This window comes from Mesorhizobium sp. BR-1-1-10 (assembly GCF_020165595.1).
GTDB classification, from domain to species: domain Bacteria; phylum Pseudomonadota; class Alphaproteobacteria; order Rhizobiales; family Rhizobiaceae; genus Mesorhizobium; species Mesorhizobium australicum.
The window spans coordinates 112,519-227,861 of sequence record NZ_JAIUIL010000006.1; the positions used below are offsets into that span (position 1 = coordinate 112,519).

At 62.4% G+C, this 115,343-nt stretch carries 98 protein-coding genes and 2 tRNA genes (2 of these 100 only partly in view); 46 read left to right on the forward strand and 54 right to left on the reverse strand.

Features of this window, described 5'->3' with window-relative positions:
* Both LB555_RS14640 and LB555_RS14645 read right to left on the reverse strand, forming a co-directional pair.
* A protein-coding gene (locus LB555_RS14640; protein ID WP_224683142.1) for an alpha/beta fold hydrolase crosses the window boundary here: on the reverse strand, positions 1-452 show its start. The gene continues 580 nt to the left of window position 1, outside the view; 452 of the gene's 1,032 nt are visible here — the first part of the coding sequence; it begins with the start codon at positions 450-452; its stop codon lies beyond the left edge, outside the window.
* Positions 453-556: 104 nt separating this feature from the next.
* Positions 557-1,483: an NAD(P)/FAD-dependent oxidoreductase gene (locus LB555_RS14645; RefSeq protein ID WP_140715614.1), complete on the reverse strand. Its 927-nt coding sequence runs from the start codon at positions 1,481-1,483 to the stop codon at positions 557-559.
* 334 nt (positions 1,484-1,817) lie between these two features.
* On the opposite strand from LB555_RS14645, the gene xth reads away from it, so the two are divergent.
* Positions 1,818-2,603: an exodeoxyribonuclease III gene (gene xth / locus LB555_RS14650; protein WP_015316408.1), complete on the forward strand. Its 786-nt coding sequence runs from the start codon at positions 1,818-1,820 to the stop codon at positions 2,601-2,603.
* A gap of 16 nt (positions 2,604-2,619) precedes the next feature.
* Here the strand turns inward: xth and LB555_RS14655 are convergent, their stop codons facing one another.
* On the reverse strand, positions 2,620-2,880 hold the full coding sequence (locus LB555_RS14655; protein WP_224683143.1) for a hypothetical protein: 261 nt from the start codon (positions 2,878-2,880) through the stop codon (positions 2,620-2,622).
* Positions 2,881-2,988: 108 nt separating this feature from the next.
* The gene (locus LB555_RS14660) at positions 2,989-3,231 is read right to left on the reverse strand and encodes a hypothetical protein (protein WP_015316406.1); all 243 of its coding nucleotides are present in this window, start codon (positions 3,229-3,231) and stop codon (positions 2,989-2,991) included.
* A 344-nt stretch (positions 3,232-3,575) separates the two neighbouring features.
* Between LB555_RS14660 and LB555_RS14665 the strand changes: the two genes are divergently transcribed.
* The 7 genes from LB555_RS14665 to LB555_RS14695 all read left to right on the forward strand — a co-directional run bounded on the left by LB555_RS14665 (position 3,576) and on the right by LB555_RS14695 (position 15,120).
* A complete protein-coding gene (locus LB555_RS14665; RefSeq protein WP_015316405.1) occupies positions 3,576-6,782 on the forward strand; it encodes a GAF domain-containing protein in 3,207 nt (1,068 codons plus the stop codon).
* Positions 6,783-7,029: 247 nt separating this feature from the next.
* Positions 7,030-7,173: a hypothetical protein gene (locus tag LB555_RS14670; protein ID WP_167331116.1), complete on the forward strand. Its 144-nt coding sequence runs from the start codon at positions 7,030-7,032 to the stop codon at positions 7,171-7,173.
* A gap of 334 nt (positions 7,174-7,507) precedes the next feature.
* Positions 7,508-10,237 (forward strand): non-ribosomal peptide synthetase, encoded by a 2,730-nt coding sequence (locus LB555_RS14675; RefSeq protein WP_140790221.1) that lies wholly within the window; start codon positions 7,508-7,510, stop codon positions 10,235-10,237.
* Positions 10,234-11,217, forward strand: a complete 984-nt coding sequence (nadE, locus tag LB555_RS14680; protein ID WP_015316402.1) for an NAD(+) synthase — start codon at positions 10,234-10,236, stop codon at positions 11,215-11,217. The genes LB555_RS14675 and nadE overlap by 4 nt, the downstream gene beginning before the upstream one ends.
* A 3-nt stretch (positions 11,218-11,220) precedes the next feature.
* A complete protein-coding gene (gene asnB, locus LB555_RS14685) occupies positions 11,221-13,242 on the forward strand; it encodes an asparagine synthase (glutamine-hydrolyzing) (protein ID WP_224683144.1) in 2,022 nt (673 codons plus the stop codon).
* Positions 13,239-14,792 carry a class I adenylate-forming enzyme family protein gene (locus LB555_RS14690; RefSeq protein WP_015316400.1) on the forward strand — a complete coding sequence of 518 codons (1,554 nt, stop codon included), beginning with the start codon at positions 13,239-13,241 and terminating at the stop codon, positions 14,790-14,792. The genes asnB (LB555_RS14685) and LB555_RS14690 overlap by 4 nt, the downstream gene beginning before the upstream one ends.
* A gap of 52 nt (positions 14,793-14,844) precedes the next feature.
* Positions 14,845-15,120 (forward strand): acyl carrier protein, encoded by a 276-nt coding sequence (locus tag LB555_RS14695; RefSeq protein ID WP_015316399.1) that lies wholly within the window; start codon positions 14,845-14,847, stop codon positions 15,118-15,120.
* A 54-nt stretch (positions 15,121-15,174) separates the two neighbouring features.
* Here LB555_RS14695 and LB555_RS14700 read toward each other — a convergent pair whose 3' ends face one another.
* The 7 genes from LB555_RS14700 to LB555_RS14730 form a co-directional block, all read right to left on the reverse strand.
* Positions 15,175-15,867, reverse strand: a complete 693-nt coding sequence (locus tag LB555_RS14700; protein WP_015316398.1) for a N5-glutamine methyltransferase family protein — start codon at positions 15,865-15,867, stop codon at positions 15,175-15,177.
* Between the two features lie 60 nt (positions 15,868-15,927).
* On the reverse strand, positions 15,928-17,130 hold the full coding sequence (locus LB555_RS14705) for a polysaccharide biosynthesis/export family protein (protein ID WP_224683145.1): 1,203 nt from the start codon (positions 17,128-17,130) through the stop codon (positions 15,928-15,930).
* Positions 17,131-17,173: 43 nt separating this feature from the next.
* Entirely contained in the window at positions 17,174-18,436 is a 1,263-nt protein-coding gene (locus LB555_RS14710; protein ID WP_015316396.1) for a hypothetical protein, read from the reverse strand.
* The gene (locus LB555_RS14715; RefSeq protein WP_015316395.1) at positions 18,433-19,437 is read right to left on the reverse strand and encodes an SDR family NAD(P)-dependent oxidoreductase; all 1,005 of its coding nucleotides are present in this window, start codon (positions 19,435-19,437) and stop codon (positions 18,433-18,435) included. Before LB555_RS14715 ends, LB555_RS14710 begins: the two co-directional genes overlap by 4 nt.
* 64 nt (positions 19,438-19,501) lie before the next feature.
* Positions 19,502-20,176: a sugar transferase gene (locus LB555_RS14720; protein WP_015316394.1), complete on the reverse strand. Its 675-nt coding sequence runs from the start codon at positions 20,174-20,176 to the stop codon at positions 19,502-19,504.
* Positions 20,173-21,309 carry a DegT/DnrJ/EryC1/StrS family aminotransferase gene (locus LB555_RS14725; RefSeq protein ID WP_015316393.1) on the reverse strand — a complete coding sequence of 379 codons (1,137 nt, stop codon included), beginning with the start codon at positions 21,307-21,309 and terminating at the stop codon, positions 20,173-20,175. Before LB555_RS14725 ends, LB555_RS14720 begins: the two co-directional genes overlap by 4 nt.
* A 33-nt stretch (positions 21,310-21,342) precedes the next feature.
* On the reverse strand, positions 21,343-22,065 hold the full coding sequence (locus LB555_RS14730) for an NDP-sugar synthase (RefSeq protein WP_015316392.1): 723 nt from the start codon (positions 22,063-22,065) through the stop codon (positions 21,343-21,345).
* A 421-nt stretch (positions 22,066-22,486) separates the two neighbouring features.
* Here LB555_RS14730 and LB555_RS14735 point away from each other — a divergent pair, with 421 nt between their 5' ends.
* Positions 22,487-23,158 (forward strand): LuxR C-terminal-related transcriptional regulator, encoded by a 672-nt coding sequence (locus tag LB555_RS14735; RefSeq protein ID WP_140715619.1) that lies wholly within the window; start codon positions 22,487-22,489, stop codon positions 23,156-23,158.
* Position 23,159: 1 nt separating this feature from the next.
* Here the strand turns inward: LB555_RS14735 and LB555_RS14740 are convergent, their stop codons facing one another.
* The gene (locus LB555_RS14740) at positions 23,160-24,899 is read right to left on the reverse strand and encodes a PAS domain S-box protein (RefSeq protein WP_140660807.1); all 1,740 of its coding nucleotides are present in this window, start codon (positions 24,897-24,899) and stop codon (positions 23,160-23,162) included.
* Positions 24,900-25,083: 184 nt separating this feature from the next.
* Here LB555_RS14740 and LB555_RS14745 point away from each other — a divergent pair, with 184 nt between their 5' ends.
* Complete coding sequence (locus LB555_RS14745) at positions 25,084-25,785, forward strand: helix-turn-helix transcriptional regulator (RefSeq protein WP_224586269.1); 702 nt, start codon at positions 25,084-25,086, stop codon at positions 25,783-25,785.
* A gap of 132 nt (positions 25,786-25,917) precedes the next feature.
* On the opposite strand, the gene LB555_RS14750 is transcribed toward LB555_RS14745, so the two are convergent.
* The 8 genes from LB555_RS14750 to LB555_RS14785 all read right to left on the reverse strand — a co-directional run bounded on the left by LB555_RS14750 (position 25,918) and on the right by LB555_RS14785 (position 37,412).
* Positions 25,918-26,979 (reverse strand): glycosyltransferase family 2 protein, encoded by a 1,062-nt coding sequence (locus LB555_RS14750; protein ID WP_015316388.1) that lies wholly within the window; start codon positions 26,977-26,979, stop codon positions 25,918-25,920.
* A gap of 1 nt (position 26,980) precedes the next feature.
* On the reverse strand, positions 26,981-28,288 hold the full coding sequence (locus tag LB555_RS14755) for a lipopolysaccharide biosynthesis protein (RefSeq protein WP_224683146.1): 1,308 nt from the start codon (positions 28,286-28,288) through the stop codon (positions 26,981-26,983).
* Positions 28,289-28,322: 34 nt separating this feature from the next.
* Positions 28,323-30,557, reverse strand: coding sequence for a GumC family protein (locus tag LB555_RS14760; protein WP_015316386.1), 2,235 nt, complete (start codon positions 30,555-30,557; stop codon positions 28,323-28,325).
* A 1-nt stretch (position 30,558) separates the two neighbouring features.
* Positions 30,559-32,550 (reverse strand): asparagine synthase (glutamine-hydrolyzing), encoded by a 1,992-nt coding sequence (gene asnB, locus LB555_RS14765; protein WP_224683148.1) that lies wholly within the window; start codon positions 32,548-32,550, stop codon positions 30,559-30,561.
* On the reverse strand, positions 32,550-33,812 hold the full coding sequence (locus LB555_RS14770; RefSeq protein ID WP_140725775.1) for an O-antigen ligase family protein: 1,263 nt from the start codon (positions 33,810-33,812) through the stop codon (positions 32,550-32,552). The genes asnB (LB555_RS14765) and LB555_RS14770 overlap by 1 nt, the downstream gene beginning before the upstream one ends.
* Positions 33,809-35,020: a glycosyltransferase gene (locus LB555_RS14775; RefSeq protein ID WP_041163711.1), complete on the reverse strand. Its 1,212-nt coding sequence runs from the start codon at positions 35,018-35,020 to the stop codon at positions 33,809-33,811. The genes LB555_RS14770 and LB555_RS14775 overlap by 4 nt, the downstream gene beginning before the upstream one ends.
* Positions 35,021-35,274: 254 nt before the next feature.
* Entirely contained in the window at positions 35,275-35,526 is a 252-nt protein-coding gene (locus LB555_RS14780; RefSeq protein WP_140660803.1) for a hypothetical protein, read from the reverse strand.
* Between the two features lie 176 nt (positions 35,527-35,702).
* Positions 35,703-37,412, reverse strand: coding sequence for a calcium-binding protein (locus LB555_RS14785; RefSeq protein ID WP_224683149.1), 1,710 nt, complete (start codon positions 37,410-37,412; stop codon positions 35,703-35,705).
* Positions 37,413-37,816: 404 nt separating this feature from the next.
* Here LB555_RS14785 and LB555_RS14790 point away from each other — a divergent pair, with 404 nt between their 5' ends.
* The 3 genes from LB555_RS14790 (at position 37,817) to LB555_RS14800 (ending at position 42,082) form a co-directional block, all read left to right on the forward strand.
* Positions 37,817-39,571, forward strand: a complete 1,755-nt coding sequence (locus LB555_RS14790; protein WP_224683150.1) for a type I secretion system permease/ATPase — start codon at positions 37,817-37,819, stop codon at positions 39,569-39,571.
* On the forward strand, positions 39,564-40,955 hold the full coding sequence (locus tag LB555_RS14795; RefSeq protein ID WP_015316380.1) for an HlyD family type I secretion periplasmic adaptor subunit: 1,392 nt from the start codon (positions 39,564-39,566) through the stop codon (positions 40,953-40,955). The genes LB555_RS14790 and LB555_RS14795 overlap by 8 nt, the downstream gene beginning before the upstream one ends.
* A 107-nt stretch (positions 40,956-41,062) precedes the next feature.
* Positions 41,063-42,082, forward strand: coding sequence for an NAD-dependent epimerase (locus LB555_RS14800; RefSeq protein ID WP_015316379.1), 1,020 nt, complete (start codon positions 41,063-41,065; stop codon positions 42,080-42,082).
* Positions 42,083-42,299: 217 nt separating this feature from the next.
* Here LB555_RS14800 and LB555_RS14805 read toward each other — a convergent pair.
* Together LB555_RS14805 and LB555_RS14810 are read right to left on the reverse strand one after the other, a co-directional pair.
* Positions 42,300-42,376: transfer RNA gene (locus LB555_RS14805), tRNA-His, on the reverse strand.
* 351 nt (positions 42,377-42,727) lie between these two features.
* Positions 42,728-43,186: a phasin gene (locus tag LB555_RS14810; protein ID WP_015316319.1), complete on the reverse strand. Its 459-nt coding sequence runs from the start codon at positions 43,184-43,186 to the stop codon at positions 42,728-42,730.
* A 249-nt stretch (positions 43,187-43,435) separates the two neighbouring features.
* Here LB555_RS14810 and LB555_RS29310 point away from each other — a divergent pair, with 249 nt between their 5' ends.
* Positions 43,436-47,293: a PAS domain S-box protein gene (locus LB555_RS29310; protein ID WP_263489110.1), complete on the forward strand. Its 3,858-nt coding sequence runs from the start codon at positions 43,436-43,438 to the stop codon at positions 47,291-47,293.
* Positions 47,294-47,539: 246 nt separating this feature from the next.
* Here the strand turns inward: LB555_RS29310 and LB555_RS14830 are convergent, their stop codons facing one another.
* Positions 47,540-49,498 (reverse strand): acetoacetate--CoA ligase, encoded by a 1,959-nt coding sequence (locus tag LB555_RS14830; RefSeq protein WP_224683151.1) that lies wholly within the window; start codon positions 49,496-49,498, stop codon positions 47,540-47,542.
* Positions 49,499-49,702: 204 nt separating this feature from the next.
* Between LB555_RS14830 and LB555_RS14835 the strand changes: the two genes are divergently transcribed.
* A complete protein-coding gene (locus LB555_RS14835; protein ID WP_140614648.1) occupies positions 49,703-51,556 on the forward strand; it encodes an AsmA-like C-terminal region-containing protein in 1,854 nt (617 codons plus the stop codon).
* Positions 51,557-51,581: 25 nt separating this feature from the next.
* Here the strand turns inward: LB555_RS14835 and LB555_RS14840 are convergent, their stop codons facing one another.
* The 7 genes from LB555_RS14840 to LB555_RS14870 form a co-directional block, all read right to left on the reverse strand.
* A complete protein-coding gene (locus tag LB555_RS14840) occupies positions 51,582-52,400 on the reverse strand; it encodes an ABC transporter permease (protein WP_015316315.1) in 819 nt (272 codons plus the stop codon).
* A complete protein-coding gene (locus LB555_RS14845) occupies positions 52,397-53,365 on the reverse strand; it encodes an ABC transporter permease subunit (RefSeq protein ID WP_224683152.1) in 969 nt (322 codons plus the stop codon). The genes LB555_RS14840 and LB555_RS14845 overlap by 4 nt, the downstream gene beginning before the upstream one ends.
* A 9-nt stretch (positions 53,366-53,374) precedes the next feature.
* Positions 53,375-54,517, reverse strand: a complete 1,143-nt coding sequence (locus LB555_RS14850) for an ABC transporter ATP-binding protein (RefSeq protein ID WP_015316313.1) — start codon at positions 54,515-54,517, stop codon at positions 53,375-53,377.
* A 77-nt stretch (positions 54,518-54,594) separates the two neighbouring features.
* A complete protein-coding gene (locus LB555_RS14855) occupies positions 54,595-55,692 on the reverse strand; it encodes a polyamine ABC transporter substrate-binding protein (RefSeq protein ID WP_023772832.1) in 1,098 nt (365 codons plus the stop codon).
* Between the two features lie 328 nt (positions 55,693-56,020).
* Complete coding sequence (locus LB555_RS14860; RefSeq protein ID WP_140715805.1) at positions 56,021-56,974, reverse strand: DMT family transporter; 954 nt, start codon at positions 56,972-56,974, stop codon at positions 56,021-56,023.
* Between the two features lie 176 nt (positions 56,975-57,150).
* Positions 57,151-58,050 carry a DUF2167 domain-containing protein gene (locus LB555_RS14865; protein ID WP_224683153.1) on the reverse strand — a complete coding sequence of 300 codons (900 nt, stop codon included), beginning with the start codon at positions 58,048-58,050 and terminating at the stop codon, positions 57,151-57,153.
* A gap of 146 nt (positions 58,051-58,196) precedes the next feature.
* The gene (locus tag LB555_RS14870) at positions 58,197-59,645 is read right to left on the reverse strand and encodes a short-chain fatty acyl-CoA regulator family protein (RefSeq protein ID WP_140715809.1); all 1,449 of its coding nucleotides are present in this window, start codon (positions 59,643-59,645) and stop codon (positions 58,197-58,199) included.
* A gap of 223 nt (positions 59,646-59,868) precedes the next feature.
* Between LB555_RS14870 and aceA the strand changes: the two genes are divergently transcribed.
* The 3 genes from aceA (at position 59,869) to LB555_RS14885 (ending at position 62,140) form a co-directional block, all read left to right on the forward strand.
* Positions 59,869-61,158 (forward strand): isocitrate lyase, encoded by a 1,290-nt coding sequence (aceA, locus tag LB555_RS14875; RefSeq protein ID WP_023772829.1) that lies wholly within the window; start codon positions 59,869-59,871, stop codon positions 61,156-61,158.
* A 56-nt stretch (positions 61,159-61,214) separates the two neighbouring features.
* Positions 61,215-61,457, forward strand: a complete 243-nt coding sequence (locus LB555_RS14880; protein ID WP_006202762.1) for a hypothetical protein — start codon at positions 61,215-61,217, stop codon at positions 61,455-61,457.
* 239 nt (positions 61,458-61,696) lie between these two features.
* Positions 61,697-62,140 (forward strand): response regulator, encoded by a 444-nt coding sequence (locus LB555_RS14885; RefSeq protein WP_015316307.1) that lies wholly within the window; start codon positions 61,697-61,699, stop codon positions 62,138-62,140.
* A 70-nt stretch (positions 62,141-62,210) separates the two neighbouring features.
* Here LB555_RS14885 and LB555_RS14890 read toward each other — a convergent pair whose 3' ends face one another.
* Positions 62,211-62,927, reverse strand: coding sequence for an HAD family hydrolase (locus tag LB555_RS14890; RefSeq protein ID WP_140660793.1), 717 nt, complete (start codon positions 62,925-62,927; stop codon positions 62,211-62,213).
* A 148-nt stretch (positions 62,928-63,075) separates the two neighbouring features.
* Between LB555_RS14890 and LB555_RS14895 the strand changes: the two genes are divergently transcribed.
* From LB555_RS14895 to LB555_RS14910, 4 genes are all read left to right on the forward strand, one after another.
* Complete coding sequence (locus tag LB555_RS14895; protein ID WP_015316305.1) at positions 63,076-64,512, forward strand: glutamine synthetase family protein; 1,437 nt, start codon at positions 63,076-63,078, stop codon at positions 64,510-64,512.
* A 55-nt stretch (positions 64,513-64,567) separates the two neighbouring features.
* On the forward strand, positions 64,568-64,933 hold the full coding sequence (locus LB555_RS14900) for a four helix bundle protein (protein WP_015316304.1): 366 nt from the start codon (positions 64,568-64,570) through the stop codon (positions 64,931-64,933).
* A 72-nt stretch (positions 64,934-65,005) separates the two neighbouring features.
* Complete coding sequence (locus LB555_RS14905; RefSeq protein ID WP_224683154.1) at positions 65,006-66,292, forward strand: NAD(P)/FAD-dependent oxidoreductase; 1,287 nt, start codon at positions 65,006-65,008, stop codon at positions 66,290-66,292.
* Positions 66,293-66,668: 376 nt separating this feature from the next.
* Positions 66,669-67,550 carry an SH3 domain-containing protein gene (locus LB555_RS14910; protein WP_224683155.1) on the forward strand — a complete coding sequence of 294 codons (882 nt, stop codon included), beginning with the start codon at positions 66,669-66,671 and terminating at the stop codon, positions 67,548-67,550.
* Positions 67,551-67,569: 19 nt separating this feature from the next.
* On the opposite strand, the gene LB555_RS14915 is transcribed toward LB555_RS14910, so the two are convergent.
* The gene (locus tag LB555_RS14915) at positions 67,570-68,316 is read right to left on the reverse strand and encodes an SDR family oxidoreductase (RefSeq protein ID WP_041163342.1); all 747 of its coding nucleotides are present in this window, start codon (positions 68,314-68,316) and stop codon (positions 67,570-67,572) included.
* Between the two features lie 317 nt (positions 68,317-68,633).
* On the opposite strand from LB555_RS14915, the gene zwf reads away from it, so the two are divergent.
* The 3 genes from zwf to edd all read left to right on the forward strand — a co-directional run bounded on the left by zwf (position 68,634) and on the right by edd (position 72,701).
* On the forward strand, positions 68,634-70,106 hold the full coding sequence (gene zwf, locus LB555_RS14920; RefSeq protein WP_015316300.1) for a glucose-6-phosphate dehydrogenase: 1,473 nt from the start codon (positions 68,634-68,636) through the stop codon (positions 70,104-70,106).
* Positions 70,088-70,804 carry a 6-phosphogluconolactonase gene (gene pgl / locus LB555_RS14925; RefSeq protein ID WP_015316299.1) on the forward strand — a complete coding sequence of 239 codons (717 nt, stop codon included), beginning with the start codon at positions 70,088-70,090 and terminating at the stop codon, positions 70,802-70,804. Before zwf ends, pgl begins: the two co-directional genes overlap by 19 nt.
* 73 nt (positions 70,805-70,877) lie before the next feature.
* Positions 70,878-72,701: a phosphogluconate dehydratase gene (gene edd, locus LB555_RS14930; RefSeq protein ID WP_224683156.1), complete on the forward strand. Its 1,824-nt coding sequence runs from the start codon at positions 70,878-70,880 to the stop codon at positions 72,699-72,701.
* A gap of 67 nt (positions 72,702-72,768) precedes the next feature.
* Here the strand turns inward: edd and LB555_RS14935 are convergent, their stop codons facing one another.
* The 4 genes from LB555_RS14935 to LB555_RS14950 all read right to left on the reverse strand — a co-directional run bounded on the left by LB555_RS14935 (position 72,769) and on the right by LB555_RS14950 (position 79,238).
* On the reverse strand, positions 72,769-74,427 hold the full coding sequence (locus tag LB555_RS14935) for a vWA domain-containing protein (RefSeq protein WP_224683157.1): 1,659 nt from the start codon (positions 74,425-74,427) through the stop codon (positions 72,769-72,771).
* Between the two features lie 113 nt (positions 74,428-74,540).
* Positions 74,541-75,539 carry a GlxA family transcriptional regulator gene (locus LB555_RS14940; protein ID WP_032922464.1) on the reverse strand — a complete coding sequence of 333 codons (999 nt, stop codon included), beginning with the start codon at positions 75,537-75,539 and terminating at the stop codon, positions 74,541-74,543.
* 28 nt (positions 75,540-75,567) lie between these two features.
* Entirely contained in the window at positions 75,568-76,467 is a 900-nt protein-coding gene (gene folD, locus LB555_RS14945) for a bifunctional methylenetetrahydrofolate dehydrogenase/methenyltetrahydrofolate cyclohydrolase FolD (protein ID WP_140876764.1), read from the reverse strand.
* A 179-nt stretch (positions 76,468-76,646) separates the two neighbouring features.
* Entirely contained in the window at positions 76,647-79,238 is a 2,592-nt protein-coding gene (locus LB555_RS14950) for a GumC family protein (RefSeq protein WP_224683158.1), read from the reverse strand.
* A 199-nt stretch (positions 79,239-79,437) separates the two neighbouring features.
* Here LB555_RS14950 and LB555_RS14955 point away from each other — a divergent pair, with 199 nt between their 5' ends.
* Positions 79,438-80,733: a lipopolysaccharide biosynthesis protein gene (locus tag LB555_RS14955; protein WP_140715824.1), complete on the forward strand. Its 1,296-nt coding sequence runs from the start codon at positions 79,438-79,440 to the stop codon at positions 80,731-80,733.
* Positions 80,734-80,739: 6 nt separating this feature from the next.
* On the opposite strand, the gene LB555_RS14960 is transcribed toward LB555_RS14955, so the two are convergent.
* The 3 genes from LB555_RS14960 to LB555_RS14970 are packed head-to-tail and all read right to left on the reverse strand — an operon-like array spanning position 80,740 to position 83,638.
* Entirely contained in the window at positions 80,740-81,666 is a 927-nt protein-coding gene (locus tag LB555_RS14960) for a DUF6492 family protein (RefSeq protein WP_224683159.1), read from the reverse strand.
* Positions 81,663-82,469 (reverse strand): WecB/TagA/CpsF family glycosyltransferase, encoded by an 807-nt coding sequence (locus LB555_RS14965; protein WP_015316291.1) that lies wholly within the window; start codon positions 82,467-82,469, stop codon positions 81,663-81,665. Before LB555_RS14965 ends, LB555_RS14960 begins: the two co-directional genes overlap by 4 nt.
* On the reverse strand, positions 82,466-83,638 hold the full coding sequence (locus LB555_RS14970; protein WP_224683160.1) for a glycosyltransferase family 4 protein: 1,173 nt from the start codon (positions 83,636-83,638) through the stop codon (positions 82,466-82,468). The genes LB555_RS14965 and LB555_RS14970 overlap by 4 nt, the downstream gene beginning before the upstream one ends.
* Positions 83,639-83,809: 171 nt before the next feature.
* On the opposite strand from LB555_RS14970, the gene LB555_RS14975 reads away from it, so the two are divergent.
* The 3 genes from LB555_RS14975 to proC are packed head-to-tail and all read left to right on the forward strand — an operon-like array spanning position 83,810 to position 86,981.
* Complete coding sequence (locus tag LB555_RS14975) at positions 83,810-84,808, forward strand: glycosyltransferase family 2 protein (RefSeq protein ID WP_140660782.1); 999 nt, start codon at positions 83,810-83,812, stop codon at positions 84,806-84,808.
* Positions 84,777-86,105, forward strand: a complete 1,329-nt coding sequence (locus tag LB555_RS14980) for an O-antigen ligase family protein (RefSeq protein ID WP_140660781.1) — start codon at positions 84,777-84,779, stop codon at positions 86,103-86,105. Before LB555_RS14975 ends, LB555_RS14980 begins: the two co-directional genes overlap by 32 nt.
* 60 nt (positions 86,106-86,165) lie before the next feature.
* Positions 86,166-86,981, forward strand: a complete 816-nt coding sequence (gene proC, locus LB555_RS14985) for a pyrroline-5-carboxylate reductase (protein WP_224683161.1) — start codon at positions 86,166-86,168, stop codon at positions 86,979-86,981.
* A gap of 10 nt (positions 86,982-86,991) precedes the next feature.
* Here proC and LB555_RS14990 read toward each other — a convergent pair whose 3' ends face one another.
* The 3 genes from LB555_RS14990 to LB555_RS15000 are packed head-to-tail and all read right to left on the reverse strand — an operon-like array spanning position 86,992 to position 89,006.
* Complete coding sequence (locus LB555_RS14990; protein ID WP_015316286.1) at positions 86,992-87,384, reverse strand: type II toxin-antitoxin system VapC family toxin; 393 nt, start codon at positions 87,382-87,384, stop codon at positions 86,992-86,994.
* Positions 87,384-87,626 carry a type II toxin-antitoxin system VapB family antitoxin gene (locus tag LB555_RS14995; RefSeq protein WP_015316285.1) on the reverse strand — a complete coding sequence of 81 codons (243 nt, stop codon included), beginning with the start codon at positions 87,624-87,626 and terminating at the stop codon, positions 87,384-87,386. The genes LB555_RS14990 and LB555_RS14995 overlap by 1 nt, the downstream gene beginning before the upstream one ends.
* Before the next feature lie 45 nt (positions 87,627-87,671).
* Positions 87,672-89,006, reverse strand: coding sequence for an NAD(P)H-dependent oxidoreductase (locus LB555_RS15000; RefSeq protein ID WP_140614672.1), 1,335 nt, complete (start codon positions 89,004-89,006; stop codon positions 87,672-87,674).
* A 338-nt stretch (positions 89,007-89,344) separates the two neighbouring features.
* Here LB555_RS15000 and LB555_RS15005 point away from each other — a divergent pair, with 338 nt between their 5' ends.
* The 3 genes from LB555_RS15005 (at position 89,345) to LB555_RS15015 (ending at position 91,591) form a co-directional block, all read left to right on the forward strand.
* Complete coding sequence (locus LB555_RS15005) at positions 89,345-90,751, forward strand: PTS galactitol transporter subunit IIC (RefSeq protein WP_015316283.1); 1,407 nt, start codon at positions 89,345-89,347, stop codon at positions 90,749-90,751.
* 71 nt (positions 90,752-90,822) lie between these two features.
* Positions 90,823-91,284: a PTS sugar transporter subunit IIA gene (locus LB555_RS15010; RefSeq protein WP_015316282.1), complete on the forward strand. Its 462-nt coding sequence runs from the start codon at positions 90,823-90,825 to the stop codon at positions 91,282-91,284.
* Between the two features lie 19 nt (positions 91,285-91,303).
* Entirely contained in the window at positions 91,304-91,591 is a 288-nt protein-coding gene (locus LB555_RS15015) for a PTS sugar transporter subunit IIB (RefSeq protein WP_015316281.1), read from the forward strand.
* A gap of 33 nt (positions 91,592-91,624) precedes the next feature.
* On the opposite strand, the gene LB555_RS15020 is transcribed toward LB555_RS15015, so the two are convergent.
* Both LB555_RS15020 and LB555_RS15025 read right to left on the reverse strand, forming a co-directional pair.
* Positions 91,625-93,019 carry a multicopper oxidase family protein gene (locus LB555_RS15020; protein ID WP_224683162.1) on the reverse strand — a complete coding sequence of 465 codons (1,395 nt, stop codon included), beginning with the start codon at positions 93,017-93,019 and terminating at the stop codon, positions 91,625-91,627.
* Between the two features lie 172 nt (positions 93,020-93,191).
* Positions 93,192-94,010 carry an alpha/beta fold hydrolase gene (locus LB555_RS15025; RefSeq protein WP_224683163.1) on the reverse strand — a complete coding sequence of 273 codons (819 nt, stop codon included), beginning with the start codon at positions 94,008-94,010 and terminating at the stop codon, positions 93,192-93,194.
* A 190-nt stretch (positions 94,011-94,200) separates the two neighbouring features.
* On the opposite strand from LB555_RS15025, the gene LB555_RS15030 reads away from it, so the two are divergent.
* Genes LB555_RS15030 through LB555_RS15050 form a run of 5 tightly spaced genes read left to right on the forward strand, consistent with a single transcriptional unit; the run spans position 94,201 to position 98,824 of the window.
* On the forward strand, positions 94,201-95,454 hold the full coding sequence (locus LB555_RS15030; RefSeq protein ID WP_224683164.1) for an ABC transporter substrate-binding protein: 1,254 nt from the start codon (positions 94,201-94,203) through the stop codon (positions 95,452-95,454).
* A gap of 3 nt (positions 95,455-95,457) precedes the next feature.
* A complete protein-coding gene (locus LB555_RS15035; RefSeq protein ID WP_140614675.1) occupies positions 95,458-96,198 on the forward strand; it encodes an ABC transporter ATP-binding protein in 741 nt (246 codons plus the stop codon).
* On the forward strand, positions 96,195-96,908 hold the full coding sequence (locus tag LB555_RS15040) for an ABC transporter ATP-binding protein (RefSeq protein WP_224683165.1): 714 nt from the start codon (positions 96,195-96,197) through the stop codon (positions 96,906-96,908). Before LB555_RS15035 ends, LB555_RS15040 begins: the two co-directional genes overlap by 4 nt.
* 9 nt (positions 96,909-96,917) lie before the next feature.
* Positions 96,918-97,793, forward strand: coding sequence for a branched-chain amino acid ABC transporter permease (locus LB555_RS15045; protein WP_140614677.1), 876 nt, complete (start codon positions 96,918-96,920; stop codon positions 97,791-97,793).
* Positions 97,790-98,824, forward strand: coding sequence for a branched-chain amino acid ABC transporter permease (locus tag LB555_RS15050; protein WP_015316274.1), 1,035 nt, complete (start codon positions 97,790-97,792; stop codon positions 98,822-98,824). The genes LB555_RS15045 and LB555_RS15050 overlap by 4 nt, the downstream gene beginning before the upstream one ends.
* Positions 98,825-98,844: 20 nt before the next feature.
* Here the strand turns inward: LB555_RS15050 and LB555_RS15055 are convergent, their stop codons facing one another.
* The 5 genes from LB555_RS15055 to LB555_RS15075 form a co-directional block, all read right to left on the reverse strand.
* Complete coding sequence (locus LB555_RS15055; RefSeq protein ID WP_224623185.1) at positions 98,845-100,161, reverse strand: M20 family metallopeptidase; 1,317 nt, start codon at positions 100,159-100,161, stop codon at positions 98,845-98,847.
* A gap of 41 nt (positions 100,162-100,202) precedes the next feature.
* A complete protein-coding gene (locus LB555_RS15060) occupies positions 100,203-101,108 on the reverse strand; it encodes a MurR/RpiR family transcriptional regulator (protein WP_140876788.1) in 906 nt (301 codons plus the stop codon).
* Positions 101,109-101,202: 94 nt separating this feature from the next.
* Complete coding sequence (locus LB555_RS15065) at positions 101,203-102,870, reverse strand: DUF882 domain-containing protein (protein WP_224683166.1); 1,668 nt, start codon at positions 102,868-102,870, stop codon at positions 101,203-101,205.
* A 217-nt stretch (positions 102,871-103,087) separates the two neighbouring features.
* The gene (locus LB555_RS15070) at positions 103,088-103,489 is read right to left on the reverse strand and encodes a serine O-acetyltransferase (RefSeq protein ID WP_224683167.1); all 402 of its coding nucleotides are present in this window, start codon (positions 103,487-103,489) and stop codon (positions 103,088-103,090) included.
* Positions 103,490-103,596: 107 nt separating this feature from the next.
* Positions 103,597-103,671, reverse strand: a tRNA-Thr gene (locus tag LB555_RS15075).
* 160 nt (positions 103,672-103,831) lie between these two features.
* Between LB555_RS15075 and LB555_RS15080 the strand changes: the two genes are divergently transcribed.
* From LB555_RS15080 to yacG, 9 genes are all read left to right on the forward strand, one after another.
* Entirely contained in the window at positions 103,832-104,008 is a 177-nt protein-coding gene (locus tag LB555_RS15080; protein WP_015316270.1) for a hypothetical protein, read from the forward strand.
* 129 nt (positions 104,009-104,137) lie between these two features.
* Entirely contained in the window at positions 104,138-105,430 is a 1,293-nt protein-coding gene (murA, locus tag LB555_RS15085) for a UDP-N-acetylglucosamine 1-carboxyvinyltransferase (protein WP_224683168.1), read from the forward strand.
* A 168-nt stretch (positions 105,431-105,598) separates the two neighbouring features.
* Positions 105,599-106,033 (forward strand): DUF2948 family protein, encoded by a 435-nt coding sequence (locus tag LB555_RS15090; RefSeq protein WP_015316268.1) that lies wholly within the window; start codon positions 105,599-105,601, stop codon positions 106,031-106,033.
* Positions 106,034-106,040: 7 nt separating this feature from the next.
* On the forward strand, positions 106,041-107,333 hold the full coding sequence (hisD, locus tag LB555_RS15095) for a histidinol dehydrogenase (protein WP_140715864.1): 1,293 nt from the start codon (positions 106,041-106,043) through the stop codon (positions 107,331-107,333).
* Between the two features lie 6 nt (positions 107,334-107,339).
* Positions 107,340-107,825 carry a UPF0262 family protein gene (locus LB555_RS15100; RefSeq protein ID WP_015316266.1) on the forward strand — a complete coding sequence of 162 codons (486 nt, stop codon included), beginning with the start codon at positions 107,340-107,342 and terminating at the stop codon, positions 107,823-107,825.
* Positions 107,813-108,274: a low molecular weight phosphatase family protein gene (locus LB555_RS15105; protein WP_224683261.1), complete on the forward strand. Its 462-nt coding sequence runs from the start codon at positions 107,813-107,815 to the stop codon at positions 108,272-108,274. The genes LB555_RS15100 and LB555_RS15105 overlap by 13 nt, the downstream gene beginning before the upstream one ends.
* 87 nt (positions 108,275-108,361) lie before the next feature.
* Entirely contained in the window at positions 108,362-108,580 is a 219-nt protein-coding gene (infA, locus tag LB555_RS15110) for a translation initiation factor IF-1 (protein ID WP_006329283.1), read from the forward strand.
* A gap of 24 nt (positions 108,581-108,604) precedes the next feature.
* On the forward strand, positions 108,605-109,231 hold the full coding sequence (locus LB555_RS15115; RefSeq protein ID WP_015316264.1) for a Maf-like protein: 627 nt from the start codon (positions 108,605-108,607) through the stop codon (positions 109,229-109,231).
* Positions 109,228-109,425: a DNA gyrase inhibitor YacG gene (gene yacG / locus LB555_RS15120; protein ID WP_023772777.1), complete on the forward strand. Its 198-nt coding sequence runs from the start codon at positions 109,228-109,230 to the stop codon at positions 109,423-109,425. The genes LB555_RS15115 and yacG overlap by 4 nt, the downstream gene beginning before the upstream one ends.
* Before the next feature lie 11 nt (positions 109,426-109,436).
* On the opposite strand, the gene LB555_RS15125 is transcribed toward yacG, so the two are convergent.
* The 5 genes from LB555_RS15125 to LB555_RS15145 all read right to left on the reverse strand — a co-directional run.
* Complete coding sequence (locus tag LB555_RS15125; protein ID WP_224683169.1) at positions 109,437-110,807, reverse strand: alpha-glucosidase/alpha-galactosidase; 1,371 nt, start codon at positions 110,805-110,807, stop codon at positions 109,437-109,439.
* Positions 110,808-110,826: 19 nt separating this feature from the next.
* Positions 110,827-112,494, reverse strand: a complete 1,668-nt coding sequence (locus tag LB555_RS15130) for an ABC transporter ATP-binding protein (protein WP_224683170.1) — start codon at positions 112,492-112,494, stop codon at positions 110,827-110,829.
* Between the two features lie 10 nt (positions 112,495-112,504).
* Positions 112,505-113,641: an ABC transporter permease gene (locus LB555_RS15135; RefSeq protein WP_224683171.1), complete on the reverse strand. Its 1,137-nt coding sequence runs from the start codon at positions 113,639-113,641 to the stop codon at positions 112,505-112,507.
* Positions 113,642-114,649 (reverse strand): ABC transporter permease, encoded by a 1,008-nt coding sequence (locus tag LB555_RS15140; RefSeq protein ID WP_140821278.1) that lies wholly within the window; start codon positions 114,647-114,649, stop codon positions 113,642-113,644.
* 133 nt (positions 114,650-114,782) lie between these two features.
* A protein-coding gene (locus LB555_RS15145; protein ID WP_224683172.1) for an ABC transporter substrate-binding protein crosses the window boundary here: on the reverse strand, positions 114,783-115,343 show its final stretch. Its footprint extends 1,521 nt past the window's final position; 561 of the gene's 2,082 nt are visible here — the last part of the coding sequence; its start codon lies beyond the right edge, outside the window; the stop codon is at positions 114,783-114,785.

The following is a 115,343-nucleotide window of genomic DNA, read 5'->3' on the forward strand; positions in this document are numbered from 1 at the left end:
GAATGCCTGCGCGCCAATTCGAGGGCTACCCAAGCGCCCCACGAATGTCCAAGCACGATGTAGTTCTCGATACCCAGCCTGCCGGCGGCGGCATGTATGAGATCGGCTTGGTCGCGGGCAGACCACCGCCGGCCGCGCGACCGCGTGCTTCGCCCGAAGCCCGGCCGATCAAATGCGAGTACCCGATAGGTTTTTGCCGCCTGATCGAAGATGCCGCTCGACTTGAAATCCTGTGCCATGGATCCGTTTCCATGCAGCAGAATGAGCGGCATGCCGGTGCCGGCTTCGATAAAATGCAGGCGAAGACCGTCAACCTCCATGACATGGCCGTGCGCCCGGCCAACAAGCGCACGTTTGGCGCGGGCGTGATTGTACCCGGCAAGTGCCGATAATGCGGCGATGAGCAGCACGGTCGATAGCTTCGGTCCATCCCTGTCGAACGCCATGCCCATGCCTGCCAGCAACTGCCCTGCCCGGTGCCCTGCCTGCCCAAACCTTCGGAGTGGCGGCTTGTTCCGCTGGACAAAGACGACGCTTTGTAGCCGGCTCAAACGGCCTAGGCGGTAAGCTCTCTATGGGCATGGGACGCGGCGATGGCAGCTTGTCCAAACGCGACCGCAATCTGATTCAGCGCTTTCACAACGTCGCCGATGGCGTACATGCCGGCGACGGAAGTCTGCTGGTGCTCATCGACCGTGACGTAGCCCTCCGCGCAACATCTCGCGCCGACGGCCAGGGCGAGGTGCGAGCGCACCTTGCATCCCAAGGCCGCGTAGACTGCATCGAAGCGGCAGGTCGCTCCATCCTGCAAAATCGCCGCACAACCGTCAGCAGCCGGGCTGAGCCTGTCGAGAGTGTGACGGATGACTATCCCTCTTTCGCCCGCCGCGCGACGCGTGCTGGTTGAAAAGTCCGATGCATGGGTCCCCAGCATCGTTACGTGTGGTGTGAATCGGCTGAGGAAAATGGCCTCGTGCAAGGCTCTGTCACCCTGCCCCACGACCGCTATCTTCCGGTCGATCACCTCATATCCGTCGCAAACCGGACAAAGCCGAACGACACCGGCCGCAATTGCCTCCGCCAAGCGGGGCAATTCGGGTGTCGTGTCGACAATCCCGGTCGACAGGAAAACCTTACGCGCGCGGATTGCGCCGATCGAGGTCTCAGCATCAAAGCCTCCCTCGCCAGCGGCCAGCGAAAACACCTGCCCCCGCATCAAGGTTGCTCCGTACAAGCTCGCGTGGCGGCCAAGCCGATCGAGAAGGTCGGGGCCACTTATCCCTTCGGGAAAGCCCGGACAGTTATGGCTTTTCGGGATCAGAGCGGCACGGGGCTGGCCGGCATCGACCACCAGCACGCGATGGCGAAAACGGGCGAGATATTGGGCCGCAGTCAGTCCCGCTGGCCCGCCTCCGACGATCAGCACATCTTCAGCGTCGGCGAGCGGGTGACCGGCATGGCTTTCACCGCAGGTTTGCTCCATCAGCGGCGAACTATCTGGTTCGTTCGATGTTCCAGCACGACACGCGGAGAGACCGCATAAGCCCGGCCGGCTTCAGCCGCAGCCAGAGAGCTTCGATCTCGTTGTCACACCGGTCCTGCTCGGCGTCGAAACCTTCTTACCGCTTCGGGGTTAATCCTGACGGACAAGGTGAGCACCTGCGAAACACAACCGCTGACCTCGTCCTCAAACGACGTCGGGCGGCTGGCAGGCCATGAATGATATGAGTGAAGAGCTGAGGCCGCCGACAAAGGGCGCTGCCGAACTCGCTCAAACGGGGAGCGCCATTTTATGAATGGATGCCTCAAGGCTTCAGATGATCCGGGTCGCGACCTTTAACGTAAACGGCGTCAACGGTCGATTGCCGGTTCTGCTCAAATGGCTGGGTGAGACGCACCACGACATCATCTGTCTCCAGGAATTGAAAACATCGGACGAAAAGTTTCCTGCCGATGCCATCAGCAACGCCGGCTACGGGGCGATATGGCACGGACAGAAGTCGTACAACGGCGTAGCCATTCTCGCTCGGGGCAAGCAGCCGCATGAGCGTCGGCGCGGGTTGCCCGGTGACGCCGATGACACGCATAGCCGTTACATCGAGGCGGAGATCGACGGTCTCGTCGTTGGTTGCCTATACCTGCCCAACGGCAACCCGGCGCCTGGTCCGAAGTTCGACTATAAGCTCCGCTGGTTCGAGCGGCTGATCGACTACGGACGGCTCCTGATCAAGGACGCGCCCGCCAGCCTGCTTTGCGGCGACTACAACGTGGTGCCGGCGCCGATCGACGCCGCGGTTCCGGCACGATGGCTGGGCGACGCCGTCTACTTCCCGGAGAGCCGACAGGCTTACGCCGACCTGCTTGCCGATGGCTGGACCGACGCCGTCAGGCTGATCCGTCCCGAGAGAGGCGTCTATACCTACTGGAATTTTTCCTATCGGGGCGGTTACGACCGCAGTTCCGGCCTTCGCATGGACCATCTTCTCGTGAGCCCCTCGCTCACGAACAGGCTGGCCGGAGCGGGCGTGGATGAGACGGTACGGGGATGGGACAAGCCAAGCGATCACGCGCCAGCCTGGATCGAACTCGACTGGCCCCGGTGAACCGAGACATCGGGCTTCAGCCAGACCGCATGACGCCAGGTTCGTCCGCCTCTCTTAATCGTTGCGAATCCTCGGGGGCGGCGACCAGATCCTGGAATCCAAGTGTGACGACGAGATAACCCGCCTCGTCGTAGACTTTCGTCACCCCGCTGGTCGGGTCCGCGCCATCGATAATTCCGCGCTTCGCCTCTTTGATGGCCTCATCCCGATCAGCCATGTCGGCGAAGATTGCAGGCTGGGACATGCCTTCGATAAACTCGAAGCGAAATTTCGGCATCGATCCCTCCTGTCGGTGGTGATAACGGATCGGCCATTGCTGGCAGGGTGACGGTCAACGCCACCGTTTCGAAAAGGATGCACCGATTGTGCGTGCCTGAACCGGAGGTCAGGCAGCGTTGCTGGCTTCCGTTTGCCAGTCGTCCTGCCAACGCGCGCGCACGGCAATCATCAGCATGGCCGATTCCGTGATCCCGGTCTGGAACAGCCTGATCAGCTCTCTCGCGATGGAGTGAGCCGCCGCGGTGTCCGGCAAAATGGCAAACTCCTGGCACATCGCGTCGAAGACCGCGCGAAGCGTGTCCAGGTCATTCGGGTAGAGGGTATCCGTGCGAATGGGTCGGTCAAGCATCAAGCGTCTCCAAACGAGCGAGAGTGCGATGGTCTCCCAAGCAGCGGAGCCCGTTACATGCCCGCTGACCTCTCGCTTATGCGGCACAGCGCACGACGTGTCGCTAACCTATGATGGACCGAGGCAAGTTCGCGCACAAAAGATCCAATTGCGTATAGCGACGCGGCTAGCGCCACGCCCAATGGAAGCCGCACGACCGTTGGAGCCGCGAGTGTTCTAAAGTTCAAGGCGACCAAAGGGACATCGTAGATGTTTCTTGCCGTTCAAGCCGCGTCTCGTCGTGTGTCACTCAAGGTGTTCGCGCGAACCGCCGGCCTGCCCGTCAAAGAAGCGTGCGGGCCGCAATGGAACTCTTGGCCGTCAACCGCATTATTCAGTCCGGGCAAAACGGGGGCGATATGGGGGTCACTTCAGGCGATCGTCAATCTGAACTGCAACGCTTCGAGCTGTTGGCGGCGCTGGGCGACCGGATACGCGAGATTACTGATCCTGCCGAACTGGCCCACGCAGCCGCGGAACTGGTAGGGAGACATTTCGATGTCAGCCGAGCCGGATACGGCACGATCGATCTTGAGAAAGAAACCATCACGATCGAGAGGGATTGGAACGCGCCAGGCATCAAAAGCCTGGCTGGGACCCTGAATTTCAGGAACTACGGCTCGTATATCGAGGACTTGAAGCGGGGCGACACCGTTGTCTTCGAAAATGCCGAGACAGACCCGCGAACAAGGGACCATGCAGAGGCTCTCAAAGCCATCAGCGCCCAATCCGTCATCAACATGCCGGTTACCGAGCATGGCGGTTTGGTGGCGCTGCTATACCTGAACCACTCCGCGCCCAGACGCTGGGCCAAGGAGGAGGTCGCCCTTATTTCGGAAGTGGCGGACCGGACGCGTACCGCCATAGAGCGGCTTCGCGCTGAGCGAGCGCTGCGTGAGAACGCCGAACGCCTGGCTTTTCTCGACCGTCTTGGAAGGGAGATTGCCCTCGCGGCCGACGCCGACGCCGTCATGGCGATCACCACTCGTCTGTTGGGCGAACATCTTGCCGTCTCGATTTGCGCCTACGCCGACATGGAGCAGGACCGGGACCATTTCACCATCCGTGGCGACTGGAGCGCACCCGGCTCGCCCAGCATCAGAGGGTATTACAGTCTTACCGATTTTGGTCGCCTGGCGGTCACCAATCTCAGCGCCAATCGGCCGCTCATCATCAACAACAACCTCGAGGAAATCGCGCCCGAGGAGGCAAAGACCTTTCAGGACATCGGCATAACGGCAACCATCTGCATGCCCTTGGTAAAACAGGGCCGGCTGACCGCCCTGATGGCCATTCACGACAAGCAGCCCCGCGTCTGGTCACAGCGCGAACTGTCCTTGCTGACGGAGGTGACGGAGCGGTCCTGGGCTCACATCGAGCGCGTTCGCTCGGAACAGGCGGCCCGGGCCAGTGAGGAGCGCCTCCGGCTTGCCACGGACGCAGCCGCTATCGGGACCTGGGACTACGATCCCGTCACCAAGGCGCTGCGGTGGGATGACCGGTGCAAAGCCCTTTTCGGCCTCCCGCCAGACGCGGAGGTAACATATGAAAGCGCGTTCCTGGCGGGTATTCATCCAGAAGATCGGGCCCGCGCCGACGAGGCCGTACGCCAGGCGCTCGCGCCGGGCACGTCTTCCCGCTACGACATCGAATATCGGACGGTCGGCTTGCACGACGGCAAGGAACGCTGGATTGCGGCAGCGGGCGAGTCGCTTTTCCAGTCAGGGCGCGCGGTCCGCTTCATTGGTACCGTCATGGATATCACCGCGCGAAAGCGGGTGGAGCATCAGCTTCAGATGATGAACGTCACCGCTGCCGCGGTAGCGGCCGAGCTCGACGTGGAGCGGATTGTTCAAACGGTAACTGATGCCGGCGTAGCGCTGTCGGGCGCACAATTCGGAGCTTTCTTCTACAATGTGATCGACGACAAGGGCGACAGCTACATGCTCTACGCCCTGTCGGGCGCACCTCGCTCCGCGTTCGAAAAATTTCCAATGCCTCGCAACACGGCGGTGTTCGACCCCACTTTCCGCGGGAGAAGCGTGGTGCGCTCCGACGACATCCTCGCCGACCCCCGCTACGGCAAGAACTGGCCCCGCAAGGGAATGCCGGAGGGCCATCTGCCAGTGCGTTCCTATCTTGCGGTACCGGTCGTCTCGCGTTCGGGAGAGGTGCTGGGCGGCCTCTTCTTTGGTCATGCAGAGATCGGCGTCTTCGCCGAACAGCAAGAGAAGGCCTTGCTGGGGCTTGCGGGCCATGCCGCGACGGCAATCGACAATTCTCGACTGTTCAAGGCGCTGCAGACGCTCAATGGCACCCTTGAACAACGTGTCATGGACGAAGTCGCCGAACGCACCAGAGCAGAAGAGCACCTGCGGCAGGCCCAGAAGATGGAAGCTGTCGGACAGCTTACCGGTGGCATCGCGCACGACTTCAACAATATGCTGGCTGTCATCATCGGCGGACTGAACCTTGTGCAGCGCAAGCTCAGAAACGGCGATACCAACGTCCACCAGTTCGTGACCGGCGCGATCGATGGAGCCCAACGTGCTGCAGAACTTACCAAGCGGCTGCTTGCCTTCTCTCGCCAGCAACCTCTGGCGCCCAAGCGCCTGAATCCAAATCGCCTCGTCTCGGATATGAGTGAATTGCTGAGCCGGACGCTTGGGGAGACAATCCAAATCGAGACCGTGCTCGCCGCGGGACTTTGGCATGTGGAAGTCGACGCAGGGCAGCTGGAAAGCGCGTTGCTCAACCTTTGCGTCAACGCGCGGGATGCCATGCCCGCTGGTGGAAGGCTGACCATCGAGACATCCAATGCCCATGTCGACGACCGGTATGCGAGAGAAAACGCAATACCCTCCGGCCAGTATGTGATGATAGCTGTCACGGACACCGGAACCGGCATGACCGCTGACGTGTTGGCCAGAGCCTTCGATCCGTTCTTCACCACAAAGGGGGTTGGCAAAGGCACCGGGCTGGGGCTCAGCCAGGTTTATGGATTTGTTCGCCAGTCCGGCGGCAGCGTCAAGATCTATTCCGAGCAGGGTATCGGAACCACTTTGAAAATCTATCTGCCGCGCTCGCACGGCGACGTGGTCGACAGCCCGGCCGAGTCCGTGGCGGGCGAGCACCCCGGCAGTGAGGACGAGATCATCATGGTTGTCGAGGATGAAGATCGCGTCCGGCTGATGGCTGCGGAGGCGCTGCGGGAACTGGGCTATTCCGTGTTGGAAATGCAAGGGCCGCGGGACGCGCTGGCGGCCGTCGCAAGCGGGCAAGTGCCGTCGCTTCTGTTCACTGACGTCGTCATGCCGGAGATGTCCGGCCGGGAACTGGTGGATCAGGTCAAGAGCATGCACCCGTCGCTAAAAGTGCTCTACACCACCGGCTACACACGAAACGCGATTGTCCACAACGGCACACTTGATTTTGGAACGGAGCTTTTAACCAAGCCCTACACGATTGACGAATTGGCAGAGAAGATCCGTAAGGTGCTGGATCGCAAGTGAATGGTCACTGTCCGAGGCACACCAATCCCTCTCCGCTTCAGTTACTTTACAGGACGCCGCGCTTGGGCGGAATTGATGCCTTCGGCAAGACAACTGCCGTACCGCAGAGGCTATTGGGGCTTCGTGCACCCAACAGTGAAACCTTTTCCCTACTCGCAGCTTGTTTGCGACACCGGAGGAAACGATCGTGTCAAGGCGAGATGGAGAAATGGGGGATCAACCGACCAAGAGGCGTCGTACACGTCCCTTGAAGGGCGAGGACGCGGAGGTCCGGCATGTCGTCGAAACGCATGACCTGTCGCCCGCTCAGGCAAGGGAGCTGGTACGTCGCCACGGCAACGATTGGCGCAAGATCGATGAGGCGGCGAAGTCATACAAGGACAGCACCTGACGGAAGCCTCCAGGTCTCTCGGGAAGACGCTAAATCCTATTTACAGCAGCGGCTCATCTCGCCTGACAGGCTTGTTCGAGAGCCCGCGATTTCCAATTGAAAAAGAAAGCCCACTGCCTCGGGGGAGTGCAGCGGGCGATCGGCTAGGAGTTGAGGGGACATCTCCACGCTGGGTAAACAACAGATCAACAGCGGATCGGTTCCAACGCTGCGCCCGTGGCAAGGAAACCCGACGCCTAATCTCTTTCCGTGCCTTGTTCATCATCAGAATGATCGATGAATTCCCCCTCTTGCAAGCTCATAACCGGGTATCAACCGTAAACCCAGGCAAGCCATGCTCCCGGCGTATTTGAATGCACCAGCAGCGGATCAGGACCATCACCAGGATTCTCGGCCCTCCCGCAGATGGATAGACGTCCCGGCCTACGCCCTGGATCAAGGTGGCCCGGCGCTGCGCCTTCATCAGAAGTTGGGCCCGGCATTTGCAGATGTCGGGATTGCCGATCAGCTCAAGAAAGTCACGGCCCAATATTCCGAAAAAGCCGCTGTGCATGACGGCGTGAATCAACTGTCGTACTTCGAGCTTGCAACTGCCGTCGAAGTCCTGTCCCGCCGGATCGCTGCCGTCGTTCCCGTGGGGCAGCCGATCGGAATTTATCAACCAAACTCCGTCTGGTACATCGTTGCTGTCCTGGCGAGCATGGCGGCGGGAAGGATTTCGGTTCCCCTCAACGCCCGGGACCCAATCGCCCGTGTCAACGAGATTGTCGGCGTCGCGCGGCTCCGCGCCATTCTTGGCGTTGGACACCGGCATGCGGGTTTACCCGAGGACATCCGGTGGATCGATGTGACTGCCAGCCCCGAGTCGACGGCGCCGCTGTCATCGACGCAATTGCCTGCCGTATCCGTCGATGCACCGGCGATGGTTCTTTACACGTCTGGCAGCACCGGATCTCCAAAGGGCATAGTCAACAGCCAGCGCAGCCTGCTCTGGCGGGTGCACCAATATGCCGATGCGTGTCACATCAATTCCGACGATGTCTTCCTCCCCTTGACCGGGCCCGCCACCATAGCCGGATGTCGAGAAATCCTGACTTCGGTCCTGTGCGGCGCCACTTTGCATATGGTCGACGTGGAAGCGATCGGCCTGCGTGCGGTTCGCGAGCGAATGCAGCAGGTTGGCGCGACGCTTACTTACCTCGTGCCCGCGCTGCTTCGCGCCCTCATGGCCAATGCCCCCGCCGATGCCTTCGGGTCGCTCAGGGTGGTCCGCGTCGGCGGCGAGAAAGTGCTTTGGACCGACATTGCCCTTTTGCGAAAGGCGATTCCTGCTCATTGCCTCGTACAGATCGGCTACTCGTCAACCGAGACGACCGGGTCACAATGGTTTCTGCCTCGCGTTCAACCAAAGAACCAAACGTCCGTGCCGGTCGGCCGGCTCTTGCCAGGAATAGCTTTTGCGATCGTCAACGAGGACGGTGACAGCGTACCGCGGGGCGGAAGCGGGGAACTCGTCATCAAGAGCCCCTACGTCTTGCTCGGCCACTGGGAAAACGGCACCGTCATCCCTGCCGAGGCGGATCCCGATGATCCAAGTCAACGGATATTCGCGACCGGCGATCTCGTCCAATTGGACAATCGGGGCCTGCTGAGGATCGTCGGCCGCAAGGGGCGGCAGATAAAGATCAACGGTCGGCGCATCGAGCCGGCCGAAGTCGAGAGGATCCTGCGCTCCGCCTCGTCAGTCGAGGATGCGGTGACGATCGTGACCGAGGCCAACGAACTGGTCGCTTTCGCGATCCCCAGGAATTCCGCCGGTCCGGCCTTCGCCGACGACCTTCGCCAGCTGCTTGCAAAGACGCTACCGCCGCCACTGCGGCCGCTTCGGCTCCACAGGGTAGAGGACATTCCGCGCCTGGCGGGCGGAAAAATAGATGTGGCGAAACTCGGGAAAATGGATCTTCTGGCCAAGAAGCCTACCCAAGTTGCCGATCCACCGATTTCAGGCAGCGATCTCAAGGCCCATCAAGCAGTGCAGAATGCCTGGACCAGGGTCCTCAACACGCGGGCAGCCGTCGGGCGATGGGATGAAGCGGGAGGGGACTCGCTGAAGCTGCTCCACTGCGTCATGGAGATCGAGAACGAAATCGGCCAGGAACTGGATCTTGAGGCATTTACCGTCGGGATGAGCGCCGAAGCGATGGTCAGCGCGGTCGCGTCCGCACAAGCCGGCAATGCGCCCGATCATGTGCTGGAGCATGATCGGCCTTTTCTCTTTCTGTTTCCCGGCTCCGTGGGCTATGGGCCTAGTCTTGCAGCCTTCGCCTCAGCCATGGGCAAAGTCGCAACGGTCCGTCCGATAAGATATCCCAGCCTCGCGACCATTCTCAGCGGCCAGAACGATCTTGCCGCCATGGTGGACGCCGCGCTTGAACAGATCAACCGCATCCAGCCGTCGGGCCATGTAAGGCTACTCGGCCACTCGCTCGGCGGAGCCGTCGCATTCGAAGTTGCCGTGCGCCTGCTGAAGGAGGGAAGGTCCGTGAAGTTTGTCGGTATCCTCGACACCAGCCTGGCTGGCGAGCGGAGCCGTCCCTGGGAGACAATCACCCGCACCTTGCGCCGGGTCCGATCCAACCGCATGTCACCCTATCGAATGGCTTGCCGTGTTTTGGCGAAGCTCACGGTCAAGGTCGGCCAGGAAGCTCGTCTTGCCCAAGCCATCGACCACTTTTCCCGAGGACAATTCAACGCAACCAGCTTCCGCATCAAGCTGGAGCTGCAGGAAGTCTTGCGTGCGCAGGCCTTCTTCCGTTGGTTGGAGCAGCCAAGAACGGTGCTCCCGATCACCGGAACGCTGTTCCGTTGCGCGCGACCGGGAATGCCTCTTGCGATCGGATGGGATCGGGTGTTCGCGGACCTGCAGGTCATCCCGATTGCCGGCAACCACATTGATCTGGTCGTCGAGCCTCACATCGGCGTCAATCGTCCGCTGATCGAGGAGGCGGTCGCTCGCACTTATTCGCCGGCCGAGTCTTCAACCATGAAAGGCAGCTTCGCGTGACTTCGCGGTTCGGCAAGGATGTTCTGGCACTGGATGCGGCCGCGGAGGTCGACCGCATCGTAGCATCCGTGCGCGAGCAGGTATTGGTCACGCTCCGCCGGCGCGGAGTGGTGGTCGGGCTCTCAGGCGGCATCGACAGTTCGGTGGTCGCGTCGTTGTGCGTGGCTGCCTTCGGCAAGGACAGGGTACTCGGGATCTTCATGCCGGAGCGTGACTCGTCCGGGGACTCGCTGAGGCTGGGGCGCGTTATCGCCGGTCAGCTGGGCATCGACACCATCGCCGAGGACATTGCGCCGGCGCTCGACGCCATCGGTGCCTATAGCCGGCAGATAGAGGCCATTCGCACCGTTGTTCCGGACTACGGCGAAGGGTGGAAATGCAAGCTGGTGCTGACCTCGGTGCTGGAGAGCAAAGGCCTCAATATCACCCGTCTCACCGTTCAGGACCCCCAGGGGAAGATCGATACCGTGCGCCTGTCAGGAGCGGCCTATCTGCAGATAGTGGCCGCGACCAATTACAAGCAGCGCATTCGCAAGATGACTGAGTACTATCACGCGGACCGTCTCGGCTATGCGGTGGCGGGCACGCCTAACCGGCTCGAATATGATCAGGGTTTTTTCGTCAAGCAAGGCGACGGAATCGCTGACCTGATGCCGATCGTCCACCTCTACAAGACGCAGGTCTATCAACTGGCGGAATATCTCGGTGTGGACGGGGAGATCCGGCGCAGGCCGCCGACGACCGACACCTTCTCCATGGCGCAGAGCCAGGAGGAGTTCTACTTCGCCCTGCCCTATCATCAGACGGACCTATGCCTCTACGGCGTGAACCATGGCATCTGCGCCGATGAGGTCGCTGATGTTGCCGGGTTGTCACCAGACGAGGTTCAGAAGGTCTTCAAGGATATCGAAGCCAAGCGTCGAGCGGCGCGCTATCTGCACGCCCAGCCTTTGCCTTCGGTGCCAATGACGGTGGACTGACGGATGTGCGGGATCGCCGGAATTGTCGCGCTGAGCGCCACTGCCCCACCTCCTTCGCGGGAAGCGCTGTTGCGTATGGTGGGCGCGCTCGCACACCGCGGACCCGACGAGCGGGGGCTGTACCGCGACCGACGTGCGGGTTTGGCGCATGCCCGCCTGTCCGTGGTCGACCTGCTGCACGGCCAGCAGCCACTCGCCGACGTGAGCGGCCTGACATGGATCGTCTTCAACGGTGAAATCTTCAACTACGTCGAATTGCGCGACAAGTTGATCGCGCTTGGTCACCGCTTCCGCACGCATAGCGACACGGAAGTCGTGCTCCACGCTTACCAGGCCTGGGGCCAGGCCGCCTTTGAACGGATGAATGGTCAATGGGCAGTCGCGATATGGGACTCTGCTGCCGGCCGCCTGATCCTGTCGCGTGACCGCTACGGCATCTGCCCGCTGTATTATTGCGAGCACGGCGGCTGCGTCTTCTTTGCAAGCGAAGTCAAAGCCATTTTCGCTGCGGAAACAGCGATTCCTCGCGCCTTTGATCCGGCAGGAATCGATCAGACATTCACATTCTGGACGGTGATCCCGCCGCAGAGCGTCTTCGAAGGCGTCAAGGAACTGCAGCCTGGACATATCCGGCTCTATGAAGGTGGCGTGGCACGGGAGACGGCCTTCTGGGAGCCGCATTATCCGCGAATTTCCGCTTCCGACCCTGAATGGTTCAGCGGCTCGTGCGACGATGCCGTCGAGGCGGTCCGCGGTGCGCTCGAAGCCGCGACGGCGCTGCGGATGGTGCAGGCCGACGTGCCGGTGGGCTGCTATTTGTCCGGTGGGCTCGACAGCTCGCTTGTCGCGGCGCTTGGGAGACGTTTCGCGGGGGAGCGCTTCCAGACATTCTCCTTGCGTTTTGCCGACGAGGAATACGACGAGACCTATTTCCAGCGCCTGGTCGCCGCCGCCACCGCGAGCGAGCACCACGAGGTGGTGATTTCCCGCCGCGACATTGCAGCGGTTTTTCCCGAGGTCGTCTACCACGCCGAGCGGCCAATCCTGAGGACGGCCCCGGCACCGCTCTTCCTTCTATCCAAGTTGGTCCGCGAGCGCGGCATCAAGGTTGTGCTGACAGGGGAAGGCGCCGACGAGATGTTCGCCGGCTACGACCTTTTCCGCGAAGGCAAGGTTCGCCGCTTCTGGGGGCGTCAACCTGCTTCGAGCCGGCGTGCGCGACTGCTCGAGCGTCTCTACCCCTATCTGTCGCGCTCACCGGTGCACCAACAGGCCATGGCGCGACAGTTCTTCGGGCGCGATCTTCATGCCTGCGACAGGCCCGGCTTTGCACATGACACGCGCTGGCGCACCACGAGCGCCATCAAGCGCCTATTCTGCCCCGACATGCGCGGCGCCTCGCAGCACCGCAATGCGGTCTCCGAACTGCTCGCCCCTCTCCCCGCCGAATTTTCGCGATGGAGCTTCCTTGCCCAGGACCAGTATCTCGAAATCCGAACGCTGATGTCGGGCTACCTGCTCTCCTCGCAGGGCGACAGGATGCTGATGGCACACTCGGTCGAGGGACGCTTCCCCTATCTCGACGACGATGTCGTGGCGCTCGCGAATTCGCTTCCGGATGCTTACAAGTTGCGCATCCTCGACGAAAAGCACGTGCTCAAGCGAGTGGCGCAGCCGATCGTCCCACCGCAAGTCGTTGCCCGCACGAAGCAGCCCTACAGGGCGCCAAATGCGCTTAGTTTCGTTGGTCATGATGCACCAGATTACATTCGCGAAGCACTGTCGGACACGGCATTGCGCGCGGCAAACGTCTTCGATCCGAAATCGGTGGCTTTCCTGCTTGGAAAGTGCCGGTCCAGGGCCGGCGGCGGCGATCTCTCCAACTCCGACAACATGGCACTGGTCGGCGTGCTGTCGACCCAGCTTCTGCATCAGCAGTTCATCGCGAGCCGCCCGGGCGGAGCGGACAAAGCCGAGCTCAGGATCGACGTTGATCACGAACAGCGGGAAAGGGTCCTGGCATGATCCACGGCGCCGTACCACTCCTGCAGGACTACCTCATCCATTCCGCCGTCCGGCTTGGCGGCAAGATCGCGTTGGTGGCCGGCAAGCAACGTGTCACCTATGCGGAGATCGATGAGCGCTCCGACAGGATCGCGCATTTCCTGGCCGCGGCGGGCGTCGAGCGTGGCGACCGCGTCATGATCTTCGCCGACAATACGGTCGAAACCGTCGTCAGCTTCTGGGCGGTGCTCAAGGCGAACGCCGTGGTCTGCATCGTCAACCCGCTTACGAAAAGCGAGAAGCTTCATTACCTGCTCAACGATTGCCTGCCAGCGGCGCTGATCACGGACAGCCATCTACACTCGATATTCTGCCAACCGTCGCGCGACTGTCACTCGCTGCGGGCGGTGATTGTCTCTGGGACGATCAACGAGGCCGAGTTCAACCGATTGCCGCACGCCGTTCGCTGGGACACGATCGTCGACAGACCTTCTGTTGCGCCGCCGCGCAAATCGATCGACATCGATCTCGCGGCCATCGTCTACACCTCCGGATCCACCGGCGAACCCAAGGGGGTCATGTTGACGCACGGCAACATGACTGCCGCGTGCACATCGATCGCCTCCTACCTGGAACTGCGTGAAGATGAGGTGATCCTCAACGTCCTGCCCCTCGCCTTCGACTACGGGCTCTATCAAATGATCATGGCCTTTCGCACCGGCGCACGGCTCGTCCTCGAACGCTCCTTCGCTTTTCCGGCGCAGATCCTTCAGGTGATCAAGGACGAGCAGATCACAGGCTTTCCGGGCGTGCCCACGATCTTCGCGGCGCTTGCGGAGCTCAGATCGCTGAAGAGCAACGATTTCGCGAGCATCCGCTATGTCACCAATACCGCGGCCGCCCTGCCGCTCAAGCAGATTGCCATGCTCAGGGAGCTGTTTTCGGGCGCACGCATCTATTCCATGTACGGCCTCACCGAATGCAAACGCTGCAGCTATCTGCCGCCCGACGATCTCGGGCGAAAGCCCCTCAGCGTAGGCATTGCCATTCCCAACACAGAAGTGTGGATCGTCGACGAGAGTGGCAGGCGGGTCGGTCCGGGCGTCGTTGGCCAACTTGTAGTCCGCGGCGCAACGGTGATGAAAGGCTATTGGGGCAAGCCAGAGGCCACGGCAAGGAAGCTGAAGCCGGGGCCGCTGCCGGGCGAGCAGGTCCTCTACACGGGCGACTACTGCCGGATGGACGCTGAAGGCTATTTGTACTTCGTCGGCCGTGGTGACGAGATCATAAAATCACGAGGCGAAAAGGTCGCTCCCAAAGAGGTGGAAAGCGTGCTGATGGACGTCCCTGGGGTGAAGGAAGCCGCGGTCATCGGTGTTCCCGACGACCTCCTCGGGCAAGCGGTCAAAGCATTCGTCGTCATCGAGCAGGGAAGAATTGTCGGCGAAAGGCAGCTCCTGATGGAGTGCCGGAAACGGCTGGAGAATTTCATGGTGCCAAAGACCATCGTCATCGTGCCCAGCCTGCCGATGACCGATACCGGAAAACTCAAGAAAGCGGCCCTGTCGTAGATTGTTTCAGAAGCGCGATCGCAAGTCGCCTTTGCAACGGAGGATGGATTAGATGGATTCCATGATATCGGCCGCGGAAAGCGACGACATTCATATCAACCAGATCCGCAGCTTCCTGGCCTCGAATTTCTACATCGCGGACGTCAAGGCGCTATCCCTCACCGCATCATTGCTCGATCAGGGGATCGTCGACTCGACCGGAGTGCTCGAGGTGATCGGGTTCATCGAAGAGACTTTCGGCATCACAGTGGAAGACAGTGAACTCCTGCCGGAAAACCTCGATTCGATTCAAGGAATCGCGCGGTTCATCGTTCGCAAGAAGAAATGATCTGGCGCAAGAAGCAATGATCTGGACGGTCGGCCCGATACCGGCCGAACGCGGTCATGCCTGCCGCCTGGCCCCTGCCAGGACCACCCGCACTTCACCGGCATGGTTGGCGAAGGTGCGTATCTGCTCGTAGCCCTTGCTGCGCTCCAGAAGACTTATGACCTGGCGGTCCTGACCAAGCCCCACCTCGAACAGCAGGACGCCGCCTGGTCGGAGGTAGCGCAGCGCGTCCTTGACGACCCGCATATGAATGCTGAGCCCATAAGGACCGGCCGCGAATGCCTCTCGCGGCTCAAGCACGACCAGATGGCGGCGATCACCCTCGAGCCGCTTCTCCGAAATGTAGGGCGGATTGCAGACGATGGCATCAAGCGTGCCGTCGAGCTCCAGTCCGGACACGCCTTCGAACAAATCACCCTGATGCACTGAAATCCGGTCAGTCAAGCCATGATGAACGACATTTCGTCGCGCCGCGCCGATACAGCCGTCGGTAAGATCGCAGGCCCAAACTCGCACGGATTGGATATGGCTAGCGATCGCGCAGGCCAGGTTGCCGGCGCCACAGCACATGTCGACGACACGCGGCGCCGGCAGATCCATTGCGCGCAGAACATCTACGGCAATGGAGCCGAGCAGCTCTGTTTCCGGCCGCGGCACCAGCGCACCGGGCGCAACCAGGATCTCCATTCCCATGAAGGTGATGCTGCCTTTGTTGTAAGCGCCGGCGACGCTGATCTCTTCGCTCACGACCGTTCTCGCAACGACATCGAAGATATTGCCGCTGCCGGCGACGCCGGCAGGGATTGTCTATTGCACCGCCGCGCTTTCGAGCGCGCTGCTGAATCTGACCTCGATCGTATCACCCGGCGCCACCGCGGTATCCTGGTCGGCCGGCTGCTTGCGCCATTGCGCATCGACGGAGCGGATGATCGTCACCTGGGCCCGCACGGTTTCGCCGCCGATCGGCTGCGGCAAGGCGGATGCTCCCTGCGGCTGCAATTTCTGGCTGACCGCGTGCAGCCTTGCGGTGATGTCGGCAAGGCGCGCCTGTGTATCCCGCAACTCGTTCAACAAACCGGCACGCCTCTGGTTGTCATTGCGCTCGATCTGCCTTGCAAGATCATCCTGTTGGCGCCGAGCCCGCATGAGTTCGACCGAAGTTTCAAGCGCACGGCTCGAGGACAGAAGTACCGCGCGCCGGACATCGGCGAGCCGGTTGTTGGTCAGGTTGCCAGCCTTGAAGAGCTTGGTCACCTGCGCCAAATCCTCTTCATCGGCCTTGACTCCATCGGCTTCGTCCTGCTCGCGCTGGAGCAACGCCTGGACCTGGGTCGCTGCATCCTTGGCGCCCTTCTCCAGAAAGCTCTGCTCCTGCCCGAAATTGTCCAGCGAGAGCTTCAGCCCTTCTGCCTCGGCCTGCGCGATTTCGGTTGCGAGGGAAGAAGACAGCGGAAAGCCCTGGGGGGCCTTCATGTCGAAATCGGGCTGCTTTTGAAGTTCGGCACGTATGCGCGCACTGTGGAAATAGTCCTTGATGTATTCTCCCCAGATCGTCTCATAATCGCGCTGCAAGTCCGTTGGGTCCGGCCCAGCCTGGTTCGCCCGTGCACGCAAGAGGCTGAAGCCGCCGGCGACGGCTATCGCCTGCCGAACCGTCATGAGCGGACGAAAGGCTTGCTGCCCAGGAGCGAGCACTTCGCCAGTCACGTAGATCGGACGGTATTCAGCGATGGTCGCCGTCACGTCGCCGGGCCTGACGACCGCCACCTGCTCACGGCCGTCCGGCATGCGTATGTGGTAGATCTTGGTCGGCAGGATCGCCTGCAAGCGCGTCTGAAGTTCGGACGGAGTCAGGCCGGCGACAGGCACCGTGCCTGCCTCGGCGAGGACGATGGTGCCGTCCATCTGCACCACCGCACGCTGCGTCCGCTCGGGAAGCGAGGTGATTGCGACCTCGATGGTGTCTCCGGGCGAAATTCGATAGATCGTCGCATCCGCTGCCGCAGTCATTGGCAGGGCGCAAAGCATCGCAAGTGTCGCAAGGAAGAATCGGCTAAGGTTGACCATTCGCGACAATCTCCTTCTTGTCCTGGTTTTCGGGCCAGTCGACGCGGGTGACGAAGTCGTAAACCGGTCCACCGGCCACGCCCCAATTGCTGGACCAGATCACCTGTGTGCCGTCCGGCGAAGGTGACGCATGCGTCTCGCTCCAGTAGTCGAATGGCGCGTTGCGTGTCTGCACGATGCGCCGAACTTCGCCGCTGCCGTCGATGCGCAACGCGATGACTTCCCGTGCATATGGTGCCCAGCCTGGATTGGCCGATACCTCCTCAGGGTTGCCGCCATAGGTCAGGAAGACCCAGCCGGGCCGCTTCAGAGCCCGCGACGATGCATGCTCTGCTTCGCCGTATCCGGTCAGGGAGGTCACCTTCCCATCGGACAGTCTTCGCTTGACTACGTGATACTTGTCGGGGCCGGATTTGCTGATGCCTACATAGACCTCGCTGCCGTCGTCATCGAGCGTAAGGTCTCCGTGGCCGGGGCGGTGATGGTCCGTCCACCTCTGTCGCAAGGTGCCATCGACACTGAAAATGGCCCTCTGCTCGGTGCCGTCGGCCAGGTTTTGAAAGCAAAGGATGTTCGTGCCGAGCGGGGAGATGGTACAGGAGCTGGTGGTTCCGGGAACCAGAGCGAGATCGATGTCCGGGAATTTGAACCGATCCGCGAGATCGAAGGCGAACACCACCGCTTTTCCATCCGCGCGGACAGCGCGGACGGCTATACGGTTGCCGTCACGGCTTGGATTGCCCTTCGACGGCCCGAACTGCAGATCGTGGTATTGAGCCGTGACGAAGACAACGTCTTCGTGGTTTGTCCTTGGCGCCCATGTCGAGATCTTCCGATCCTCAACGCAGATCATCACGTCTGCGTTTCGAGGATGCCATTCGCATTCACCGCCTTTGTCGCGGTGGAATAGCGGAGCATATGTCTTGCCGTCGAGGAAGCACAGCCCGTTGCAGCCATTGGCCAGCACGAGCAGGCTTTGGTCCGCATTCCAGGCTTGAGCGCTCGAATAGCGATGACTGCAATATTTCGTCCCACACACGACACCTCCCCCAAGTGCGCCGGGTTTGGTGATGCGCATGAAATTCGTGCCGAATGCCGGATCTGTCGCGGGATGCAGATAATCTGGGAGATCCATCGGCATTGGCGCGACGAACGTCGTGGACATGCTGTTTCCCTGGCTGTCGGCCGCCCGCAGCAGGACAGCAAAGGCGATCAGGAGCAGTGCCAATGGGAGTGGGTAAAACCTCATGTCATGTAGCTCATTTCGCGACGTACCCGACCTTCGCCGAGGCGCGCCCGCCACCAATCGATGGTTCTGGCCAAGCCGTGGCGCAAACTCGTTTGCGCAGTCCATCCGGTTTCACGTTCGAGCCGTGATGAATCGGCCAGCAGAGCGCGAACCTCGGAGTTTTGCGGCCGCAATCGACTCTCGTCGCGGTGGACGGGCTTCTTGCAGTTGCTCAGCTCGAGCACGAGATCGAGCACGTCCGATATGGTCACGGCACGCTGGCTTCCAGCATTATAGGCATGGCCGAATTCGAGTGTGGCTGAACCCGCGCTCAGGAAGGCAGCCGCTGTGTCCTCGACGAAGGTCAGGTCGCGGACCGGGCTGGTATCTCCCACCATGATCGAAACACATTTTGGATCGAGCGCCTGCCGGATGATTGTCGGTATTATGGCTCGTTCGCTTTGTCGCGGCCCGAATGTATTGAACGGCCGGAGGATCACGACGGGCAGGTCGAACGATCTGGCATAGGACTGCGCCATCATGTCGGCGCCGATCTTGGACGCCGAATATGGCGATTGTCCCTGAAGAGGATGGGACTCGCTGATCGGCATGCTGAGCGCCGTGCCGTAAACCTCACTGGTCGAGGTGTGAATGATCCGTTCCGTCTCCCATTGGCGGGCCGCTTCAAGGACATTCAGCGTCCCCATGATATTGGTTTCCACATAGGACTGGGCGGCCGCGTATGAGTACGGGATCGCGATAAGCGCAGCGAGATGAAACACGACGGCTTGGCCGCGCACGATCCGGTTCAGGAATGCACCGTCGCGTACATCGCCTCGAACGAGTTTCAGATGACCTCGGATGTCGTCTGGCAGATCATCCAGCCATCCATGACTGTCGAATGAATTATAGAGGGCCAATGCGGTCACCTCGGCACCGTTGCGGACGAGTGCCTCGGTCAGATGCGATCCAATGAACCCATCCGCGCCGGTGACCAGAACTCTCTTGCCATTGTAGCTCATAACCAGGTGTTCCTTCTTTCACCTGAAGCGCTCCGGTTGCCGAGCGCGCACACAGAAACAGCCTTCAACGCCTGAGTAGCCCGACAGGCACCCAGCCGATTACCGCCAGAAAACCGAGGATCATCCACACAACATCCGAAGCGATGGTTCGTCGGGGATAATAGGAAAGATCGAACTTGGCTTTGATCGGAAACAGCGCCTCCCTGTAGAAGGACGACAGGTCTCCTGAGACCGGGTAGAGAGAGGCTTCGTGACGGAAAAGAACTTGCGTCGGGCCGACCAAGCCGGGTTTATATCTTAGGACCGCCTCGAAGCCGCCATGGAAGCAGTCAGCAAAGGCGAGGCTTTCCGGCCGTGGCCCGACGATGGCCATGTCGCCTCTGAGCACATTCCAGAGTTGCGGCAACTCATCCAGTTTGGTGCTGGCCAAAATGCGCCCGATCTTCGTCAGCCGACGGTCGCCTATGCTGGTCAACGCAGGGCCCTGAGGATCACACAGAACCTCGAATTTGCGGAACTTATAGATATGAAACATGCGCCCCCCTGCACCGATGCGAGGCTGCCGGAAAAGCACGGGGCGTCCGCCCTCGAGAAATAGCGCAAATGCAATCAGCAACATCAGCGGCGCGAAAACGATCGCGGCCAAGGATGCGGCCACGACATCCATCGCCCGTCTGCTAAAACCATGGCTCACGCCTGACACGACGGGCGGGTGGATGGACAGATCAAACGCGTTCATGCGGCGGTTCCCGCGTGGATGCCGCTATTGAGCGCGGTCGCCAAGACGTCCACCACGGCTTCAACCGCGGGCGCGGTAATCTGAGGATGCAGCGGAATGGTCAACTCGCGTTCCGCGAAATCCTCGGTGCGCGGCAGGTGAGTACCCGGGTAAAGCTCACGGTAGAGGGTCATCTGATGAACGGGCGGGTAATGGACCGTGGTTTGTATGTCCTGCGCCCGCAGTTCATCGACGACATGCTGCCTATTGACGTAGCGCGGCAAGAGGATCGGCATGATGTGGTAAGCCGAGGCTCGCGGTTCTTCGAAGGGTATTGTGATTGCCGGGCAACGCAACGCGATAAGGCGCCGGTACAACACGACAAGAATGCGCCGTATCTCGTTCCACTCCTGCAGGTTCTGGAGTTGAACCAAGCCGATCGCGGCCCGCATTTCATCCATTCGGTAGTTGAAGCCGAGCATAGTCACATCGTAATGCGCGGTGCGGCTGTTCAGTCGCTGGCGTGTTCCGGTGGTCATGCCGTGCGCGCGAGCCTGGCGAATCCTGTCCAGCAGTTGGGGGTCCCGGGCAATTACGGCCCCGCCCTCCGCCGTCGTCATGTTCTTGTTGCCATAGAAGCTGAAGGCGGCGCCCGCACCAAAGGTGCCAACCGCTTTTAGGCCGGGAGCATGTGCCGCATCCTCGATGATCGAGAGCCCGCGTGCGCTGGCGAATGCTTGCCAGGCGTCCTTGTCGGCAAGATAGCCGGCGAAATGAACCAGGATCACGGCCCTGGTGCGAGGGCTGCAGCGTGCTTCTGCTTCTTTGAGCGACATCAGAGGGACGTCTGCCGATTCTATGTCGACAAAGACAGGAGTGGCGCCGACATAGAGCACTGCGTTCGCGGTAGCCACGAAGGTCAGCGAAGGAACCAGCACCTCGTCGCCCGGACCAATCCCCAATCCGTGAAGGATAAGATGAAGGGCTGCGGTGCAGGAACTAACCGCTACGCAGTCCTCCGCCTCGTGCATCAAGGCAAACGCCTCTTCGAAAGCCCGGACCCGTTCACCCATCGTCAGCCAACCGCTGTCGATCACTTTCGCCAGAGCCGCTTTTTCTGGCACTCCCAGGACCGGGGAACTTACCAAGAGCATCGTCACCTCCTCGATGATCCTCGCGCCTGGCCGTTACGCTGCCGCGGCGGCGACTTCGATGGACGCGGACTGCTCTTCCCAGGAAACCGTCTGCGCGTTCTGGAAGTCCTCGACGCGTCCGATGTCGAGCCAAAGACCCTCATGCTTGTAGACATGCACGACGCGCCCAGCCTGGAGCATCTGCAGCATGAGGTCGTCGAACCCAAACGGTATGCCGGATGGGATGAAGTCGAGGACGTCCGGGTTCATGCAGTAGATGCCCATGCTGACCAGGTGCGACAGCGCCGGCTTTTCGCGGAACACCTGGACGGTGTTGTCAACCTCGTCGATGACGCCGAAATCCATCTTGGTAAGCCGCAGCGAAGTCGCTATCGTGACGGAGTCCTTGTGCAGGCGGTGCGCCGCGGTAAACCGGCTGATGCTCAGGTCGGTCAGCACATCGCCGTTCAGGACAATGAAAGGCTCATTCAATTCGTCTCTGATCAAGGAAAGCGGCCCGATCGTTCCGAGCGGTTCCATTTCCTGCGTGTAGCGGATCCTCAGATTCCACTGCGAGCCGTCGCCGCACACGCTCCGGATCAGGTGCCCGAGATAGCCGGTAGTGACGTAGACGTCTTCGATTCCGCTACGCCGCAGCCATTTCAGCAGCAACTCGAGGACTGGCCGCGCGCCAATTGGCATCAGCGGCTTCGGCAAAACCGATGTAAATGGCCGAAGGCGCGTTCCCATGCCACCGCATTGAATTACCGCTTTCATTCGATCCTCCCTACGCACATGGCCAGAGTTGGCCTTGACGGCTGAAACTGCATCCGAAGCCAAGACGGCGAACCGCCTCGCGCAGCAGGGTTTCAGTTGTCCGAACCTGCGAGAGATTAGGGAGCCAACCGGGATATTGTCGTCGTGCGTTTGAATGGCACGGACGAATTTCTCTGATCCCGGAACCGTAGGGGACGAAACATATCCCGCGGACCTGACGGGAGTGGCCGAGACGCGCAACAGACCAAGGTCCCACTTGAATTACGATCGAAGGTAAACATTTTCCTAAAACCGAGCTACATTAGCGTACGGTAATTAGCAGGACGGGGTTGTAGGACGTCGGGGTCCACCTTTCTGGACGTACCGGCGCTCCTACAAGGCGCGGCCAGGTAGTGCGGGTTGTTTGTGCGTGGGGGTTTCTATGTACAAGATCGTCATAGCCGATGATCATGGCCTTTATCGACGTGGCTTGCGCATGGCGCTGACAGCCGGAATCCCTGGTGTCGAAATAATCGAGGCGACCTGTTTTGATGCCGTGGTTGGGCTCCTGGCCGAACACGAAACAATTGATCTTGCGATCCTGGACCTGAACATGCCCGGGCTGCTCACCCAGGAAGTGCTCGGCGACGTTCTCGCCGCCTATCCCAAAAGCAGGTTTGCGATTGTGTCAGGAAACGATTCACGATCGGAAATTTTGTTGGCCCTTTCAGTTGGCCTCCACGGCTACATCGTGAAGTCGCAGCCGGATGAGGAGGTGGTGCTGGCCGTCAAAGAGATCTTGTCAGGCCGCATCTATGTACCAGCCCTCCTGTCGCGAAGCTCTGGCGCAGCCGCGCCTCAGACGCATAGATCTCCCGTGGAGGCTTCGCACCAGGCCTTGGCCAGCCCAGGTTCTCTGGGAAGGCTCACGTCAAGGCAAAAGGACGTGCTCAAGCTTATGGCCGAAGGTTATTCGAACAAGGAGATCGCCCGCGATCTCGACATCGCCGAGGCCACGACGAAGATCCATGCCGCCGCAATCTTGCGTGAACTGGGAGTCCGAAACCGCACCGAGGTCGCTGTTTTGATGAGGACATGGCTTGGAACGATCTAAGTTAAGGCTGAATCTCGCCCTGGGATAGGCGTAGCTGATATCGCAATCCACCAGCCGACATTTCCAGTTTCGAAGAGTGACCGACCAAGGGCGTTCCATCGGCGCCAAGGACAATCGACCCAAAACCTTTCCGCAGGACAGGCTTGGCATTTCGGCCGCCTCGTTCGATCCAGTCGAACACGATGTCGCCGTCCGAGCCCTCGGGTGCGACGCCCCACCTTACCTCCACCTGGCCTTGGGAGTTCCCGAGCACCCCGTGCTTGACCGAATTTGTCGTGAGTTCGTGGACGACCATCGCGAAACTTTCCGCAGCGCCTCCGACGATTCTGACATGAGGCCCTGTGATCGTTGCTCTGTGTGCCTCCGCGTAGGGGCGAAGCGCATGTGCGACAATATCGCGGATCGTAGATGATAACTCTGCATTGTTGATCAACAGCAGGTGCGTGGATTCGAGCGCCCGAATTCGCTCTAAAAGATCTCCTCTGTACTTGGAAATATCCTGGTCTGAAGCAGGGATCATTTTCACGACAGCCGTGATCACGGCAAACAGATTACTGAGCCGGTGCCGCTGTTCAAGTATAAGCCGCTCCTGTCTTCTCACCGCAGCCCGCAACAGTGTCGTCTGCCGCCGCTCGGTAAGGTCAGCCGCGATCCCGAACCGCTGATGATAGCCATCGCGGATGTCCTCACGGCCGCGCAGGGCAATCCAGCGGAACTGTCCGTCCGACCGCCGAACTCGGACCTCTGCGTCGTAGTTGGCGGTTGCCGCGATGAATTCTGAATGGGCCCCGAGTTTTGGCCAGTCCGCCGTATGAATGATCGCCGACAGCTCGTCCAGAGGACGGGAAGCGGCTGGCGGCAAACCAAGAATTTCCCAAAATTGATCTGAACCGGAGACAATTCTCTCCTTGTAGTCCACGCGCCATGTGCCAAGCCTTCCGGCGAGCAGCGCAAGGTCCAGCCATTCCTTTTGGCTCAAGAGCGCTTCGCTTGCAGCCCTGCGTTCAGTGATATCCTCGAAGACGACAAATATGCCCATCGGCAGTTGTTTCTCCGGACCAGACCAAGAGAGGGTCACGCGAGCCCAGAAAACAGTGCCATCCTTCCTTCTCAAGCGCATTTCCAAGCCAAACGACGGCGCCTCCGCGCTTAGACCACGTCCAAGCCTGGCGAACAGATCGCGTTCGTCAGGATGAACGAGCGTTTCGATATGCTGGCCGACGAGCTCTTCCTGTGCGTAGCCGGACATACTGCACATGCACATGTTGACCTGCAGCAGCTCACCACGGTCATTTGCGGTCGCAAATCCCAAGGCGGCCCGCTCGAAAGCCCAGCGATATCGCGCTTCGGTCGTCTCGATGGCGGTAAGCCTGTTCTCGGCGACATCGAGCGCGCTCCTCAACTCCTGCCTTGAACGATGGAAAAGAAAGGCGATCATCCCGCCGGACAAGGCGAGGAGAATGGCCCCGGAAAGATCATCGCCGACCAACTGACCGTTCGCCGCCAGGCGAACTGCCAAGCCGACAGCCACCATGGCAAACGTGGCAGCCATCGCAGGCCAGCGGTCCTCCAGGAAGGCGATGATGACAATCGCCGGCACACATTCCAGAAAGGCCGCACTGCCACCACCTGTCAGCGACGATTTCATCTCGATAAAAAGGGTAGCCAGCAGGACGGCCGACGAAACCAGATGTTGTCGTAGCCTGTCCGACAGTACGGGACCGCCTATCCGCAATCTCATCCTGACTACCTACAACTTTTGGCTTAGCCAATGCGGCTTAGAGCCTTTGGTTATCGGACCTAGTGCTGCTGCTCGCTTTCGCGCGCCGAAATGTCAGCCTATCAGAATCATCAGAAGAAAGTTCCAACACTTAGCCCATGCGCTGGCGCCGATCTGACAGCGAAACCGGAAAGTGGTGACGACAATGAACCTGGTCGAACGGCCGAGAAGTACTGTTTTCCAAGTGCAACGTGCGATGGCGGCCATGGGGCCTGGCAGCAGGCCGTCTCCCTTGCGCCATGCCCAAAGCTCCGACCGGCAGGTTGAAAGGCCTGCTGCCGCCACCGAAGGTGACCAACCGCCGCTGCATTCTTTCCCGGGTATGCTTGATCGCCTTGGCTACGGATGTCTCGTGCTCAGCGAAACCAGGAAAGTCCTCAAGTGGAACGCCACCGCGCGCGTCATTCTCAGCGGTTATGGCAGCCAGGTCAACAACGCCGACGGCCTTTCGGGAGCGCTCAGAAGCCTGATCGCGAACGTGCCGTGCCACCTCAACCCCGGATCGTTTGCATGGATTGTGATCCGCAGCAGCGGAGATCGCCCCGTTGTCATCAACGAGCGCGGCCTCTTCGCAGCCGACAACACGATCGTCGTCGCCCTGTTGGACCGAGAGACGAAATCGGCGCCCAACCCTCAAACCCTGCAGCGAATGTTCGGTTTGACCGGAGCCGAGACACATCTGGCGGTGCGGTTGGCAAAGGGCTACACCCCGTTGGAAATCGCTGAAAGCTGTGCGCTCAGCCGGACGACCATCCGAACCCAGCTCGCATCACTGTTCGCCAAAACTGAAACCAGGCGTCAGGCAGAATTGGTCACCCTTCTCGCACGCGTCTCGGTGTTGCCCTAGTTCCCTGAACATCCGGGGATGATCGTGTCCAGCCTTGTGGCCACCGCAGGGGCGGCCGTCGTGAATCCGTGCCCCATAAATCGGTTCGGCGCGTGCCGCGTCCCGTGCGCGGCCTTGAACGGGTCAGCTCCATCACTGTCTTCGGGTATACCATGGCCCTAGGACCGGGCGGATCCTGAACAGGTATTCCACGAGGTACTGGCTTGCGATCTTCATCACTGATGGGCGAAGAATTTGCAGCGTGTCGCGGATAGTCACGGGCAAGGACTGGTGATGAAATCTGGCGGGTACGCGTGCAACCCGCAATGCTCGCAAGAGGCTCTCAGGGTCAGGAAGATTCCTTCTGTTTTCGAGCAGCTGCCAATTAAGCTGCTTAACCGCAAGCGTAACTTCGTCCACTTCCGTGTAGCTCTTCGATGTGGTGATGCTCGGATGGTTGGTCGCGTCGTAAAAAATCAGACCCTCATTAATCGCAACCATGTCTCCGTGACCGGCCAGGTCCACGAAGAACAGTTGGTCGACGCCGGCGGGGATCGATTTGTGTGCACGCATTCGGCATCCAGCCTGAAGAACCTTGCTGTTGATCAACAGTGTCGAGGGAATGATGCCGAGGCTCCTCGTCGTCCGGACAAGGTAAAGATCCCTGAGGCATTGCTGGCTCGAATAGACTGAAACGCGGTTTTGCTCCGATGGCGTCGAGCGGAGCATGATCCTGCCGTCTTCCACGATATTGGCTGCACAGGTCATGAATGCGGCCGAGGGATGCTCCTTGGACACCTCGGCAAATCGCTTGAGCGCGCCGGGCGCGAGCCAGTCGTCGTCATGCAGCAACTTGATCCAGGTGCCGGTGCAAGCCAGCATGGCATTGTTGGTATTCTCGACCTGGCCTCGCCCCCTGCCGTTCTCGACAATCCGGATGCGACCGTCGGCACGCGCATAGTCGTCGACGATCCTCCAGGACAGCCCTCCTTGCCCCTCGTCGTCGCTAACCACCAGTTCCCAATTCGCAAAATCCTGCTGGAGGATGCTGTCGATTGTCCTTCGAATGGTATCTGGCCTGCGAAAGGTCGGGATGGCCACTGAAATGAACGGCCGCAGTGTCACCAACTCCGCCGACCCCTCATCTTGCGAAGGTCCGACCCCTGTTGGCAAGGCTGCGGAAGGAAGGGCGTCGCGACTGTCCATCTGCGTCATGTTATCTTTCCTCCAAGGCGATGCACCGGCTGCGAGGCGACGTCTCGTCCGGTTGAACACTTTGCTTCAACAGATAGAGAGAGGCTGCCGTCTTGATGAAGAAGCCCCCGGCGCCGCCGGCAGCCATGAGATAAATGACAGTGAGAGGTTCCCAGCCAGCTCTGGCGCCGGCTAGAAGCGGACCAAACACGAGCACCGTCCTTACGGCATCGACGACCAGGCGCACCTCCTGCCGTCGCAGGAGAGCCGGCACATCCTGAAGCGGCGTCGACAAAGCTTGCACCGCGCCCATGAAAGCCAGCGCCGTCATGATTTCGGCGGCGGGCAGCCATGGCCGTCCCAATAGGGGTACGACGAGCTGCGGTGCGGCGAGGCCAAGAGCCAGAATGGGCAGTGAAGTGAGCCCGCCGGCAAGGATCAGCAGGCCTCGTGCGAGGCCGAGCAGATGCCTGCGGCCGCCGCCCTTATTGGCTTCGGCGACGAAGACATTGCTGAGCGGCGTGGCAATGAGGGTGACGGGGCCGGTGACGAGCCGCGACGCGACGCCCAGATAGCCAGCATAGGCGGTCCCGAACATCGAGCCGACGAGTATCGCCGGAAGGTTGTTGATGGCGAAACTTGCGACCGTTGCCGGGATGTCGAACAGTGGAAATTTGTATTCGCGCCTGGCCTTTTCAAAGACCGTTTGCCACGGCGCGCGGGCAATACCGCACACGTCCTCCCAGCGGAAAATCCGAACGCCAAGGAACCCAATGAAGATGAATTGGCTGAGAATGTGAGCGTGCACCATCGCCTCTCCTCCGAGATGGACGATGCCGAACATCAGCTGCAACAACGCCATCGTCGCGGGCAAGATCAAGCGGCCGAGCGCGAAGTCGCGCAGCAGGCCGGCACGCAGGCTCCAGCAATTCATGGTCTCCACAAGACCTGCGCCTGCCATGCCGATCGGAACCAGCCACACAAGGTCAACAGCGCGGACCGGAACGGTGCTCGACAACATAACCCCCGCCGTCAAGGCAAGAACGCCGGTTGCCGACACGGCCAAAAGAATGAGCTTAACCGTGACGTATGCCTGCGCGTCGCTCTTGACGCCGTACAGCGAAGCCTCAAAGCGCAGTGCCGCGACCGCCCCCACTATGTTCACGGTCGAAAGATAGATCGTGAACAAGCCGAAATCAGCAGGAGAATAGAGCCTGGCCAACACCGGAATGGTCGCGACAAGAATGAGCTGACCGGCAATCGCCATGGCCGACACGCCACCGGCCGCTCGAAGGACCTTGCCGATCGGGCTTTGCGGAAGTCGGATCATGGCGAGCCTTGCTTACGGCCGGTGCCGGTCGAATTCATGAGATCCTCTCGCGCAAAAGATCGGCACTGTCGCCAAACCGATACCTGCCGTACCGGGTGAGGTTCACCCGGGTAAGGACGCTCGCCACCGGAACCGAGAGCGTTCCGTCGCTCAGGAGCTGCTCCACCACCCCGCGCGCGACATGCCGCGAGGTTCTTGCCCAGCGAACGGTAACGAGAACCGCGTCCGCCCAGCTCTTGAGGAACATGGCTTCTGGCCCAGCCAGCCCCGATGGCCCGTTTATGATGACGAGGCTGTACGCCGAGTGCAAATCTTCCCTGCACTTGGCGGTGTCGACACGCGCCAGGAGAGCCAAAAGATCTTCTGCAGGTGCCATGGTCGTCAGGTCGATGCCAATTTCGGGAATGCTGGCGACCGCGTCATCCAAGGTACAACGACTGCTGATGTAATCCGCGAAGGAATGACGAGCCTTGGGTCCGTTGAACTGGCGCAGAAACTCGGGCGTAAGTTGGGAGCCCGCCCGCTGGAGATCCACCAGAAGAACACGATTGCCCAGTCGGGTGGCCGCCAAGGCCAGGCCCCACGCAAGCTCGGTCGCTCCGTCAGCCCGGACGCTTGGCGTGAGCAGGATCGTGTGCGGAGCACGACCCCTTGCCTGATTTGGCGCGGCCGCGACCAGCAGCGACGTCACCGCACGGCTGTAGGCCGACTTGGGCTGGCCCAAAACCAAGTCACGCAACTGTTTGGCGTGCATCCTGCCCGGTTCGGGCACGAGCCCCACGCACGGTATCCTGAGCACGGCTTCCGCCTCCGCTTCACCGCGCAAGGTGCGATCGAAGCGATTTCGCATGAGGACCAAAACGGCGCCAAGGAGGCCGAACGCAATCATTCCCGGTGGAACCAAAAAAACCGGCGGCAATGTCTGCGGAATTGTCGGCGGCCATGCAACGGAAAGGACCGAGACCCCGGCGGACGGAGCTCCGATGCGCCGCTTCAGGTCCTGCTGGCGGCCGAGAAGTTCGTTGTAGCGTTGCGTCAGGAGGCTGACTTGAGGTTCGAGCGCCCGCAAACCGGCGAGCCGGCTGGCCGTGTCGGCCGCGACCGCATCGAGCACACGCATTCGATTTCCCAGAGCCTCGACCTGGGCACGATAGATGTCCGCTTCAGCGACGATATCAGCGATTACCTTTTCGATCGCGACGGAAAAGGCATTGGCCAGATCCTTGTCCGCTGGCGCCCTGGCCACGCGAGCCGAAAGGTCGGCCAACTCCTGCGTGCCGGCGGCCTCGGCCAGGGTCGCGGCCGGCGCGCCCTGCTTTCGAAGCTCCTGGATACGCTGGAGCCGGGACTCCAGCGCCGCCAGATCCGCTTTGGACATCGATATCTGTTGGCTGAGATCCGCCCTCTCCCCGGCCACCTTGTCAGCCGAGCCTTGATCGACCGCGCCATGGCTCAGCCGATACTCCTCGAGCCGATTGGACGCATCCACCAGTTCATTCTGCAGTTTGGGCAAACTGGCGACGACGGCGTCAAGTTCCTGCATGTTCGACGCCTGACTTTTCTGCGCGAGGTCGTCGACATAGATCTTGGTGAATGTGTTGGCCACCAGCGCCGCGCGCGCCGGGTCATCGTCCGAGAAGCCGACGGAAATGACCCGGGACCGGAGCTCCTGTCCGACCCTTACCCCTTTGCGCAGCGCTTTCATCTCGGCGGCCTCTGCTGCTTGCGGCGCATTGGTGGATACAACATCCCGCGGCCAAAGGCGCTTCAGCAGATCGCCAGCGAAAGAGTGCGATGTCGGCGGATCGGCGGGCGTTGGCCCCTGGCTGGAGCTTCCCTTCCCGGCTTGCGGTTGTGCGGTCGCGTTGGCCGGGCTCGGTTGACGCAGCGCTGCGGCGACTCGACGAAGGTGACTCTCCGACGAGAGCATCGTGATGTGGTCGTCAATGCTTGAATCGATCATGTCCTGCGCTGAGCCCGGGCTGGCGGGAAGGGCCGCCCTGGCAGGAGCGTCTATGATAAGCTGGCTGGTGGCTTCGTACATGGTAGGGCGGGTTATTCCCGCCAAGGCCGCCAAGATGCCGCCGACAACCGCGAAGAGCAGAATGATCCATTTCCTGCTCGCCAATGTCACCAGCAGTTGGCGAGACGGGGTTGCTGAATTCGGGGCGCTTCTGGGAGGCCGTACGCGGGCCCTGCTTTCAGGAGCCGGGGCAGCCACCGGGGTGGCTCGTGGCAATTCAATTCGGCTGACTGCGGAACCCGCCATTTCATACTCCTGCCAGATCGAGTTCACGGGATGAGTTCGATGCCGACGCCTGCCGCTTGGCCTCGTTGCACCAGGCTTGAAACATCAGCACCGACCACAGTTCACGGGAGCGGTCCTGTCCTGCAACGTGATCGCGCCAGCAGGCGTCCACCTTTGTGCTGTCCAGCAAGCCTTCGCCCTGGTTGCGAACATCGGACAGAATATCGGTGGCCCAGCTGCGCAACGGGCCCCGCAGCCAAGCCGCGATCGGCACGTCGAAGCCCTGCTTCGGCCGGTCGATCAGCCGTTGCGGAAGATAACGACGCAGCACATTTCGAAGGATCCACTTGCCTCTGCCGTTGCGAACCTTCATGGCAGCCGGAAGGCGCCAAGCGAATTCGACGGCGCGGTGGTCCAGCAGGGGACAACGCGCCTCGAGGCTGTTGGCCATGCTGGCTCGATCCAGTTTGACGAGAATGTCACCAGCGAGGTAACCGGACATGTCGTCGTACAGGAGGCGAGACAACAGCCCGTCGAGCCGCGGTGCGGAGACTATGGATGCAGGAGTCTCGTGCCGGGTGAGGTTTTCGGCCGATGATCCCGTCAGCCGCCTCTGCAGCTCGTCTTCATCCTTCGCGGCGAGAAGCCAGGCGAAGCGAGTGAGCCGATCGCTGCGCAGCGCATGCCGCACATGCGACGGAAGTGGCAGGTTGCCAATGAAATCGTGACGAGCCGCCCTGGACAGCATCCCTGCGCCGGCCGCCACCGTTCGTCGTGCACTTGCGGGTAGACCTTGGTACCGTTTCAGCCGGTCCGCCATGAAGTGGCGGCCATAGCCTGCAAAGCACTCGTCTCCGCCGTCCCCCGACAGCGCCACGGTCACGTGCTGGCGGGCCAGCCGCGCCACCAGCAGAGTCGGTATCTGCGATTCGTCGGCGAATGGCTCATCCCACACCGTTGGCAGTTCGGGGATCACGTCACGCGCGGCGGCGGCCGAAAGGTGTAATTCCGTGTGGTCGGTGCCCAGATGGCGCGCTACCTCGGCGGCGTAAGGGGCCTCGTCAAAGCCGCTCTCCGCGAAGGCGATGGTGAAAGTGCGCACGGGATTTGGAGATTGAGCCTGCATCAAGGCTGCAACGGTAGAGCTGTCGACGCCTCCCGACAGGAAACCGCCCAACGGAACGTCGGCGATCATGCGCTCGCGAACGGCAAGCCGGAGCAGATCATCCAGTTCATTGGTCAAATCGTCGTCACTGCCGGCGATCTGGTGTTCTCGCCCGTTCTTGGCGACTTCGGCCAGCGACCACCAGCGACTTGCGCCCTGCGAAAGGGATGCGCCGCCGCGCCCCTCCGCCACAGTCGCGGCCGTGAGGGTCAGGACCGAGCCGGGTGGCAGCTTGAAGACACCTTGCCAGATGCAACTCTGATCCGGGACCCACCCCTTGGAAAGCATTGCGGTGGCGGCATCCAGATCGATCTCCGGAGAGTAGCCCGAAAAGCGGCTGATTGCTTTCAGTTCGGAAGCAAAGACCAGCGCATGCCTGGCTGAAGCGACGTAGAGGGGCTTTTTGCCCAATCGATCCCGGGCGAGATGGAGGGTCCTCGTCTTCAGGTCCCACAAGGCGAACGCGAACATGCCAGCAAAACGCTGGAGTGCGGCCTCGAGGCCCCAGCTCTCGATCGCACACAACATGACTTCGGTGTCGCTGGTGCCGCGGAAATGGTGACCGACGCCTTCAAGCTCGAGACGCAGGTCACGGAAATTATATATCTCGCCGTTGAAGGTGATCGCATACCGACCGCTTGTGGACAGCATGGGCTGTTGCCCCGTTTCCGACAGATCGACGATCGCCAGCCGCCTGTGGCCTAAGGCAATGCCTGCTTCGCGATCCGTCCAGAGTCCTTCGCCATCCGGACCGCGGTGACGAAGCGCCATCATCATTTGCCCGATCTGATCGAGCGACTTGGGGTCGGCAGCATTGGACGCGAGAAGTATCCCGGCTATCCCGCACATCACATCACCTCTGAAGGCTCAAGCTCGCGCCGGAAAACGCTTGGCGTTCCCGCGACGAGGCAGAAGGTCAATGCAAACCACACGATCGGATGACGAATGATGAGGTGCGGTATGCTGAACACGGCTGCGGACGCCACGAGCACCAAAAGCGCGTCGTAGCGAGCGCGCCAGGCGGACATGGCCGCCAATCCAACGATCCACAGCAAGGCGATGACCGCGACCAGCCCGCCCTGCAGATAGAGGTCGAGAACCGTATTGTGCGCTTCGAACGGCCGCTCCAGAAATTGCATGTCGGCCGTCGGCGGGCGCTCCAGGTGGGGGCCAGGACCGAGGCCGAGCGATGCCGATTGCAGCCCCTTCTGAAGCGCCTCATCCCACAGATAAACCCGAAGTTCGAATGTTTCAGCCGTGGCCTCGCCGCCTCCGTCCTTGGTGAGGCTCTTGGCAAAATTCGCCGCAAAGCTTTCCTCGCTAAGAAGATAGGGGGTCATCGCTATCACCAGGGGGACAGCGCCGACCATCAGCAGAAGTGCGATCTGCCTGGGCAGGCTGGTTCGATTGCCATCGGATGCCAACCATGCCTTCAACCGTAACCCGAGGAAGGCGACGCCGCTTACAATCGTGGTGTAGAGATAGGCATCGCTCCTGGTCAGGCGGCCGACAAAAAAGATGAACACGAGGCTTGAGAGCGCAAGGGCCTGACCCCACCGGTTGCGAGTAGTGGTTGCAAGGTGCAGCGCCAGCGGACCAAGAAGCGCGCAATAGAGCGCGAGCTGGTTCGGGTTTTCAGACCAGCCGCGGAAGCGGTCCCAATACCAGGGATCGACGCCGGGCTGATGGAGCCAACCCCACGCGATGGCGAGTTGGATGGCAAATATCGCGTCGGCGAACGCGATCGCCCACCAACCGCTGCGTCGAAGACGACGCCCCGCGTCCGGCTCAACACTCGCCAGGCAAGTGATGCTGGCCAACAGCACGTAGGCCATTGTGTCGTGCAACAACCCTGTCGGGTAAAGCAGGGTGGTCAAGTAGCCGACGATCGTGCCGATCCCCAATGCGAGAGAAAGGAGCAGCCAAAAAGTCGCGAGTTGCGCGAAGGCTGGTGTCGCTTCGACGCGCCCGCCGACCAACATTCGTCCGGCCGACAGCATGATCCAAAGCGCCAGGAGCAGTTCGCCATAGCCGAATGGCATGCCGGGGACGGAGAGCTGCGACGCGGCTGACAGGATGACACCGCCGGCAAGCAACGCGTCGCGCATCATTGCCGCGCCCCGTCCAACCGGCGGTTCGCAATGCCGCTCTCCAGAGGCGATGGAGCAAGCAAGCCGCGAGATTTGGTCCTGAGATTGCTCTTATAGACATCGCAGTACTGGTCGACGATGCCCGGCAGGGCAAAACGCTCCCTGACAAGCGAGGCGGAGCGCTGCCCCATGGCCGCTCCCAAGGTGCGGTCCGACAGTATGTCGACTATCCGGTCCGCAAGGGCGCGAGCATCGCGCGGCGTGACCAGATAACCGTTCCACCCATCTTCGACGACGTCGCTGCAACCGGGCATTCGCGATGCGACTATCGGCAATCCAGCGAGTCCGGCTTCCAGCAAGACGCGCGGAACGCCCTCGCGATATTGCGTTGGGAAGGCGAACAAATCAGCCATGCCAAGCAGACTGGGGACATCATGCCGTTTGCCCAGCACGGTTACATGAGAAGCAAATCGTTGGATTTCGGACTTTTCGACGGCGAATGGTCCTTCCGATTCCCGTGGGCCAACGAGCACGAAACGCGCATGAGGTCTTTTGGAGAGAATGTGCGGAATCGCCTCGAGAAGGGTCGGAATGCCCTTAAGGCGGGTGAGCCGGCCGACAAAAATGACGATCTCGGCCGATTCCAGTCCGAATTCCCGCCGCATTGCCGCTGGTGATGAGGCAAGACGTCTTGCCACCGCGAATGCATTGACGTCGATGCCCGACCCCTGAATAAGGCGTCCGCTGCCGCGTGGGATCAGCCGATAGCGCTCAAAAAAGGCTTGGTCGTCGCGATTTTGGAAAACCGTGGCAGCAGTCCAGAAGGAAGCAACCCACTGCAGACCGCAGAAGGCGGGCCGCATGGCCAAGGCTCGCGGCTCCAGCGATGAGAAGGTCCAGCCCAAGCCGTTGATTGTGCGGACGACCGGGACTTCTCCCCGCACCGCCAGCGGGGTTAGCAAATTGGGTTTCGTATCGAAGCTTTGGACAATGTCGGGGCGGAGTTCCCGCAACAACCTTCGCAATGTCCTGATCGTCCCGGCTTTGCCGCTGCCATTGGCAAAGCGATTGAACTCGTAGCGGCGGTGCGGAATGCCGTGCCGTAAAAACAGAGCTTCATCGCCCGTCGAGACTGCGGTGACCCGAAAACCCCGCTCGCGGAGTTCCATCAGAAACGAGATCCTCAGGGCGTGATCCTCGCCGCCGATGCAAACCAGGTGTGGGTTCATCGTGCCGCTCCCGAAATCCAGCGGGCCTTCGGCTCCCATAAGCGGCTCGAACTTGGATCGTTTCCCATGGCCCGATTTCGTTGCGATTTACACCAGCAATTCAGGCTACGGGCAGGGCTGGCCGTTGTCCTCGTCCGTTCGAATGACGCAACTAGAACCATGCTTGCGTGCCAACGGCGCAAGGATCAGACCGCGGGCTGGACTGTTTGGATCGAGACGCCGTGCGCTATGGGATCAGCCGCGCGAATGCGCATTCATCGCGAACGGGTGATCGGACTATCAAGATTGCTCGTTGGGGTGGGTTGAGGTCGATCCGAGAACGTATATTCATAGGCTCGGCGGCGGCCGTCCTGCTCGAATACCCGGATCCAGCGGACCTCGGAAGCACGAAGCGTGATTTCCCGGTTTGTCGCGAGCTTGGCTGCTCGAAACGGAGTTGGTGCGACTACCTTGTGGGTCACCACGACTTGGCCGGCGAAAATCTCCTCGACTTCGTAGCTTGGCACGTCATCCATCCCCTGCGCGATGGCACCAAACCACGATCAAGGCAGAATGTTCCCGCAATGCCTCGGACGGCAGCCGTTTTTAGCCCAAAAAGCGGCGTGCGCGCTCAACTCGACGGCGAGCGGAGAAGCCGACCGGCAGGAGCGCTTAGCTCCTGCCGGAAGCACAACCGCGTGCGTCAAACCACGAAAAAGGAGCTCGCGCCAATTGAGAGATGCGGAGCAACGGTCGCAAACTGCGTCTGAGCATGGCCGCCGATACCGTCACTGTCGAAAGAGAGCGCGCCGGTCGAACTGTTATAGATGACGTGGTCGCTTCCATCATGCGCACCTTTGCCGATGTGGAAGTTCGCGGCCGAAAGGGCGCCCTGCTGGAGTCCGGTGAATACGCTGTGATCAAGTTGGATCTTGTCCTGGGAAACCTTGAAGTCGGTTATCTTGTCGACATTTCCAGAGCCAAGCGCGGTGTTGAACACGAAGACGTCCTTGCCGCCAAAGCCCGTCAGCGTATCGGAACCACCCCCGCCATTGATCTTGTTGGCGCCGGCATTTCCTTGGATCGTCTGGGCAAACTCGTTGCCGGTCAGGTTGATTTGCCCCGTTCCCGAAGCCTGCGTGGTCGCAAGTTTCTCGACGGATGAGCCCGCCGAGAGAGCATAGCTCACCGAGGCGAACACCGCGTCCTTGCCGTTGCCTGGCTGCTCCACCACCTTGTCATGCACATTGTCGACAAAATAGGTGTCGTTGCCGCCATAGCCTTTCATTGTATCGGCGCCGCCTCGACCATCGATCTTGTTGGCGCCGTAATTGCCATTGATCGCCTGGCCGAACTCGTTGCCCGTCAAGTTGATCGTATGTGTGCCGCCCGTCTTGTCGGTCGAGAGTTGCTCGACATGCGAACCAGCAGACAATGCGTAGCTGACCGAGGCGACCACCTTGTCGAAGCCGCCGCCTGATGCCTCCATCACCTTATCATGTGCATTGTTGACATAGTAAACGTCGTCCCCGCTGGTCGAATGAAATACGTCCGCGCCAGGGCCGCCATGGAAGATGTGATGGGTCGACTGCGTGGGATCGGGGACAGTCGGCGTGGTGGGCGTAGGCGTTGTCGGCTCGGAACTCGGAGGCGGTGTCGAAGGACTAGGGCTGGCGAGGTTGTGCTGGCGAAAAACGGCCTGCAACTCAGGGGAGTTCTCCAGGGCGGTGTCGCCATTCTGAGAACCCCAGGCATACGCATAGTCGAAGGCTGGGGACGGAACCAGCTTTGCCCAGTGATCGATCATCGTTTGCATTTGGGTCGACGTTGGCATGACATGCTTGCCGCCGGTGTCCGTCTGCCAACCGCCGCCGCCAAATGTCTGATATACAGGAACGATCTTGTCAGCCGGAATGCCTGATTTCACGGCCGCTGCCACGGCTCTGTCGATCATGTTGTAGTCGACGCTGCTTATCCCCGTGCGAACCGGGTATGGGTCCAGTCCATAGTAGTCGATCCCGGTGTTGGCGGGATTATAGGTGTTGGAAAAGTCCGGGTTGGTGGACGACCCCATATTCATCATGGTGATGAAGGTCTTGGCGCCCGGGAAGTGGGAATGGATCCAGTCGGATTCAGCCTTCAGATTTGCCGCACTCGCGTAGGTGCCCCATCTGCCGGTAGGATCCGGCTCGTCCATCAGGAAAAATCCAAACACTTTTGGATTGTTGAGGAAGGGCGTGACTTTTTCGATGAACGACGAGGTCACCCCGTCATGAGCGCTTAGATAGACAAGCCCCTTCATTCCGCTGGGCAGCTCATTGACCTGCGAAAGATACTGAACGTCCGCCAGGTTAAATCCGGCGCCCGCAACTTCGGCAGCCGAACCGCCTGATGCATAATGGAGAGTCGCCATGCGTTTTCCTTCTTGTTTGGCAACACCCCGCCCTGGATGGGGGTTAGACCGAAAGCTACATTAGATGAAAATCACATACCAACATCTTTGAACGAAGTTTTTGATCGCTGTGGGGATGGCCACATCAATGGGTCAGTGCAATTTACTGTAAAGTCAGTGGCTTGCAGCGAAATCTGCGGGTTTTCCACTGACGACCGCATGCACAGTTCTCCACTGTTTTCACAGGCACCCCTCTCCCCACCCCGACTCCCGGCCACGATTTCGCTTCATTTTGCATAAAGTTCGCCATATGTTAGCTAGCCATCATGTCCGGGGGGCGCATGTGATATGGTGGAATCAGAAAAGGTTACCCATCGGATGAACAAAGAAAGACACGCGACAACGTGGTGTCATAGCAATAAGCTATGAATAAAGAGCCACAAAGCGCCTCTCCGCTACGCTCCGCAATACTAGACTGCCTGCCTGGAATAGCTGGCATCGGACTCTTTTCCGCAATGATAAACATCCTTGCGTTGACCGGATCCGTTTACATGCTGCAGGTCTATGATCGCGTCCTGCCGTCGCAAAGCGTCCCGACCTTGGTCGGGTTCACCATCGGAATGCTGGGCCTCTATGCGGCCTACGGTCTGCTCGATTTCGTGCGGCTTCGTCTACTGGTCCGAATCGCCAGTCGATTCTACTGCAGTTTGCAGCAGAGAACATTCGCAATTTCGTTGCTTCTCCCGCTCAGGGCCGGTCGAGAAGCGGACCGGGTGCTTCCGTTGCGGGACCTCGATCAATTGCGCGGATTCCTTTCGGGAACGGGGCCGACGGTTCTTTTCGACGCGCCGTGGATCCCGTTTTATCTGCTCATTATCTACATGTTGCATCCGTCGCTCGGCGTGCTTGCGACCTTCGGCTCCGTCGCCGTCGTCGTGCTGACCATCGTGGCTGAGATCATCAGCCGCCGCCCTGCGGCGCTGGCGTCTGAAGCGATCCTGACACAGCGCACGCTTGCTGATTCCGGCCGTCGGAATGCCGAGGTGGTCCACGCGATGGGCCTCTCCGAACGGCTGGCGGGGCGCTGGGGCGAAGTCACTCACGCCTATCTCTCCTATCAGGAGCGGCTCTCCGACATCGTGGGTGGAATCAGCTCGCTGTCGAAGGCGCTTAGGATGGTGCTGCAATCTTCGGTGCTAGGGCTCGGCGCGTATCTCGTCATCGGAGGCGAAGCATCCCCTGGCGTGATCATCGCGTCGTCGATATTGCTGGGTCGCGCGCTAGCCCCGGTCGATGCGGCGATTGCGAACTGGCGGGGTTTCCTGTCCACCCGGCAGAGCTATTCCCAGTTGAAAGCGGCGCTCCGTGCGTTCGAGAGTCCAATCGAATCCATGAAGTTGCCGCCGCCAGAGGCTCGCCTGGCGGTCGATAGTTTGGCGGTAGCGCCTCCGGGTACACCCAGGCCGACGCTCATCGATGTAAGCTTCCAGCTTTCGAGCGGCGCGGGAATGGCCGTTATCGGCCCAAGCGGCTCGGGAAAGACAACATTGGTGCGCGCGCTGGTGGGAGTTTGGAGCCCTCTGCACGGCACGGTGCGGCTGGACGGGGCCTCTCTCGACCAGTGGGACGCGCAACGGCTCGGCGCCCACATTGGCTATCTGCCGCAGGATGTTGAACTGTTCGACGGGACGGTGGCGGACAATATTTCGAGATTTGGCGGCAAGAGCGACCCCCAGGGCGTGCTCGCCGCGGCGAAAGCCGCGGGCGTCCACTCGATGATCATGCATCTGCCGGCAGGCTTCCAGACGCGCATCGGCGAGGGAGGAAGAGCGCTGTCGGCAGGGCAAAGGCAGCTTATCGGCCTTGCCCGGGCGCTCTACGGCAACCCGTTCCTGGTCGTGCTGGACGAGCCAAACTCAAATCTCGACGTTGAAGGTGACGCCGCCCTGGCCGGAGCCATCATGGCCGTCCGCCAGCGTGGAGGTATTGTGATCGTTGTTGCACACAGGCCATCTGCCCTCACCAACATCGATCAGGTCATGGTCCTGGCGGATGGCAGGCTGCGCACCTTCGGCTCGCGCGAGGAAGTGCTTGCCGGCATGCGGCGGCCGCCCTCGCCTGCCGCGCAACGTCCATCTTCGATCGCGCCCATCCACTCGGGAGTGACCGGACATGCGTGACATCTTGCCCCGCGTGCTTGCGTTCATGCCGACACTTGCCCGGTTCGGAACTCGAGATCAGCCCGCCGAAACCGACTTGCCCAAGGTGCCAGACAGCATCCTTGCGCCAGGGACCCTTTGGCCAAGCATGACGCTGGGGCTCGTTGTGACTGGCCTGCTGGTGGTCGGCGGCGGAGCATGGCTTGGCTTGACCAAGATAGCCGGCGCCGTGATCGCGCCCGCCACGGTGGTGGTCGAAAGCAACATCAAGAAGGTCCAGCACCAGACCGGCGGCACGATCGGCGGCATCTTTGCGCAAGACGGCGACCATGTTCGGGCCGGTGACATATTGGTCCGGCTGGACGGCACGCTGCCACGGGCCAATCTGCAGATCATCAGCGAAGATCTTGATCGCACCACGGTGCGGCTTGCGCGACTGGAGGCCGAACGCGGCGGTTTGCGTGAAATGCAGCTTCCAGCCGGCCTTGAGGCCGGGATGCCAAAGCCGGAGCTGGCCGCCCTTGTCAGCGGCGAGCGCGCTCTGTTCGAAACCCGTGCCTCGGCATTGGCCGGGCAGAAGGCGCTCTTGTCGAGCCAAACAAAGCAACTCGAGCGTCAGATCGATGGCCTGAAGGCCCAGCAGGTTGCAGCCGATGAATCAGCGGCGCTGCTGAGCACTGACCTTACGGATGTCGATGCCCTCTATTCGAAGAAACTGGTGTCCAAAGAGAGGATCAGCAACGTCAGGCTGGATGCGACGCGAGCCAAGGGCGAGTCGGGGCGACTGGCAGCCGCGGTAGCAGAGGCACAGGCCAAGATCAGCGAGATCGAGTTGCAGATTCTGCAGCTCGACGAGCAACGGCGAAGCGATGTGACCGGTGAACTGCGCGAGACTGAAGCCAAGCGCACCGAACTCAACGAACGCAAGATCGTGGCGCAAGACGAACTGACCAAAACCGAGATCCGCGCTCCGCAATCCGGCACAGTTCAGCAGTCGTCCGTTCACACTGTCGGCGGCGTGGTCGCCCCGGGCGAACTGCTGATGACGATCGTTCCCGAGGCCGACAACCTTGTCGTGGACGCGTTGATCCCTCCTTCCCGCATAGACGACGTCAACCCGGGACAGAGCGTTTCGATCCGGTTTCCAGCTTTCGATGCCGGGACTACCCCTGTTTGCAACGGCTCCGTCAAGTACATCTCGGCGGACCTGATCAAAGATCCGCAACGCCAGCTTTCGTACTTTTCGGCCCGTATCAAGGTCGACAGTCAGTCGGAGTGCTTGAAGGAAGCCAGGCAACTCAGACCGGGCATGCCGGCGGAAGTTCACATCCGCACGGATGAACGCAATGTCTGGTCGTATATGCTGAAACCTCTCACGGACCAGATTTCCAGGGCTTTCCGCTAAGCAGGCCTGGAGTTCGCATGCCGGCAGTCCAGCCCGAGAGCCATGGGCTGGACATATCATGCGTCCGCAGGATGCCGGCTTCACGATGCAACCTATAATGCCTTCTGATGAAGGTACTGGTCACCGGCGCTGCCGGCTTCATAGGCTATCATGTCGCCAGGCGGCTCCTGGAGCGCGGTGACGAGGTTGTCGGCATCGACAGCATCAACGATTACTACGACCCGCAAATCAAGCAGGCGCGGCTGCGGCTCCTGGACGAGGCGAGCCGCAAGACCAATGCCGGCTATCATTTCATCCATGGCGATCTCGCCGACAGGGGCGTGGTCGACGGCTGCTTTGCCGACCATGCCTTCGACCGGGTGATCCATCTCGCCGCCCAGGCCGGCGTGCGCTACAGCCTGGAAAACCCGCGCGCCTATGTCGAGAGCAACATTATCGCCTACACCAACATGCTCGAGGCCTGCCGCGGCAGCCGTGTCGGGCACCTGACCTATGCCAGCACCTCGAGCGTCTACGGCGCCAACACCGACATGCCGTTTTCCGAGCATCGTCCGGCCGACCATCCACTGCAGTTCTACGCCGCCACCAAGCGTGCCAACGAACTGATGGCGCACAGCTACAGCCACCTGTTCGGCCTGCCGACCACGGGGCTGCGCTTCTTCACCGTGTACGGTCCCTGGGGCCGCCCTGACATGGCGCTGTTCCTGTTCACCAGGAGCATCCTGGCCGGTGAGCCGATCAAGCTGTTCAACAACGGCAACCACACGCGCGACTTCACCTATGTCGAGGACATCGCCGAGGGCGTGATCCGTGCCAGCGACAGCCCCGCCGCGGCCAACCCGGCCTGGGATTCCGGCCGTCCGGATCCGGCGACCAGCAGCGCGCCCTGGCGCATCTTCAACATCGGCAACAACAATCCGGTGAAGCTGACCGCCTATGTCGAGGCGCTGGAAAACGCGCTCGGCCGCAAGGCGGTGATCGAGCTGCTGCCGCTGCAGGCCGGCGACGTGCCCGACACCTTCGCCGACACTTCGGCGCTGCAGGCGGCGGTCGGCTATCGCCCCCGCACCTCCGTCACCGAGGGGGTGGGGCGGTTCGTCGAGTGGTACCAGGATTTCTACAGCTGACGGGTCGGGTTCGCGAGGCCCGGGCCGCAGCCGACGGTTTAAGAGCGGGGCGTGGTTTTGCGGGTCGAGCCATCACTTACTGATGCGCCGGAACACCGCGAAAGTTGCGGTGCGCGAGAGCAAGGGGCGCAGCATCGAAGGCGATGCAATCAGGAAAGGACCCGCTATTGGAAAAACCTTCTCCAATAGTTTCGACCGGTTATGGGGAGAGTGCTAGTGGTACCGTTGGCTGGGATCGAACCAGCGACCTCCGGATCCACAATCCGGCGCTCTAACCATCTGAGCTACAACGGCACGTCTTAACGTTGGTAGCAGGATCGGGGTGGAAGGTTCACTCTCCGCGATCCGCTCTTTCGTTCGGCGATGCGTCCTTACGGGCTTATGAATTCTAATTCAAGGCTTTTGCAAAGCAAAGGCCACTTCCCTACAGCGGCGCCCCTTTCGCCGGGCAAAGAAAAAGGCCGGCGGGAGGAGGTGCCGGCCTTTTCCTGTTACGAGCCAGCGGGAGGAGGTGCTGGCTGGTCACCCCGAAGAGCAGAGGGAGGAGGTTCCACTCGCCGGGTATTCGCTCGGTCGCCACTATCTCACATCTATTTGTCCGACAAAATGCGACCTTTTGTTGCATCCGCGGACGATGCGCACTTGTTAGGCGGCCTTGATTTCCTTGATCGCCTTCTCGAAGGCGGTCTTGATCGGCTTCGAGACGTCCTCGGCCGCCTTGGAGGCAACGGCCTGGAAGTCCTTGGCCTGCTCGACGGTCAGTTCGACGCGCTTACGCAGGAACGCGGTCTGCAACTCGATGACTTCCGACAGCGACTTCGCGCCGATCAGGGCTTCGAGATGCGAGAAGCCGGCCTCGGCGTTGGCGCGCAGCGCGGTGATGGTCTTGAGCGACAGGTCGCTGGAAACAGCCTTGGCGGTTTCGTAGGTCGACTCCAGGGCCTTCTGGGTTTCCTCGGCACCGGTCTTGAGCTTGGCGTAGGCCTCCTTCGACTGCTCAACGCCCTTTTCGGCGAAAGCGCGCATCTGGTCGGTGGCCTTGGAAGCGTCGAAGCTCGGGAATTCAACGTTTTCGATCGTCTCGGCGGTCTTGGTCCTGGACATTTTCCATCCTTTTCAGCGGCAGCGGCTTTGACAGAAAGCCGTCTCGTTCATGTATGATGGCAATATAAAGGCAAATCTTGTGCATTGCAATATCTTTGTTGCAGTGCACAAAAAAAATGTTTTCGGCCGTTAACCAAACGGCCAAAATTCAGCCTTTGCACGTTCTGGCTTGTGGACCTTCGTGGCTGCGGCTTTTATTAACAAAGCGTTAACTGCAAATTCGCCGCTCCGTGAGGGTTCGCCAAGCGCATGCCGTCCGAATATTCCTTCCTCGACGTCGCCGTGCTTGACGCGGTCCGCCAGCGGTTTGCCGCCGGCGACGCAATCGCGATCCTGTCGGTGGACCTCGAGCAGGTGATCTGGGCCAACGGGCCGGGCGCCGCCATGTTCGGCTATCGCGACATCGAAGCGATCATTGGGGCCTCGGCGCGGCTGCCGCTGGTCGCACGCCGCCAGATCATGGCGACCAGCGGTTTTCCCAAGATCGGCGTCGATCGATCGATCACCGTGCGCCTGGCGACCGGCATGACCAGTCGCGCCGTCGGCTTTCTTGCCAGTGCCGTGACGCTGCCCGACGGCGAGAATGCCATCATGCTGGCGGTGCCGGCCGCGCAGACCGGCTCGCGCAGTGCCGCCGAGATCGCCGGCCGGGCAATCAGCGGCTTTACCGAAGACGGCCATTTCATCGCCTTCATCGATGCCAAGGGCAATGTCGAGGCCGCCTCGGATGGATTTTCGGCGCTTGGCATCCAGCCCGCGACACTGGCGGCCCTGGTGGCAGACGTCGCGGCCGAGGGCGAGCGCATCGTCAAGCGCCTCGTTCCGGGCGGCAGGACCTCCTACCCCGCCGGCCTCGCCCGGCTGACGCCGGAGCGGCATCTGCTGGTGGTGATCGACGAGGACCAACTCGAGGACAGCGCGGCTCCGGCAGACGGTTCGCCCGCGACCACGGAAAGCCCTGCCGAGGAGGTTGGCGTTCGGCTGGTGGGAACCGCCGCGACAGAGGCGGGCGAGCGGTTGCCCGCCGCTGCCACGGCCGAGCGCGAACACGTCCCTTCCGGGCCCATGGCTGGCGATATGCCGGAGCCGACAGCGCAGGAAATCAAGGAGCCGGCCGGGCCGACACCCGTTGCCGCCGACAATGATCAGCCGGCGGCCGGCACGCCGGGGCAGCACGATCATTGGTATTTCAATGCCGGAGAAGACGACGCGCCAGCCGCGCCGGAACCGAAACGCGTGGCAGAGGCGGTCGGCACCGAAGCTGCGGCGCACAGCGTAAAGCAAGACGAGGCCACCTCGCCCGTAGCCCCGACCGCGACCATGGCCACCCGGACGATAGACCGCTCGGCCGCACCGCTGCGTTTTGTCTGGCGGACCGACGCCGAGGGCAAGTTCAGCGCCCTATCGCCGGAATTCGCCGATATCGTCGGCCATCCGGCCGCCGACGTGATCGGCCGGCGCTTCCGGGATGTGGCGGCGGCTTTCGGCCTTGATGCATCCGGCGAGATCGCCGGCCTGCTGGAGCGGCGCGACACCTGGTCCGGCCGCTCGGTGCTGTGGCCGGTCGTCGGTACCGACCTGAAGATCCCTGTCGACCTGGCGGCATTGCCTGTCTATGGCCGCGGCCGCGCCTTCGAAGGCTTCCGCGGCTTCGGCGTCGCGCGAAGCGGGGATGCGGTCGTCGATCCGGAAGCGATCGGCATGGCCCTGGTTCCCAATGGCGGAATGCAGGCGGCACCCAAGCCGGAAGCCGTGGAGACAGTGCCGGAAGATCCAAAGGCCGAAGAACCAAAGGCATTGGATCCGTTCAAGGGCGAAGTGCCGGCACTGACCATCGTCCCGAAACCGGAGCGGCGCTTTGCCGACAAGGTCATCCGGTTGGCCGAACACCGGCAGCCGGCCAACGACAAGGGGCTGTCCTCGCTGGAACGCAGCGCATTCCGTGAGATCGGCGAGCGGCTGAAGAAAGACAGTTCCGCGGCAGAGCCGCCAGCGGCAGCCGAGCCGGCAAGACAGGCGGAACAAGGTGCCGGAACAGGGTCTTTGCCCGGACCGCACGAAGCGGCCAAGCCGGAGACCGATGCGAAGCCGCGGGCGGATACCGCCACCCCGAACGCCGAACCAGCAGATTCGAGCCAGGAACCGGCGAGCGGCCCGGCGCATGAGATGCCGGCGCCCGATGCGGAAGACCAGCCGGATGCGGGCGAATCTCCAAGCGATGCCGAGGATCAGAGGGATCTGGCGCGGCTCGACGGTGCGCAACCGGACCAGGCCGAACAACAGGCGCCGGCCTCCAAATCCCCGCCGACCGAGGCCTCGGGCTCCCTGCTCGACTATGCCGCCGACGACAGCGACAAAGAGGCAGCGACGGCCGAGGATGGCGAGGCACCGGCTGATGACGACAGTATGACGTCAGACGATTTTCGCGACGCCGAGGATGACGAGGATTGGGCCGGCGACGAAGCAACTGCATCCGGCGATCAAGCGATTGCGGCAACCGGCGGCACGCATCATGCCGCCGAGACGCCCATCCAGCCTCCGCGCCTGCACGTACCGCCGCTCAAGACCGAAGGGTTCATGCCGTCGGCTTTTTCCGTCGGCACAGAAAACAAGACGCCCGATACATCGCTGCTCGGCAAGCTGCCGGTGCCGCTGATCATCCATTCGGGCGACCAGTTGCACTATGCCAACGAGGAATTCCTCGACCTGACCAGGTACGCGACGCTGGAGGACCTCGAGCATGCGGGCGGCCTCGGCGCTTTGTTTGCCGATCCCTATGCCGATGACGGCGCTTCCGACGGCAGTGACCGGGCGTTGCGGCTGAAGACCCGCGACGGGCAGGAATTCCCGATCGACGCCATCCTGCGCTCCGTGCCCTGGCGCGACGGCAAGGCCCTGATGCTGGTCGTTCGCCGTTCCGGCGAGGATGATGCGCCTGTGGCCCTGCACGCGATCGGCGAGGAGCCGACGCAGCCCGATATTTCCGAGCTCAAGGCACGCATCGCCGAGATGCGCACCATCATCGACACCGCCACCGACGGGGTCGTGCTGATCGGCAGCGACGGCACCATCCGTTCGATCAGCCGCCCAGCCGAGGCGCTGTTCGGTTTCGACAGCGACGAGGTGACCGGCAAACCGTTCGCATCGCTGTTTGCCATCGAGAGCCAGCGCGCGGCGCGCGATTATCTCACCGGCCTGTCGGAGCCTGGTGTGGCGAGCGTCTTGAATGACGGCCGCGAGGTGATCGGCCGCGAAGCACAGGGACGCTTCATCCCGCTGTTCATGACCATCGGCCGGTTGCCCAATGACAGCGGCTTCTGTGCCGTGGTGCGCGACATCACGCAGTGGAAGCGGGCCGAAGAGGATCTCACCCAGGCGCGTGCGGTGGCCGAACGCGCCTCCTCGCAGAAGACAGATTTCCTCGCCCGCATCAGCCATGAGATCCGCACGCCGCTCAACGCCATCATCGGCTTTTCCGAACTGATGGTCGACGAGAAGTTCGGGCCGGTCGCCAATGACCGCTACCGCGATTATCTGCGCGACATCAACCGCTCGGGCAACCACGTGCTCGATCTGGTCAACGACCTCCTGGATATCTCGAAGATCGAGGCCGGCCAGCAGGAAATGGCTTATGAGGCGGTGTCGCTCAACGATACGCTGGCCGAAACCGTGGCGATGATGCAGCCCCAGGCCAACCGCGAACGCGTCATCATCCGTTCCAGCTTTGCCTCGCGGCTGCCGGAAGTGGTGGCCGACCTGCGCAGCGTGCGCCAGATCGCGCTCAACATCCTGTCCAACGCCGTGCGCTATACTCAGGCTGGCGGCCAGGTGATCGTCTCGACCGCCTACGAGACCTCGGGCGACGTCGTCATGCGGGTCCGTGACACCGGCATCGGCATGAGCCAGGCCGAGATCGAGCAGGCGCTGAAGCCGTTCAAGCAGATCAATGCGCTGAAGCGTGGGCGCGGCGACGGCACCGGCCTTGGCCTGCCGCTGACTAAGGCGATGGTGGAAGCCAACCGCGCCCGCTTCACCATCAATTCGACGCCCGGCGAAGGCACGCTGGTGGAGGTTGCGTTTCCCTCGACCCGGGTGCTCGCGGAATAGCAAGCAAAGAAAAAAGGCGCCCGGTAAGGACGCCTTAGGAAATTGGATTGCTGTCACAACGGGGGCTTGAGCTGAATTCAGATCCTCGGGGCTGAGGAACGGGATTTCTCCCTCAAGTTACGTGCGACTATCGACGCCGGGCCTTAACAAGTCCTTACCGGGGCGCCAAAAAATTTACGAATGTGTACCACTCGTGAAATCTAGGTAAATTCGTGCGACATATTTCGTTAACCATGGCGGTCGTGGTCACTGCGCGAGCTGCGGCAAGTCGCGGAACAGTTCCAGCGCTTCCGGGTTGGCCAGCGCTTCCTTGTTCTTGATGGCGCGGCCGTGGACCACGTCGCGCACCGCAAGCTCGGTGATCTTGCCCGACTTGGTGCGGGGGATGTCGGAGACGGCGACGATCCTGGCCGGAACATGGCGTGGGCTGGCGCCGCTGCGGATCTTGGCCCGGATGCGCTTTTCGAGATCGTCGTCGAGCTTGACGCCGGCGGCAAGCCGCACGAACAGCACGACGCGCACATCATTGTCGAAATCCTGGCCGATGCACAGCGCCTCGAGGATTTCCGGCATCTGCTCGACCTGGTTGTAGATCTCGGCCGTGCCGATGCGCACACCGCCGGGGTTGAGCGTCGCGTCGGAGCGGCCATGGATGACCATGCCGCCATGATCGGTCCATTCGGCGAAATCGCCATGGCACCAGACATTGTCGAAACGCTCGAAATAGGCCGCCTGGTATTTCCTGCCGTCGGGATCGTTCCAGAAGCCGATCGGCATGGACGGGAAAGCCCTGGTGCACACCAGCTCTCCCTTCTCCTGCTGGACCGGCTTGCCGTCATCGTCCCAGACGTCGACGGCGAGGCCGAGGCCCGGCCCCTGGATCTCGCCGGTCCAGACTGGCTGGGTCGGCACGCCGAGCACGAAGCACGAGACGATATCGGTGCCGCCGGACACCGAGGCAAGGTGCACGTCCTTCTTGATGCCATCATAGACGAAGCGGAAATCCTCGGGCGAAAGCGGCGATCCGGTGGAGGATATGGCGCGTATCGTCGACAGATCATGGCTGCGGATCGGCTTGAGGCCGGCCTTGCGCACGGAATCGATGAACTTGGCCGAGGTGCCGAAAAAGGTCATCTTCTCGGCATCGGCGAAATCGAACAGCACATTGCCGTCGGGATAGAACGGAGAACCGTCGTAGAGCAGCAACGTGGCGCCGGAAGCGAGGCCCGAAACCAGCCAGTTCCACATCATCCAGCCGCAGGTGGTGAAATAGAAGAAGCGATCGCCATCGCCGAGGCCGGCATGCAACCGGTGTTCCTTGACATGCTGAATGAGCGTGCCGCCGGCCGAATGGACGATGCATTTGGGAACGCCGGTGGTACCGGACGAAAAGAGGGTGTAGAGCGGATGCGAAAACGGCAGCCGCTCGAAGGTGACGGGCCTGACGGCAAAGGGCGACAGGGCCTCTTCCATCGCCACCGCCTTGTCGATGGTATCAGCCACGTCGGCGGAGGTGCCGAGATAGTCGACGAGCAGGACTTTGCGGACGCCGCCGAGCCTGGCCGCGACCGCCTTGATCTTGTCGGCGACCTCGATCGCCTTGCCATTATACCAATAGCCGTCCGGCGCGATGAAGATGACTGGCTCGATCTGGCCGAACCGATCGAGCACCCCCTGCTCGCCGAAATCGGGAGAACAGGATGACCACACCGCCCCGATGGAGGCCGCCGCCAGCATGGCGGCGACGGCTTCGGGCATGTTGGGCATCATCGCCGCTATACGGTCACCCTTCTTCACCTTGAGCGACAGGAAAAGCTGCTGCAGGCGCGAGACCAGGCCATGCAGTTCATTCCACGACAGCCGCCTCTCGACCTTGTCCTCGCCGCGAAAGACGATGGCCTCGCCAGCGCCGGTCTTTTTCAGAAGGTTTTCGGCGAAATTCAAAGACGCGTCCGGAAAGAAAGAGGCGCCGGGCATCTTCTCGCCGTCGAGCAGCAGTCGTTCACCCTTGTCGCCTTCAAGACCGCAGAAATCCCAGACGAGACCCCAGAACGCCTCCCGGTTCTCGACCGACCAGAGGTGGAGGTCGGCATAGGACGAAAATGGACTACCGGTACTCGCTGCCGCGGCTTTCATGAAAGCGGTCAATGGCGAGGCATCAATCTGGTCTTGCGTCGGGGTCCAGAGCGGTAGTTCGCCAGCCATGATCGATCCTCCCACGGTCGCCATCGCTTATGCATATCGCTGCGCGGCAGAGCAAGATTTTGTTGGGCCGATGCGGTCAGGTGTGCGCAAATGCCATCGCCGGGCCATAAAGACTTGAAATGCGTCGGCCCTAAGTCGTAGTGACGACAGGGGTTATACCCGTCGGACGCTCGTTTTTGTCGGAATGGAAGCATACGGGGCTATATGCCATCATCCTTGATCCGCCGCGGAGTATGGGCGATCGGCGCTGCCGCGATCGTCATCGCTCTGGTGGTCGCGGCCCTGCCGCTGATCGCCTCGACGCGGATCGTGCGTGACCGCATCGCGTGGGAATTGAGCGCCTGGAGTGGCTTTCGGGTTGCCATCGAGGGGTCGCCACGAATCGAGGTCTGGCCGAATTTCCGCGCGATCCTGACCGATGTGACGCTGTCAAAATGGACCGACGGCGATGCGCCGCCGGTCGTCGAAGCCGAACGGGTCGAGGTCGACCTCTCGGCCATGGCGGCATTGCAGGGCGATGTGGTGTTTTCCACGGCACGGCTGGTGCGGCCGACGATCCGGGTCCAGCGCACGGCGGACGGTCTGTTCCTGCCCACGGCGCCGACCGGCGGGCGCATCGCGCGCTCCATCGACGCGGCCCGTGGCCTGGTCAACGCCGACCCCGCCAAGCCCGACCTCGACAAGCTGCCGGCCGACACGTTCGGCACTGTGGAGTTCAGGGACGGCCGCATGGTGGCGTCCGTCAACGGCAAGGATGAAGAGATCCTGAGCAGTCTTAGCGGCCAGGCCAACTGGGCGGCGATGAACAGCAATGCGACACTGTCCGCGACCGGGATCTGGCGTGGCGAAAGCGTGACCGTGGATGCTGCCTCGCCGAGGCCGCTGGTGCTGTTTGCCGGGGGCATGGCGCCGCTGACCCTGTCCTTCAAGGCGGCGCCGGCCACCTTCTCCTTCGACGGCACGGCCAGCATGTCCGAAAACGCCTATTTCGACGGCCAGGTGAAATTCGCGGCACCTTCGCTGCGCCGCGTACTGGAATGGTCGCAGGCGGGCATCGCGCCGAGCGCCGCGATCGGCTCGGTCAGCATTTCGAGCAAGGTCACGGCATCGGCCGGACGCGTCAAGTTCGAGAACACGGCGCTGGCGCTGGACAACAATCCGGGCATGGGTGCGCTGGACGTGTCGCTTGGCGAGGCACAGCCGGTGATCTCGGGCACGCTTGCCTTCGACACGCTCGACCTCAGGTCGTTTCTATCCGCCTTCACGTCGCTGGGACCGGCGAGCAGCGGCGAACCAGGTCAGATCGACACGAGTTTCGCCGACCGGGTCAACCTCGATCTCAGGCTGTCGGCGGCGCATGCGACCGCAGGGAGCATCCAGCTTGCCGATGTCGCGGCCACCGCGCAGGTCAAGGATGGCCTTTCTGTCTTCGACATCTCCGACGCCTCCGCCTTCGGCGGCAACATCCAGACCAGCCTTCGTTTCGACCGCAAGCCCGAGGGCACCCAGGTCGAGATCCGGCTGCTGGCCTCCGATGTCGATGGCGGGGCGTTCGGCACCGCGGCCGGAATGACCCGGCTGGTGCCGGTCGGCACGGGCACCGTCTCGGTCATCCTCAAGGGACCAGGAAGGACCTGGGATTCGGTTTTTGAGAACGCCGACGGCTCTGTCTCGGCGACCTTTGGCCCTGGCGCGCTCAGCAAGTTCAACCTGCCGGCCTTTCTCAAGCATACCGAACAAGGCGGCTTCTTCGCGCTCGACGATGTCTCGGACGGGACGCTGCCCATCGATGGCGCCGAAGTGAAGGCAACCATTTCGCGAGGCGTGGCCAGACTGGACAAGGCCGAGGCCAATTCGGCGAAATACAAGATCTGGCTTTCCGGCATCGCATCCTACGCAGGACGCGGACTGGCGCTGTCGGGCGGTGTCATCCAGCCGGATCAGCCAGCAACGCAGAAGAGCGGCCAGCAGGGGCCCAACCAGTCGTCGTTTTTCGTCGGCGGAACCTGGAGCACGCCGTTCATTTCCCCCATCAGCCGCGGCGTTTCGGGCGAATAAGGCCCGGCCCTCAGTTGAAACGCTTCTAACCGCGTTGCGCGGCCCGCTCGTCAAGCTGCCGCTGCACCTCGCGCCGCTTATTGGCGACGGAAGCGATGATGACGCCAACCGTGACGATCGCGATCAGAAGGGTGCAGGCGGCATTGATCTCCGGCGTCACACCGAGGCGGACCTGGCTGTAGATCTTCATCGGCAGCGTGGTGGCGCCAGGGCCGGAAGCAAAGCTGGCGATGACCAGGTCGTCCAGTGACAGCGTGAAGGCCAGCATCCAACCAGACACGATCGCTGGCAGAATGACTGGCAGGGTGATCTGGAAAAAGGTCTTCACGGGCGGCGCGCCGAGATCCATGGCGGCTTCTTCCAGCGAGCGATCGAAACTGACAAGCCGCGACTGCACGACAACAGCGACAAAGCACATCGTGAAGGTGATATGCGCGAGGATCACGGTCGTCATGCCGCGATCCATGCCGATGGCGACAAACAGCAGGAGCAGCGACAGGCCGGTAATGACGTCAGGCATGACCAATGGTGCGAAGATCATGCCGGAGAACAGGACCCTGCCCCGGAAGCGTGTGTAGCGGGTCAGCGCCAGGGCCCCCATTGTGCCGAGAACGGTCGCCACGGTCGCTGAAATCAGACCGACGCGGATGGTCACCCATGCGGCGTCCATCAGGCCCTGATTGTGGAACAGCGATACGTACCATTTGGTGGAAAAGCCGCCCCAGACGGTGACGAGCTTGGACTCGTTGAAGGAAAAGACGACGAGCAGCACGATCGGCAAATAGAGAAAGGCAAAACCGAGCGTGATCGAGGTGATGTTGAAGCGGCTCCAGGTGGTGTTCATTTGTCCTGCTCCTGCGCGCGGGCCTGGGCATGCTGGAACAACACGATCGGTACGATCAGCAGCAGCAGCAGGATGACGGCAACGGCCGACGACACCGGCCAGTCACGATTGGCGAAAAACTCGTTCCACAGCGTCTTGCCGATCATCAGCGTCTGCGAGCCGCCGAGCAAATCGGGGATGACGAACTCGCCGACGGCCGGGATGAACACCAGCAGGCAGCCGGCTATGACGCCGGGCAGCGACAGCGGAAAAGTGATCTTCCAGAAGGCTGACGTCGGCGGGCAGCCGAGGTCCTTGGCTGCCTCGATCAGCGAATAGTCCATTTTTTCCAGCGACGAATAAAGCGGCAGCACCATGAACGGCAGGTAGGAATAGACGATGCCGATGAAGATGGCCGTGTAGGTGTTGAGGATCACCAGCGGCTGGTTGATGATGTGCAGCGACAACAGCAGCTGGTTGAGCAGGCCCTCGGGCTTGAGGATGCCGATCCAGGCATAGACGCGGATCAGGAACGACGTCCAGAACGGCAGGATGACCAGCATCAGCAATGTCGGGCGGATTGTCGCCGGAGCGCGGGCCATGCCATATGCGATGGGATAGCCAACCAGCAGGGTCAGCACCGTCGAGATGGCAGCGATGACGACGCTGGTGAGATAGGCCTTGAAATAGAGTGCGTCCTGCGTCAGCCAGACATAATTGTCGATGTTGAGGTCTCGAAAGCCGGCGAAGAAACCGGAAACGCCGTCCCTGAAATCGAGCACCGGCGTATAGGGTGGCATGGCGATAGCCGTCTGCGACAACGAGATCTTGAAGACGATGACAAAGGGGACAAGAAAGAAGAACAGCAGCCAGAGATAGGGAACGATGATGACGAGCCGGCTGACGAAGCCGGCACCGAGCCGCGTCAGGAACGGATTGGCGGCGGTCGGTGGCGCGGCGGCATCGGTAACGGCGATGTTGGACATGGCCGTCCCCTACCGTGCCAGCACGACGCCGGCGTCGGGCCGGAAAGACACCCAGGCACGGTCGTTCCAGGTCAGTGGATCCTCGGTCACACGGGCCGCGTTCAAGGCGCTTGCCCGCACGATCTGCCCGTCGTCCAGCCTGACGTGATAGACAGTCATGTCGCCGAGATAGGCGATGTCGTAAACCTCACCTTCCAGCGCGTTGACGGCATCGGCCGGCTTCTTAGACGAGACCCTGATCTTCTCCGGCCTGACGGCGAAGACGATATCCGCATTGGCCTTCGCAGCCGCGCCACCATTCTCGACGACGATCTGAGCCCCGCTTGGACCTGTAATGCGGGTCGTGTTGGCCGCCTGTTCGGCAACCTTGCCCTCGAACATGTTCACGTTGCCGACGAAATGGGCGACGAAGCGCGACGTCGGGGCTTCATAGACTTCCGGCGGCGTCGCCACCTGCATGACTTCGCCCTTGTCCATGATGGCGATGCGATCGGCCATCGTCATCGCCTCTTCCTGATCATGGGTGACGACGACGAAGGTGAGACCAAGCTCCTGCTGCAGATCCATCAGTTCGAACTGGGTTTCCTCGCGCAGTTTCTTGTCGAGCGCGCCGAGCGGCTCGTCGAGCAGCAGCACCTTCGGTCGCTTGGCGACCGAGCGGGCAAGCGCGACGCGCTGGCGCTGGCCGCCGGAAAGCTGGTGCGGCTTGCGCTTGGCGAACTGCTCGAGCTTGACCAGCTTCAGCATGTCGGCGACGCGTTTTTCGATATCCGGCTTCGGCATGCCTTCCTGTTTGAGACCGAAGGCGATGTTCTTCTCGACGGTCATATGCGGGAACAAGGCATAGGACTGGAACATCATGTTGACCGGCCGGCGATAGGGCGGAATGCCGCGCAGATCCTGGCCGTCGAGCAGGATGCGCCCGGCCGTCGGCTCCTCGAAGCCGGCAAGCATCCTGAGCAGCGTCGACTTTCCGCAACCCGATGCGCCAAGCAGAGCGAAGAATTCACGCTCGAAAATGGTCAGCGACAGATTGTTGACGGCGGTAAAGTCACCAAACTTCTTGGTGACATTGTCGAACTGGATATATGGCTTGGCGTTCGGGTCGTTCCATGGCGCGAAGTCCCTGCGGATGCTGCCAAGCGATTTCATATCCCCACTCCGTGCTTTTTTATTCCCCAAAAAGAAATCGACCCCGGCAGTTGGCTGCCGGGGTCGCGCCGGATTGCCTACTGGCCGGTGACGATCTTGGTCCAGCTGCGCGTGACGATGCGCTGGGTCTTGGGATCGTAAGGCTGGGTGGTATAGAGCTTCTGCAAGGTCGCGGCGTCCGGATAGACCGAGGGATCGTCGAGCAGCGCCTTGTCCACGAATTGCTGCGATGCCTTGTTGCCGTTGGCATAAAGGACATAGTTCGACGACTTGGCGATCACTTCCGGCGTCATCATGTAGTTGATGAATTCAAGCGCCTCGGCAACGTGCGGCGCGTCGGCGGGGATCGCCATCTGATCGAACCACATCTGGGCGCCTTCCTTCGGCACGGAATAGCCGATTTCCACGCCTTGCTTGGCCTCGACCGCGCGGTTGCGAGCCTGGAACACGTCACCCGACCAGCCGACCGCCAGGCAGATATCGCCATTGGCAAGTGCGTTGATGTATTCGGACGAGTGGAACTTCCTGATATAGGGACGGACCTTGAGAAGAGCTTCCTCGGCCTTGGCGATGTCGTCGGGCGAGGTGCTGTTGGGGTCCAGACCGAGGTACTTCAGCGCCGCCGGCAGGATGTCGGATGGAGAATCCAGCACATAGACGCCGCAATCCTTCAATTTGGCCAGGCTGTCGGGGTTGAAGAAGGTATCCCAGCTGTCGATCTTGTCGGTGCCGAGCGCCGCCTGCACTTTCTTGGTGTTGTAGCCGATGCCGACCGTGCCCCACATGTAATTGACCGAGTATTCGTTGCCGGGATCGTATTTGGCGGTGCGCTCCGTAACCGTGTCCCACATGTTGGAGAGGTTCGGCAGCTTCGACTTGTCGAGTTTCTGGAACACACCGGCCTGGATCTGGCGGGCCAGAAAATTGCCGCTCGGCACGACGACGTCGTAGCCGCTGCCGCCGGCGAGCAGCTTGGTTTCGAGGATCTCGTTGGAATCGAACGTATCGTAAACGACCTTGATGCCAGTTTTCTTGGTGAAATCATCGATGATTGAACTGTCGATGTAATCCGACCAGTTGAAGACGTTGACGACGCGGTCCGCGGCGTGACCGGCGGGCGTCAAAAGCGCCAGAAATACCGAGGTTGCCGAAAGCCAGAGTGCTTTGCGGATCATGCTATTCTCCTTTGGTGAGTGTTCCATTGCCGGCGCGTCGCGACATGTTCGCGCGGCCGGGCATTTGCTTTAGACTGTTGAGCTTTCCAGAGGTCGACGGCCGCCGTTCGGCACGCCGCCGACGGCCGCCCGCACGGTCGGGGCGGGAAGGAATTGCGATGCCGTCAGAAGCTTTCGCCGCCGTGCGGTCAGAGATACTAGAATGTGGTCCGGTCTCGATCGGGCCGCCGGGGAGACTTGGCAAGATACGCCTGTCTTGTTGTTGCCGTGTTCCCAGCCTGCCCGGGTGGCAGCGACATTGTCAATGGGCAAAGCTTCGGCGCCCGCATCAATTAGGCGAAGGCACCCCGGTGACCCCAGCCCGCTGAGGCCGCGCCTGGCGCTTGAATTCGAGCCCGATATGGACAAGCAGCGCCGTGACCACCACCGCGCCGCCGACGATGGTGCGCCCGGACGGCACCTCGGAATGGATGAGCCAGACCCATATCGGCCCCAGGATCGGCTCGAACGTGCCGAGCAACGCCGCGATAGCCGCCGGGATCAAGCGCGCGCCAGTGGCGAAGAATGCAAGGCCAAGGCCGAGATTGACCACGCCGAAGACGAGGAGAAGGCCCATGTCGCCGGCCGACACCGCGAACGTCGAGGCCTGCGAGGCAGCGAAGCCCGCCGCCAGAATCGTGCCGAGACAGGTCGCCGGCGTCATGCGGACGCTGGAGAAGCGCCGGGTGATGACGGTGGCGATCGAGAACATGAACGCGATCAGCAGCGCCAGTCCATCGCCTATGGGCGAGACGGCGCCGTCAACAGATTCAGACACCATGATGGCGACGCCGGCGATGACGGCGACGATTGCTATCCAGGTCGCGACGGTTACCTTTTCGCGGAACAGCGCCCAGGCAAACAGGGCCGCCAGAAGCGGCACGCCGGCTTGCATCAAAAGAATATTGGCGACGGTGGTATAGGCAAGCGCCACCACGAACGAGGTCGACGCAATGGCGAAGCAGAACCCCACCGCAATGCCTGGCAGGCCCATGTCGCGGAATGATTTCAGCATGCCGCGCCAGCCGTCACGCCAGACCATGAAGCAAAGCAGGAAGACGGCAGCCCACGCGGAGCGCCAGAATATCACGGTCCAGCTGTCGCCGACCGTGATGAACCGGGCGATGGTGCCGCCGAAACTCCACATCAGTGCCGACAGGAACACCAGAAGGAAGCCGATGCGCTCCTCGCGCGGCGGGATGGCCGCGGACGTGGCGATCTGCCTTGATGTGGTGTCGGTCATGGGCGCGACTGTCGAGATTTTGAGGACGGCACGATGCGCAGGAGACGACAAGAACGTACCCTGTTCGCGTACCGCAAAGGCATTGGCGAGGCGTGATCCAGTGCAGTGTTCCGTTTGGCGCACTGCCGGCATCCTACCGGCGCGCCCGACAACAGTCAGCAGCGCTTGGGCGACGCCTACGACGTGCGCTTGTTGCCGCGAATGAAGCGCCAGACTCCGGCCAAGGGAACCAGCAAGATCAAACCGAATTTCTTCAGCGCAATGAGCGCCACGGCCAGAAGGCCCGCCTTCGCCGCCAATTTTCCCGCTATGAGGCCACCAATGCCAACTGCCGCAACTGTATCGGAGCCGGGTATGAAATCAGTGTATTTCTTGCCGGTATTGAAGGCGGCGAGGCCAAGGACTTCGTCCAGGCTTTGCCTTATCTCCGGCAATTGCTCCACCGTAGCGATATAACTCATCACAAAAACGCCCTCCTTACCCAGAAAACGGACGTCGTAGTTGAGCGTGTGGACGGTATCGTCTCCGAATTGCAGTTCCTTTGCCCAGTGCAAACGCTTGTTGACCGAGTCGTAGACTGGCGGCGAGGCCCAGCCGATCAAGGTAATGGGAGGAAAGCCATCCTTTGCCCTTTGATCGTTGCCTGACAATGTGTCCGCCTGCATGGTGCGCAGCAACTCGCCGTAGTCGATGGATGCGGCGTCGCCATCATCGACATAGCCTATCTTCTCCCATCGCAACTCTATGCCCCAATTGCCATCGGCAATGGGATCATATTTGGCCGGAAAGATCATGCCGACCGAATCGGCAGCGGAACTGGCAGGATTGCCCCAGGCTTCTGTCAAAACAGAGGCAGTGTCTTTCTTGTTAAGAAAATAGAACTTATCGCCAAGGGTCAGGTGTACACCTTCGGCAAGATCCACCGTGCCGATCTTCGGCTCGATTTTGTCCAGGAAAGCCTTGCCGTCGTCATTGTACCCTTGGTAAGATTTAAAAAAATTCGAGGATTTTTCCGCCTGAGCGGGCCAGACCGAAAGGGCAAGGCCCAAACCAAGCCAAAGAGCTATCCGGCTCATCAATCCCCCGATCGCTGCACAGATTGTCGTTGATATCTTAACAGCAACGCTTAATCAATATTGCATCCGCTATATTTAGCGTGAAGGCTTATTGTCTTCCTGAGTAGGAAGCAGTCTTCTTCTTCGCGCGGCAAGTCACCACGACATCACTGGAAGTCGAAGGCACTCAGGCCGGTGACCATCTCGTCGAGGCCGAGCGGTCGCGTCACCGGCGGCTCGGCGCGCGCCAGGCAGCCGGCGCGCTCGCAAAGCCGGCAGGCGGGGCCGACAGGCGTCGCCGCGACGGTGCCCGCCCCCATCTTCGCGCCGGTCGCCGCGCCAGGCAGCACCGTGCCATAGACGATGTCGTCGCGAAAGCCGATGTCGCAGCCGAGCAGCAGTGCCGTGCGGCGGGGTCGTTCGGAGAACGCGCCTTGCGGCCCCTCCAGCGTGCGGGCGATGCACAGGAACTCGGCGCCGTCGGGCATTTCCACCGCCTCGACGAATATCTGGCCCGGCTGAGTGAAGGCGACATGCACGGGAAGCTTGGCACAGCCCCCGCCGAAGCGGCTTTGCGGAAAGCCCTGGCTGCCGGCCTTGCGGAAGCGGTTTCCCGCATTGTCGATCTCCAGCATGAAGAAGGGCACGCCGGAAGCAACTGGCCGCTGCAGCATGGTCAGCCGGTTTGCCGCCTGCTCGAAGGAAACGCCGAAGCGCGAGCGCAGGACATCAATGTCGTAGCGTGAGCGAACGGCCGCCGCGTGAAAGGGCTGATAGGGCATCATCAGCGCATGGGCGGCGTAGCGGCCGAGTTCGAAGCGGGCAAGGCGGCGCGCCTCGTCCGTGGTCAGCCTCAGTGCCTGGATCTCACCGGCGACCGCAACCGACATGCGGATCAGGCAGGCCTCCATCGCGACTTCACGCAACTGGTCGAACGGCGACAGACGCTCGGACAGGAACAGGCGCTGCGAGTGGCGGTCGTAGCGGCGGCGCCAGTTCGGCATGGTGGCGACCGGCAGAACCTTGACCACGATGCCGTATTCGCGCTTCAGCCATGCCTTCAAGGCGCCAAACAGGTCGTCGCCGGGATCGAGCACCGACGTGAACGCCTCGGCCTCTTCCTCGAGCGAGACGAAATGGTTCGGTCGCCGCTCGAAAATCTCGCGCACCTCGTCGATCGGCAGGCGGGCGCCAGAGAGGGCGGTCGCCCGGCCCTCGCGGGCCAGAAGCTCGTTGAGATCGGACAGCCGCTCGGCTTGCTCGCGATAGGCGCGGAACAGTTTTATCACCGCGGCGGAGGCGTTGGGCGCCGCCTCGGCAAACTCGATCAATTCCTGGTCTCCCGGCAGTTCGCCGACCAGCAGCGGATCGGTGAACACCTCCTTGAGGGCAGCGACCGATCCCCTTGCCTCGCCCTGAAGCTCATGCGGATCGACTTTGTAGACGGAGGCGAGCTTCAGGATCAATTGCACCGTCAGCGGCCGCTGGTTGCGCTCGATCAGGTTGAGGTAGGACGGCGAGATGCCGAGCCCCTCGGCCATCGCCGTCTGGGTCAGGCCCTTGGCGCCACGGATGCGGCGGATGCGCGGCCCAGCGAAAATCTTCTGGTCAGCCATCGCCAATCCTTGACAGGAATTTACACGCCGCCCGCTGCATCCCGTCTCCTTCGCTTTACAGGATTGACAAATTTACAGCGCCTTGCTGTCAAACACAACACAGATTTTCCGTTATATCCACTCGGTTCTGCTGATTTTTCTAGCTCATGCGGCGCCAAAATGTAAATTCAGTCACATAGAAGCGGCCCGAGAATTGGCTGTGCAGAAATCTTCGGAGTGACCAATGACTGATTTTTACAACCTCGTCCCCTCGGCGCCTGAAGGTCGCTTCGACGGCATTGAACGTCCCTATTCGCCGGAGGACGTGAAGCGGCTGCGCGGTTCGGTGCAGATTCGTCAGAGCCTTGCCGAAATGGGCGCCAACCGGCTGTGGAAACTCATCCACGAGGAGGACTTCGTCAACGCGCTCGGCGCCATGTCCGGCAACCAGGCGATGCAGCAGGTGCGCGCCGGGCTGAAGGCGATCTACCTGTCGGGCTGGCAGGTCGCCGCCGACGCAAACACCGCCTCGGCGATGTATCCGGACCAGTCGCTCTATCCGGCCAATGCGGCGCCCGAACTGGTCAAGCGCATCAACCGCACGCTGCAGCGCGCCGACCAGATCGAAACCTCCGAAGGCAAGGGGCTTTCTGTGGAGACCTGGTTCGCACCGATCGTTGCCGACGCGGAAGCCGGCTTCGGCGGTCCGCTCAACGCCTTCGAGATCATGAAGGCGTTCATCGAGGCCGGTGCCGCTGGCGTCCATTACGAGGACCAGTTGGCGTCGGAGAAGAAGTGCGGCCATCTCGGCGGCAAGGTGCTGATCCCGACCGCGGCGCATATCCGCAACCTCAACGCGGCGCGGCTCGCGGCCGACGTGATGGCCACGCCCACCTTGGTCGTGGCACGCACGGACGCGGAAGCTGCAAAGCTGCTGACCTCCGATATCGATGAACGCGACCAGCCCTTCGTCGACTATGATGCCGGCCGCACGGTGGAAGGCTTCTACCAGGTCCGGAACGGCATCGAGCCTTGCATCGCGCGGGCCATTGCCTATGCGCCGCACGCCGACCTGATCTGGTGCGAGACCTCGAAGCCCGACCTGGCGCAGGCCAAGAAATTCGCCGAGGGGGTGCGCAGGCACCATCCAGGCAAGCTGCTCGCCTACAATTGCTCGCCGTCGTTCAACTGGAAGAAGAATCTCGACGACGCGACGATCGCCAAGTTCCAGAGGGAACTGGGCGCCATGGGCTACAAGTTCCAATTCATCACGCTGGCCGGCTTCCACCAGCTCAACTACGGCATGTTCGAACTCGCCCGCGGCTACAAGGCGCGGCAGATGGCGGCCTATTCCGAGTTGCAGGAAGCGGAATTCGCGGCGGAAGCCAATGGCTATACCGCGACCAAGCACCAGCGCGAGGTCGGCACCGGCTATTTCGACGCGGTCTCTATGGCGATCACCGGCGGCCGGTCGTCGACCACGGCCATGCATGAATCGACCGAGCACGCGCAGTTCAAGCCGGCCGCGGAATAGCGACCAGGAAATACAGAGGAAACGCCCAACAGGGCCTCAGACACAGGAGAAGACCAATGGCATCGATAAGCCGCGTCAAGGAACGGGCCGAAGAGCAATCGACCACGATGAGCGTCGACCAGCAGGCGACAATCCGCATGCTGGCCAACGACCTGCACAGGCTCAACCAATCGGTGATGAAGGCGGTCGAGGCGGGCGTCTCGGTGGAGCTCGTGCGCTCCGCGAGGCACCATGGCGGCGACGGCAATTGGGGCGACCTGCTGATCCCGGTCATCGTTACACAACAAAGCCATGGCTGACCCGGAGGCGCTACAACCGGCCATTTGCCCGCGCCGCGTATGCGTAGGTGAATTTTATTTTCACGCAACCAAGCTATGGACAGGGCAGTACAGTACTGTTGCTTGAATCCACTGTGTGGGAGACGGTTTCAGAAGTCTTTTATTTCAACTTGACATAGGGTGCGATCTCACGCCAATTGTCCGCAGATTCAACTCTGCATTGAAATAGGGGCAAGATTCTTGGCCGACTTGGGTGCCTAGTGAGTGACGAGGGGGAGAGTACAAAACATCTGAATCGGGTGACCCGGGGTTCAAACATTGAGACGATCCGAGATCCTTCGCGGGTGCTTGTTGTCGGGAAGTCGCCGATCAATCGCGTCGTGGTGTCTAAAATCGTCGAGCGTTCCGGGCTCAAACCAATCTCGGAATCGCCTGAAATGGCGGTGAAGACCTTACGTTCGCTTATCCCCGGGGCGGTTGTCCTCGATGGTGGCCCCGACAACAAAGACTGCGACACGCTGATGTCCAGTATCGACACGTTGCGGCGAGCCGCGGGCAAGGCACTTCCTCCCGTGATCCTGCTTTCAACCAAGAATGGCACGCCCGAGAGCCTGGGCCTGGCGCATGTTGTCGACGCGGTGGTGGCCAAGCCGATCACGCCCGAACGGCTGCAACCGGTCATCGATCGCCTGACCGGCCGCTAAAACGATTCCAAAAGGCGAAAACCGTTTTTCCATCCAGAATTGCGCGAAAAAAGCAGTCGGAGGTCTACGATCAAACTCTGTTCCTGATGCTTTCGACAAGCGCGGGCAATTGGCTGAGATCCGATATCTGGCGGAAACGCGGCTCGGCGACCGGCGCCTCCACATGTTCGAGCACCCAGGTCAATTCGTGCGGCACATGGACACCCCAGCCGCCGGCCTCGATGGCGGGCACCACGTCCGACTTCAGCGAATTGCCGACCATCATGCTCCTTGCCGGGCCATCGCCATGGCGGTTGAAAAGGCGCGCATAGGTCGCGGCGGTCTTGTCGCTGACGATCTCGACGGCGTAGAACAACTCGCCCAGCCCGGAGCCAGCCAGCTTGCGCTCCTGATCGAACAGATCGCCCTTGGTGATCAGCACGAGGCGGAAGGTGCCGGCGAGCTTCTCGACCGTCTCGCGTGCATGCGGCAAGGGCTCGATCGGATGGCCCAGCATCTCGCGGCCGGCGTCGAGAATCTCCGATATGACGGAAGCCGGCACGCGCCCGTCGGTGACCTCTATCGCCGTCTCGATCATCGAGAGCGTAAATCCCTTGATGCCGAAACCGTAGATCGCGAGATTGCGCCTCTCGGCTTCCAACAGTCGAGCCGAGATCTGCTCGCCCTCGCCATGATCGGCCAGCATGGCGGCAAAGCGCTTTTCCGTCATGCGGAAGAACCGTTCGTTCTGCCAAAGCGTGTCGTCGGCGTCGAAGCCGATCGTGGTCAGTTCGTTGCTGGATCTCATCGCCGGCTTCTCGAGTGCGGGAAGACGCCAAACCTATGCCGACCGGCAACCGGTTTTCAACCCGCAACGGCAAATGCCCGCGGCGGCTCCCCTTCCCTTCGGTCGCACGGCACGGCTATACTTGAAAATCCGCAACCCAATCTGGTGAATGATGCCGCCTGCAAAAAAGGAAGTCCGTCCGTCGAGCCGCGGAGGACGGGCGCGCACGCCTGCCTTCGTGAAAAACCTGCGAGGTGTGAAGAACTGGAAGGAAGTCAGCGATTGGCTGGAATGGCGCGGCATCGAGGATATCGAATGCATCACGCCTGATCAGGCCGGCGTGGCGCGCGGCAAGATGATGCCGTCGAAGAAATTCACTTCCAACACCTCACTGGCGCTGCCTTCGGCGGTCTTCATGACGACGATTTCCGGCGGCTATCCGGAGGACGGTAACGGCTTTCACTATCCGGAAGACGACGGCGACCTCAAGCTGATGCCGGACCTGTCGACATTGACCGTGGTTCCCTGGGAAGAAGACCCGACGGCCGCCGTCATCTGCGACCTCGTCCACCAGGACGGCCGCTCGGTCGAGTTCACGCCGCGCAATGTGCTGAAGCGCGTGCTGGCGGCCTATGACAAGCTTGGGCTGAAGCCGGTCGTGGCACCCGAAATCGAGTTCTACCTCGTGCGCAAGAATCCGGACCCGGACTATCCCCTGACCCCGCCTGTCGGCCGCTCGGGGCGCGCGATCGGCGGCGGCGCCGGCTATTCGATCGCCGGCGTCAACGAGTTCGACGAACTGATCGACGACATCTACCATTTCTCCGAAAGCCAGGGCCTGGAGATCGACACGCTCATCCACGAAGAGGGCGCCGGCCAGCTCGAGATCAATCTGCGCCACGGCGACCCGATCGAGCTCGCCGACCAGGTGTTCATGTTCAAGCGCACCATTCGTGAAGCCGCGCTCAAGCATGAGATCTACGCGACCTTCATGGCCAAGCCGATTCAGGGCCAGCCGGGCTCCGCCATGCATATCCATCAGTCGATCGTCGACAAGAAGACGGGCAGGAACATCTTTTCGGCCGAGGATGGTTCGGAGACCGAGGATTTCTTCCATTTCATCGGCGGCATGCAGAAGCACGTGCCGAATGCGCTGGTTATGTTCGCGCCCTACGTCAATTCCTACCGGCGGCTGACGCAGGCGGCCTCTGCCCCGGTCAACAACAAATGGGGCTACGACAACCGCACCACGGCTTTCCGCGTGCCGCGTTCCGATCCAGCGGCGCGGCGCGTTGAAAACCGCATCCCGTCCTCCGATGCCAATCCCTATCTGGCGCTGGCGGCTTCGCTTGCCTGCGGGCTGATCGGCATCACCAGGAAGATCAAGGCCGAGCCTCCCGTGCTGACCACCGCCAACGCGCACGAGATCGACCTGCCGCGCAGCCTGCTCGAAGCCGTCGACCTGTTCGAAGGCGACGAGGAACTCTGCGCACTGCTGGGCAAGTCCTTCGCCGCCACCTATGCGGCGATCAAGCGGGCGGAATTCGAAACGTTCATGGAAGTGATCAGTCCGTGGGAGCGGGAATATCTGCTGCTGAATGTTTAGGGGAGTAAGGCAGTAGGGCAGTAAGGCAGTAAGGCAGTAAGGGGGGTGGCAGACGATGGCGAAGATCGAATCGTACAGGGATCTGATCGTCTGGCAGCAGGCCATGGACCTAGCAGTATCAGTCTACGAGGCGACAAAAGCCTGGCCGAAAGAAGAACTCTATGGCGTGACTGCTCAGCTACGCAGGGCAGCCACCTCCGTGCCCGCCAACATAGCTGAGGGTTACGGACGGGAAAGCCGGGCTTCCTATCAGCAATTTCTCAGGATTGCGCAAGGATCACTCAAAGAATTGGAGACCCATCTGCTGATCGCGCAACGCGTCGGCATCACCTCGCATGAGATAGCCCAACCGCTGATGAACCGCAGCGAGAGTGTGGGAACGCTCTTGCGGCTTCTAATCCGCAAATTGTCACCCGAGTAGTTTATCTACTGCCCTACTGCCCTACTGCCCTACTGCCCTACTGCCCTACTGCCCTACTGCCCTGTGAGCATCATGAACTACCAATCCCCCATTTCCCCCGGCCGATCCTGGTATGAGGACACGGCTGGGCCGCGGCCCGAATATCCAACGCTCGACGGTGATCGGACCTGCGACGTCGGTATTATCGGCGGCGGGTTTACCGGCCTGTCGGCAGCGACGCATTTGGCCAAGGCCGGTACCAGCGTCGTCCTGATCGAAGCCTATCGTTTTGGCGACGGCGCTTCGGGGCGCAATGGCGGCCAGCTCGGCACCGGGCAGCGTGCCTGGGCCGAGGACCTGGAGGCCGAATACGGTCTGTCCCGCGCCAGGGCCCTGTTCGATCTCGCCGAAGAGGCGAAAGCGCATCTGCTCGACTTCGCCGCCCTCAACCAGATCGATATCGACTACATGCCGGGCCAGCTCTCGGTCGCGCACAAGCCGCGCTATGTCGACGACTACAAGGCGCATGCCGAAATCATGGCCGGCCGCTTCTCGTACCCGCACATCTCCTTCATGGATGCGAAGGAGACGGCGGATCGGCTGGGCTCGAGCGCTTATTTCGGCGGCACGCGCGATATCGGCACCGGCCATATCCATCCGATGAAGCTGGTGATGGGCACGGCGCGGGCGGCGGCACAAGCTGGCGCCCACTTGTTCGAAGGGACGCCATCGACCGGCATCGTCTCGGCAGGCGGCAAGGTCAGGGTCTCCACGCCGAGAGGGACGATCTCGGCGCAAAAATGCCTGATCGCGGTCAACGCCTATGGCGGCACGCTCGAGCCGGTGAGTGCCGCGCACATCATGCCGATCGGATCCTTCATCGGCGCGACCGTGCCGCTGGGGTCGGATTCGAACGTGTTGCCGGGGGGCGAATCGGTCGACGATTCCCGCTTCGTCGTGCGCTATTTCCGCAAATCCAGGGATGGACGGCTGCTGTTCGGCGGACGCGAGGTTTATGGCGTCAACGATCCCAAAGATATCCACATCCACATTCGCCGCCAGATCGCGGAGCTCTATCCGGCGCTCGGCGATGTCGAGATCACCCATGGCTGGGGCGGCTATGTCGGCATCACCGTGCCGAGGAAGCCGTTCGTGCGCGAAGTGATGCCGAATGTGATCTCGGCCGGCGGCTATTCCGGTCACGGCGTCATGCTGTCGAACTTCTTCGGCAAACTCTATGCCGAAACCATCACCGGCAACCGCGACCGGCTGAAGCTGATCGAGGAGCTGAAAATCCCGCCATTTCCTGGCGGCCGCCGGTTCCGGGCGCCGCTGCTTTTCCTTGCGCTCAACTGGTTTGCGCTGCGGGACAGGATCTAATGCGTCGCGCAAAGTTACCTTTGGGAAGAACGACATGCACAAAACAAGATCCAAGTGCGTCGTGGGGTCTTTTCCAACGCGACGTGCTTAGGCTGGGATTGGATCGCCGCTATCCCTGCGATCACGAACTCATGTAATATTGTAATATTCATGTAATATTTGTTGCCCGGGCGACACATTGCGGAATTGCCGGCAAAAGCGCAGAATCCTTGCTAATGGCGTACTGACGCCACAATCGCGGGCGAAAGGTCCGCATCTGGGCGATTGTTCGGGGATTGTTGCGGGCCCGCCCGCGTTTTGGGACCGATGCTGATCGAACGCGTGACTTGCGATATTTGATCGAAAGAACACCGGCCCGCTTATGGAGGTGGCAAGAGTGAGAGAGCCCTTCAGTTTCGGTGCTCCGGAACGTCGGCGCTTCGCCATGCAGTTCGGCTATGACATGCGCCCGTCATTCTGGCAGGGAGTCCGTTCGAACTCGCACCTGGTTATCGCGGCAATAGGCACCGCGGCACTGCTTGGCGTTGCCGCAGTGGCGCTCTGGCTGGCGTTGCCGACCGGCGAGAGGCAAGCAGCCGCCAGTCCCGAGCAGAGCATTCCGACCATTCCGGTGAAGACGACGAAAGTTCCCTCCTCGGGGACGACGGTGACGGTGGCGGCCGTGACGCCGCAGGCGGAGCGCAAGTCCAGCCAGGTGTCACTGACCAAGGCAGCGGCGGCGGTGGACATACCAGCGCTTGCCGCCAATGATCCCCGCTGGACAGGGGCGCAGCCGAAGGCTGCCGCGGCAACTGATCCCGATCAAACGGCGGCTCCCAGCCAGGTAGCCAAGCAGCCCGAGCCGGCGCCTGACAAAACAGCGGCGGCATTCGCGCAATCGTCTACCGATACCGATGCCGCCGACGAGCTTGCCAAGGTCGCCGCGCCGAGCCCGCCTGCCAATAGCAGCAATCCCGATGGCGCGCAGACCGCCGCCATTCCGGAGACGCAGCCGCAAGCACCGGACCAAAAACCCGCGAATGCACAAGGCGAGGACAACGCAGCCAAAGCGAAGCCGCGCAAGGTGGCGGCGACAGGCAACGGCCGTATTCTCAGGGCTGTGACCATGCGCAGTGCTCCGAAGAAGGGGGCCACCCCCATCGGTACGATCCCTGCCCGGACCTCGGTGCAACTGATGGGCTGCAAGCAGTGGTGCGAGATCGTCTACAACGGCAAGCACGGCTGGGTGTACAAGAGCTACGTCAAGCCCGGCACGTAATATCCGACGATCGCCGCGTTCAGATGCAGCGCCCGCCATCGACCTCCAGCGCGACCCCGGTGATGAAAGCGGCCTCGTCCGAGGCCAGCCATAGAGCCGCGTTGGCGATATCGAGCGGGGTCGACAGCCTCCCGAGCGGGATCGAAGCGCGGAATGCCTCGCGGATCTCGGGCGTGTCGGCGCCCATGAATTTTTCAAGCATCCCGGTCTCGCCGGCGACCGGGCAAAGGCAGTTGACGCGAATGTTCCTGGGCGCGAGTTCCACCGCCATCGACTTGGTGGCGGTGATCGCCCAACCCTTCGAGGCATTGTACCAGGTGAGGCCGGGCCGCGGCCGCAATCCTGCGGTAGACGCCGTGGTCAAGATGACACCGCCGCCTTGCCGCTCCATGATCGGCACAACCGCAAGGGCGGCGTGATAGATCGCCTTCATGTTGACTGATGTGATCAGGTCGAAGGTTTCCTCGTCGACTTTGAGCATGTCGCCATTGCGATGGGTGAACCCGGCATTGTTGACCATGATGTCGACACGGCCGAAGGCGCTTTTGGCGGCATAGACCATCTCGTCGAACTCGGAGCGCAACGAAACGTCGGTCTGCGTCCAGATTGCCGCCTCGCCGATCTCATCGGCGACGCGTTTGGCACCCTTGGCGTTGAGATCGGCGACAACGACCCTGGCGCCCTCTTCCGCGAAGCGCTTGGCCATGCCTTCGCCGAAGCCCGATGCCGCACCGGTGATGATGGCGACCTTGTTTTCCAGACGCATGCTTTTCCCGCTCATGGACTTCCTCGATATCACTGCACAGCTTGCACAAGGGCTGGCGACCGATGCAATCGATGCCGCAAGGCGCGCCGATTTCTCCCTTAGCTTTCGTCACATTCACGTTCTATGCTGCAACTGCGAAAGCCTCCGGAGTCTTCGTTCACCGACAAGCCTCCCGGCGGCGCCAGTGTCAAGCGCACACGTGGACCGACGCAAAATCCAGCGGTTGGTCCTTGATGTGACACCATGGCACTGGAAAATTTAAATCGATTAGAATATATCAGCCTCGTACTTGCGACCGGCGTCAAAGCGGACAGACCATGACCAGCCAGATCATCCCCGTCGACCCTTTCGACTTCATCATTTTCGGTGGTACCGGCGACCTGTCGGAACGCAAGCTGCTGCCGTCGCTCTACTATCGCCAGCGCGACCATCAATTCTCCGAGCCGACGCGCATCATCGGCACGTCGCGCTCGAAAATGAGCGACGAGGAGTTCCAGGCTTTCGCCAAGCAGGCGATTTCGGACCATGTCAAGCCGGCCGATATCGATGCCAAGGAGTTGAAGACCTTCCTCGCCCGGCTTTCCTACGTCCCGGCCGATGCAACGAGCGGCGCCGGCTTCGACAAGCTGAAAAAGGCGATCGGCGAAAGCGACCACATCCGCGCCTTTTACCTGGCCGTGGCGCCGGCGCTGTTCGGTGACATCTCGCACAAGCTCAAAGAGCACAATCTGATCACGCCGAATTCGCGCATCGTGCTGGAGAAGCCGATCGGCCGCGATCTTGCCTCAGCGCAGGCGCTCAACGACCTGGTCGGCGACGACTTCCACGAAAGCCAGATTTTCCGCATCGACCACTATCTCGGCAAGGAGACGGTGCAGAACCTGATGGCGCTGCGCTTTGCCAATGCGCTGTACGAGCCGCTGTGGAATTCCGCCCACATCGACCACGTGCAGATCACCGTCGCCGAGACCGTGGGCCTGGAAGACCGCGTCACCTACTACGACAAGGCCGGTGCGCTGCGCGACATGGTGCAGAACCACATGCTGCAGCTGCTTTGCCTCGTCGCCATGGAAGCGCCCTCGTCGATGGACGCCGACGCGGTGCGCGACGAGAAGCTCAAGGTGCTGCGGGCGCTGAAGCGCATCAACGGCAACGAGGCGCCGAAGCACACCGTGCGCGGCCAGTACCGCGCCGGTGCGTCGGCCGGGGGACCGGTGAAAGGCTATGTCGAGGAACTCGGCAAGGACAGCAACACCGAGACCTTCGTCGCCATCAAGGCCGAGATCGGCACCTGGCGCTGGGCCGGCGTTCCGTTCTATCTCAGGACCGGAAAGCGGCTGGCGACCCGGGTTTCGGAAATCGTCATCGAGTTCAAGCCGATCCCGCATTCGATCTTCGGCGACAGCGGCGCGGGGCCGATCTTTGCCAACCAGCTGGTCATCCGGCTGCAGCCGGACGAAGGCGTCAAGCAGTTCATCATGATCAAGGACCCAGGCCCGGGCGGCATGCGGCTGCGCCAGATCTCGCTCGACATGAGTTTCGCGCAGTCTTTCGACGGCCGCGCGCCCGACGCCTATGAACGGCTGATCATGGATGTCATCCGCGGCAACCAGACGCTGTTCATGCGCCGCGACGAGGTGGAAGCCGCCTGGAAGTGGATCGACCCGATCCAGAATGCCTGGGAAGGCGCCAAGCAGGAAGCGCAGGGCTATACGGCAGGCACATGGGGGCCGTCGGCCTCGATAGCACTGATCGAACGTGACGGGCGGACATGGCACGAGAGCAATTGAACAGCGCCAGCTACAACTGGAACGCTTTTCCCGACCGTCCGCAACTGGCCTCGGCGCTGGCTGGCCGCGTCGCCGATACCCTGACCAAGGCGATCGCCGGGCGCGGCACGGCACTGCTGGCGGTCTCCGGCGGCACGACACCGGCAAAGTTCTTTGCCGCGCTCTCCGCGGCGCCGATCGCCTGGGACAAGGTGATCGTGACGCTGGTCGACGAACGTTTCGTGCCGGCCTCCTCGCCGCGATCCAATGCCGGGCTGGTTGCCGCCAACCTGCTGCAGAACGCGGCCAAGGCGGCCCGCTTCGTTCCGCTCTACCACGAGGCGGTCGGCATCGAGGATGCCGCGGCATCCGACGATGCGGCCCTGCGATCCCTGCCCTGGCCGCTCGATGTCGTGATCCTCGGCATGGGGCCTGACGGCCATACCGCCTCCTTCTTTCCCGACGCCGACGATCTGCCGAAGCTGCTCGACCCCGCCTCGGACAGGATCATCCTGCCGGTTCACGCCGTAAGTGCGGGTGAGCCTCGGCTGACCCTGACCCTGGCGCGGATCATCGACGCCGGTTTCATCGCGCTGCACATCGAGGGCGAGGACAAGCGCACCGCCTTCGACGGCGCGGCCGCGTCCGGGCCGCGAAAGCCGATCCGTGCCGTGCTCGACGCATCGCCCAAGCCCGTGGAGGTTTTCTGGGCGCCCTGATTTCAAGTTTACAAGTGGTCCCGGCAACGGCGGGAGGATGTTTCCGGGACCTCGCCTGAAAGGACCTGATCCCATGACCGCAAGACGAGACATCGAAGTCATCACCGAACGGATACGCCAGCGCTCCAAAGCGGGCCGGGAGCGCTACCTCAGCCGTATCGCCGAAGCGTCGAACCGGACCGCCAACCGGTCGGTGCTGTCCTGCGGCAACCTTGCCCATGGCTTTGCGGTCTGCAGCCCCTCGGAAAAGCTGGCGCTAGGCGCAGACAAGGTGCCCAATCTCGGCATCATCACCTCTTACAACGACATGCTGTCGGCGCATCAGCCCTTCGAGACCTTCCCTGCCCTGATCAAGGAGGCCGCGCGCGAGGCGGGCGGCATCGCCCAGGTCGCGGGCGGCGTGCCGGCGATGTGCGATGGCGTGACCCAAGGCCAGCCCGGCATGGAGCTGTCGCTGTTTTCGCGCGACGTGATCGCCATGGCAGCCGCGATCGGCCTGTCGCACAACATGTTCGACGCCGCCGTCTATCTCGGCGTCTGCGACAAGATCGTCCCGGGTCTGGTGATCGCCGCACTAGCCTTCGGCCATCTGCCGGCGGTGTTCATTCCTGCCGGCCCGATGACGACAGGCCTGCCCAACGATGAGAAGGCCAACGTCCGCCAGCTCTATGCCGAGGGCAAGGCAGGACGCGCCGAACTCCTGGAAGCCGAGTCCAAGTCGTATCACGGGCCGGGCACCTGCACCTTCTACGGGACGGCGAACTCCAACCAGATGCTGATGGAGATCATGGGCCTGCACACGCCGGGCGCGTCCTTCGTCAACCCCGGCACGCCCCTGCGCGACGCCTTGACCCGCGAAGCGACGAAACGGGCACTGGCGATCACCGCGCTCGGCAACGCCTATACGCCGGTCGGGCGGATGATCGACGAACGTTCGTTCGTCAATGGCGTCGTCGGCCTGCATGCCACCGGCGGCTCGACCAACCACACCATCCACCTGATCGCCATGGCCGCCGCCGCCGGCATCGCGCTGACCTGGCAGGATATTTCCGACCTCTCGGAAGCGGTGCCTCTGTTGGCACGGGTCTATCCGAACGGACTTGCCGACGTGAATCATTTCCATGCAGCCGGCGGCCTCGGCTTCCTGATCCGCGAACTGCTCGACGAAGGCGTCCTGCACGAGGATGTGCAGACGGTGTGGGGCGAAGGCCTGCGGCCGTACGCGGTCGAGGCAAAGCTCGGCGCCGACGGCGCTGTGCTGCGCGAGGCTTCGCCGCGCGCAAGCGGCGACGAAAAGGTGCTGGCGCCGTTCAACAAGGCTTTCCAGGCGACGGGCGGCCTGAAGGTGCTGGTGGGCAATCTCGGTCACGCCGTCATCAAGACATCGGCCGTCAAACCGGAGCGGCGTGTCATCGAGGCGCCGGCCAAGGTGTTCGACAGCCAGCAGGGGCTGAACGACGCCTTCAAGGCGGGCACACTCACCGGCGACTTCATCGCCGTCATCCGCTTCCAGGGTCCGAAGGCCAACGGCATGCCGGAACTGCACAAGCTGACCACCGTGCTCGGCATCCTGCAGGATCGCGGCCAGCGCGTGGCGCTGGTCACCGACGGGCGCATGTCGGGCGCCTCCGGCAAGGTGCCGGCGGCAATCCATGTGACGCCGGAAGCGGTCGAGGACGGGCCGATCGCGCGGATCCATGACGGCGACATCATCCGCCTCGACGCCGATGCCGGCACGCTCGAAGTGCTGGTGCCAGGCACCGAATTCGCGTTGCGCCGCACGGCCGAAGTCGATCTCATCGGCAATGAATTCGGCTTCGGACGCGAGTTGTTCGCCGGCTTCCGCCAATTGGTGGGCCGCGCCGATCACGGCGCCAGCGCGTTCGGCACTGCCTGACGCATTCTGTCCGGCATGAAAAGGGGCGGCACGTGGCCGCCCTTTTTGCCGGTCGAAATCGCAATCCTCATTGCACCGTCAGTTCAACCCGCTCTCCGGCCTTCACGGTCACGGCGCCTTCCTTCTTGCTGTTGTCCGACTTCTCCGAAACCACGGCGTAATCGCCGGCCGCTATCGCGGCCTGATACTTCTCGTCATAGGCATAGCCGATCGACTTGCGATTGCCATTGATGTCCTTCTTCGTCTCGAAGATCTCGATCTTGGAGGTGCTAGGCGCCGTGATTGCCAGCACGCCGGCATTCATGGCGACCTTGAGGTCCTGGAACTCGCCGACCTTGACGCTGAAAGGCTGTTCCACGACGGCGAGATCGACCGTCGCGATCAGCACATAGTCATCGGGCGGCAGATCGAACTTGCTGTCGGGGCCATAGGCATAGGTGACCTCGTCGCGGGTGCCATCGATCTTCTTCTTGGCCTTGAGCACCTTGAAGCCGGTGCCTGAACCGTCAGCCTTGTCGCCGCCGGCCACATAGTATGCGTTGGCAACGACATGGCCGACGCCGACGATGATGTCCTTGTCGATCACCCTGCCCGCGGCAAGCAGGATCGTTTCGGTGACCACGCCCTGTCCGATCGTGACGGTCACTTTCTCGTCGCCGGCCGGCAACACGACTTTCGTGTCTCCATAATAGGTCGGAGGGTTGTCGACGCCCGGATAGGCGATCACGACAGCCGCCCCGCCGGCCACATCGGCACCTTGGCTCGGACGCGGATGCAGGATGAGTGTGCCGGCATTCAAGGTGAACAGCGGCTTGTAGACCTGGCCCGCCTCGATCTTGATCTTCTGCTCCGTCTTGGCCTCACCGTCGCGCGCGACGACGATGTAGTCGCCCGGTTCCAGATTGGCTTTGTAGTCGCCGTATTCGGTGGTGACGTTGTCGCCGCGCGTGCCGTCCGATTTGGCCTTGTAGACTTCCCAGGCATTGCCGTCGGTGACAGGATCTCCGCCCTCGGCCAGCACCACGGTCGGCATGAAATTGAACTCGGGCTTCGCCGGCTCGGGCGCTGGTGCCGAAGCGAGGGCCGGTGCTGGCTCGGGCGCCGGTGCCGCGACGGTCTCGACCAGCGCCTCCTGCAGCGCCTTCTCATCGGAAGCCTGGATGTATTTGCCGCCGGTATTGTCGGCGAGGCAGGCAATCTGCTTGCCTTCGTCGGCGGTCAGGCCGAAGCCGACGACGTCGGCGGTGAAATCGACGCCGGAGGCTTCGAGTTCCTTGCCAAGCGCACAAGGGTCGCCGCCGCACGTTTCGAGCCCATCGGTGATAAGAACGACAGTTGCCTTGTCCTCGGTGTATTTCAGCGCTTCGGCCGCCTGCTTGACGGCTGCCGTCAGCGGCGTCTTGCCGAGGAACTTCATGCTGTCGGCGGCTGCCGAGATGGCGCTTGCCGAGCCCGCCTGGGGCGGCACGATCAGTTGGATGTCGTCGCAGCTGCCTTTTTCGCGATGGCCATAGGCCATGAAGCCGATCTCGTCGTCAGCGGGAACCGATTGAAGCACGGTCCTCAGCGATTCGCGGGCGATTTCGAGCTTGGGCTTTCCGTCGATCTGCGCCCACATCGATCCCGACGCGTCGAGGATGATGATGACCTTGTTGGCGGCAAAGCCGAATGTCGTCGTCGACAAAAGGAGGATCGCCGCAGCGACGCTCCGCGCAAGTATCGCCATCGAAATCTCCTGAGTTAGCCACCCCGTCCGCTGGCCGAAGCTATTTGAGCGCGTGCAGGGACACAAGCCACCGCTATCAACGATAGCTCGCATAGGGCCCGTGCGTACCCAATTCAGTATGTCGTGCGGCGCTCTTCCGAGGGCGGGCGGCCAAACTGCAGCCGATAGCTCTGGGCAAAATAGGAATGCGAGGTGAAGCCGGTCGCGATCGCCACGTCGAGGATCGGCATGTTGGTCTGGCGCAGCAATTCGCGCGCCCGCTCCAGCCGCAGCCGCATGTAGTAGCGTCCGGGCGTGACGTTGAGATGGCGCAGGAACAGCCGCTCCACCTGGCGCACCGAGAGGCCCGCCGACTTGGCGAGCTGTACCGCCGACAGCGGCTCATCGAGATGGTCGGCCATCAGTTCGACGATGCGTCGCAACTTCTCCGACTTGCCGGTGAGGTCACGTTCCGGCCCGACGCGCTGGCGGTCTCCAGCGGAGCGGATGCGCTCGTGCTGGAACTGGTTGGCGACGCCATTGGCGAGGTTGGAGCCGAAATCGCCACGCACGATCTCCAGCATCAGATCGATCGAGGTGGTGCCGCCGGCGCAGGTGTAGCGTTTGCGGTCGATCTCGAAGACGTTGCCCGTGCAGTTGATGTCGGGAAAGCGCTCGACGAAGCCGGCGCGGTTTTCCCAATGAATGGTGCAGCGATAGCCTTCGAGCTGGCCGGCCTCGGCCAGCAGGTAGGATCCGACCGACAAGGCACCAAGCGCGTTGCCGCGCCGGCCCCAGCTGCGCAAGGCGGCCAGAACCTTGCTCTTGCCCGGAAATTCCGTAGTCAAGCCGACCGAGACGAAGAGAATATCGACCGGCGGCAGGTCGGCGACGGCGTAGTCGATCTTGAGCGGCAGGCCGTTGGAAGCCATCACCGGGTCACCATCGGCCGACACAGTTGTCCAGCCGTAGAAATCGCGACCGAGCAGGCGGTTCGCCGATCGGAAGGTATCGATCGCGGCGGCCAGCGAGAACATGGAAAACTTGTCGACCAGCAGGAAAGCGAACTGCCGGCCGCCTTGAACGGGATCATTCGTGACCGGCCGTTCCGGGGAAATAGTGGGGTTCGGCAAAGCTGCGGCTTTCAGGGTCAACCCGGGCTCAGAAGGAAGGCCGCTTCAATCCGGCCGCAAGGTAGGCCGAAGCTAACGTATTGGCCATCAACATGGCAATGGTCATCGGCCCGACACCGCCGGGCACCGGGGTGATCGCACCGGCCGCCTTGGCCGCTTCGGCATAGGCGACATCGCCGACGAGACGCGACTTGCCCTCGCCTTTCTCGGGCGCGGGAATGCGGTTGATGCCGACATCGATGACGGTGGCGCCAGGCTTGACCCAGTCACCCCTGATCATTTCCGGCCTGCCGACAGCAGCGACCAGGATGTCGGCCGTGCGGGCAAGCGCCGGCAGGTCCTTGGTGCGGCTATGCGCGATGGTGACGGTGCAGTTGGCGGCAAGCAGCAGATTGGCCATCGGCTTGCCGACGATGTTGGAGCGGCCGACGACAACGGCGTTGAGGCCGGACAGGTCCTTGCCGCGCACGCGCTCGATCAAAAGCATCGAGCCGGCGGGCGTGCAGGGAACGAAGGCCGTGTCGAGTTCACCGGTGCCGAGCTTGCCGACATTGATAAAATGGAACCCGTCGACGTCCTTGTGCGGCGCGATCGCCTGGATGATCTTGCCGGCATCGACATGGGCTGGCAGCGGAAGCTGGACCAGGATGCCGTTGATTTCAGGATCGGCGTTGAGTTCGGCGATGAGCTTGAGCAGCGCCTCTTGGGACGTTTCCGCCGGCAGCGTGTGCTGAAGCGAATGAAAGCCGCATTCCTTGGCGGTACGGGATTTGGAGGCGACATAGACCTGGCTCGCCGGATCCTCGCCGACGATGACCACGGCCAGACCTGGCTTGGCCTGGCCCTTGGCGACCAGCTCGGCAGTCAACGCCTTGACCGTCCGCACCACGTCTTCGGCAACGCTTTTTCCGTCAATCACTTCGGCCATGCCACCCTCAACATCGTTCCGCCCAACGCCGCTTCGAGAACATAATGCCGCGGCGCAGGCAATCTGCAGCGCGGCATTGTCACGAAAATACAAGCTCGCAATCCCGTCAAAGCGCCTTCCCATGCCGTTTACGCGAAACCGGCACGGTTTTGTTCGGCCTCCGCAGCCTATCTGATGGTTCAGAAGTAGCGGCGGCGGGTGCGGTTTTCCGTGAGTTCGCGGACCGCTTCGCGGAATTCACGCAGGCTGGCGCGAATCTCTTCGACCGATGCTTGTTCGCCACCCTCCTCGACCGGGGTCGGCCTCGCGGGCGGGGCGGCCGGTGGCTGCGCCGGAGGAGCGGGCGGCGGCGGATACGGCATCTGCGCCGCATAAGGTCCCGCTGAGCTTTGCGTGGAGGGATGGCCCGCTTGCGACCAGGGCTGCGCCTGGGGGTAGCCCAACGGCTGTGCATAGGGAGAGGACGGAAACGGGGGAGCCGGGTACGTTGCCTGTTGCGGCATTAGGGGCGAGCGCGAAGGCAAGGTCATCCGCTGCCCATACCCCGCATCGGGGCCCGGCTGGAAGGGTGACTGCGAATAATCCAGGCCGGCCGCCTGCCGAGGCCCGAAACCGGACTCCGGATGGCCAGGAAATAGCGGAGCGTTGACAGGCCGTCCGTTGTCGGCGAAGGCGGGCAGGCCGAACCCGCTGGAGATGTCGTCGTCGGCTTCGGCGGACGGCTTGCGGGACATGGCCTTGCGCAGTCTCGACATAAGTGCGCCGATCCTCCCGGAGCTTTCGGCGGGAGCGGCCTCGGTCCGCGTGACCGGCGGCGGTGGTGCGGGCGGCGGCGGCACAGGCGCTGCCGCCATCGGTGGCTCTGGCGGAGGCTCCGCCCGGAATGCCTGCTCCTCGCGAGGCGCTCTCTGGTCAGCCAACTTGCGTTCGTCCACCTTGCGCTCGCGGCGTGAGCGCGCGCTTGCCGTCTCGCGCAGGCTGTCATAGGTGCCACGCAGAGCGCCAACGCCAACGCCGGCGGCAAGGCCAAGCAGCAGGCCGGCCAGCGCCACCAAGGCCCGTGAGGGTCCATTTGGCTCGAGTGGAGCCTGGGCGGGAGTGATCACATTGATGTTGGTCGTGTTGATGCCCGTCTGTTCACCAGTCTCCTTGGCGCGCAGGAGATATTGTTCGTAGACGGAACGCTTGGCGGTGGCCTCGCGCTCCAGCTCCCGCAGGGCAACCAGGTCGCTGTTGACGTCGCCGCTTTGGACCTTTGCCTGGGCCAGCCGGGAAGCAAGGTCCTGTTCGAGCTGAACCGCGCGCTTCAAGTCGACCTGCAGCGAAGAGGCGATGCGGCGCAGTTCAGCCGCGATGCGCTCGCGCGCGCCGGCGATCTGGGCGTCGAGGGCCTGGAGTTCTGGATGACGCGGTCCCAGCCGGACCGCGGCACGATCGGCCTCCTGCTTCAGCGTTGCATATTGCGAGCGCAGATCGCTCATGGCGTTGGAGTTGATCTCTTCCGGCAACGTGCCGGTCAGAACGGAATTGACATCCAGCGAACGCGCCGACGCTGCCCGGGCATTGAGTTCCAGCGTGCGGGCGCGGGCGACCGAGAGCTGCTCGTTGAGCTTCAGCATTTGATCGTCGCTGATCAGATGGCCTTGCGCGTCGACCAGGCCATGCGTGGCCCTGAAATCCTCGACCTTGCGCTCGGACGCCTCGACCCCCTTGCGCAGATCATCGAGCTTGGACGTCAATTCGTTCGTCGCGCGTCCGGCCATGTCGGACTGGTATTTGGCGGCTTCCTGCTGGAAGACGGTCCTCGTGGTATTGGCAATGAGCGCCGACTTGTCGCCGTTCTGGCTCACGGCGCTGACGGAAATGACAAAAGTCTTGCCGCTGCGTTCGACCGACAGGCTCTTGGCCAGATTGCCGACAGCCAGAGCCTGGCGGCGAACCTCATCGACGCCGCCAGGCCCATCGTTGCGCGACACGATCGAGCGGATGAGCGACATGACGCCGAGGCCGCCGGAGCCCTGGCCATTGAATTCCGGATCGTTGACGAGGTTGAGATTCTTGACGACCTGATCGAGAACGGTGCCCGAGGTTAGCATCTTGATCCGGGTTTCGACGACGGCCAGAGCGGCATCGGGCTGGCCTACCGGTTGGGTGAGATCGCGGTCGGAGAGCTTCAGGTCACCCGGCTCGATGATCAGTTCGGTCGTGGCTTCGTATTTCTTCGGCATCGACAAGGCGATGGCAACGCCAAGTCCAGCGCCCAGTATCGTGGTCGCAACGATCAGCAGCTTCGACCTGGCAACGCCGCGAACGACCAGCATAGGATCGATCAGCGGCTTCCACTGCTGACTGTCCGCCCCGCCATTGGAGGACGGGTCGGCTCTGCCCGCAGCGCGGGACCCGATTGCATCGTGGGCGCCACCCGTGCCCGAAGGTTCCTCGGGGGCGGGCCTTGCTTGCGGCATGTCGGGTGGCAAATCGCCAGTGCCGGTTTCCCCCCGCGAACGCCAGGCGCCGTCGGATTCAGACGGCTGCTCCTCGTCCAGGCGAGACCGTTCGGCGTTCTCAGCTGCCGACCGAGGTGGGCTCGCCTTCGTCTCGCGACGGGAACGAGCCAGGCGATGGCGCGTGGCGGCATCCTCGCGCCATGAGGGGTCCGCGCGATCTCCAATCGACACCAGCGAAGCATCGTCCTCGCCACGCACGGCTTCACCAAGCGCCAGCAAGGAGCGCTCGCGCTTCCAGTCTTCACGGTTTTCCCTGTCGACCATGTCGTGGAGCTTTACTCTTGGCCGCTTGGCAGCGGCGGTCGGCCATTCGTTAAGCCACGCTAAACAGGCATAGGAAACAAAAAGTTAATTTCGAAAGAGGACGGCAAGAATTCACGTCATTCTTGTAAGAACTTTCAACACAACTAAAAGCTTCAGAACGGCGCGTTAAACTTTCCAGCCTATGCATTTTCCTCGACGTATGACTGAGGCCAGCGACATACCGCAAAGGCGGACCTTCGCGCGGATCGGCACCTTGATGGCCGAACGGCGGGGGCTGGTGCGCGACTATTTTTCGGCGATCAGCGGCGCCGGCGGGCGATTGGTGTTTTCACTCGCCTATTTCATCGCGCTCGCCAATACGCTGTCGATCGCAGAGTTCGGCATGTTCGCCACCGCCTCGGCGGCCGGCGTCATGCTGTCGAGGCTTCTCGCCTTCGGTTTCATTTCGGCACTCTACCGCACCGCCACCATCCGCCCCAATCTGATCGGCACGTTCACAGCGGGTTTCCTGCTGCTCGGCGCCGTCTCGCTGCCGCTTTTGGCCGTGGCCTCGTTCGGCGTTTACCTGATCTTCTTTGCAGGCACCGTGCCGCTGTCGGTATTCACGGCGATCGTTTTTGCCGAGGCGCTGCTGTGGCGGCCGGTGGAAGTGGCGCTGATCGTCAACAACGGGCTGGGCAAATTCGGCCGTGCAGCCGTGCTGGCGATCCTGGCCACCGCCCTGCGGGCGCTTGGCGCGGTGTTGTTCATGGTCTCGCCACAGCATGACATTTGGATGTGGTCGTGGTTCTACATAGGGGCCAACGCCGCCTCGCTGCTTTTGGCTTTTGGCTGGTTCTATCCACGCCAGCGGCTGCGGCTGCGCATCGAACTCTATCTGCGGCGGCTCGCCGATTCCATCTATGTGGCCGGCGCCGAGGTGTTGTTCTACCTGCAATCGGAATTCGACAAGCTGCTGGTGCTGGCGATCGGCGGCCCGCATTTGGCCGGCATCTATGCCATCATCATGCGGCTCGTCGACCTGACGGCGATCCCCATCCGTACCTTCTCCATGATGCTCGTGCAGCGCATGATGCGCGCGCCGGAGCTGCTGTCGCGCCTTGCGATAAAGAGCGGCATCGAGGGCGGCGTGTTCCTCGTTTCAACGCTGGCGCTGGCAGCGCTTGGCATCGTGCTGCATTTCTTTCCCAACGCACTCGGCAGGAATGTTTCCGAGGCCTCACCCCTGGTGGCGCTGGCGATCTGTGTGCCTGGACTGCGCAATCTGGTCGAATACCAGGCCGAGCTTCTTTTCGCGCGCGGCCAGACGCTGGTGCGGGCGCTCAATCTCGGCCTGCTCGCCGCCCTCAAGGCGCTGCTGCTGATCTATGTGCTGACCACCATTTCCGAAACATCTGATCTGGTGCTGTCGCTCAACATCGTCTTCCTGCTGCTCTACCTCGCGTCCATGCTGCTGACCTATTCGGCGCTGCGCAGACCGGCCAAGGCAATCTAGGACAAATCAGCGATCAAGCCCGATCAGGCGTCGGATCCGGCCTATATCGGTGCCGATGAAGGACTGCATGCCGATTGCCACCTGCTCTGGCGCCATGCTGGCAACGAAGCGGCGGAACTCGTCGTCCGACAGCGCCTCGCCCGTCCAGTGGACGCGGCAGAATTCTTCCGAACCGTGGAAGTGGCCGGCTCCGTCCAGCAGATCGTCGACATAGCGTCCGTAGATCATGCATTCGGAGAATTTGCGCGCCGAGCCGATGACCTCGACCCAGTCGCGGCCATGGACCTTTTCGATCCGGCCGCACATGGCAAGCACCGTGTCGCGGCGCCAGGCGATCAGCGTCGAGATATAATCATGGACCGATCTCCGGGACGAATCGATGCCAAGTGCCGTTCCGGCATTGCACGACCACAAGCGATGCTCGTCATGGCCGTCATCGGCGAGCACGCCATCCCGGCGGAACAAACGCGCCTTGCCATCTCGCCAGAAGGCACCGCAATCAAACGCCTTCAGGAAAGCGACGTCGGAATCGCAGAAGATCAGCACATCTTCCCCTGCGTGCGCCGATATGGCGATACGGCGCAGCTGCTGCACGTGCCAGCCACGCAGCGGCTGGGTTTTCAGGCTGAGCCAGACGCGGCGGCGAAACAGGCTGAGCGGATCGTCGAAGGCGCGCAGCCAGCGCGGCAGGAGATCCCGCTCATCGACGACCGAACGGCGGCTGGTCTGCAACTGACGGAAAAGCGCAAGGTCGCGATGTTCGACCAGAATGTAGTGGTGCGCGGCACCCGAGACATGCCGGTCAAGCGTTTCGCACAGCAGTCGGCAGCGTTCGAAATCCGGGGCGTAGCTTGCCGTCACAACCGCTGCCGTCGGCGTCTTCGGCAACAGGCCTGGGCCGGCCAGCGGGTCTGGGACGAACCGCTTGTTCAACGAAACTCTCCGGGAGCATCTGCGACGGCCTCGGCGCCGCGCGCCCATTTCTGCTTGACGACCCGCCACAGGAACAGGGGGTTGCCGACCACGTAGCGGCGCCAGAGCCGGCCCGGCTCGACCGCCAGACGGAACAGCCATTCCAGCCGCAGGCGGCGCATCCACAGCGGTGCGCGCGGCACCGAGCCGCTCAGGAAATCGAGCAACGCGCCGACCGCGATCGGCAGCGTGCAATGGCGTTCGTCGATGTGGCGTTCAATCCACAATTCCTGGCGCGGCACGCCCATCGCGACCAGCAGCATATCAGGCCGTAGCTTTGCGATGCGGTCGATGATCTCCGGCTCCTGCGCGGGGGAGAAATAACCGTCGTGAATGACCACGAAGTTGTGCTGCACGGCAAGCGCCGCCAGCTTCACGGACGCCGCCTCGGCGTTGACACGGGTTGCTCCGAGCAGCCCCACCGTCAGCGGCCTCTTGGAAGCCTGCAGGAAGGCCGGCACGAAATCGGTGCCGTTGAGATTGTCGGGAAACGGCGCGCCGTAGAGAAGCTTCGCGGCGAGATCGACGCCAATGCCGTCCGGCAGGATGAGGAAATCGTCGAGCGCCTCGGCGAACACCGGGTCGGTGTGGGCGATATTGGCATTGTGGGCGTTGAGGAAACTGACCTTGGTGAAGCGCCGCTCGGCGATCAATCGGTTCAGCAAGGCAATCGCATCGTCCCAGCGGATCGCCAGCACCGGGATACCGAGGATTGCCTTCAGGCTGTCAAAGCCGAACGCGGCGCGGGCGGCGTGCATGTTCATGCAAACACCTCCTCCCGCACGGCGCCGATTTTTTCGAGACCGACACGAACCGCGGCGTCGAGCGCCTTGACCTGCCGGCGATGGAAGGTGCTGCCATCGACATCGTGAATGTCGGCCGCGGCTGCCTCCAGGGCCCGGGCGAAGCCGGCCGGATCGTCGGTGACGACGCAATTGTCGGGGCGATGGTCGATGCCGCGCAGCGACCGGCTGGTGGCGACCGAGGGCAGGCCAAGCTCGAAGGTCTCGATGGTCTTCAGCTGTACGCCGCTGCCCGCGGTGCTGATCAGCGGGATGACGGCCGCGCCGCGCACGAAAGCCCTGGCATCTGCGACACGGCCGACAAACTCGACGCCCGGATGCGCGGAGGTGACGCCGGAAGGCATGTGACCCGCTATGCGGATGCGGAAACCAGGCCGCAGATGCGGCACCACCTTGCCCAAGAACCAGTCGAGGCCGATGCGGTTCGGCTGCCAGGTCCAGGTGCCGATCAGGGCCGCGTCACAGTCGATCGCGCGCCGGCCGTTCCAGACTGGCGCCGTGGCGCCGGTCACCAGCGGCAGCACCGCCGAACGATCATCCGAGGCGACGCCAAGTGCCCCGCGATCCTCCTCGGCCAACGTGAAGACAAAACGCGCGCGGCGGCAGAGGCGCTCTTCGACCAGTTTGAGCAGCCTTGCCTCGCGCCGAAACAGCAGGCGCTGGAAAATGCCGGCGGCGGCAACGGCGTTCTCCCGCGCCGAGAGATGCTCGACATTGTGGGCGACGAAAATCGAAGGCCGGTCTTCGAAGACCCGTTCGAAAGCACCGGCGAACTGCACGGAATTCAGCACATAGCCATCGAACGGACCGGCTCGTTCGAGGGCGGCCTGAACATCGTGGCTGGACACCGCACGCAACTTGACCGACGCGAAGGTCAGGCCTGAAAACATCGCCTTGCCGACCCAGACAAGCTTTTGCAGCGGCGAAGCACTTTCGGTGCGCACGTCGACCGCCCCCAGCACCACGGTATTTTCGGGATCGGCCGCGGCTTTCCCGGGCCAGGTGAAGCCGATGACCGTGACGCGCGCGCCGGCGCGCCGCAGGGCGGCGATAATCGCGGCGTTGGCTATCTCGTAGCCCGAGGCGAGAGCACCGTCGGGCACGATCGATGTGGCGAACAGCAGATGCATCTTACCTATCCTGTGGTGTAGCCGGTAGCAAAGCGCGGTGAACCCTTGATTAAACGAGCACGATCAACGCCCCAAAACCCATGTCTGGCGGGCCTCTCCGTGCAAGGTGATTAACGAAACCTTATCATCGTGGTGCTACCAGAACGCGACTCACGACGCGGCTGGACACGGATGATCCCTTTGCCATTGGACGGTTCGGTATCGATCGCGGGACGATCTCGCCTGCTCGACGTGGAGGCCGTCGAAGCGATCGTCACCTTGCCGACGTTCAAGCGGCCGCAGCAGGTGCTGGAGACACTGGCGTCGCTGCGCGCGCAGCAAACCGACAGGCGCTTTGCCGTCATCGTCATCGAGAACGAGGCCGAGGCGCGGGAGGGCGCCAAGGCGGTGCTGCCGCTGTTCGAGCGCGGCGAGATACCGGGCATGGTCATCATCGCGCATGAGCGCGGCAATTGCAGCGCCTACAATGCCGGCTGGCAGACGGCGATCCTGCAGTTCCCGAACTTCAAGCATCTTCTTGTCATCGACGATGACGAGACCGCCGATCCGCAATGGCTGGAGCGGATGTGCCACGCCGCCGAAACGCTCGCCGCCGACATCGTCGGCGGCCCGCAGGTGCCCGTTTTTGCCGATCCTGCCCATGCCAAATGGGCCGAGCATCCCGTCTTCGCACCCCCCTACCGGGAGACGGGACGGGTGCCCGCGCTCTATTCGTCCGGCAATCTTCTGGTCGGGCGCAACGTGCTGACCGCGATGGGGCCGCCCTTCCTCGATCTCAGATTCAATTTCATGGGCGGCGGCGATTCCGACTTTCTCAGCCGGTCGGCGCAACGCGGCTTCGTGCTGGGCTGGTGCGCCGAAGCCAAGGTGCGGGAGACCGTTCCGGCCCGGCGCGTCGAGACCGACTGGATCCGCGCCCGCAGCCTACGCAACGGTGTCATCTCGACACTGGTGGAAAAGAAGAGGCGCGCCGGCATGCCGTTCGCCGGCGCCAAGGTATTCGCCAGGAGCCTGGCGCTGCTTGCCGCCTCGCCGGTTCGCGGCATCATGCGGCTGGCGCGCACGGGATCCCCGGCGGCCGCCATCTACCCCGTCCATGTGGCGCTGGGCCGCGTGCTGGCCGAATTCGGATATGCCAATGAGCAATACCGCCAGCCTGAGAAGAACTGAGCGCGCGCCGCTCAGCGCCGCGTTCACGCGCGGTGGCGTGGCGACCGCGATCGCCGCGCTGCTGTTCACCGTCATCATGGTGTCCTTCCGCCCGTTCCAGCCGGCCGGCGCCGAACTCACCGGCGAAGGGGGCGACATCGTCAATCAGCTCGGCTTCGGCTCGCTCGGCGGGATTTCGATCTTCGCGCTGATGGCCTTCGCCGATCCGCGCGTCGTGCGCTCGCTGCTCAGCCCATCCTGGATACTGATGCTGGGCTTCTTCTTCCTGTCGGTGGTGCTGGCGACCGATCCGCCCTCAGCAATGCGCGCGGCGTCCTTCACCATGATCGGCATCCTGACGATGGCGACGATTCTGGCGCTACCCCGCGACGCGGAGTCCTTCTCCAGGGTCATCATCTTCACCGCGGTCGTGGTCATGGGCCTGTCCTATCTCGGCCTGATCGTCTTTCCGCACGAGGCGATGCACACGGCTGACTCGCAGGAGCCTGAACATGCCGGCCTGTGGCGCGGGGTGTTCACCCACAAGAACATCGCCGGCCCGATCATGGCCTGCTTCAGCTTCGCCGGGCTTTATCTCTACCGACGCGGCCAGCGCTGGTGGGGCGCGGGTATCTTCTGCGCGGCGATGATCTTCATGCTGCACACCGGCTCCAAGACCACCGCCGGGCTGGTGCCGTTCTCGATCCTGATCGTGATGTTTCCGAGTCTGATGGGCATGCGGCTCGGTACGCCGATCCTGTTCATGCTGGCGATCATCGCCACGGCGGTCGGCACGCTGGGCATCGTCTTCCTGCCGCCGGTGAAGCATCTGGCGGCCATCTACTTCCCCGACCTCACCTATACCGGCCGGACGACACTGTGGGAGTTCGCCGGCTCGATGCTGGCGAAGAAGCCGTGGACCGGCTACGGTTATGAGAGCTTCTGGGGCACGCCGCTGCTGCTCAACCAGGACCAACCCTTCGATCGCCCGTGGGACATCAGGACCATCGTGCACGGCCATGACGGCTATCTCGACATCGCGGTGCTGATGGGCATCCCTGCCCTTTGCGTGGCGGTCTACACCTTCCTCATCGCACCATTGCGCGACTATATGCGCATTCCGCCGCGCAAGGAGAACATCTATCTCGGCGATTTCTTCATGATGGTGGTGCTGTTCACCGCACTCAACGCCTTTCTCGAGAGCTTCTTCTTCCATCGCGGTGATCCGGTCTGGCTGTTCTTCGTGCTCGGCGTGCTGGGCCTCAGGCAAGTGTCGTTGCGGCCGATCGCGGTGCGCACGCCTGTTCAGCGGTCCTGAGAGGGCTTCCCCACCGACCCGCGAGCGTCTATGTCATGGCCTTTCCTCGGAGGGCTCTCGATGACGATCAGGCTTGTTCTCGCCGGTTGCGGCAATATGGGTTACGCCATGCTCTCGGGCTGGCTGAAGTCCGGCAAGCTTGCACCCTCGGCGGTTTTCGTGGTCGAGCCCAATGCCGAGCTGCGCGATCGCGCAGTGGCGCTTGGCTGCGGCTCGGCAGCGGATGCCGGGGCCATTCCGGCGGATGCCGTGCCCGATCTGGTCGTCATCGCGGTGAAACCTCAGGTGATCCGCGACGTCACCGCCGCGTACAAGCGCTTCGGCGATGGACGCACCACTTTCGTCAGCATTGCCGCCGGCACGCCGTCCGCCACCTTCGAGGACATCCTCGGCAACCGCGCCCCCGTTGTGCGGTGCATGCCCAACACGCCGGCGGCCATCGGCAAGGGCATGATGGTGGTGTTTTCCAATCCCTTGGTTTCCGCCGACGCCAAGCGCTTCGTCGCCGACCTTCTGTCGGCCAGCGGCGAAGTGGCCACTATCGACGACGAGGGCCTTATGGATGCGGTGACCGCCGTGTCCGGATCGGGTCCGGCCTATATCTTCCATTTTATCGAAGCGCTGACGGTGGCCGCAGAGAAGGCCGGCCTGCCGGCGGCGACCGCCAGGCTGCTCGCCATGCAGACCGTCTACGGCGCGGCCTCGCTCGCCGCCGAAAGCCGCGAGGACCCGGCTATGCTGCGCAAGCAGGTGACCAGCCCCAACGGCACAACGGCGGCGGCGCTTGGCGTGCTGATGGGCGATGACCGGTTGACCAATCTCCTTACGCAAGCGGTGGAAGCGGCGCGGCTGCGGTCGATCGAACTAGGGAAATAGAGCAGACTCCCTAGGCCAGATCGGTATGCGAGAAGTCGTTGCCTTTGTAGAGCAGAGCAGAGCCGCGGCCCTTTGCGCAAGCATAGGACAGGCAATCGGCCAGGTTGAGTTGGGCGGGATGCCCGCGTCCTTTTCCATAGTCTGAAAAAGCTTGGACCGCGAGCTTGGCGTCGCCGGCGTCGATGGGAACGATTTCGATTTCGGCCTCGCGCAGAAAAGCCTCTATCGCCACTTCAGCGACGAGCGGCTCGACGGCCAGCATAGTTGAAAGCCGCATAGCCGCTTCGAGCACCACCAGCGCGGAAGTAATCCTGCGAGGTGCTACCGCGATGCGGTTGCTCCACTCGCCAGCATCTCCTTCTCCCGAAAGAATTGCGACGACCACCGAGGTGTCGACAAACATCAGGAGTGGCCCCACATCTCATCGATCTCATCCTTGTGTACGGGCCGGCCGCCCTGGCCAGCTCTGGCTTTGAGTTCATCGGCGATGGCAGCCAGCCGCTGCGCCAACGGAGCGCGTCCACTTTCCCGTTTCAGTTCGGACTCAAGAGCTTCGATCACCGCCTCGGTCATCGAAATCTTGCGTTTGGCGGCGAGCCGCTGTGCCAGTTCACGTGCACGCGGGTCCCTGATCTGGAGGTTCATTGGTCGATCCTCGGCGTCATCTGCCATTACAATATAGCGCATCTGTCATGACAGCGCCACAACGGGCTTGTTTCCGTACAGCATCTCGTCCTGCAGGCGGCGCAGCGCGAACAGACTGGTCGTCCGGTCTGGCGCTGCATTGTCGGTGGTCAGCAGTGCACCTTTCCTGACCGGCTTCAGCACCTTGCCGCCCTCAAGCAGGCCGACCGGCACGGCGCGCTGGGAACGCGCGTCGCCGACGGTCATGGTCCAGGAGCGATAGCAGGTCTCGCCGATCGCATCGAAGGTCTCGCCGGCGGCGAGATCGCGCTTGGCGACGGCGCAGACCTCGGCAACCGGCCGCGGCAGCGGCACCATGTCGGGCTTGCCGAACAGCACGATGCGAGCGGCCGTCAGCGGCACTTCCAGTGAGGTCAGATGGTAGGGCCGGAACAGGCTGTAATAGGGACCGCGGCCGATATGCAGGTCGTCCATGCGTTCGATGATGCGCGGATGCGTCGCCTCGACGATGACGAAGACACCGGGCGCCACACCCTTGCCGATGGTGTAGTCGACGACGCCTTTTTTCAGCAGGAGGCCACCATCCTCGCGCGGGATCAGCACCTTGACGAGGTCATCGCGGTCGGCCTTGGGACCATGCATGCCGGGCACGTCAGGCACCAGCCCGGTGGCGTTGGCGATGGCGCACATCTCGACCATGGTCTTGGAGCCGTCGACGAACTCGACCAGCATGCGCGGGTTCATGTTGCGGCGGGTCGCTTCCTCGCGATAGTCGTCAGGCACGGCATCGTGGTTGAGCGGGTTGTTCTTGCCCTTGCCAGCCGAGACGATGGTAAGGCCGAGTGCGGACGCGAACTCGATCAGTTCCATGCAGCTCGACGGCTCGTCGCCGGCGCCGACCGAATAAACCACGCCAAGCCGGTCGGCCTGCTGCTTGAGGTAACAGCCGATGGTGACGTCGGCCTCGACATTCATCATCACCAGGTGCTTGCCGTGCTCCATCGCCATCAGGTCGAAATCGGCGGCGACGCCCGGCTTGCCGGTGGCGTCGATGACGACATCGATCAGTGGGTTGGTGACCAGCATCTCGTTCGAGGTGATGGCTATTTTTCCAACCTCGATCGCCGCGGTGACTTTCGACGCGGTGTCGGCTTCGACCGCCATCGCCTCGTCACCGTAGGCGATGCGGATGGCGTCACGCGCGGTATGCGGGCGCCGGGTCGAGACGGCGCAAACCGCAATGCCGGGCATCAGCATGCCTTGCGTGACGAGGTCAGTGCCCATTTCGCCGGAGCCGATGATGCCGATGCGCACCGGGCGGCCCTCGGCGGCACGTCTGGCGAGATCGCGGGCAAGCCCGGTCAAGGCGACATTGGTCATGCGGGATGTCCACAGCTTCTTGGTCTGGACGCGAATTAGCAGGGACCATTCCCCTGTGCCAACAAAACCGCTCGCGACCGGCGATTTCCAACGAAAATGACCCGTGACAAGCGTCGTCGCCTTGGCCGATTGGCCCAAAGGCTTGCCAATTGACATTGTTGCGAACAGTCTCAATAAAACATTCGTTTGCCAACAAAGGCAAATGTTCATCGAGACAACCGCTCGGAGGGGCACTCGTCTCGCGGCATCTGGGGAGTGCCTTTGCGCTAAGGTGGCGGCAGAGGCTGAGAGAAAGGAGCACCGCGAAGCTTTAGGCTCGGGGCTCCAGGGGAGGAAGAATGGATACTCTACTCGCTGGCCTCAAGGGGGCCATCGACACGCTCGGCGCGACAATCCTGCTGCCGATCGTCATTTTCATCATTGCCGTGGTTTTGGGCGCCAAGGTCAGCAAGGCCTTTCGCGCCGCCGTCACCATCGGGGTCGCCTTCATCGGTATCAACCTTGTGCTTGGCCTGATGTTCACGTCGATCGGCGACGTCGCCAAGGCCATCGTCACCAACACCGGCATTCATCGCGACATTATCGACGTCGGCTGGCCCTCGGCGGCCGCCATCGCCTTTGGCTCCTCGGTCGGGCTTTGGGTCATCCCGGTCGGCATCCTGGTCAACATCGTGCTGTTGCTGACGCGCATGACGCGCACGCTCAATGTCGACGTCTGGAATTTCTGGCATTTCGCCTTCGTCGGCTCGCTCGTCGTCGCCGCCACCGACAATCTGGCCTACGGCATTGCCATCGCGGCCCTGGTTGCGGCGCTGTCGCTGCTGTTCGCCGATTGGTCGGCGCGCGCGGTGCAGCAATTCTACGGCGTTCCCGGCATTTCGGTGCCGCATCTCGCCTCGGCGCAAATCCTGCCGATCGCCATCATCCTGAACTGGATCATGGACCGCATTCCCGGCATCAACCGTATCAACATCAACACCGAAACCATCGAGCGCCGCTTCGGCGTGTTCGGCGAACCGGTCGTGCTCGGCCTGATCATCGGCCTCGTGCTCGGCGCCATCGCCTTCTACAATGCCGGCGATCCCGGCACGGTGCTGGCCAAGGTGCTGGGCACCGGAATGACACTTGCCGCGGTTATGCTGCTGCTGCCGCGCATGGTGAAGATCCTGATGGAGGGCCTGATCCCGGTTTCCGACGCGGCGCAGGAGTTCGTGCGCAAGCGCACCGGCGATCGCGAGCTTCTCGTCGGCCTCGATTCGGCGATCCTGATCGGCCATCCCGCCGCGATCTCGTCGTCGCTGATCCTGGTGCCGATCGCGATCATCCTGTCGGTGATCCTGCCGGGCAACCGCGTCATCCTGTTCGCCGATCTGGCGGTCATCCCGTTCATCGTCGCCATGACCGCGCCGCTGGTCAAGGGCAATGTGTTCCGCATGGTGGTGATCGGCACGGTGACCTTGGCGATCGGCTTCTATGTCGCCAATGCCCTGGCGCCGCTGTTCACCAGTGCGGCCGTCGCGTCGGGCTTCAAACTGCCGGCGGATGCTTTGCAGATCACCTCGGTGGTCGACGGCTTCCTGTGGGTGCCCTATGTGATCATCGAGGCGATCCAGGGACTTGGGCTCATCGGCATCATCGTGATCGCCGTGGTCATCGCGGCGCTGTTCGTGCTCTATCGCCGCAATCCGCTCGGCTGGGAACGGGCGGCGGGCGCCGAGGACGAGCCGGCCGAAGGCACGGCCTGAACGCAAGCGTGCCTTCATCTGAAACGATCGTGCGCCTTCGCCGGGCGCACGATTTATCGACGGAGCAAGACATGTCCGACGCCCTCATGCAGCTTCTGGATCCCGAAGCGATCGTGCTCGGGTCGGACGCGTCGACCAATGAGGAGATCATCCGCGTCCTGGCGGGACGGCTCGAGGCCCTTGGCTATGTCAAGAGCTCCTATGCCGACGCGGTCGTGCGCCGCGAAATGACCATCCCGACAGGATTGCCGCTGGAACGCGCCGACAATGTCGCGGTGCCCCACACCGATCCCGAGCATGTGCTGAAGCCCGGCATCGCAATGGGCACGCTGAGAAAGCCGGTGATCTTCGCCAATATGGAAGACCCCGACGAGAAGCTGCCGGTGGGTTTCGTCTTCCTGCTTGCCATCAATGACAAGGACAAGCAGATTGAAGCGCTGCAGTCCGTCATGGCAACGATCCAGAATCCAGATGCATTGGACGGCTTGAGGTCGGCCAGGACGCTTGACGACGTGCGCACCGTGCTCGGCTGATAATCAAGGGAAAGCTAAGATGGCCCGACAGAAGACAATTCTCTTTGCCTGCGGCACCGGCATCGCCACCTCGACGGCGGTCAACGTCGCCGTCACCGAGGCGATGAAGATGCGCGGCCTTACCTTCAACGCCCAGCAGGCCAAGGCAACCGAAGTGCCGGGGCTCGCCGACAGCGTCGACTTCATCGTCGCCACCACGCCGATCTCGGCTTCGGTGACCAAGCCGGTCATCAAGGGCCTCGCCTTCCTCACCGGCATCGGCAAGGACAAGGTGCTCGACGAGATCGAGGCGCAACTGCGCAAGTAGGTCGCGGACAATGCTGCCTTCGGTGGGCCCGGCTCAGACCACCCTGACGTAACTCGTCATGCCCGATTTCTGGTGCTCGATGATGTGGCAATGCAGCAGCCAGTCGCCGGGATTGTCGGCGACGAAGCCGAGGCTCACCTTCTCATTGGGCTGGATGAGATAGGTGTCCGAAATCAACGCCCGCGCCGGCCGCGTCGAGGATGACAAAACCTTGAAGCTCATGCCGTGCAAATGCATCGGATGCGATTGCGGCGTCAGGTTCTCCATGTCGATGACATAGCTCCTGCCGAGCTTCAATTCGGCCAGCGGCGCGGTTGGATCGGGCGTATCGCCCGGCCACGGCACCTTGTTGATCGCCCAGAAACTGTAGCCGAGCGAACCGCAGATGCTGTCGCTCGGGACGTTCTCCGCCGTGGCGCTGAGCGACAGGGAGATATGCTGGGCCGAGCCGAGATCCACTTCCGCCACCGGATTCACTTCCAGCGGCGCAACGTCGCGAACGTCCCGCTTGAGCGAGTTGCCCGTCGCGCGCAGCGTCGCTAGAACCTTGGGCTTGGTGCCCCTGACGTCCCGCAAGCTGACGATCGCGCCCTCATCGTCAGGCATGCGGATGGCGAGTTCCATGCGCTGTCCCGGTCCAAGCAGCAAGGCATCGGGCGCAAAGCGCTCCGGCACCGGATTGCCGTCCAGCGCCATCACCATCGCTTCGGCGCCGTCGACGCGAAAGGCATAGATGCGGGTGACATCGGTAATGGCGATGCGCAGCCGCACCAGCCCGCCGGCGGGCGCGTCATATTGCGGCTGATCGAGCCAGTTGGCGGTACGCACCGTGCCGTAAGTGCCGGTTCTCGCGGCATCGCGCGGCCGGAACTGGTCGATGAACTGGCCGTCGTCGCCAAGGCGCCAGTCGCGCAGGTTGAGGACAAACTCGGCGTCGAATTCCGGATCGTTCGGGTTTTCAACCACGATCACGCCGGTCAGGCCGTGCCCCATCTGCTCCAGCGTGTTGCAGTGCGGGTGATACCAGAAGGTGCCGGCATCGGGCGGCGTGAAGGCATAGTCGAAATGATCGCCGGTGTAGACGTAAGGCTGCACCAGGAAGGGCACGCCATCCATCTTGTTCGGCAGGCGAATGCCGTGCCAGTGGATGGTCGTCGGATCGTCGATGGCATTGTCGAGGCGCGCGGCAAAGGGTTCGCCTTTTTTCATCCTGAGCACCGGCGGCATTCCGGCGTTGCCGTAAGTCAGCACATTGTTGGTCTGGCCGACATCCATCAGCTTCGCCTGGATTTTCGCCGTCCGCAGCACCACCGGCTCAGGCGCGGACGCCGCCCAGCCGCCAATCCTGCCCATGGCGGCAAGCCCGAGCCCGCTCGCACCGGCAACGGCGGCAGTTTTCAGCAGTCCGCGGCGTGTAAATACGGTCATGTCGCACTCCAACGGAAAAGCTGACTGCTCTTCGCAACTTTGCCGTCATAGCCGGACACGCATGCCTTGCCAACGGCCCGGTCGCGGCCGCCCTCCTCCTGTCAGTGCCATGAGGCCAGCAGGGCTGGACTCATTCCGGTCGATGGCGGCTGGTCGGTGCCTTGCGGCGAGTCTATGCCTGATCCACGCTTTCCAGGAAGCGGGCGAAGATCGGGTTGAAGCGGTCGGGAGAATCCCAGAACGGCGCATGGCCCGATTTGTCGAGCAAATGCGCCTTGCCTTCCCACAGGTTGGAGAACTTGACCGTTGAGACAAAATCGGTGTTCACGAAAGGCTCGTCGATGCCATTGAGAACGGCGATCGGAGGCGTCTTGCCGGCGACGATCTCGCGCTGGTTGCGGCCTGTGCCGGCGGCGAATTTCTCGAACATCAGGCGCCGCGCCCGCCCGTCGGTGCGCGCCACCGTGTCGAGGAGGAACGGTTCGAACGGTTCCCCGCAAGTGCTGCGCGCATAGGCCTCGACATCAGCGGCGGTGAAGGCCTCTTGTCCGGCAAGGTGCATATGTGGACTCGACTTGAAGCCGTTGCCGACCTCCTCGGGCGCTACCGGTGGAGTGCCTGATATCATCAGTCCGAGCAGGCCAGGATAACGGTCGATCATCTCCAGCCCGATATGACCGCCGAGCGACCAGCCGAAGACGATGCCCTTGTCGATACCGAGCAGGCCGAGCACTTCGGTCATCGCATCGGCATAGCCTTCCATACTGTAGGAGCGGTCCGGATCGATCGCATTGCCGGAAGCCCCGTGGCCCGGCAGATCGGGGGCGATCATGTGGTAGCGCTCGCCCAGCGGGCTCTCGAGCTGGTTGCGGAAAACGGCACCGGAAGACGAATTGCCGTGGATCAGCAGGACGGCGGTGCCTTTGCCGCCGGTCTCGCGAACGGCGATCCTGCCGTGACTGGTTTCAAGGGTCTTCTGCGCGATCGTCATCTTTGGCTCCGTCTGGAATCGCCCTGTTTCGAAGCAGTTGCACAACAAAGCGCCGCCGCCTCCCCAACCCCTGCCATAACATTTTCCCGGTCTCGTGCCGTTGAAAAATCCTTTTCAAGGAACAACAATTGTGCGTAGATTGTCAATTATCCAACTCCCGATGAACGGGAGGAAAACAGGGAACGGCACGATGAAATCCAAATTCGCAGGCAACAGACTCCGCCATATGCTGATGACCACGGCCCTGATCGCGGCGTTTGCCACGGCAAGCGCCCCCGCTTTCGCCGATGTCGTCAAGATCGGCCTGCTGGCGCCGATCACGGGCCCTGCCGCGGCGGACGGCCAGGAATTCCAGCGCGGCGTGCAGATGGCAATCGATGAGGCGAATGCCGCCGGCGGCGTTGCCGGCAACACATTCGAACTGGTGGTCGGCGACGTCAAGGATCAGTCCGCCGGCAACGTCACCAGCGCGGTCGAGCGCCTGCTTGGCGATCCCGGCGTGCAATTCATGCTCACCGGCTACGCCAGCCTGACGAATTTCGAGATCGACAACATGGCCGAGGCCGAGATGCCCTACATGCTGGCGGCCACCTCGCAGCAGACGAGGGACATCATCGCGCCGAGCCCAGACAAGTACATGTGCTGTTGGTCGCTAACGCCGTCCTTCGACGCCTACAACACCGACGTCACCTTGTTCGTCGAGAAACTCGCGGCCGACGGCAAGATCACATTGCCGACCAAGAAGGTCGCCATCATCTCCTCCGACAACGCCTATTCGAAGACCATCTCGGAGGGCATGAAGAAGACTTTCAAGGAGAAGGGCTGGACTATCAGCGTCGATGAGATCGTGCCCTTCGGCGAAGTCACCGACTGGCGTTCGATCCTGGCCAAGATGCGCGAGAATGTCCCCGATGTCGTCATCAACACCGACTATCTGCCGGGCAATTCGGCGTCTTTCCTGAACCAGTTCCTCGAACAGCCGACCAAGAGCCTGGTCTTCCTGCAATATGCGCCGAGTGTTCCGGAATTCGTCGAACTCACCGGCAAGAAGTCGAATGGCGTCATCTACAATCTCCTCGGCGGGGCGCTGACGACGCCGAAGAACCCGCGCGCCGACGAGGTGGCGGCCAAGTTCAAGGCCAAATATGGCGTCGAGAGCGGCACCTATGGCGTCGGCCTCTATGAAATGACCAACGTCTATTTCGACGCGGTCAAGAAGGTCGGCGGCGCATCCGACCACGCCGCGATCATGAAGGCGCTGTCGGAGACCGACAAGCAGGTCGCCGAGGGCCGGCTGAAATTCGATCCCGCCACGCATCTCGCCACGCAGGGCGACGACTATATCCCGATCACCTTCTTCCAGATCTGGGACGGCCAGCGCACGCTGATCTCGCCGGAAAAATACGCCACCGGTGCCTTCAAGCCGCAGCCCTGGATGCAGTGAGGCATGGCCCTGCTTGAACTGGACGACGTATCGAAGGCCTTCGGTTCGCTGAAGGCCGTCGATGGCGTGTCGTTCAAGGTCGAGGCCGGCGAGATCTTTGGCATCGCCGGCCCTAACGGCAGCGGCAAGAGCACGCTGTTCAACATCATCACCGGCATCCCGTTCGGGCCGGACAGAGGCCACATCCGCTTTGACGGGACCGCGATCAACGGCAAGTCTGGACATGCCATCGCGCGCCTCGGCCTTGCCCGCACCTTTCAGCGCGAAACCAGCTTCGACGGCCTGACCGTATTCGAGAACGCGCTGATCGGCGCCAGCTACGGCAGAAAGGAGAAAGCTGCAGCGGCAGCCGCCCGCGAGGCGGCCGCAGAGGCACTGGAGTTTGTCGGCTTGGGTTCAGTGTCCTTCGGGCGGCTGGCCGGCGAGCTTTCCGTCTTCGAGCGCAAATGCCTGATGCTTGCCACCGCGATCGCCATGCAGCCACGTATGCTGTTGCTCGACGAACCGGCATCGAGCTTGACCAAGCCCGAGATCGAGACGTCGATCGGTTTGATCCGCCGCACCGCCGAACGCGGCATCACCATCCTCCTGATCGAGCATGTGCTGACCTTCCTGATGAGCCTGTCGCAGCATCTGCTGGTGCTTAACAATGGCCGCGTGCTCGCCGCTGGCGAGCCGGCAAGCGTGATCGCCGACCAGCGCGTCATCGAGGCCTATCTCGGAACCAGGAGGGCGGTGGCGTGAGTCCCATCCTCACCGTCGAAGGCGTCACCGCCGGCTATGGCCGCGTCACCGTGCTGCACGACATTTCGCTGGAAGCTGGCCGCTTCGGCAATGTCGGCCTGTTCGGACCCAACGGCCATGGCAAGACGACCCTGTTGCGCACCGTTTCCGGCCTGCTGCGGCCGAAGAACGGCCGTATCCAGTTCGACGGGCAAGACATAGCAGGCCTCAACGCCCGCGCCATCGTCGGCGCCGGCCTGATCCACGTGCCGCAAGGCAACCGGCTGTTTCCCGACCTCTCCATCGCCGACTGCATGGCGCTCGGCGCCTATTCACCGCGCGCCCGTCCGCATGAGGCGGAGAACCGCGAGAAGGTGATCAAACTGTTCCCGAAGCTGGCGGAACGCTGGCGCCAGCGCGTGCGCACGCTGTCGGGCGGCGAGCGCCAGATGGTGTCGATCGGCACGGCGCTGATGAGCCATCCGCGCCTCCTGATCCTCGACGAGCCGACGCTTGGGCTGGCCCCCAAGATCAAGGACGAACTCTGCGCCTCCGTCATGGACATTTCGCGCGGCGGGGTGCCGCTGATCGTCGTCGAGCAGGATATCGAGTTCCTGCTGGAACTGACGCAGCAACTCTACCTCGTCAACCACGGCGCGGTGGCGACCGAGATCAAGCCGGGCGAGAGCCTCGACCACGGCGAGATCATGTCGATGTATTTTGGCCACTAGGAACTCGGTATGAGCGCATTGGCGGAAATCCTGTTCGGCGGCCTGTTCCAAGGTTCGCTCTACGCCATGATGGCGGTCGGGCTCGCTTTGGTCTGGACGACGATCGGCGTGTTCAACTTCAGCCATGGCGTGTTCATGATGCTGGGCGCCTATGTCGCCTGGCAATTGGTGGAACTCGGCCTGCCGGCGGCGGTGGCCTTTCCCGTCGCCGTGATCGTCATGGCCGGCGTCGGCTGGATCCTGCAGGCAAGCGTCGTGCGGCCGCTGATCGGCCGGCCCAATATCGTGCTGGTCGTCGTCATCACCACGCTTGCCGCCGGATCGCTGATCGAGAACGGAGCGCTCACCATCTGGGGGCCGCGCTCCAAGCAGATTCCGGCGCTGGTCGACGGCAACGCCATCATCGGCGGCGTCGGCGTTTCGCTGCACCAGATCGCCATCATCGTCATCACGCCGCTGATCCTGGCGGCGTTGTGGATGTTCCTCAACCGTTCGCGCCTCGGGCTGGCATTGCGTGCGGTCGCGCAGAACGAGGACGCCAGCCATCTGGTCGGCCTGAATGTCACCGCGCTCTACGGGCTGGCCTTCGCCATCGCCGCTTCGCTGGCGGGGCTCGCCGGCATCTTCATGGGCGGCTATCGCTTCATGTCGCCCGTGATGGGCTCAGACCCGCTGCTCAAGGCGCTGATCGTCGTCGTCTTCGGCGGCATATCGAGCATATCGGGGCCGATCTTCGCCGCCTATCTGATCGGCTTTTTCGAGGCCGCCTGCAGCTATTATTTCGGCCTCTACTGGACGCCGGCATTGCTGTTCGGCGTGCTGATCCTGACCCTGATGGTACGTCCCGAGGGCATTTTCGCCAGCCGCTCGCGAGGCCTCGCATGACCGACACGACCTCGCCGATCACCCAGATCCGCACAGCGGCGGCAACCCCGATCGCACCTGGCCGCACGCCGTGGAAGCACGAAGCCATCGGATTCGTGCTCGGCTTGGCCGTGCTGGCGCTGCTGCCGCTCGTCTTCGGCGACACCTATGCCCGCCACATCCTGATCATGGCCTTTATCTACGCCATCGTGGCGTCGAATTGGGACCTCAGCCTCGGCTATGGCGGCGTCTTCAATTTCGGTCATCTGGCGCTCTTCGGCATCGGCGTCTACGCCTACAGCCTGCTGACCAAGCTGGCCGGGCTCGATCCGTGGATCGCGCTGTTTGCCAGCGGCATCATCGCCACGCTTGCCGCGATCGTGGTGACCATCCCGATCCTGCGCCTGAAGGGCATCTATATCATCCTGGTCACCTTCGGCTTCGCGCAATTGGTCATGCAAGTGATCCTCAGCCAGTCCGACATCACCGGCGGCACGCAAGGGATCGTGCGTATCCCCGGCCTCTACTGGTTCGACCACAATATGGTCCGCGACGCCAAATTCGCCTATTTCTATATCGCGCTGGCGCTGCTGGTGGCGAGCACGCTGTTCCTGCGTGTGTTCGTGCGCTCGCGCGCCGGCGCCAGCATCGTGGCGCTGCGCGACAATGAGGAATACGCCGTCAGCCGCGGTGTCTCGATCGTGCGCCAGCGCATGCTGACGCTTGCGGCAAGCGCCTTCTTTACCGGCATCGCCGGGGCCTTCTATGCCGCCTACCAGCGCAACGCCTCGATCGACGTGTTCGGCATGAGCCTGGCGACCATCATCCTGTCGATGGTGCTGCTGGGCGGCACCAGCACCATCTACGGCGCCATCGTCGCCTCTTTCGTGCTGACGGTTTTCGCCGAGTGGATGGCTGATTTCGGCGCATGGCGCCCAATGATCACGGCGGTTCTGATCATCGGCGTGATGCTGGCCTATCCCAGCGGACTGGCCGGCATGATCAAAGCGGCTTGGGGTGCCGTCGCCGGGCGGATCAACCGCCCGGCGTGACCACCTGAAAAGCAAGCTTCTCAGCGCACGCCGCACCAGTCGATGACGGATGCCGCGATCACCTTAGCGGTCTCGACCACCGATTCCACTTCGACATATTCGTTGGCGCCATGGAAGCCGTCGCCCGACGGACCGAAAATGACACCGTCGACACCGGCGCCAGCATAGTGCGCTGCATCACACACGGCGACGAAGCCGCTTGTCTGAGGCGCCTTGCCGATCGCCGCCTTGCGTTTCATCAGCGACGTCACCAGCGGATGGTCGACCGGCGTGTTCATCGGCGGGAAATGCAGCCCGCCGAGCTCCCACTGGATGGCAGGCGGGTTGTCGCGCAACCAGGCGTCGGTTTGCGCGAAATGATGGACGAACGCTTCGAAGTCGCGGCGGTATTCGGCTGAATTCTCATCCGGCAGAAACTTCATGTCGAGATCGAGCACGGCAACATCGGGGATGATGGCCGGGTTGGTCATCACCGTCGGCAGGCCGTGTTCGCCAAGGCCCGTTCCGCCATGCATGACTCCGATGTTGATCGTGTTCATGCCGACCGGCAGCAGCGGATGGGACTTTGCCCGTGTCCGGTCGAGCTCGTATTGGCGGACGGCGGCAATGAACCGCGCCGCGATCTCGATGGCGTTGACACCCGGCTTCAGCCGGTCCTTGTCGTGCCGTTGCGGGTAGATTTCGTTGTAACGCAGCGCCGAATGCGCGTTGCGGCCACGGATCGTCACCCGCGCCCATTCGAGCCCGCCCTCGACCGGGAGGACATCGCCCCAGGTCGGCTCGGCGACAAGCACCGCCTTGGCGAGTTTGCCCTTCTTGACCGCATCCATGGCGCCGAAGCCACCGGCCTCCTCGTCGACGACGGAGTGGACGGCCAACCGGCCTTGCAGTGTGATGCCCGCCTTGCGGATCGCGTGCGCGGCGGCGACGCAAGCCGCGACGCCGCCCTTCATGTCGACCGCACCCCGGCCGTAGAGCCGGCCATTCGTGATCTCACCGCCGAACGGATCGACCGACCAGTCCTTCATCTCGCCGACCGGCACGACATCGATATGCCCACACAGGATCAGGCTGCGCTCCTCGTTTCCAGCCCATTCGCCGACCAGATTGGGCCGGCCGGGCAAGGCGTCCCACTGTTCGGTCTTGAAGCCATCGTGCTTGAGGATCGGCTCCAGCAGAGCCTGGACATCCGCCTCGCGGTTGATCGCCGGATTGGCCTCGAATTTGGGATTGACCGAAGGGATGCGGACCATGTCGCGGACAAGCCCGATCAGCCAGTCGCGGTCTCTCTCGATTTCAGCCTGCACGGCATCGATGATCGTCTGGGCGTCAGCCATGATTATTCCTTCCTCGCACCGCCGCGCCGGGCGCATCGGTGCTATTTCCTGGTGGTTCTTGGTTTGGCGGTTTCGTTGTCGGACGGCGACAAGGCGGCATCGAGGGTGACGGCATTGGCGCTGCGGATCTTCTCGATGTCCTCGATGCGCTTGCGCACCCCGGCGCCATGGCCTTCCAGCGCATGGGCGAAAACGGTCTCCATCTGAGCCACGGCGGTCGCCAGCGTGTCGAAGGGCGAGTTGGCGTCGATCGCCGCGACCATCGTCAGGTCGGCGACGTCAGCGATCGGCGACAGCCACACATCGGTGAACAGCAGGAGGGAGACGCCGCGTTCCTTCGCCTGCCGCGCAAAGCTAACCACGTCCGACTGGTAGCGCCGGTAGTCGAACACGACGAGAAGGTCGCGCTTGCCGAGGTCGATCAGCAAGTCGAAATCCGCCGGGCTCAACGAGCCGATGTCGCGCACGCCGGAGCGGAACTGCAGGAGATAGCCGGCGAGCATGGAGGCGATGTGGCGGCTGAAGCGGCCGCCCAGCAGGACGACCTGGCCCTTGGTCTCGAGCAGCAAATTGACAGCGCGTGTATAGGCCTGCAGGGGGACCGCCGTGCGCGTGCGCTCCAGACTGTCGGAAACCGAATGGAAGTAGGCCAGTGCCGTGCCCTCGCTGGAGCCGCCGGGACGCTTGGCCTCCATCATCAGCAACGGCGAATGCAGTCTTGATTCGACTTCCGTCAGCAGCCGCGCCTGGAAATCGGCAAAGCCGACATATCCGAGCTTGGTCATCAGGCGGGTCACGCTCGGGTCGCTGACTCCGGCGCGTCGCGCCAGCCGGGTCGCCGTTCCCAGCCCCGACATCGGATAATCGGCGAGCAGGACCTGAACGATCTTTTCTTCCGCCGACGTGAAAGCCAAGGTGGTGTTGGCCAACTCTTCGCGGATCGACATGGTCATCGCCTCTCGCCAACGGAAAGACGATTATCTTACAATTTCATACAAGATTGTCAAATTTGGAAAATATCTTACAGACTTGCGCGTCGACCTATCTGAATCTGGCGATGGGCAGGAATTTCACAGCGGAGCCGGTGAAGCGGCGGTGATCGGACGTCTGTCCTCGTGGCTGGAAGCCATCGAGATAGACCTGCTCCGGCGCCGTGCGGATGAAATTGGCGGCAATGACGGTCGCCGCTGTCGAGCCGGTTCCGGTGATGCGGCGCCCGGTCTCAACCGATTGGCCGGTCGGCGCCGCTGGCAGAATGACGGCGGTGGCTTCGGGATCGAGACGTGGCTGGACACGGTCGGCCTTGGGGCTGGTCCTGACACGATCTTCAGGTTTCGATGCAGGGACTGCAATCCGCTGTCCAGCCAGCGAATCGAGGCTGTCATCGACGTGATGCGTGGCCAGCAAGGCACCGATTGCATCGGCGGATTTGGCCGCCTCCGGTTGACGCGCGGGGCCCGTCTGGTCTTGCGGTCGCCATGTCGGGACAGGGATGTTGAGCGCCAGCATGTCCGGACCGGCAATCGCGGGGGCGGCATTCATCCTGGCCACGGGATTTTCGGCACCGGTCGCCGCCGGTTCAACCCGCGCGGTGGATGCGCTGCTGGCTACGCCGAACGGCACGGCTTGCGGGGTTGGAATGGTGGCGGCGAACCCGGGGCGCGGTGCGAAAGCGGGTATCGGCACCGTGCCGGGCGGCATCGCCATGACGATCGCTTCAGGCGTCTTTGCAGACGTTTCTTCAGCCGGATCGGCGGAGGGGGTCTGGACGTCCGCCCGCTGGGCTGCCTCCGACGCCACGATAGCAATGCCCTGGCCAGCCGTCTTGGAGTCGCCAGGCATCTTGGGATCACCGGCCGTTTTAGGTTCAACTGACTTGGTCGGCTTGCGTGGCGCAGGCGCCGCTTCCGCGGCATCGTCCGCTTCATCCGCGCCGCGCCCACCCAAAAGCGTCGCCAGCAGGCCGCGCGCTGGCCTGCGTTGGCCGCGGTCGGCGCTGGCCAGTTCGATGTTGGGCGTGCCGGCGGCCTTGCGTGACTCGTAGGCGGCAAACGCCTGCTCGTAGCCAGGCAACGGTTTGCCGTCGCTCGGCACATGCAGCGTGTTGCCGTTCGGGAAGACCCTGGCGAGTTCCAGGCGGCTGATGCCAGGCCAATGCCGCACATTGCCGACATCCATATGAATGAACGGCGAACCGGAGGTCGGATAATAGCCGACGCCGCCGCCCTGCATCTTCAGGCCGATGTCGCGCAACTTCTTCAGCGGCACGTCAGGCAGGAAGAAGTCCATGGCGCGGCCAACCATGTGCTGGCTTTCGCGGGCCACGCCCTTCGAACGACCGCGCAGCATGGCGTTGGTGGCCGGCGAGCGATAGGCGCTGACCACATGGATATAGGCCGTCGAGCCGCTGGCGCGATAAGCCTGCCAGACCAGGTCGAGCAGGCGCGGGTCCATCCTGGTCGGCTCGTTGCGGCGCCAGTCGCGCAGCATGAAGTTGATCTTCTTCAGGCCCGCCTGATCGTAGCGCCCATCGCGCTTGAAGACGATCTCGGCCTTCTCGCCCGTATGAAGATGCTGAATCCGCAAGGCGCGCGTCTCGGCGAACGCATCGGTGACACACATGCAAACCAACGCCATCGCAATGGCCGGCAACCATGTCCAACGACGGGAAGCGCCGAGCGGGTTTTGTTCGCTTTCAATCCCATTCATGCCTTGCACATCGTTCCTGTTTCAGGCGATTTGACGTCTTCGCTCAGATGAGGAGCTTTCGTTCGGCACTCTCCCCGGCAATGACTTAACCAGCCGGACAGGCAGCCGTCCGACAACCCGACATGTCGAAGAACAGCATCTTGGTTAACGAATCGTGTCATGCCGAGCATGCGTTCGACCGATGAGGGCGCGCCACCGGCAAGCACTATAGACCTGTTCACATTGCCGGCGGCCATCGATTGGTGATGAAATTGTGCTGCCGCGCCTTGTCGATCGGCCTCGCGGGGACGCCGACCGCGGTGCTCCCCGCCGGAATATTCCTGGTGACAACGGCACCCGCGCCGATAAGCGAGCGGCTGCCGATCGTGACCTCCTCTACGATGCACACGTTTGGGCCGATATAGACCTCGTTCCCTATCGACGCGGATTTGCCAAGCGTCGCCCCGATCGTCACATACTGGGATATGTTGCAGTTGTTGCCGATCGTTGCCGTATGATGGACCACGCACGGGCCGCCATGGCCTATGTAGAAGCCATGGCCGATGCTGGTCTCCACGGGGATTTGTATGCCGAATTTCCTCATCTTCAGCGAGAGGAAGAGACGGGCTATCCGGCACACGACGGAATTGTCCGACTGCGCGATCCGGTGCCCGGCGCATGCCGTGACTTCATCGCCTGTCCGTGCCGGAAAGACGGTGTCACAGGCCGCGTTGTTTGCAGGGTGTCTGGTGCTGCGAGAGAGGATTGAACTCTCGACCTCTCCCTTACCAAGGGAGTGCTCTACCACTGAGCTACCGCAGCCGCTGATGGCGGGGCTTCTGCCATATCGAACCGGCAAGCGCAAGGCCAAGAACAACGCTTCTGTGAATGGCTTTGCCGGATAGCTTTTATTGACATGGCGGCGCCACAATGTTGGCTATCCCTGAAAGCGGGTTGGCCGGGCGCCAGCCGTGGCGGGACAATGAACGACAAGACAAATCCACCGAAGAACAGCGGAACAACCCGCAAGAACCGGCTCGCCGAGCAGTTGCGGGCCAACCTGCAGAAGCGCAAGGCGCAGTCGCGCTCGCGCCGGACAGGCGAGGCCGACCAGCGGCCCGACGGGCTCGGCGCGGCCAAGGAAATGAAGAAAGATTAACTCAAATCGGCCACTCTTCGGCCGGGGTGGGCGAAATCCTATTTCTTGAACCAAATTGGTCAATGGTCTAGACGGGCCGATACTCAAACGATTGAACCGGCCCTTTTCTGGCCGAGAGGGACAGTCTCCATGGATCGCATCAGAATTGTCGGCGGCAACAAGCTTGCCGGAAGCATTCCGATCTCGGGCGCGAAAAACGCCGCCCTGCCGCTGATGATCGCCTCGCTTCTGACCGACGACACGCTGACACTGGAAAACGTGCCGCATCTGGCCGATGTCGAGCAGTTGATCCGCATCCTCGGCAATCATGGCGTCGATTATTCGGTCAATGGCCGCCGTGAGAAGCAGAATGAGGGCTATTCGCGCACCATCAACTTCTCCGCTCGCAACATCGTCGACACGACGGCGCCTTACGAACTGGTGTCGAAAATGCGCGCCTCGTTCTGGGTAATCGGCCCGCTGCTGGCCCGCATGGGCGAGGCCAAGGTGTCGCTGCCCGGCGGCTGCGCCATCGGCACGCGCCCGGTCGATCTGTTCCTCGAAGGCCTGCAGGCACTGGGCGCCGACATCGATGTCGATACCGGCTACGTCATCGCCAAGACCCGGAACGGCCGCCTCGTCGGCAACCGCTATGTCTTCCCGAAAGTCTCGGTCGGCGCCACCCATGTGCTGATGATGGCGGCGTCGCTGGCCAAGGGCGAGACGGTGCTTGAAAACGCCGCCTGCGAGCCCGAGATCGTCAATCTCGCCGAATGCCTGAACGCCATGGGCGCCAGAATTTCCGGCGCCGGCACGCCGACCATCACCATCGACGGCGTCGAAGCGCTGTCGGGCGCGCGCGTGCGTGTCATCCCCGACCGCATCGAGACCGGCACCTATGCTATGGCGGTGGCAATGACCGGCGGCGACGTCGTGCTGGAAGGCGCACGACCGGAGCTGCTGCAGACGGCGCTCGACGTGATTTCCCAGACGGGCGCGGAGATCACCCAGACCAATTCCGGCATCCGCGTGAAGCGCAATGGCGCCGGCATTTCACCCGTCGACGTGACGACGGCCCCCTTCCCGGCCTTCCCGACCGATCTGCAGGCGCAGTTCATGGGCCTGATGACCATGGCCAAGGGCAAATCGCGCATCACCGAGACGATCTTCGAAAACCGCTTCATGCACGTCCAGGAACTGGCTCGGCTCGGCGCCCACATCACGCTCTCGGGGCAGACGGCGATCGTCGACGGCGTGGCGAAGCTGAAGGGCGCGCCAGTCATGGCGACCGATCTTCGCGCTTCCGTGTCGCTGGTCATCGCCGGCCTGGTGGCCGAAGGCGAAACCACGGTCAACCGTGTCTATCATCTCGACCGCGGTTTCGAGCGGCTGGAGGAAAAGCTGTCCAACTGCGGCGCGGTGATCGAACGTATTTCCGCCTGACGGTCGGACAGCAGCAACTTCTGGCAAAGGGCGGCTCATAGCGCTGGCGCCCGTCTGCCCGCAGCGCAAACCCGAGGCAATGCCTCGGGCGGACGTCGTGGGGTGGTTGCACCGACCGGAAAGACCGCCTAACAGAGGCTGAAGCCAACCTGTAGGTCGAAAATCCGGATGACCGCCCTCAAGCTTATCGCGCTCGACGACCAGGATCTGAGCATCGTCTCGGCCCATCTCCAGGACGCCGTGATGAAGGTCTCGGACCTCGAATTCCTGCCCAAGGCCAAACGCTTCGTCCTGACCATGAACCGTTTCGTGTGGGAGGCCAAATCCGGCCTGTTTCGCCAGCACAATGAACGACGGCAGGCCGTGCTGCATTTCGACCGGGTGCTGGGCGCCAAGACCAACGGTATCGCCCGCGACAAGCCCGCCGAAATTCTCTCCTTGCTGGCGATCAGCTTTATCGAGATCAGCAAGCCCGCGGGCATCGTCGAACTGATCTTTTCGGGCGGCGGCACAATCATGCTCGATGTCGAATGCATCGAAGCCCGCCTTGCCGATATTGGCGGTGCGTGGGAAGCCACCTCGCGCCCCATCCACAGGGCTTGAGCATACGATGGCCATCACGCTTGCCCAGTCCGACGCCGATTTCGAGCAGCGTTTCGCCGCGTTTCTCACGACCAAGCGCGAGGTGTCGGCCGACGTCGACGCCGTGGTGCGAGACATCATCGCGCGCGTGCGTGCCGAGGGCGATGCGGCACTGATCGACTACACGCGGAAATTCGGCGGAGGCGACCTCGCCAAGCTCGGCATTGCCGTCTCGGCGGAAGACATCGCCGGCGCCTATGCCGAGGCCGATCCGGCCACGGTCGAGGCGCTGAAATTCGCACGCGACCGCATCCGGTCCCATCACCAGCGGCAAAAGCCCCAGGACGAACGCTACACGGATGCCGTCGGCGTCGAGCTCGGCTCGCGTTGGACGGCGGTCGAAGCGGTCGGACTCTATGTGCCGGGCGGCACGGCAAGCTATCCGAGCTCGGTGCTGATGAACGCCGTGCCGGCCAAGGTAGCCGGCGTCGAGCGCATCGTCATGGTCGTGCCGGCACCGCACGGCGTCGTCAACCCGCTGGTGCTGGTGGCGGCGGATATATCGGGCGTCTCCGAAATCTACCGCGTCGGCGGCGCGCAAGCGATCGCGGCACTCGCCTATGGTACGCAGACGATAAAGCCCGTCGCCAAGATCGTCGGTCCAGGCAATGCCTATGTCGCCGCAGCCAAGCGGCAGGTGTTCGGCACGGTCGGCATCGACATGATCGCCGGCCCTTCCGAAGTGCTCGTCGTGGCGGACAGCGACAACGATCCGGACTGGATCGCCGCCGATCTGCTCGCCCAGGCCGAACATGACGTGTCGGCGCAGTCGATCCTGATCACCGACGACCCAGCATTCGGCAAGGCGGTCGAACGGGCGGTCGAACGCCAGCTGCGGAGCCTGCCGCGCGCGGAAACGGCGGCCCAGAGCTGGCGCGATTTCGGCGCCGTCATCCTGGTTGCGACGGTCGAGGCCGCGCTGCCGCTGGTCGACCGCATCGCCGCCGAACATGTCGAGCTGGCCATCGAGGATGCCGAAGGCTTCCTGGCGAAGATGCGCAACGCGGGCGCGGTTTTCCTCGGCCGCCACACGCCCGAGGTCATCGGCGACTATGTCGGCGGCTCCAACCACGTGCTGCCGACGGCGCGCTCGGCGCGCTTCTCGTCGGGCCTGTCCGTGCTCGACTTCGTCAAGCGCACCTCGGTCCTCAAACTCGGACCGGAGCAGTTGCGCGTGCTGGCACCGGCGGCGATCGCACTCGCGCAGGCGGAAGGGCTTGACGCGCATGGCCGCTCTGTCGCCATACGGCTGAACATGTAGGCCGGTATGACGGGCTCCGGTCAAACCCGCGCAAAACTGATCGATGTCGAACTCGATGAATCGATCGGCCGTTCGACGCCCGATGTCGAGCATGAGCGGGCGGTGGCGATCTTCGACCTGATCGAGGAGAATAGTTTTCAGCCTGTCAACGACAGCGGTGCGGGTCCCTACCGGCTGAAGCTGTCGCTGGCCGAGTCCCGCCTGGTCTTTGCCGTGGCACGCGAGGACGGCACTGCCGTCGTCACCCACATCCTGTCGCTGACGCCGCTCAGGCGCATCGTCAAGGATTACTACATGATCTGCGAGAGCTACTACGACGCCATCCGCTCCTCGACGCCGAGCCATATCGAGGCGATCGACATGGGCCGCCGTGGCCTGCACAATGAGGGCTCGCAGACGCTGATGGATCGGCTCTCCGGCAAGATCGACATCGACTTCGACACGGCGCGACGGCTGTTCACGCTGGTCTGCGTGCTGCACTGGCGGGGCTGATCCTGGCCCCCGGCGCCCTGCCCCGCTCGGTTCTGTTCCTGTGCGGCATGAATGCCGTGCGCTCGCCGATAGCCGAGCAGTTGGCGCGCCGGATGCTGCCCGCCACCGTCTTCGTCGCCTCGGCCGGCGTGCGCGCCGGCGAGCGCGACCCGTTCGTCGATGCCGTGCTTGCCGAGGACGGGCTGTCGCTGGGTGAGCGTCATCCAAGGACGCTGAACGATCTCGAGGACGACTATTTCGACCTGATCGTGACACTGGCGCCGGAGGCCCACCATGCCGCGCTCGAACTCACGCGCTCGCTTGCCGTCGAGGTGGAATACTGGCCGACGCCGGATCCGACCGATGCCGGCGGCACGCGCGAACACATCATGGCCAGCTATCGCGACGTGCGCGAGCGGCTGAAAGCCCGGATCTACAGCCGGTTCACCGTTCCGAGGCCTGGCGATTAAGCGTGTTCACAAGCGACAGATTATCATATAGGTTCCGCCGAAATTCCAGCCGGGGCGCTGGAACTGCCATCCAAGCAAAGGTATCGAATGCCGAAGGAAGAAGTCCTCGAGTTTCCGGGTATCGTCACGGAATTGTTGCCCAACGCGATGTTCAGGGTAAAGCTCGAAAACGAACACGAGATCATCGCCCATACTGCCGGCCGCATGCGCAAGAACCGCATCCGTGTGCTGACCGGCGACAAGGTTCTGGTCGAGATGACGCCATACGACCTGACCAAGGGCCGCATCACCTACCGCTTCAAGTAAGATCAAGACCCGGCCGGTAAAGCGATGAGCATTTTGCAAAAGCTGGTGCTTGCCTCGGGTTCGCCGCGCCGCATCGAACTCTTGCAGCAGGCCGGCATCGAGCCGGACCGCATCCTGCCAGCCGATATCGACGAAACGCCGCTGCGTGCCGAGCATCCGCGCTCGCTGGCCAAACGGCTGTCGAAGGAAAAGGCCGAGAAGGCGTTCGCGTCGCTGAAGTCCGAGACGGACCATGCGCCGAGCTTCGTGCTGGCGGCCGACACGGTGGTCGCCGTCGGGCGGCGCATCCTGCCCAAGGCCGAGACGCTGGATGACGCCGCCAACTGCCTCGGGCTGTTGTCCGGACGTTCGCACCGGGTCTATTCCGGCATCTGCCTGATCACGCCAGGCGGCAAACTGCGCCAGCGACTGGTCGAGACGCGGGTGCGTTTCAAGCGGCTGCCGCGCGAGGAGATCGACGCCTATGTCGCGTCCGGCGAATGGCGCGGAAAGGCCGGCGGCTATGCCGTGCAAGGATTGGCCGGCGCCTTCGTCGTCAAGCTCGTCGGCTCCTACACCAACATTGTCGGCCTGCCGCTCTACGAGACGGTGGCGCTGCTGTCGGGCGAAGGTTTCAAGACGCATCAAAACTGGTTGTCCGCGCGACCATGAGCCTCGACGACAAGGTCACGCCCCTGCGGCCCAAGCGCCCGTGCCCGGAATGCGGCAAGCCATCGGCGCGCGAGACCTATCCATTCTGCTCGACGCGCTGCAAGGACATCGACCTCAACCGCTGGCTGAAGGGTGCCTATGTCATCTCGGCCCGCGACGACGAGGAAGAACCGGACGCCGACGAGCCGAAGTAGACGAGCGCCGGTCAGGCGGCTTCGTTCTTGCGTTTGACGCGCGCCCAGGCCGGCAGCCAGTCGCCATGTGCGGCCAGGAGATCATCGACCAGTGACCAGATCTGGTCGAGATCGAGTTCGGCCGCGGTGTGCGGATCCATCATCGCCGCGTGATAGATGTGGTCGCGGTTTTCGCTCATCAGCGCCCGCACCGTCAGTTCCTGTACGTTGATGTTGGTGCGGATCAGCGCCGTCAATTGCGGCGGCAGGTCGCCTATATAGGTCGGCTGGATGCCGGACGCATCGACCAGGCACGGCACTTCGGCGGCGCAATCACGCGGCAGCGAGGTGATGCAGCCATTGTTGCGCACATTGCCGTAGATGACCGACGGTTCGCCGGTCCAGACCGAATTCATGATCGAGGAGGCATATTCCTTCGACTCTTCGACCTCGATGCGCTGGGCCGAGCGGTAGGCCCGCGCCTGGTCCCTCCAACGCTCGATCTGTTCGACGCAGCGCTTGGGGTATTCATCGAGCGGAATGCCGTATTTCTCGATCAAATCGGGACGGCCGTCCTTGATGAAATAGGGCGTGTATTCGGCGAAATGCTCCGAGCTCTCGGTGACGAAATAGCCCAGCCGCGTCAGCATCTCATAGCGCACCTTGTTCGGACAGCGCGGATTCCAGCCGGGTTTGGGCGCGCCGCCTTCGCGATAGCCACGCACGAGATCGGGATAGAGGTCGCGATAGGATCCATCCGGCTGGCGATGCTCGAACTGCAGGTAGAAAGCCATGTGGTTGATGCCGGCCGAGCGGTAGCGGATCTCGTCATAGGGAAGGTCGAGATCGTGTGCCAGTTCCATCGCCGTCCCTTGCACCGAGTGGCACAGCCCGACCTGCCTGATCTCGGGATATTTCTCCGAGATCGCCCAGGTGTTGATCGCCATCGGGTTGACATATTGCAGCATGATGGCCCGCGGGCAGACGGCAAGCATGTCCTCGCAGATCTTCCACAGATGCGGCACGGTCCTGAGGCCGCGCATGATGCCGCCGACGCCGAGCGTATCGGCGATGGTCTGGCGCAGGCCATATGTCTTCGGCACCTCGAAATCCGTGACGGTGCAGGGCTCATAGCCGCCGATCTGGAAGGCGACGACGACGAAATCGGCGTCCGCCAGCGCCTTGCGCTGGTCCGTGTAGGTCTCGGCCATCGCCTTGACGCCGAGTGTGGCGATCAGTTTGTTGACGACGACGGCGCTTTCTTCCAGCCGCTGCGGATTGATGTCCATCAGCGCGATCGTGGCGCCCGAAAGCGCCGGGCGCTGCAGCACGTCGCCGACGATGTTCTTCATGAACACCGTCGAGCCGGCGCCGATGAAAGTGATCCTGGGATGTCTTGCCACGTTAACCTCCGGCATATGTTCAGGCCACGTCGAAAGCGGCCCTGACGAGCCGTTCGGTGTAGGCGGTCTTGGGATTGGTGAGGACCTGGTCGACGGGTCCCTGCTCGACGATCTTGCCGTGCTGCATGACGATGACGCGGTGGCACAGCGCGCGCACCACCTTGAGGTCGTGCGAGATGAAGAGATAGCTCAGGCCGCGCTCGTCCTGCAGCTTGCGTAGCAGGTCGATGATCTGCGCCTGGACGGAGAGATCCAGCGCCGATGTCGGCTCGTCGAGCAGGATGAATTCGGGTTCGAGCGCGATGGCCCGGGCGATGGCGATGCGCTGCCGCTGGCCGCCGGAAAATTCATGCGGAAACCGCGACAGGATATCGCCCGGCATGCCCGCGCTGACCAGCGCCTCGCGCACCCGCTCGACCCGCTCGCGCCGTGTTGCGCCAATGCTGTTGACGACCAGCCCTTCCTCGATGATCTGGCCGATCGTCATGCGCGGGTTGAGCGAGGAGAACGGGTCCTGGAAGACGATCTGCATGCGCGACCGCAGCGGCCGCATCTGCGCTCGCGACAGGCCATGGATCGGCTGGCCATCGAAGCGTATCTCACCGCGTTGCGCGTCGGTCAGCCGGAGCAGCGCCTGGCCGAACGTGGTCTTGCCGGAGCCGGATTCGCCGACCAGCCCAAGCGTCTCATGGCGGCAAAGCTTGAGATCGAGGTCGTCGACCGCGACCAGTTCACGCCAGTCCGGCTTCAAGAACGTGCCGTGGCGCAGCATGAAGCAGACGCGCACGCCATTCGCTTCGAGGATGGTGCCACAGCCCTCGGGCAACGGTTGCGGCCGTCCTCTTGGTTCGGAGGCAAGCAATCGCCGGGTGTAGGGATGCCGCGGATCAGCGAACAACCCTTCGGTGACGTTGTGCTCGCACATTTCGCCATGCTGCATCACATAGACGTAGTCGGAAAACTTGCGCACCACGGTGAGGTCGTGGGTGATCAGGATTACCGCCATCCGCAGCTCTTTCTGCAGATTGCGTATCAGGTTGAGGATCTGCGCCTGGACCGTGACGTCGAGCGCGGTCGTCGGCTCATCGGCGATCAGCACGTCGGGATCGTTGGCGAGCGCCATGGCGATCATCACGCGCTGCCTTTGCCCACCCGACAGCTGGTGCGGATATTGCTTGAGCCGCGCCTCGGGCTCGGGAATCTGCACATGCCGCAGCAGTTCCAGCGCCCGCGCCCAGGCTTGCTTGCGGCTCACCTTGCGATGCACCCGGATCGCTTCGACGATCTGGCTGCCGACCGTGTAAATCGGGTTGAGCGAGCTCATCGGCTCCTGGAAGATCATCGAGATGCGGTTGCCGCGCAGCTTGCGCCGGGCGCTCTCGGGGAATTTCAGAATGTCCTGTCCGTCATAACAGACGCTCGATTTCGGTGACACCGTTGCGCGGCGCGACAGCAGGCCCATGACGGTGCGCGCCGTCACCGACTTGCCGGAACCGGATTCGCCGACGATCGCGATCGTCTCGCCGCGATAGAGCTGGAACGAGATGTCCTTGACCGCCTCGACGGTACCGTGCTCGACCTTGAAGGCGACCTCGATGTTGCGGGCGTCGATGACGGGCTCTCCCTGGCGCCCATCATGATCGAGGCGAAAGGCTGGTGCGAAGGGCTCGGCGAGTACGACGGTCATTCCTGTCCCCTCAATACGGATCGACGGCATCGCGCAGGCCGTCGCCGAGCGCGTTGAAGGCGAAGACGGTGACCAGCACGAAACCGACCGGCGACAGGATCCAGGGATAGGTACCGATGACGGAATAGGTCGCGGTGTCCTGAAGCATCAGCCCCCAGGAGATCAGGGGCGGCTTGACGGCAAAACCGAGGAAACCGAGGAAGGATTCGAGCAGCACAACCGTCGGGATGGCCAGCGTCACGGCGACGATCACGTGGCTCATCACATTGGGGAAGATGTGCTGCAGGATGATGCGCCGGTCGGTGGAGCCGACCGCCATGGCGGCGCGCACATATTCGATGCGCGCCAGCGCCAGTGTCTTGCCGCGCACCTCGCGCGACATCTGCGCCCAGCCCAACGCCGACATGACGATGATGACAAAGCCGAGGAACACATTGGTCGGCGCGGTGACAGGGATCAGCGTCGTCAGCGCCAGATAGAGCGGCAGTTGTGGGAAGGCGAGCACCAGTTCGACGAAGCGCTGCATCCAGACGTCGAACCGGCCGCCGAAATAGCCCGACACCATGCCGACAGTGGTACCGATGGCCGTGATGATGAAGACCACCGTCAGCGCGATCATCAGCGAGACGCGCGAACCATGGATGGCGCGCGACAGCACGTCCCGGCCGAATTTGTCGGTGCCGAGGAAATGCACCGGCTGGCCGTCCGTCGAGGCGAACAAGTGCCGGTTCGCCGGGATCAGCCCGAAGAGCTTGTAGGGCGCGCCCTCGACGAAGAAGCCAAGCAGCCTCGGGTGGTCGTAGTCGGGGCCGACGATGGGCTGGAAGGTGACCGGATCGAGATCGGCCGAATCGGCCAGCGCATAGACCCTAGGCCGCGCGACGAAATTACCATCCTTGTCGTGGAAGGACGGCAGCTGCGGCGGGGCGAAGCCGACATCGGTCGCCTTCGGATCCATCGGGGCCAGGAATTCGGCGAACGCGGCCATCACCAGCAAGAGCACGACCAGCCAAAGCCCAGCCATCCCGGTCCAGGAGCGCTTCAGCCGGCGCCAGACAAGCGCCATGTAGCTCTCATTGCCGCGTGCGGGCGCTACTGTGGCTCGCTCGGCCGGCAGTGGCGGTGGTGAAGGCTCTCGCGCCAGCATCTAGCCCTCCCCGAACTGGCGCACGCGCGGATCGAGCAGGACGAGCAGCATGTCGGCGATGATGTTGCCGACGATCAGCGTCGCCGACAGCACCATCATGAAGGTGGCTGTGACATAGACGTCGCCGACCGCCATCGAACCGACGATCGCCGGACCGACGGTCGGCAGCGCGAAGATGATCGCCGTCTCGATCTCGCCGGTCAGCATGTATGGCAGCACCACGCCCTGGTACATGACGAGCGGATGCAAGGCATTGGGCACGGCGTGGCGCATGACGACGGCGCTGCCCGTCAGGCCCTTGGCCTTGGCTGTCTCGACATATTGCGCGTTGAGCGTGTCGAGCAGATTGCCGCGCATGACGCGCATATTGTAGGCAAGGCCGCCGAAGGTGGCGATCGCCACCACCGGCCAGACATGCTTGACCAGGTCGACGAATTTGGCCCACGACCATGGCGCGCCGCCATATTGCGGTGAGAAGAATGAGCCGATCTCCGACACGTTGAACTGGAAGACCAGGAGATAGACGATGATCAGCGCCATCAGGAAGCGCGGCACCGTCATGCCGAGGAAGGCGATGGCCGACAGCGTGGAATCGATCCAGGTGTATTGCCGGGTCGCGGCCCATATGCCGAAAGTGATGCCGAGCACCGAGGCGAGCAGATGGCAGACCAGCGCGAGCAGCAGCGTGCGCGGCAGGCGCTCGCCGACGACCTCGGCCACCGGCTTGTTGTAATAGAGGCTGTAGCCGAAATCGCCGCGGGTGACGACGCCGCCGATCCAGTTGAGATACTGGACGGGCAGCGGCTTATCGAGGCCGTGTTCGACGCGATAGGCCTGGGCCTGTGCGTCGGCCTCCGCGAAGGAGGCTCCGCCCTGGTTGATCAGCTGCGAGCGGATGTAATCGGCATAATCGCCAGGCGGCGCCTGGATGATGGCAAAGGTGACGAGACTCAAAATAGCGAGAACCGGGATTGCCGACGCTATGCGCATGAGCAGGAATCGCAGCATGGACGGTCCGCTTCCTCATCTCGCCGGACGCTCCCCTGGAGGGGCGTTCGGAGGGTTGGTTTGTCCCGGCCGCGCCATCGACGCGGCCGGGTGTCTCTCAGTCAGGGAGGTAAACTTGCATCGGCCCTTAAACTTACATCGGGCCCTTGTCTCCAGGCTTGCCGGGAAGCTCTTCGGGGAACAATTCGTATTTCGCCTGTTTGTCGGCCGCGACGAAGACCCGTTCGCGGATGATCGAATCCTCGGCCCAGTTGAACATGAAGATCGGCGTGCCTTGCGGGATGTTGGAGAAGCGCTTGTTGACGATCAAGGCGCCGGGATATTCCGTCAGGCCGACATTGTAGACGTGCTCGGTCGAGATCCTCTGGAAGTCCCGCATCAGACTGGCGCGCTGGCTGTTGTCCGCCGACGAGACGAACTTGTTGACGATGTCGACGAGGTCCTTCTCGAAAGGCATCAGGTCGACCTCGCCGCTTTCCGGCGCGCGGTGATCCCAGCTGGTCTTGGGGCCGACCGGAGCGAGCTGCACGGTGTTCTGCACCACGGAAGTCAGCTCCTGCTCATTGCGCCGGATCAGCCAGTCGAAGCGGCCTGAATATTGCGTGGCATCGCGCTGGGTGCCGTTAAGCCCGTTGAGCACGATCCGGAGGCCAAGCTTCTCCATCTGCGCGACCACGCCTTCGGCGAGGCTCTT

Bases quoted from the DNA above. Each gene is read 5' to 3' on its own strand.
- LB555_RS15090 (WP_015316268.1), top strand. From the start codon at position 105,599: ATGACCGCCCTCAAGCTTATCGCGCTCGACGACCAGGATCTGAGCATC.
- LB555_RS14785 (WP_224683149.1), bottom strand. From the start codon at position 37,412: ATGGCGACTCTCCATTATGCATCAGGCGGTTCGGCTGCCGAAGTTGCG.
- LB555_RS14840 (WP_015316315.1), bottom strand. From the start codon at position 52,400: ATGAACACCACCTGGAGCCGCTTCAACATCACCTCGATCACGCTCGGT.
- murA (WP_224683168.1), top strand. From the start codon at position 104,138: ATGGATCGCATCAGAATTGTCGGCGGCAACAAGCTTGCCGGAAGCATT.
- LB555_RS14655 (WP_224683143.1), bottom strand. From the start codon at position 2,880: ATGCCGAAATTTCGCTTCGAGTTTATCGAAGGCATGTCCCAGCCTGCA.
- LB555_RS15135 (WP_224683171.1), bottom strand. From the start codon at position 113,641: ATGCTGGCGCGAGAGCCTTCACCACCGCCACTGCCGGCCGAGCGAGCC.
- LB555_RS14730 (WP_015316392.1), bottom strand. From the start codon at position 22,065: ATGAAAGCGGTAATTCAATGCGGTGGCATGGGAACGCGCCTTCGGCCA.
- LB555_RS14795 (WP_015316380.1), top strand. From the start codon at position 39,564: ATGCGTGACATCTTGCCCCGCGTGCTTGCGTTCATGCCGACACTTGCC.
- infA (WP_006329283.1), top strand. From the start codon at position 108,362: ATGCCGAAGGAAGAAGTCCTCGAGTTTCCGGGTATCGTCACGGAATTG.
- LB555_RS14770 (WP_140725775.1), bottom strand. From the start codon at position 33,812: ATGATGCGCGACGCGTTGCTTGCCGGCGGTGTCATCCTGTCAGCCGCG.
- LB555_RS14705 (WP_224683145.1), bottom strand. From the start codon at position 17,130: ATGACTGCGGCAGCGGATGCGACGATCTATCGAATTTCGCCCGGAGAC.
- LB555_RS14870 (WP_140715809.1), bottom strand. From the start codon at position 59,645: ATGGCTGACCAGAAGATTTTCGCTGGGCCGCGCATCCGCCGCATCCGT.
- LB555_RS14890 (WP_140660793.1), bottom strand. From the start codon at position 62,927: ATGAGATCCAGCAACGAACTGACCACGATCGGCTTCGACGCCGACGAC.
- asnB (WP_224683148.1), bottom strand. From the start codon at position 32,550: ATGTGCGGGATAGCCGGGATACTTCTCGCGTCCAATGCTGCCGACCCC.
- LB555_RS14955 (WP_140715824.1), top strand. From the start codon at position 79,438: ATGACTGAGGCCAGCGACATACCGCAAAGGCGGACCTTCGCGCGGATC.
- LB555_RS15010 (WP_015316282.1), top strand. From the start codon at position 90,823: ATGTCCGACGCCCTCATGCAGCTTCTGGATCCCGAAGCGATCGTGCTC.
- LB555_RS14645 (WP_140715614.1), bottom strand. From the start codon at position 1,483: ATGGAGCAAACCTGCGGTGAAAGCCATGCCGGTCACCCGCTCGCCGAC.
- LB555_RS15115 (WP_015316264.1), top strand. From the start codon at position 108,605: ATGAGCATTTTGCAAAAGCTGGTGCTTGCCTCGGGTTCGCCGCGCCGC.
- LB555_RS14845 (WP_224683152.1), bottom strand. From the start codon at position 53,365: ATGTCCAACATCGCCGTTACCGATGCCGCCGCGCCACCGACCGCCGCC.
- LB555_RS15045 (WP_140614677.1), top strand. From the start codon at position 96,918: ATGAGCGCATTGGCGGAAATCCTGTTCGGCGGCCTGTTCCAAGGTTCG.
- LB555_RS14830 (WP_224683151.1), bottom strand. From the start codon at position 49,498: ATGGCTGGCGAACTACCGCTCTGGACCCCGACGCAAGACCAGATTGAT.
- LB555_RS14915 (WP_041163342.1), bottom strand. From the start codon at position 68,316: ATGCGTCTGGAAAACAAGGTCGCCATCATCACCGGTGCGGCATCGGGC.
- aceA (WP_023772829.1), top strand. From the start codon at position 59,869: ATGACTGATTTTTACAACCTCGTCCCCTCGGCGCCTGAAGGTCGCTTC.
- proC (WP_224683161.1), top strand. From the start codon at position 86,166: ATGACGATCAGGCTTGTTCTCGCCGGTTGCGGCAATATGGGTTACGCC.
- LB555_RS14745 (WP_224586269.1), top strand. From the start codon at position 25,084: ATGAACCTGGTCGAACGGCCGAGAAGTACTGTTTTCCAAGTGCAACGT.
- LB555_RS14895 (WP_015316305.1), top strand. From the start codon at position 63,076: ATGATGCCGCCTGCAAAAAAGGAAGTCCGTCCGTCGAGCCGCGGAGGA.
- LB555_RS14950 (WP_224683158.1), bottom strand. From the start codon at position 79,238: ATGGTCGACAGGGAAAACCGTGAAGACTGGAAGCGCGAGCGCTCCTTG.
- LB555_RS14790 (WP_224683150.1), top strand. From the start codon at position 37,817: ATGAATAAAGAGCCACAAAGCGCCTCTCCGCTACGCTCCGCAATACTA.
- LB555_RS15015 (WP_015316281.1), top strand. From the start codon at position 91,304: ATGGCCCGACAGAAGACAATTCTCTTTGCCTGCGGCACCGGCATCGCC.
- folD (WP_140876764.1), bottom strand. From the start codon at position 76,467: ATGGCCGAAGTGATTGACGGAAAAAGCGTTGCCGAAGACGTGGTGCGG.
- zwf (WP_015316300.1), top strand. From the start codon at position 68,634: ATGACCAGCCAGATCATCCCCGTCGACCCTTTCGACTTCATCATTTTC.
- LB555_RS15035 (WP_140614675.1), top strand. From the start codon at position 95,458: ATGGCCCTGCTTGAACTGGACGACGTATCGAAGGCCTTCGGTTCGCTG.
- LB555_RS15100 (WP_015316266.1), top strand. From the start codon at position 107,340: ATGACGGGCTCCGGTCAAACCCGCGCAAAACTGATCGATGTCGAACTC.
- LB555_RS14905 (WP_224683154.1), top strand. From the start codon at position 65,006: ATGAACTACCAATCCCCCATTTCCCCCGGCCGATCCTGGTATGAGGAC.
- LB555_RS14800 (WP_015316379.1), top strand. From the start codon at position 41,063: ATGAAGGTACTGGTCACCGGCGCTGCCGGCTTCATAGGCTATCATGTC.
- asnB (WP_224683144.1), top strand. From the start codon at position 11,221: ATGTGCGGGATCGCCGGAATTGTCGCGCTGAGCGCCACTGCCCCACCT.
- LB555_RS15000 (WP_140614672.1), bottom strand. From the start codon at position 89,006: ATGACCAATGTCGCCTTGACCGGGCTTGCCCGCGATCTCGCCAGACGT.
- LB555_RS14850 (WP_015316313.1), bottom strand. From the start codon at position 54,517: ATGAAATCGCTTGGCAGCATCCGCAGGGACTTCGCGCCATGGAACGAC.
- LB555_RS14675 (WP_140790221.1), top strand. From the start codon at position 7,508: ATGCTCCCGGCGTATTTGAATGCACCAGCAGCGGATCAGGACCATCAC.
- LB555_RS14760 (WP_015316386.1), bottom strand. From the start codon at position 30,557: ATGGCGGGTTCCGCAGTCAGCCGAATTGAATTGCCACGAGCCACCCCG.
- LB555_RS14865 (WP_224683153.1), bottom strand. From the start codon at position 58,050: ATGAGCCGGATAGCTCTTTGGCTTGGTTTGGGCCTTGCCCTTTCGGTC.
- LB555_RS14775 (WP_041163711.1), bottom strand. From the start codon at position 35,020: ATGAACCCACACCTGGTTTGCATCGGCGGCGAGGATCACGCCCTGAGG.
- LB555_RS14980 (WP_140660781.1), top strand. From the start codon at position 84,777: ATGAGCAATACCGCCAGCCTGAGAAGAACTGAGCGCGCGCCGCTCAGC.
- LB555_RS14735 (WP_140715619.1), top strand. From the start codon at position 22,487: ATGTACAAGATCGTCATAGCCGATGATCATGGCCTTTATCGACGTGGC.
- LB555_RS14855 (WP_023772832.1), bottom strand. From the start codon at position 55,692: ATGATCCGCAAAGCACTCTGGCTTTCGGCAACCTCGGTATTTCTGGCG.
- pgl (WP_015316299.1), top strand. From the start codon at position 70,088: ATGGCACGAGAGCAATTGAACAGCGCCAGCTACAACTGGAACGCTTTT.
- LB555_RS14990 (WP_015316286.1), bottom strand. From the start codon at position 87,384: ATGTTTGTCGACACCTCGGTGGTCGTCGCAATTCTTTCGGGAGAAGGA.
- LB555_RS14900 (WP_015316304.1), top strand. From the start codon at position 64,568: ATGGCGAAGATCGAATCGTACAGGGATCTGATCGTCTGGCAGCAGGCC.
- LB555_RS14975 (WP_140660782.1), top strand. From the start codon at position 83,810: ATGATCCCTTTGCCATTGGACGGTTCGGTATCGATCGCGGGACGATCT.
- LB555_RS15030 (WP_224683164.1), top strand. From the start codon at position 94,201: ATGAAATCCAAATTCGCAGGCAACAGACTCCGCCATATGCTGATGACC.
- LB555_RS14740 (WP_140660807.1), bottom strand. From the start codon at position 24,899: ATGAGATTGCGGATAGGCGGTCCCGTACTGTCGGACAGGCTACGACAA.
- LB555_RS14725 (WP_015316393.1), bottom strand. From the start codon at position 21,309: ATGCTCTTGGTAAGTTCCCCGGTCCTGGGAGTGCCAGAAAAAGCGGCT.
- LB555_RS15025 (WP_224683163.1), bottom strand. From the start codon at position 94,010: ATGACGATCGCGCAGAAGACCCTTGAAACCAGTCACGGCAGGATCGCC.
- LB555_RS14995 (WP_015316285.1), bottom strand. From the start codon at position 87,626: ATGAACCTCCAGATCAGGGACCCGCGTGCACGTGAACTGGCACAGCGG.
- LB555_RS14690 (WP_015316400.1), top strand. From the start codon at position 13,239: ATGATCCACGGCGCCGTACCACTCCTGCAGGACTACCTCATCCATTCC.
- LB555_RS14750 (WP_015316388.1), bottom strand. From the start codon at position 26,979: ATGACGCAGATGGACAGTCGCGACGCCCTTCCTTCCGCAGCCTTGCCA.
- LB555_RS15050 (WP_015316274.1), top strand. From the start codon at position 97,790: ATGACCGACACGACCTCGCCGATCACCCAGATCCGCACAGCGGCGGCA.
- LB555_RS14715 (WP_015316395.1), bottom strand. From the start codon at position 19,437: ATGAGCTACAATGGCAAGAGAGTTCTGGTCACCGGCGCGGATGGGTTC.
- LB555_RS14710 (WP_015316396.1), bottom strand. From the start codon at position 18,436: ATGAGGTTTTACCCACTCCCATTGGCACTGCTCCTGATCGCCTTTGCT.
- yacG (WP_023772777.1), top strand. From the start codon at position 109,228: ATGAGCCTCGACGACAAGGTCACGCCCCTGCGGCCCAAGCGCCCGTGC.
- LB555_RS14660 (WP_015316406.1), bottom strand. From the start codon at position 3,231: ATGCTTGACCGACCCATTCGCACGGATACCCTCTACCCGAATGACCTG.
- LB555_RS15055 (WP_224623185.1), bottom strand. From the start codon at position 100,161: ATGGCTGACGCCCAGACGATCATCGATGCCGTGCAGGCTGAAATCGAG.
- LB555_RS14860 (WP_140715805.1), bottom strand. From the start codon at position 56,974: ATGACCGACACCACATCAAGGCAGATCGCCACGTCCGCGGCCATCCCG.
- LB555_RS15060 (WP_140876788.1), bottom strand. From the start codon at position 101,108: ATGTCGATCCGCGAAGAGTTGGCCAACACCACCTTGGCTTTCACGTCG.
- LB555_RS14965 (WP_015316291.1), bottom strand. From the start codon at position 82,469: ATGAACATGCACGCCGCCCGCGCCGCGTTCGGCTTTGACAGCCTGAAG.
- LB555_RS14810 (WP_015316319.1), bottom strand. From the start codon at position 43,186: ATGTCCAGGACCAAGACCGCCGAGACGATCGAAAACGTTGAATTCCCG.
- LB555_RS15130 (WP_224683170.1), bottom strand. From the start codon at position 112,494: ATGACCGTCGTACTCGCCGAGCCCTTCGCACCAGCCTTTCGCCTCGAT.
- LB555_RS15140 (WP_140821278.1), bottom strand. From the start codon at position 114,649: ATGCTGCGATTCCTGCTCATGCGCATAGCGTCGGCAATCCCGGTTCTC.
- LB555_RS14665 (WP_015316405.1), top strand. From the start codon at position 3,576: ATGGAACTCTTGGCCGTCAACCGCATTATTCAGTCCGGGCAAAACGGG.
- edd (WP_224683156.1), top strand. From the start codon at position 70,878: ATGACCGCAAGACGAGACATCGAAGTCATCACCGAACGGATACGCCAG.
- LB555_RS14720 (WP_015316394.1), bottom strand. From the start codon at position 20,176: ATGAACGCGTTTGATCTGTCCATCCACCCGCCCGTCGTGTCAGGCGTG.
- LB555_RS14935 (WP_224683157.1), bottom strand. From the start codon at position 74,427: ATGGCGATACTTGCGCGGAGCGTCGCTGCGGCGATCCTCCTTTTGTCG.
- hisD (WP_140715864.1), top strand. From the start codon at position 106,041: ATGGCCATCACGCTTGCCCAGTCCGACGCCGATTTCGAGCAGCGTTTC.
- LB555_RS14835 (WP_140614648.1), top strand. From the start codon at position 49,703: ATGCCATCATCCTTGATCCGCCGCGGAGTATGGGCGATCGGCGCTGCC.
- LB555_RS15080 (WP_015316270.1), top strand. From the start codon at position 103,832: ATGAACGACAAGACAAATCCACCGAAGAACAGCGGAACAACCCGCAAG.
- LB555_RS14755 (WP_224683146.1), bottom strand. From the start codon at position 28,288: ATGATCCGACTTCCGCAAAGCCCGATCGGCAAGGTCCTTCGAGCGGCC.
- xth (WP_015316408.1), top strand. From the start codon at position 1,818: ATGATCCGGGTCGCGACCTTTAACGTAAACGGCGTCAACGGTCGATTG.
- LB555_RS14695 (WP_015316399.1), top strand. From the start codon at position 14,845: ATGGATTCCATGATATCGGCCGCGGAAAGCGACGACATTCATATCAAC.
- LB555_RS29310 (WP_263489110.1), top strand. From the start codon at position 43,436: ATGCCGTCCGAATATTCCTTCCTCGACGTCGCCGTGCTTGACGCGGTC.
- LB555_RS14970 (WP_224683160.1), bottom strand. From the start codon at position 83,638: ATGCATCTGCTGTTCGCCACATCGATCGTGCCCGACGGTGCTCTCGCC.
- LB555_RS15020 (WP_224683162.1), bottom strand. From the start codon at position 93,019: ATGACCGTATTTACACGCCGCGGACTGCTGAAAACTGCCGCCGTTGCC.
- LB555_RS15005 (WP_015316283.1), top strand. From the start codon at position 89,345: ATGGATACTCTACTCGCTGGCCTCAAGGGGGCCATCGACACGCTCGGC.
- LB555_RS15065 (WP_224683166.1), bottom strand. From the start codon at position 102,870: ATGAATGGGATTGAAAGCGAACAAAACCCGCTCGGCGCTTCCCGTCGT.
- LB555_RS14880 (WP_006202762.1), top strand. From the start codon at position 61,215: ATGGCATCGATAAGCCGCGTCAAGGAACGGGCCGAAGAGCAATCGACC.